We start from the raw sequence: 112374 nt of genomic DNA, 5'->3' as shown, positions 1-112374 counted from the left end.
CGGGTGCTGATGAGGGTCAATGCGCACCTGAATATCCGCCTGCCAGACCGCTCTAAAATGCGTGAATTGCTCAATCGCCAGCTTGAGAGTAGCGACCATTCTCAGACCTGAATACCGCCAACGTATCGAGGACTTCCTTTAACTCTGTGAGCAGCTCACGAATCGAGTGAGCTTCCCCATTGGACAGGCGTTGCTCTACGTCCGCCGCCAACAGGGACAGTTTTTTTGCCCCGACATTGCCTGCCGAGCCCTTTATTCGGTGGGCAAAGCGACGATTGGATTCCACCGAATCGTCGTCGGCACTTGCATATTTTTCCGCGTATAACTGACTGATATCGGTGTAGAAGGCCTCGCAGACTTTCATATATCCGCCCTCTCCAACCATCGACACCAGCCCCTCGTAGGAAAACAGTTCACTCGCGTCCAGTACGGAAAAGTCTATTTCAGCCATAAGTCTCCAGTGGGCAAACTCACAGGTTTATACCGCGTACCAGCGTCAGGCCGAAACGGGCAATACCTGCCAGATCCCGTTTTGGCATTTCGCCAATCCAAGGTATTCCAGCTTGTCGAGAGCATCGGCAATTTCAAAGTCCATTTGGTAGCCCCAACGTTGATCGAACCACCGTTCAATGTCCTGATCCAGTGCAGCCGCCGCTATCGGGCCCGGCGACGCCATCATAAAATACAGGGCGAGCACACTCTCCTTGATTTCAGATTCCTCGGCATCATCCAGTATACGCAATAGCACCCCGCTATTGTTATCTAACAGCTTAAAGTACAAATTCCGTGTAAGGGCCTCAGTAAACCGCAGCTTGCGGTTTTTGAAACTCGAGAACTGCTTCCAGAAATAGGCGCCCAACGTCCCCGCTCCCGCCAGGAGCGCCAGCACCGCATTGCGGTCGAGCGTAACTGCCTCGCTGCTCATTCCCAGCCAGAAGCCAATCAGCGACCCCAGTAGCACGAGCGTTGCCCCCAACTTGGTGGTCAGAACAATTCCGCCACTAATCAGTGCTGGTATGCCGATCATCAGCTTGTCCCGCAGGCGCATACCCACCCGTGTATTGGGGAATAGCATTTCAAGGTCGGCGTCGGGTACGTTTTGAAAGAGCTTAAGCATCACCGCCCCCGGGCGGTAAGACGCCATGCCCTTGTTATCCTCAATATCATCTTTAAAACGCAGATACAGCACGACGCGATCATAATTGACAAAGCTAACGGCTTTTTTCCACAAGCCCAATGGCCCGGTCAGGACCTCGCTACGTGCGCTGGCACCGCGGGTATACAGCAGTACTTCCGCGTAATCCTCCATATCGACCGCCAATCGAATATGGAAAAGCGACGCCGACTCCATCGCTGCAGCCAGGGCCTCCGGGCCTACCCGCTCGTAATTGGCCCGCTCCAGCAACGTTTCCAATTTGCTAACAAGGGATTGATCACCCTCGGAGGCCTTGCTGCCGATTTCTACTTGTCGGGTGTCTGCATCAGGGTCAAGAGGAAAATAGATATTCTTCAGTTCATTTCTCAGGGTATGAAATTCATCTTTAAAGCTTTGCTGAATATATGCCGCTGCCTGATCGAAACGACCGAGGGCCTCGTCGTTCAACCGCCCTTCCGCCCGGCACATTGCAAGAATGTCTGCACTACGAAAAGGAATGAAACGGTACAGTTTTTGGGCAGACATATCGCATATCCTGTTGCAGCAATGATTCAGAGTATTATCGCCGCACCAAAGCACCCACGGCATTTTTCAAATCATAGCATTGATAGGATAACTATTTGATATTCATAAAATAAAAGAAGGGAACCCATTGCAGGTGCGCCTGAACAGGCGCCGGAGAGAGCTAGCCCCGTAGCCAGTAAACCAAGGCCACCGCCGCCATCACCCAAATGCTCAGCACCGCCGCCGCTGCCCAGCGACTGTTCGGCAAGCGAACAGGTGCCTGCTCAGCCTGGGCCAGGCAGTCATTCCAGACCTCTGCGGGAAGACTCTTCACCGCGAGGTAAATCCCGACAGGCAGAATAAGAGCATCATCGAGAAACCCGATCAGCGGAATAAAATCCGGAATCAAATCAATCGGGCTCAACGCATAGGCAACAATAACCCCGACCAGACACTTCGTTATCAACGGGGTTCTCGAGTCGCGTCCGGCAAGATACAGCGCCTGAACATGATGCTTCATGCGACGGGCAAATTGCTTGAGGGTCTTCATTGCTATCCTCTTTGTATGATTGCGTGGAGGCGTGCGCAAACCAAACCAGTTTATCGTCTTACACCGCCTGCCACGGTATTTATACTACCGGGGCCACCCCGACTTGCCACAAGAGGGTTATTACCCGACTATACCCCTCCATGTTCCCAGCCCTTGTTTTTCAATGACCTTGTCCGGCGTAGTTAAAATCTGCCTCTTGCCACTGTTTTCCATACTGGCTGCCACCGTGGTGAACGCCGAGCCGCTGCGTATTGCGGTAGCGTCCAATTTTGCCCAAACCCTTGAACAATTGATTGAAGACTATCGCCAGCACACCGCGGTAGACCTTGTACTGGCCAAGGGCTCGTCGGGCAAGCATTACGCGCAACTGCAACGGGGCGCTCCCTTCGACCTGTTCTTCTCCGCCGACGACGACTTTCCACAGCGTTTGGTTGATGCCGGTCTAGCCTCGCACTGCATCCTGTACGCCTACGGGCAGTTGGTGCTTTGGCCCACAAGCGAGGAGATCAGCGACCCCGCACAGGCACTAGGCCAGTTTGAATATAGGCGTTTCGCCATCGCCAACCCCAGACTCGCGCCGTACGGTCGTGCGGCGGAGCAGGTACTGGCGTTTCTTGGTGTAGCCCCGTCACCGGAGCAACTGGTGAAGGGAGAGAATATTGCCCAAGCCTATCAATTTATCTATACCGGCAATGCGCAGGGGGGACTGGTCGCACGCTCACAAATGCGAACAGAGGATCACTATATACCTGTACCTCGCCACTGGCACGAACCTATTCGGCAAGCTGTGGTGATAATGGGCTCGAGCCGTCAACCACAAGCCGCCGCCGAATTTATCAACTACCTGGCCACACCGGCTGCTGAGCGGATTATCACCGCAGGTGGCTATTTGATACCGCCACCTACCGACCACTGCGGTGGCCAGCAATGAGTGCGCTCGACGCCGGCGATTTTGCGGCATTGTGGTTGAGCCTGAAACTGGCGGGAGTGGTTACCGTGCTGCTGCTGGTGCTCTCAACACCAATTGCCTGGTGGTTGAGTCGCAGTCGCTCCCGGTTGCGCGACCCCATTGCTGCATTGATAACACTGCCGCTGATCCTGCCGCCGACGGTGCTCGGCTTTTACCTGCTGCTGGCCATGGGGCCGGATGGCCCTATTGGAAAGGTCGTGGCATTTTTTGGCCTGTCGCCCCTGCCATTCAGTTTTGCGGGTTTGGTCGTAGGATCGTTTTTCTACTCCCTGCCCTTCGTCGTGCAGCCCATACAAAACGCGCTTGAAGCGGTGGGACAACGCCCCCTTGAGGTCGCGGCAACCCTGCGCGCCGGCCCTGTCGACCGCTTTTTCACCGTGCTGTTGCCGCTGGCGCGCCCGGGATTTGTGACCGCAGCGGTGCTCGGATTCGCCCATACCCTGGGTGAATTCGGCGTGGTATTGATGATCGGCGGCAATATACCCGGCGCCACGCAGGTGTTATCGGTTCAGCTCTACGACCACGTTGAGGCCCTGGACTACGCCCGAGCACACCGCCTCGCAGCACTGATGCTCGGTTTTTCCTTTGCAATGATGCTGGTGTTGCAGTGGCTGCGCCGCCGCAATGCGGCGACGACGGATCTGGGGTATTAACGATGGGCTCCGAACCTATTCACGCCCGCTTTCACCTGCTACGTCGGCAAACCGGGTTTGAGCTGGATATAGACCTGGACCTCCCCGCACGGGGCGTCACCGCCATCTTTGGCCGTTCCGGTTCGGGTAAAACCAGCCTGCTGCGCTGTATAGCCGGGCTGGAGCGCTGCCCCGGAGGCTACCTAAGTGTTGCCGGTCAACCTTGGCAAACGGCAAGCTACTCACTGCCGACCCACCGCCGACCGCTGGGATATGTATTTCAGGAGGCCAGCCTGTTCGCCCACCTGAATGTGCAGGGCAATCTCGATTACGCGCTGCGCCGCGCCAGCGAGCGCTCCGACAGTCACACCCGTTCGGTGGTCGAACTACTCGGTCTGGAGACCCTGCTTGATCGCTCGGTACAGTCCCTTTCGGGTGGAGAGCGCCAGCGGGTAGCGATCGCCCGCGCGCTGTTAATTGGGCCCAGGGTGCTGTTAATGGACGAGCCACTGGCCTCTCTGGATGATGCGCGACGCCAGGAGATTCTGCCCTACCTGGAGCGTTTGCGGGGAGAACTGCACATTCCCATTCTGTACGTCAGCCATTCGCTAAGCGAAGTGCGACGCCTGGCCGACTATATCGTGGTGATGGAAAACGGCAGGCAAACCGCCAGTGGCCCCGCCCGGCAATTGCTCAACGATCCCGCCGTACTGAGCCAAAGCGACGGCGAACTGTGCAGTGTCATCGATACCGAGGTCAGTGAGCGACACCGGGAGTGGCGCCTGATTCGGCTGAGTTTTGTCGGTGGCGAGGTTTGGGTGCGCGACAATGGTGAAGCCATTGGCAGCAGGCAACGCTTGAGCATTTTCGCCCGGGATGTGAGCCTCAGCTTAACGGAGCATCGGGACACCAGCATCGTCAATATCCTGCCCTGCCGAATTGTCGCAATTCGCGAAACCCACGACACCGCCATGCGTGTCATCAAGCTGACATTGGGCAGCGACATTAACGACAACGACACAACGAGCAATGTGCTGTGGGCCAAACTCACCGCGCGCTCTGTCGCCAAACTGGCGCTGCGGGAAGGAATGCCAGTGTGGGCACAGGTAAAATCGGTGGCTATCGTACGTTAGCTGTTTCGGCCTCTTCCACTGCAACGCCCCGCACGGTTGTTGACTCTGTTCCCGCCAGGGCTCGCTGCTCTGCAAGGGCAGACTCAATGCGATCCAGTTTTGCGGCAATCGCGGCAAGGGTCGCCTCGGGGTGCTCACTGCGCTGTTGGGCGGCACCCTCTTCGTCGATCACCCCGACAATAACGCCGATCACCATATTTAAAAAGGCGAAGGCACTCAGGCTTATAAACACCAGGTAATAGGCCCAGCTCCAAGGGTAGACCGCCATGGTTTCATACATGATATCGGTCCAGTCTTCGAAGGTCATAATACGAAACAGGGTGAGCATGCTGATTGCGACATCTTCCCACAGTACGGGATTCACGCTGGCAAACAGGGTGCTGCCCGCCGCCGCGAAGATGTAGAACACAATAAACATCAGCAGCATCAGGTAGCCGAGGCGCGGGAGCGCCCGAATCAGCGAGTTAATCAACATGCGTAGCTCAGGTACAATCGACACCATGCGCAGTACGCGGAACACCCGAATCAAGCGCCCTACCGTTGCGGCGTCGGCGTCCGGCAGCGGAATAATGCTGACCAATACAATCACCGAGTCAAAAACGTTCCAGCCATCGCGAAAGAACTGCTTCTTGTTTTTCTCCGCCAGAAAGCGAATGGAGATTTCGGTGAGAAAAAACAGGGTGACCGCGATATCCAGCATCGACAGCAAGCGCGCCTGCCCGGGCGTGATATCAAAGGTTTTCGCCCCGACGACGATGGCCGACAGGATAATCACCGCAATGACGAAGGTTTCAAATGCCGGATTGCGGCGAAGCTGATCAAGGCGCGCGTGAAGATGACTGACTGTCGTCATGACAGATTCTCTCGTGGGAAGAATGAATAGAAAGGGCTTACGCGGTGAGATAGGGACGAATCGGCAAAATTCAAGGCCGCGGCGCGGCCTGCTGGACGCCAAGCATCGGCGATTTTACGGCGTGCGGGTATTCTCTGGCCCCCAAAACGCACGCATGGCGATAATCTTGTTATCATCATTAAAGGTAAACTGATCGATAGCCTCGATACGCATTTCGCCATTGCCAGGATTCAACTCAACAACAAAGGGGAAAATGGCGTGATTGGCCGCCAGACGAACCGAACCCTCAAGTCGCGCGCTGAGACCGGAACTAAACCCCACTTTGTAGAATCCAAGGATAGCTTCCTTGCCACGCAGTGGGTCGCTACCGACGGGGTCTTCGACCGTGGCATCGTCGGCAAAAAGAAGGTCAATGGTCTCAAGGTCGTGGTCACACAGGGCCTTGATATAGCGTTCAACGACGCTGATTTTTGGGTTTTTACTCACAATTGCTAGCTCAACTGGTTGTTGTTAGTAGATATTTTCAGTGTAACGCGGTATACCAGAACTGAGAATCCGTTGCAGTGAAATTATTATAAATCTGCCGCTGGTATCAATGGTGATCGGCGCAAAAAGCGCCAGAGCTGCTGCGGAGAACTACAGGTTTTTTATGCATTTTTTGACAAAGATATCCCGTTCACGCCGCGCCGCGCTGCTGGCATGTTTGCTCAGCGTACTGACCCTCTCGGCCCCGTCTGCCCTGGCCCTCGCCGAGGTCGGTGCGGCCAAGGAGCACACTGTTGCAATCAGGGACATGCTTCGGCAGCTGAACTCCCGCCATTACGTCAAGCTGACTCTTGACGACGCCACCTCTGAGCGGCTGTTGATGGCCTATCTCGACGACCTTGACCCCAACCGACAGATATTCCTTCAGTCGGATATCGACGAGTTTATGAAGTCTCGACACTCTCTGGATGACGAGCTGAAAAAAAGCCGCCTCGACACCGGTTTCAGCATTTTCAATCGCTATCGCCTGCGAATAACGGAGCGCTTTGAAAACACGATTAAAAACCTGAATAAGCGGGTAGCCGCGATGGATTTTTCCAAAGATGAGGAAATCCTGCTCGATCGCAGCGAAATGCCCTGGCCCAGGAATAAAGCCGAAGCTGACGAAATCTGGCGTAAACAGTTGAAAAACCGCGTGCTTGGCCTGCGTTTGGCCGGCAAGGAAGACAAAGACATTGTTGAACTGCTGGAAAAACGTTTTAAAAACCAGCTCAAGCGCATGACACAACTGGAGGCAGAAGACGCTTTTCAAATGTATGCCAACGCCTTGGCCTCGCTGTATGACCCCCACACCGACTATTTTTCGCCTCGCCTGTCGGAAAACTTCCAGATCAATATGAGCCTCAAACTGGAGGGCATCGGTGCCGTGTTACAAATGGAGGACGATTACACCAAAATCGTCCGTTTGGTGCCCGGGGGCCCTGCCGCCAAACAGGGTGAGCTGCAACCGGCTGACAAAATAGTCGGTGTCGCCCAGGGTAAGGACGGCGAAATGCAGGATGTTATCGGCTGGCGCCTCGACGACGTGGTCGACCTGATTCGCGGCCCCAGTGGCTCCACGGTGCGCCTTGAAGTCATTCCCGCCATCGCGCCCAGCGATGAAGAGCGCAAACTGGTGGTGATTGAACGCAATGAGGTCAAACTTGAGGAGCAAAGTGCCAAGGGAGAGCTTATCGAGATCACCGAGGCCGACGGCGCGACCCGCAAGATCGGGGTTATCAGCATTCCCACCTTTTATCTCGATTTTGAAGCCTTTCGCATGGGCGACCCCGACTATCGCAGCACCACCCGCGACACCGTGCGTATTATGGGCGAGCTGTTGTCAGAGGGTGCCGAGGGTATTGTGATCGACCTGCGCGACAACGGTGGCGGCTCCCTCGCCGAAGCCAATAGTTTGGTGGGCTTGTTCATTGAAGCGGGGCCGACGGTACAGATCAAGCACTCCAACTCCCGAGTGATTTACGAAGGCAAACGCCGCCGCTCGCCCTATTACACTGGCCCGTTGGCGGTGCTTATCAACCGCATGAGCGCCTCGGCATCCGAGATTTTTGCCGGTGCAATACAGGATTATCAGCGCGGTATCGTTATCGGCACCCAGTCATTTGGTAAAGGCACAGTCCAGTCGGTCAATACACTGGGCCACGGTCAATTAAAACTGACCGAGTCCAAGTTCTACCGCATTTCCGGCGACAGCACCCAGAATCGCGGTGTCATCCCCGATATCGCCTTCCCACCGCTGTACGACAAGGACACCATCGGCGAGAGTATCCTCGACAATGCCATGGAGTGGGACAGCATTCCCCGCGCCCGTCATAACTACTATTTTGACCTGCGCGCGTCCTTTAACACGCTACAGCAAAAGCACGAAAAACGGGTTGCCAAGGACCCTGACTTCCGCTTTTTGAAAGAGCAGCTGTCGGCCATTGAAAAGTACCGCGACCGCAAAACCCTGTCGCTGAACATCGACAAGCGCAAAAAAGAGCGGGACGAGCAAAAGGCCCTGCAACTGGCGATGGAAAATCGCCGCCGTGTGGCCAAGGGCGAGCCGCCCCTCGACGTGCTGGAAGAAGACAAGGAACTGGATGTAGCCCAGGATCTGCCGCTGACGCCTGAGCACAGTGACGCCGAGGGCGATGAAGACAAGAAAGACAAAAAGCCGGATCCGCTGTTGATCGAAGCCGGTCATATTCTGGTTGACGCCATGCCCTACTTCCAGCCCGACCGGCTGGCTGTAGGCCGACCTTAAACCGGGGGAGCCCGGTCCAAGGGAGGTGCGCGAAGCGCCCTAGCGGGTCGCCTCGCGCATCGTTACAAACTCCTCGGCCACTGTGGGGTGAATACCAATGGTGGTATCGAAATCCCGTTTCGTCGCACCGGCGCGAATCGCCACCGCAATCCCCTGAATCAACTCTCCGGCATCATCCCCAAGCATATGGGCACCGACAACACGGTCTGAGGCCCTGTCCACCACCAGTTTCAGAAAGACTTTGGACGGGTTGTCCGTCAGGGTGTGCTTGAGATGACGAAAGCGAGAGGTAAACACGCTGATTTCGCCGAATTTATCCCTCGCCTGCTCTTCACTGTAGCCAACAGTCGAAATATTCGGCTGGGAAAAGATCGCCGTAGGAATATAGTCGTAGTCCAGCGGCTCGTCGATACCCGCAAAGAGCCGTTTCGCAAGGTTCATTCCCTCCGCCAGGGCAACCGGTGTTAATTCAATTCCCCCGGTGACATCGCCCAGCGCATAAATGCTCGGGTCGGCCGTCTGGAAGGTGCTGTCAACGGCGATATAGCCCTTGTCATTCAGCGTTACCTCAGTGTTCTCCAACCCGAGATTATCCAGCAAGGGCTTGCGCCCGGTGGCGTATAACACCAGCCCGGTGCTCATGGTGCCGCCGTTTTCCAGGCTCAACTGAAAATCACCCTCTGCCCGCTTCTCTATTGCAGTGACATTTTCGTTGAAGGCCAGGGTGACGCCCTGCTGCTGCATTTCGGTAACCAGATGTTCGCGAATTTCCTGATCGAAGCCCCTCAGGAACAGCGGCCCTCGGTAAATTTGCGTTACCTCTACCCCAAGTCCCTGAAGAATACCGGCGAACTCGGTAGCGATATAGCCGCCGCCAACCACCACCGCTTGGCGGGGCAATTCATCAAGGTAGAACACTTCGTTGGAACTGATTATATGCTCAGCCCCGGGAATGTCCGGGGTAAAGGGCCAGCCGCCCACCGCAATCAACAGGCGTTCGGCGGAATAACGCTTTCCCCCCACGTCAACCGTATGGCTATCGACAATACGTGCGTGACCATTGATTATCGTCACCCCGGCATTATTCAGCATATTGCCGTAGATGCCGTTCAGGCGCTCGATTTCGCGGGTTTTATTGTCCCTCAGGCGCGGCCAATCCAGCCTGGGGCTCGGCACATCCCAACCAAAGCCCGCTGCATCGTGGATATTTTCCGGAAAATGGGCGGCGTAGCTGAATAATTTTTTGGGAACACAGCCGACGTTCACACAGGTGCCACCCAGATAGCGGGACTCGGCGATAGCTACACGGGCACCGTATCCAGCGGACATCCGCGCGGCGCGAACACCGCCGCTACCGGCACCGATGACGAAAAGGTCGTAATCGTAGTCGGACATATTTTCTCCCATAGTTGCTGTCAGCCAAATACCGTTACAGCTCCGGCTTGCTCAGGTCATACTTTTCATACCAGGCGAGTTTTTCACGCAGTGCGACCACTTCGCCGACGATAATCAGCGTGGGGGCCTTCACTGGCCTCTCCGCAATTGCATCAACCATAGTGCCCAGCGTGGCGACCACCACCTGCTGATCGACCGTAGTGCCCTGTTGTACCAGTGCCATTGGTGTGTCGGCATTGCGGCCGTGAGCAATTAACTGTTCACAGATCACCGGCAGGCCCACCAGCCCCATGTAGAACACTATTGTCTGCTGCCCGTGAACCAGCTCACTCCAGGGAAGGTTGATCGAATTGTCCTTCAGGTGACCGGTGACAAAGCGCACCGACTGCGCATAATCCCGGTGGGTCAGTGGAATACCGGCATAACTGGCGCAGCCCGCCGCCGCGGTAATACCCGGTACGACCTGAAAGGGAATATTATGTTCGGCGAGCTCTTCGATTTCTTCACCGCCGCGGCCGAAAATAAACGGGTCGCCCCCCTTCAGTCGGGCAACCTTGCGCCCTTCGCTGGCATAGCGCACCAGTAACTGGTTGATATTTTCCTGGGGCACGGCGTGGTTTGACCGCTCCTTGCCAACATACACCCGTTCGGCATCCTTACGGCACAGCTCGACAATCGCCGGAGCGACCAGTCGGTCGTAGAGCACCACATCAGCGCGCTGTAGCAGACGCAGGGCCTTGAAGGTCATCAAATCCGGGTCTCCGGGTCCAGCGCCAATCAAATACACCTCGCCGCCGGGTCGCAGCTCGGTCTGATTAATCGCCTTGCTGAGCATCTGCTCCGCCGCCTCGTCATTGCCGGCGAACACCATTTCAGCAATGGGCCCTTGCAATGTCTGCTCCCAGAAATCCCGGCGATCCTCAATATCGCTGAATTTCGCTTTCACCGCGTCGCGGAATTTACCCACCAGGTGAGCGAGACGCCCGTAGGAGGTGGGAATACTGCTCTCCAACCGGGATCGAATCAGCCGCGCCAGTACGGGGCTGTTGCCACCACTGCTCACCGCGACAACCACTGGAGAGCGGTCAATAATGGCGGGCAGGATAAAGCTGCACAATTCCGGGTTATCGACCACATTGACCGGAATATTCAGACGGTGGCAATCTTGGGAAATCTGCCGGTTCAGGGGCTCGTCGTCGGTGGCGGCAATCGCCAGAAATACGCCGTTGAGCACGCTGTCATCATAGCCGCTGCTCAATAACTCGTCCGCGGGCTGCATTAACGATTTGAGCTCGGGGATGACCTTCGGACTCACCACCCGCAACACCGCTCCGGCTTTACGCAGCAGTCTCGCCTTGCGCAGGGCGATCTGGCCACCACCAATCAGCAGGCAGGTTTTACCGTTCAGATTGGTGAACAGTGGCAGGAATTCCATAGGATTACTCCGCTGCGGTGAGGCGCTCGACCCCACCCATGTAACCCCGCAGCGCCTGGGGAATGACCACGCTGCCGTCTGCCTGCTGATAGTTTTCCAGAATAGCCACCAGGGTTCGCCCTACCGCCAGTCCAGAGCCGTTCAGGGTATGCAGTAACTCGGGCTTATTAGTCTCGGGGTTGCGCCACCGCGCCAACATCCGCCGCGCCTGAAAGTCGCCAAAGCTGCTGCAGGAAGAAATTTCCCGGTAGGTATCCTGGGCTGGCAGCCAGACCTCAAGATCGTAGGTTTTATAGGACGAAAAGCCGAGGTCCCCGCCACACAGCATCACCTTGCGATAGGGCAATTCCAACTTCTGCAGAATGGCTTCAGCGTGGCCAGTCAGGGCTTCCAGAGCCTGATCGGAGTGCTCAGGGCGTACAAACTGAACCAGCTCGACCTTTTCGAACTGGTGCTGACGGATCATGCCCCGGGTATCGCGCCCGTAGCTACCCGCCTCACTGCGAAAACACGGAGTGTGAGCGGCAAACTTCAAGCCGTCGCCCAGCTCGGCAGCATCGACGATCACATCCCGCAGCATATTGGTAACCGGCACCTCAGCGGTGGGAATCAGGTAATAATCCGACTCGCCATTCAGGCGAAACAGGTCTTCTTCAAACTTTGGCAGCTGACCGGTCCCGCGCAGAGAATCGCTATTAACGATATACGGCACATAGACTTCCTGGTAGCCGTGCTCCCGGGTATGGGTGTCGAGCATAAACTGGGTCAGCGCCCGGTGCAGACGGGCCATATTCCCGCGCATTACCGAAAAGCGACTACCGGTAATTTTGGTAGCGGTATCGAAATCCAGGCCACCGAGGGCGGCGCCAACATCAACGTGATCCCTGACCTCGAAGTCGAAGCTTTTCGGTGTACCCCAACGGCTGATCTCCCGGTTGTCTTCTTCATCAGCGCCCTCGGGCACATCAGTCGCGGGAATATTGGGCACCCCCATTAACAAGCCGTCCAGGGCGTCATTGGCCTCTTTGGCTTGCTGCTTCAGCGCCTCCAGTTGAGACTCGATTTTAGCAAGGGTTTCGTTGACCTGGGCTTTTGCCTGTTCGACGGGCACACCGCTTTTTACCAGCTCGCCGATTTGCTTCGAAGCCTGCTTGCGTTGGGCCAGTAAGTCCTGGCTCTCGACATCGGCCTGCTTGCGGCGGGCATCCAGCAACTGAAATGCCGCTACATCAAAGACATAGCCCTTTTTCTTCAAGGCGGCTGCCACGGCGTCCGGGTCCTGGCGTAGCTGCTTGATATCTAACATTAGACAATAACTCCAACAATTTGAATAGTAATGATTTTTTAGCGAACTGCGATAATGCCAAGCCAGCAACCGACAACACAGGTGAGCAGTGTAACGGCCATATAGCTGATCGCGACAAAGGGCCGACCGGCCTCAAATAACGCCACCGACTCCAGCGAAAATGTTGAGAAGGTGGTAAATGCTCCTAGGAAGCCGACAATTAACACATAGCGCCAATCGGCATGCAGGTTGCCGCGCTCGGTAATCAACACATAAACGGCGCCGATGGCCACGGAGCCAAGCAGGTTAACCGTAAAGGTTCCCCAGGGCCACAGATGATGGGGCAACAACGCCTGCCCTAACCGAGCGACGCCGTAACGACTCAGTGCCCCGCCGGCACCGCCGAGGGCAATCAAAAGATATGGCAACACAATCCCCCCTCCCGGCGGTAAAAACGCCGCATTTTACCAAGTTGCGCTGCTAACGATAGCGTTTATAAGGACTTTGTGCGTCCAGTTGCCGAAGATAGCGCAGTTTTTCGCCGATTTTCTTTTCCAGTCCGCGGGGTACCGGCTCATAGAAGCGCTTGTCTCCCAGGGCCTCGGGCAAATAGTTTTCACCGGCGGCATAGGCCTCTGGCTCGTCATGGGCGTAGCGATAGCCCTCACCAAAGCCCTGCGACTTCATCAGCTTGCTCGGCGCGTTGCGCAGATGCATGGGCACGTCGTAGCTGGGGGACTCGGCAATTTCCTTACGCAGGCGGTTAAAGGCGCTGTATACCGCATTGCTTTTAGGTGCCGCCGCCAAATAACACACCGCCTGGGCCAGTGCCAGCTCCCCTTCCGGGCTACCCAATCGCTCCTGAACATCCCAGGCATCGATACAAATGCGCAATGCTCGCGGATCGGCATTGCCAATATCTTCGCTGGCCATGCGCAGCAAGCGGCGCGCGATATACACCGGGTCACAGCCGCCGTCGAGCATACGCACCAACCAATACAGGGCTCCGTCGGGGGAACTGCCCCGCACGGATTTGTGCAGGGCGGATATCTGCTCGTAGAACAGGTCGCCGCCTTTGTCGAACCGGCGCGGCTGATGACTCATCGCCCGGCTGACCAACTCGTCGCTGAGTTCACCACTGCCTTCCTGCTGCGCCATATCCATTGCCAGCTCCAGCAGGTTCAACGCCCTCCGGGCATCACCGTCGGCCTGTTCGGCAAGGTGTTGCAGTACACTGGGCTCGACAGGCCACCCTTCCGCCTCCAGACTGTGGGTAAGAATCTCGAGGATATCGCTCTGGGCCAATGCCCGCAGCGGATACACCCTGGCCCGGGACAGCAGTGCGTTATTGATTTCGAAACTCGGGTTTTCCGTGGTAGCACCCACGAAAATGACCGTACCGTCTTCAACATAGGGCAGAAAAGCGTCCTGCTGGGCCTTGTTAAAGCGGTGAACTTCGTCGATAAACAGAATGGTACGGCGGCCGCAGGCGAGCGCCTGCCGCGCCTGTTCCACCGCATTGCGAATATCCTTGACCCCGGCCAGCACCGCCGAGAGTTGAATAAAGTGGGCGTCCACACGCAGGGCAATGAGCTGGGCCAGTGTCGTCTTGCCCACTCCCGGGGGACCCCAGAAAATCATCGAATGCAGTTGCCCGGTTTCCAGCGCCCGCCTTAGAGGCTGACCATCGCCGAGGATATGCTGTTGTCCGCGATAGTCTTCAAGCCGCTGAGGCCGCATCCTTGCCGCGAGAGGCGCCTGCTGGTCTGTCATTGGCTCGCCGCAGTCTCCGGGTCGAAGCGGAACAGGGATGCCGGAAGTCGCGTATTGTACTTCGGCGCGACAAATTCGATGAAGGTTCGCTGCTCAAGATTGTCACTTAACTGCATGGCAATCAGCTTCCCCTGACGAAAACGCAGGGTCATTTCGCTGAACATCTGCGGGACTTTGGGAATCAGGGTAAATTCCCGCAGGGTATCCTGCTTATGCAGTTTCACGTCAAACTGGGCATCGAGCTGTTCAATGCTGGCGCCGATAATCATCGCGGGCGCCTGGGCGACCTCCGTATCGAAGGCCTCGGTGTTCACCTGCTCCAATTCGGCGTCGTAGCGCCACAGGGTCTCACCGTCGCTAACCAACAGGTAGCGAAACGGCGACGTGCTTTCCCAGCGTATTTTGTTGGGCCGCTCTACCGCGAGAACACCCTCGCTCTGCTGCAGAATATTACCGCTGTCATCCATCACCGTTTGCTTGAATTTCGCATCCAGGGTTTTCATCGATGACAGGTGCAAATGCAGCTGAGCGACGTCCCCCGCAAGGGCCATCGAACTGAGAAAGGCAAAGCAAACAACGGTACAAAGGCGCCAAATACCCATGATATTTCCTATTCGACTGGCGGTGGCGCAAGGACTTCCCGGCTGCCATTGCTCGCCATTTCAGAGACCACTCCCGCGGACTCCATGGTTTCGATAAGTCGTGCGGCGCGATTGTAGCCAATGCGCAGCTTGCGTTGCACCGAGGAAATCGACGCACGACGGCTTTGGGTGACGAAGCGAACCGCTTCGTCGTAGAGAGCATCGCTTTCACCATCGTCGCCCTCGGCACCTTCGGGAGGCATGCCGGGCATGGCGTCAGTGGTACTGCCCTCCTCCAATAGACCATCGATATAGCGCGGTTCTCCCCGTTTTTTCCAATCGGCGACAACTCTGTGTACTTCTTCGTCTGAACAGAAGGCGCCATGTACCCGCACCGGAATACCGGAACCAGGTGGCATATAGAGCATATCCCCGTGGCCGAGTAGCTGCTCCGCTCCGCCCTGATCCAGTATCGTGCGGGAATCAATTTTCGACGAAACCTGAAAGGCGATCCGCGTCGGCACGTTCGCCTTGATCAAACCGGTGATAACGTCCACCGAAGGACGCTGGGTCGCCAGTATCAGGTGAATCCCCGCTGCACGGGCTTTCTGGGCGATTCGGGCGATAAGTTCTTCCACCTTTTTGCCGACGATCATCATCATATCGGCGAATTCATCTATTACCACGACAATCGCGGGCAGCACTTCCAAATCAGGTGCCTCTGCCACCTCAGCCCCGGGCTGGTAGTTCTCCTCGGGTTTCCACAGCGGGTCCTTGATTGGCTCACCGGCCTGAATGGCTTCCTTGATCTTGCGGTTAAAACCGGCGAGATTCCTTACGCCCATCGCCGACATCAGTTTGTAGCGCCGCTCCATTTCCGCGACACACCAACGCAGGCCATTGGCAGCGTCCTTCATATCGGTAATGACCGGTGTCAGCAGGTGGGGAATGCCGTCGTATACCGACAGTTCCAGCATCTTCGGGTCTACCAGCAATAGCCGCACTTCCTCAGGAGTGGATTTGTAGAGCAGGCTCAGCAGCATCGCGTTCACCCCCACCGACTTACCGGACCCGGTGGTACCGGCAACCAGCAGGTGGGGCATTTTGGCCAGATCCGCGCACACCGGCTCGCCCGATATATCGTGCCCCAGCGCCAGCGTCAGCGCGGATTTCGCCGCTTCAAAGGCCTCGGAAGACAGCACTTCGCGGAAATTGACAATCTCACGATCTTCATTGGGAATCTCTATGCCGACATAGGGCTTGCCGGGAATGACCTCGACCACCCGCACGCTGATGACCGCCAGCGAGCGCGCCAGGTCCTTGACCAGATTACTGATTTTACTGACCTTAACCCCCGCATCGGGCTCCAGTTCAAAGCGGGTAATCACCGGGCCGGGAAAGACCGATACCACCTTGGCGGAAACACCAAAATCCAGCAGCTTGATTTCCAGCAAGCGGGACATGGCCTCAAGGGTTTCGGGGGAAAAACCCTTGTCCGGGTGGCGCTCAGCGGGATCGAGCAGTGTCAACGAGGGCAATTTTCCGGTGATAATCCCGTCAAACAAGGATGCCTGTTTCTCTTTTTCAACCCGCGCCGACTGCTGCACCGGTTTGGGCGGCGGCGCGATGGTGGGCGCCACGCGGTCGCGCTGAATTTCGGTTTTTTTAGCCACCGACTCCTTGCGCTGAACCTGTGCCACCCTGGCGGCAGCGGCCTCTGCGCGACGCTTGCGCCAATGGTAAAAACGGTCTTGCAGGCGCTCGGCGAGCAAAAGGGTAACTGCGCCCAGCTTATCGATCACTTTGATCCAGGAAATATCGGTAAACACGGTAATACCGAACAACAGCACAGCAATCAGCAGCAGTCGGCTGCCAAACTCGTTAAAGGACGCCAGAGTTGCATGCCCCACCGCACTGCCAAGCACCCCACCGGCGCCAAAGGGCAAACCGCTGTGCCCCTGATCCTCGTTGCCCGCCAGGCCCGTCGCCGCAATCATCACCAGCATAAAACCAATCAGACGCAGAGCGAAAACCACCGCGTCGAACCCGCGGCTGATAAAACGGTCGCGGAACAACCTGCTGGCGCGAAATGCCAGTAATATAGGGAATAGATAAGCCATATAGCCAAACAGAGCGTAAAACACATCAGCCAGCCACGCCCCCACCGGACCGCCGGCATTGTGTACGCCCTCACCACTACCGGTGCGGGACCAACCTGGGTCGCTACTGCTATAGGTCACCAGAGCGACGAAAATAAACAGGCACACGGCGACGAGGCCGATTAACAAGCCTTCGCGCACTCGCAACTGCAGTGCGTCCCGTCGTTTGTTGCCATCTTTGGGAGTTTTGTCGTGTGTAGCGGATTTTGCCAAGGGAAAATCGCTTCCTTTGTTTATACTGCAGAATGTTGAAATCCGGGAAATCGGCCCAATATTAGCACTTCAATCTGGCATTTGTCGCTTTTGCTGAGGCCCGCGATTTACCCTATTATAGGCGCCAGTTATCTGTCACCCGGGATTGCCATCAGTTCAATCCCCTTCAAAGGGAAATGCATTTTCATGAGCGACGTTCAACACCACCGCCTAATCATCCTCGGTTCCGGTCCTGCGGGCTATACCGCTGCCGTTTACGCGGCTCGCGCCAATCTTAACCCGGTGGTTATTACCGGTATGCAGCAAGGCGGCCAGCTCACTACCACCACCGACGTGGACAACTGGCCCGGCGACAAGGACGGCGTACAGGGCCCTGAGCTGATGATGCGGATGCAGGCCCACGCCGAGCGTTTCGACACCCAGGTATTGTTCGACCACATCGAATCCGTGGAGCTGACCCAGCGCCCCTTCACCCTGAAGGGCAGCAACACTTACACCTGCGACGCGCTGATTATTGCAACAGGCGCGTCGGCTCAGTATCTCGGCCTGCCCTCGGAAGAAGCGTTTATGGGCAAAGGGGTGTCCGCCTGCGCGACCTGTGATGGTTTCTTTTACCGCGGTAAAAAAGTTGCGGTCATTGGCGGCGGCAATACGGCTGTTGAAGAAGCGCTCTACCTGTCCAACATTGCCTCAGAGGTGACACTGGTACACCGCCGCGACGCCCTGCGCTCGGAAAAAATCCTCCAGGACAAGCTGCTGGAGCGGGCCGAAAATGGCAATGTCAATATTCTGTGGAATCACACTCTGGACGAGGTTCTCGGCGACGACAGCGGCGTCACCGGCCTGCGCCTGGCCAGCACCAAGGATAGCAGCACCCAGGAACTGGACGTTGCCGGGGTCTTTATCGCCATTGGCCACAAGCCCAACACCGATATTTTTGCCGGCCAACTGGAAATGCACGATGGCTACCTGAAAATTCAGAGCGGCACTGAGGGCAACGCGACCCAGACCAGCATCGAAGGTGTCTTTGCCGCCGGCGACGTCGCCGACCACATCTACCGACAGGCGGTGACTTCTGCCGGCTTCGGCTGCATGGCGGCACTGGACGCGGAGCGCTACCTGGACGATCTGGCGTAACACCCTTCCCCTCAGGTTATATGCCCGGCCTTCCCTGGTTGGACAAGGCTGATATTCGATTTCCGGATATCAGCCGCACCCTCGCTGCCCCTGCCGGTTTACTCGCGGCGGGCGGAGACCTGCGACCTGAGCGCCTGCTGGAAGCCTATCGACAGGGTATCTTCCCCTGGTACGAAGAGGGACAGCCCATTCTGTGGTGGTCGCCAGATCCCCGCACTCTATTATTTACCGAACGCCTCCATATCTCACGCAGCCTGCGCAAGCTGATGCGCCGCGAGTCCTTCGAGGTAAAAACCGATACCGCCTTTGGCGAGGTGCTTGATGGCTGTGCGCAACTTGGCCCGAAACGACCAGGTACGTGGATAACCCCGGCAATGAAGGCCGCCTATCTGCGTATGTTTGAACTCGGCTGGGCACACTCCGTCGAAGTGTGGCAGGAAGAGGAGCTGGTCGGCGGCTTGTACGGACTGGCAATTGGCCACATGTTTTTCGGTGAGTCGATGTTCAGCCGCCGTCCCAGCGCCTCAAAGATTGCCTTGGTCAACCTGTGTGCAATACTAGAGCCACTTGGGGTCAACGTGATCGATTGCCAGGTCGGCAATGATTACCTCCACAGCATGGGAGCCGAAGATGTACCACGGGAGGCATTCCGCCACCTATTACAGCAGCACTGTCAGACGCCCTGCGACGCTCCGCCACCCTGGCCTGCCCCGGGCGTCCATGCCATTACGTCTTGATATGCGCAGCAGTGATATAGCGGAATCGACCAGAGCGGCACCACACCCCGGAGCCGGAGGTTTCTGGCTGTGACCGACGAAAAGCGAATCAAGCTGTTCTCCACCCACCCCCACCCCTGCAGTTACTTTGATGACCGGGAGGCCAAAACCCTGTTTGTCGACCCGGATATCGCCGTATCAAGTTCACTTTATAGCCTGCTGTCGCAGCGCGGCTTTCGCCGCAGTGGCAATCACTACTATCGCCCTAATTGCGAGGGCTGCCAGCAGTGCATTCCCTGCCGGGTACCTGTTGCGGAATTCACTTTCAGCCGCAACCAACGGAAGCTGTTCAACCGCAACGCCGACCTCACAGTCGTGGCCACACGTGAGTTATCAACACAGGCATATGGTCTCTACGAACGCTATATCAATGCTCGCCATACCGACGGCGACATGTATCCCGCCGACCCCGAGCAATTTGCCAGCTTTATCACCGAAGGGCGCAGTGACACTCGGTACATTCACTTTTACGACAATGATCGTTTGATTTCCGTGGCCGTTTCAGACCCCGTGGAGGACGGCGTGTCAGCAATTTATACCTTCTACGACCCGGATGACCGCCGTCGCAGTCTGGGTAAATACGCGGTGTTATGGCAAATCATGCAGTGCCAGCAGCGCAATCTTCCCTACGTGTATTTGGGATACTGGATACGCGACTGCAACAAGATGCGCTATAAAACCAACTACCGCCCCATTGAATTATTGATGAGCCAGCGCTGGATTCGCCTGAATTGAAGTGAAATCTGCCGCGACACAGGGCCTTGATTAAGGCATTACTGCCAATTGCCCAAAGTTTTGCCACCGCCCGCCCCTCAGTGGCAAATAGCAAATTGCCTAATGGCGCTAATTAGGGCAAAATGCGCGCAGTTTTTGGGCCGACCGCGGTCTACCGTTCCACATTCAACCGCATATCCGAGGGTTATTGCCGAATGGCGAAAGAAGACCAGATTGAAATGGAAGGCGAGGTTATCGATACCCTGCCAAATACAACGTTCCGGGTTCGCCTGGAGAATGGGCATGTCGTCACCGCCCATATTTCCGGAAAAATGCGCAAGCACTATATCCGCATATTGACCGGCGACAAGGTTAAGGTTGAACTGACTCCCTATGACCTGACCAAGGGCCGCATTACCTTCCGCGGCCGCTAAGTACAGGCCCTGCCCGCTGCGGAGACCTCAGGTCTCCGTTTCAGGCTCCCTCACAGATTCCGCACGCAACTCCAGCTTGTCACCCTTGGTGCTGATGTACACCGTACCACCCTGCCCCTCAAGCTCACCAAACAACACCATCTCTGCGAGCGGCTTCTTGATGTGCTCCTGAATAACTCGCGCCATTGGCCGCGCGCCCATTTGCTTGTCGTAACCCTTGGCCACCAGCCAACGCCGCGCGTCGTCGTCGATATGCAGGGCAACTTTTTTGTCATCCAGCTGCGACTGCAACTCTACCAGGAATTTATCCACCACCGTCAGAACAACCTCCTCGGGCAGCGGCGCAAAGTTAATCACGTTATCCAGTCGGTTGCGGAACTCCGGGGTGAACAGGCGATTGATGGCCTCGTTCGCATCGGTGTGGTGATCCTGCTCGGTAAAACCAATAGAACGACGACTGATACTTTCTGCGCCGGCATTGGTGGTCATTACCAGAATGACATTGCGGAAGTCGGCCTTGCGGCCGTTGTTATCGGTCAATGCCCCGTGATCCATCACCTGCAACAGCAGATTGAATAAATCAGGGTGGGCTTTTTCGATTTCGTCCAACAACACCACACAGTGGGGGTGCTTGGTCACCGCGTCGGTCAGCAGACCGCCCTGATCGAAGCCGACATAGCCAGGAGGCGCGCCAATCAGCCGGGAAACCGTGTGCCGCTCCATGTACTCCGACATATCAAAGCGCACCAACTCCATGCCCATAATCTTGGCCAACTGCCGGCACACCTCGGTTTTACCGACACCGGTGGGCCCCGCCAACAGGAAAGAACCAATCGGTTTGTCGCCGGATTTCAGTCCGGCCCTGGCCAGCTTGATGGAGGCGCTGAGCTCAGTGATCGCCTGATCCTGGCCGAACACCACCATTTTCAGATTATCTTCCAGCTTGGCCAGAGACGCCTTGTCGTCGGAAGACACGCTCTTCGGAGGAATACGGGCGATTTTCGCAACAATTGCCTCGATTTCCGGCACATCAATGGTTTCAATACGGTTTTCCGGCTTTTGCAGGCGCTGGTAAGCCCCCGCCTCGTCGATCACGTCGATCGCCTTGTCCGGCAGAAAACGGTCATTGATATAACGTGCCGACAGCTCCGCCGCCGTGCGCAAGGCACCATCGGTATAGCGCAGCTCGTGGTGCCCCTCAAAGCGGGACTTCAGTCCCTTGAGGATAAGGAAGGTGTCCTCGACGCTGGGCTCGCTCACATCCACTTTCTGGAAGCGGCGGCTCAAGGCCCGGTCCTTCTCGAAAATACCGCGGTACTCCTGGAAGGTGGTCGAGCCTATGCAGCGCATCTGCCCGGAGCTAAGCAGGGGTTTAAGCAGGTTCGACGCATCCATCACTCCACCGGAGGCCGCACCAGCACCGATGATGGTGTGAATTTCGTCGATGAACAGAATCGCCCCTTCCCGTTTTTTCAGATCGGCCAACAAACCCTTGAGACGTTTCTCGAAGTCGCCCCGATATTTGGTGCCCGCGAGCAGCGCGCCCATATCCAGCGAATACACCACACTATCGGCAAGTACGTCGGGCACTTCGCCATCAACGATGCGTTTGGCCAAGCCCTCGGCAATCGCCGTTTTGCCGACACCGGATTCACCGACCAGCAAAGGGTTGTTTTTGCGGCGGCGGGTCAGAATCTGGGCAACCCGCTCGACTTCCTCGGCGCGCCCAATCAGCGGATCGATGCGACCGGCCTTGGCTTCTTCGTTCAGGTTGGTCGAAAAACTTTCCAGTGGGCGCTGCTCGGGATCACCGCCCTCACCTTCCTGCTCACGGTGCTGCTCGTGCTCGCCGGACTCATTGTCGGCAACTTTGGAAATACCGTGGGTGATGTAGTTCACCACATCCAGTCGATTGACGTTTTGCGCCTTGAGGAAGTACACCGCCTGGCTTTCCTGTTCGCTGAAAATCGCAACCAGAACATTGGCGCCAGTAACCTCCTGCTTGCCGGAGGACTGTACATGGAACACTGCCCGCTGGAGCACGCGCTGAAAACCGAGGGTGGGCTGGGTGTCGCGCTCTACATCGTCGTCGGGAATGCGCGGGGTCGTCGCCTCAACAAATTCACTGAGGTCGCCTTTTAGCTGTTTGAGGTCGGCACCACAGGCAACCAGCACTTTTATTGCTGCATCGTTATCAGCCAGCGCAAGGAGCAGGTGTTCCACGGTCATAAACTCGTGTCGCCGGCTGCGGGCTGATTTAAATGCCTGGCTGAGCGTCGCTTCGAGATCTTTACTCAACATAGCCTGTTTCGCCTTCTGTTGTTACAAATGGGTACTGCTTTAAGTGTCGCTGCAAACAAAAGTGTAGTTTTAACCTTCGCTTTCCTCAATTTCGGCCAGCAGCGGGTGACCACTCTCTCTGGCATATTGATTCACTTGATTGGCTTTGGTTTCAGCAATGTCTCGGGTAAATACGCCGCAAACCCCCTTGCCCTTGGTATGTACCGTTAACATCACCTGGGTCGCCTGCTGGCGACTCATGTAAAAGAAGTCTTCCAGCACCTCCACCACAAACTCCATGGGGGTGTAATCATCATTCATCAACACCACCTTATACAGCGGCGGCTTTTTGAGTGTAGGCTTGGCTTCCTGCACCGCGATACCGGTGTCGCCACTGCGACCAGGCTTGTCCTCGCCACTCATTTTCACTTTCTGGAACTGCATATTTACCGTTTACCTGAGCTTATCATTCACTGGAGGCTCAACAATAGGGAAATCCACCGAGATATACCTGTAACAAACCTCTACTTGACGCCAAGCTCCCAGTGTTTTAAAAATGGGAATTAACGCGGGGAATGCGCAGGCAATTCCACGTAATCTTAGGGATAACTATAACGAGAAAGCAGGGTGTAAAGCTATGCAAAATGGTGTTGTAAAGTGGTTCAATAACGCCAAAGGATACGGATTTATCCTCTCTGAAGACGGTGAGCAAGAGGTGTTTGCACACTACTCTGCCATCTCCATGGAAGGCTACAAAACACTCAAAGCGGGCCAGACAGTGTATTTCTCCGCCGAGAACGGCCCCAAGGGTCTGCACGCGGTCAGCATCAAAGCCGGCGACGAAACAGAAGCTCAAGCCGGCTAAATCGTCTGCACTGAGCAATCCCCACCCTACTCACGCTCGCGACAGGCGAGCGCTGCCACTGCACGCCTCTATAACAGGCAACACGAATCCTGTTGAACATGAGGAGGCAACACACTGAATCTAAAGCAGATTTAAAAAACCGAAAGGTCGAGCCGACCCTGAACAGGGTCGGCTGAAAGCATTTACATATGCTTGATAATGGCGTCGCCAAACTCGGAACACTTCAGCAAGGTCGCACCTTCCATCAGACGCTCAAAGTCATAGGTTACCGTCTTGGCCTGAATCGCACCGTTCATACCGTCGATAATCAGGTCAGCGGCTTCGTTCCAGCCCAGGTGGCGCAGCATCATTTCCGCAGACAGGATCAGTGAACCGGGGTTAACCTTGTCCTGACCGGTGTACTTGGGAGCTGTACCGTGGGTAGCCTCGAACAGGGCAACAGTGTCACTCAGGTTTGCACCGGGAGCGATACCGATACCACCGACCTGGGCAGCCAGCGCGTCAGACAGGTAGTCGCCATTCAGGTTCAGCGTAGCAATAACGCTGTACTCGTCGGGACGCAGCAGTACCTGTTGCAGCATCGCGTCGGCAATCACGTCTTTAACAATGATTTCCTTGCCGGTGTTGGGGTTCTTCAGCTTGACCCAGGGGCCGCCGTCGAGCAGCTCGCCACCGAACTCTTCCATTGCCAGTTCATAGCCCCAGTTCTTGAAAGAACCTTCGGTGAACTTCATGATGTTGCCTTTATGAACCAGAGTCAGTGAAGGCAGGTCCTGGTCAATAGTGTACTGAATGGCCTTGCGCACCAGGCGCTTGGTGCCTTCTTCAGATACAGGCTTAACACCGATACCACAGTTTTGCGGGAAGCGGATTTTGGTCACACCCATTTCTTCCTGCATGAAGTTGATCACTTTATCAGCTTCAGGAGTGCCCGCTTTCCACTCAATACCCGCGTAGATGTCTTCCGAGTTCTCACGGAAAATCACCATATTGGTCTTGCCTGGCTCTTTGACAGGTGAAGGAACACCTTCAAACCAACGCACCGGGCGCTGACAGACATACAGGTCGAGCTCTTGACGCAGCGCAACGTTCAATGAACGGAAGCCACCACCTACTGGCGTGGTCAACGGGCCTTTGATCGCTACCGCGTACTCTTTGATGGCGTCGAGGGTTTCCGCAGGGAACCAGTCGCCGTCATACATCTCAGCAGCTTTCTCGCCGGTGAAAATTTCCATCCAGCTGATTTTTTTCTTGCCGGCATAGGCTTTCTCAATCGCTGCGTCCACAACGTTGATCATTACCGGAGTAATATCGACCCCGATGCCATCACCTTCGATAAAAGGAATAATTGGCCGATCGGGTACGTTCAGGGAAAGATCCGCATTAACGGAGATTTTCTCACCCTCTGTAGGTACCTTGATATGTTGGTATCCCATTTTTGACTCCATGGTTTATCGGTTAGTATCTGAGCTCGTAAAAAGGCGGCCGCAGAGCGTTTCCACTGCTACAATGCCGACACAATAGACTGCTGTCAGCGAGCACTTTAGACATAGCTTTTCTCAAAAAGCGCGGCATTATACCACTTTATAGTCGAATTTCTTCCATGAATGACCCCGAATCTACGCCGGATCTTATACTTTTTAACAAACCTTTCCGCGTAATGAGTCAATTCACCGCGTCGGCGGACAAGGAAACCCTCGCCAACTACATCAATATCCCTGCGATCTACCCCGCAGGACGCCTCGATTACGACTCCGAAGGCTTGATGGTGCTCACCGGCATCGGTAGCTTGCAGCATAGCATCAGTCACCCGCAGCACAAGTTGGCGAAAACCTATTGGGCGCAGGTCGAGGGCGAGGTCGATGAGCACGCCCTCTCCCGCCTACGCAACGGCGTCGAGCTAAACGACGGCCCTACTGCACCGGCCGAGGCACAACGTATTACCGCACCGGACTCCCTCTGGCCCCGGCAGCCGCCGGTGCGATACCGCGCCGCCATTCCCACCAGCTGGATTGCTCTGACCATCACCGAGGGACGCAATCGGCAGATCAGGCGAATGACCGCTGCCGTCGGCTTTCCCACTCTGCGCCTGATCCGCGTGGCTATAGGCCCCTGGCAACTGGGCACGCTCCAACCAGGCGAATATCAGCCTGTGATGCTAACCGCTGCTCAGCGCACCAGCCTGCTCCCCCAGGGCAAGCGAGCGGAGAATCGCACAACACCCCGGCGACGAACAGGTCGCCCAACGGGGAAAACGCCCGCGCACCGGCCTGGACGCCCGTCCCGGCGAAGATAGGGCCTGTGCCCTTATAAGCCCCCCTGTTACAATGGCGTCCTTTTATAGGTAGAGGCAGTTATGGCTTGGCAGCCCCACGTCACCGTCGCCACCATTGTCGAGAATGACGGAAAATTTCTGATCGTTGAGGAAATCCGCGAAGGGCGGCACGTTTTCAACCAACCCGCGGGGCACCTCGAACAGGGCGAATCCCTGCAAGAGGCCGCAATACGGGAAACCCTCGAGGAAACCCAGTGGCGAGTGGAACTGCAGGGCGTGATTGGCATGGGCCTGTATACCGCTGGCAGCAACGGCGTCACCTATCACCGCAGCACGTTTTTCGCCAAACCAGTGGCCTTTTGCCCCGACAGCCCTCTGGATGCCGACATCCACCGCGTGCACTGGATGACACCGGAAGAACTCCGTGAACACCGCCCCATGCTGCGCAGCCCTATGGTACTGGACTGTCTGGAGCGCTACCTCGACGGACACCGCTACCCCCTGAACATGATTTACGGAAATTGTTAATGACCGCTGCACCGTTCAAGCTGAGTGACAAAGCCCCCGCCGACACCCGCGTAATAGTCGGGATGTCAGGTGGCGTAGACTCCTCCGTCGCCGCCCTCCTCCTACTGCAGCAGGGCTATCAGGTCGAAGGCCTGTTTATGAAGAACTGGGACGAAGACGATGGCACGGAATACTGCACCGCGATGGAAGACCTCGCCGACGCTGCAGCAGTTTGCAAAAAACTCGACATCTATTTACACACCGCCAATTTCGCCAAGGAATACTGGGACAATGTGTTCGAGCATTTTCTGGAGGAATACCGCGCGGGACGCACCCCCAACCCGGACATCCTGTGCAACCGGGAAATAAAATTCAAAGCCTTTCTGGAGCACGCTCTCAGCCTCGGTGCCGACGGCATTGCCACCGGCCACTACACCCGGCGCAGCGCGCACACCACCGGCACCCAACTCCTCAAGGGCCTCGATCCGAACAAGGACCAGAGCTACTTCCTCCACGCTGTGTCCTCGGAACAACTGGCCAGAACCCTGTTCCCAGTGGGCGAACTGGAAAAACCCGCCGTGCGCGCACTGGCCGAAGCCCACGAACTGGTGACCCACGATAAAAAGGACAGCACCGGCATCTGCTTTATTGGCGAGCGCCGCTTCAAGGACTTCCTCCAGCAGTACCTGCCCGCCCAGCCAGGCAAAATCGAAAGCCTGGACGGCAAGGTAATGGGCGAGCACAGTGGACTGATGTACCACACTATTGGCCAGCGTCAGGGGCTGGGCATCGGCGGCGTACGCGGCGCCGGAGAGGAGCCCTGGTATGTGGTGGAAAAGGATCTGCAACGCAATGTATTGGTAGTCACCCAGGGCAGCCAGCACCCGGCACTGTTCAAAAACTGCCTCAGCCTGTCCAGCATTCACTGGATAGACGGGCAGGAACCCGAGTTGCCCCTGCGCTGTCAGGCCAAGACCCGCTACCGGCAGCAGGATCAGGACTGCGAACTGATCGCCACCAACGCCGGTTACGAGCTGCGCTTCGATGAGCCCCAGCGGGCGGTCACACCGGGACAATCCGCCGTGCTTTACCTCGGCGAACACTGCCTTGGTGGCGGCATTATTGAAGCGGGGCACAATCGCTGATGTTTAGCCGTCCAAGCCCTGAACAAATTCGTGAACAGACCCTGGCACTGGCTGCTGTCGTGCAGGCAGTCAGTCAGGTAGACCAGATTGCCCGAACCGGCCTGGCGGAACCTGCCGCACTTGAGGCGAGTATCCACAGTGTGCTCAGCTTTGAAGCGAGCAATACCATCGCCATTTTCGGCGGTGTCGAAGCACTGGAGGTCGGGTTGCGCGCACTGCGGGATCTACTCAGCGGCAACGACTATGGCGAGCGCCGGGCAGTCACCCGTTACTGCATGGGTGCACTGTACCTTCAGGGACAGTTGCGCAAGGACGACGCCGCGACCGCCATCGTGCGCAACCGCTTGCAGCACGCCGGTAGAAGCCGGGACTTTGGCAGTGATATCAACGCCCTGTGCCTGAACCTTGCAGACATTTATCAAGACACACTTTCCAAATATCGCTTTCGTATCCAGGTCGGCGGCAGCGCCCAGCACCTGCAAAACCCGACCAACGCCGCGCGCATTCGCGCCCTGCTACTGGCGGCGGTTCGAGCCGCCTACCTCTGGCAACAGGCCGGCGGCAACCGCTGGACACTGATTTTGCGCCGCAACCGGCTTTTTACCGAAGCCAAGCACATTTTGAACACTGAAATCGCGCACTGAGCCGTGTATCATTGCGCCCTTGCTTACAGCCCCTCCTGCGTTTAGATAAGGTAAACAGATTATGGATTTGTCCGCGCTTTCTGCAATTTCTCCGGTAGACGGCCGCTACGGCAGCAAAACGGCCTCGTTGCGCCCGGTATTCAGCGAATACGGCTTGATAAAAAGCCGCCTGATAGTGGAATTGAGATGGCTGCAACACCTGGCGGCAAATCCGGGCATTACCGAGGTTCCCAGCTTCTCTGCCAACGCCAACACCTTTCTCGACACCATGATTGCCGAGTTCGGCGAGACCGAGGCTGCGCGGGTGAAAGCCATTGAGGCCACCACCAACCACGACGTGAAGGCCATCGAATACTTTATCAAGGAGAGCATTGCCGACCAGGCCGAGTTGGCCGCCGTGTCCGAGTTCGTTCACTTTGCCTGTACCTCAGAGGACATCAATAACCTGTCCCACGCACTGATGCTGAACGAAGGCCGCGCCGTATTATTGGCCGACTGCGACCAGATTATTAACAAACTCGCCGAACAGGCGCGGGAATTTGCCGCTGTGCCAATGCTGTCCCGCACCCACGGCCAAACCGCCAGCCCGACCACTATGGGCAAGGAATTGGCCAATGTAGTCGCGCGGCTGCGCCGTCAGCGCCAGACCATTGCCGAGGTCGAGCTGCTGGGCAAAATCAATGGCGCGGTGGGTAATTACAATGCCCACCTCTCGGCCTACCCGACACTCGACTGGGAAGCCCACGCCAAAAGTTTTGTGGAATCGCTGGGGCTGAACTGGAACCCCTATACCACTCAGATCGAGCCCCACGACTACATCGCGGAATTGTTCGACGCCGTCGCAAGGTTTAACACTATTCTGATCGACCTGGACCGTGACATCTGGGGCTATATCTCCCTGGGTTACTTCAAGCAGCGCACTATTGCCGGTGAAGTCGGCTCCTCGACCATGCCCCACAAGGTCAACCCCATCGACTTCGAAAACTCCGAGGGCAATCTGGGTATCGCCAACGCAGTGCTGCAACACCTGGCGGCGAAACTGCCGATCTCCCGCTGGCAGCGCGACCTCACTGACTCCACCGTACTGCGCAATATGGGTGTTGGCTTTGCCTACAGCATGATCGCCTACCAGGCCACGCTCAAGGGCCTGGGCAAGCTGCAATTGAACCCCGAGCGCCTGGCTGCGGACCTCGATGCCGCCTGGGAAGTTCTCGCCGAACCCATCCAGACGGTAATGCGCCGCTACGGGGTGGATGAGCCCTATGAAAAGCTCAAAGCGCTGACCCGTGGCCAGACTATCAACCGCGACACCCTGCGGGTATTTATCGACGGACTGGAAATCCCGGAATCCGCCAAGGCCGAACTGCGGGAACTGACCCCCGCCAGCTATATCGGCAATGCGATCGCCCAGGCCCAGCGGATCTAGGCTGTGCCACTGCAAGGCGTTGATACCCAGCACTTCCTCGACACCTGCTGGCAGCGTAAAACCACCGTTTTACGCGCCGCCCTGGCCGACTTTGTCTGCCCGATTGACGGCGACGACCTGGCCGGTCTGGCCTGCGAGGAAGACGTCGACAGCCGACTGATCGTGCAAGAGGGGCAGGAGTGGCTGCTGCGTCACGGCCCCTTTGGCGACGCCGATTTCGGCGAGCTTCCCGCCGATAAGTGGACGCTGCTGGTGCAATCCGTAGACCAGTGGATACCGGAGATCGCCAGTCTGCTGGCTGACTTCCGTTTTATCCCGCGCTGGCGTATCGACGATATTATGGTCAGCTACGCCAGTCATGGTGGCAGCGTCGGCCCTCATTTTGATCAATACGATGTTTTTTTGATCCAGGGCAGCGGCCAGCGCCGCTGGAAACTGGGTCAGCACTGCGACGACAGCAGCCCGGTAATGAATCATCCCGATTTGCGCCTGCTCAGGGATTTCGACGAGCAGGAAGAAGTTGTGCTGTCCCCGGGAGATATTCTGTACATTCCCCCCGGCGTCGCCCACTGGGGCATCGCCGAGGGCGACGACTGCATTACGCTTTCTGTTGGCTTTCGCGCCCCTTCCGAAGCAGAATTACTCAATAGCTGGAGCGCCGACCGAGAGACGGTATTGGACGACAGCGAGCGCTTTCGCGACCTCCCCCTGCGAGCCGATGCCCACAGTGCCCGTCTCCCCACCGAACTGGCCGGGCAATTGCGCGAAATACTGACGCGCGGACTGGAAGACGACCAGGCCCTGCTCGGCTGGTTCGGAAAAATGATGACCGAGGTCAATCCGGCCCAGCTGTTCAGTAACGACCCCTTGACCGCAGCCGAGTTCAGCGAACACCTGAACACCTTTCCGCTAAGTTTGCGGCCCGGCTGTCGGCTGGCCTTCGATGACCACCAGCTCTTTATCGACGGCCTCGCCTACCCCTATCCCGCCGACTACCGCGACGTTATCAGCCAGTTTTGCCTGTGTGAGGGAGAAATTCCCGGTGGGCTACTGGCGGCTCTGCCAACCCAGCTACTCCACAACCTGTATCAAGCTGGCAGCGTGTATTTCGACGATGATTCGAATTCAGAATACTGACTGGCACAGCCACAGTGAGCTGCTGAGCCGTATACGCTACACCGTGTTTGTTGAAGAGCAGCAGGTGCCTCCGGCCCTGGAGCTCGACGAACACGACGAGCACGCCGATCACTTTCTGGTTTTTTCCGGTGATACCGCCGTCGCGACCGCCCGCTTGCTGGACGACGGTGGCGTTGGGCGCATGGCGGTACTCGTTGAACACCGCGGCCAGGGTATCGGACTGGCCCTGATGAGCCATATTATCGATCGTGGCCGCCAGCTCGGCTTCGAACGACTGCACCTGTCGGCCCAGGAGCACGCCCTGCCCTTTTACGGCCGCCTCGGCTTCATTCCCGTCGGCGACAGTTACCAGGACGCTGGTATCCCCCACCGCACCATGACCCTGGCACTCAACCCCGGCCCAAGGCAAGCCGTCGCCACCGAGCACTTTGCCGACGCCGCCTTTACCTGCGCCTGTCAGGCCCGGCGACGCCTGCGTATTTTCAGCCAAAGTCTGGAACCCGAGCTTTATGCCAATACCTTCCTTGTCGGGGTGATATCGCGGCTGGCCCGGCGCCACCGAATCACCGGCGTAGACCTGCTGATGTGCGACGACCAACCGCTACGCGAGGGCTTTCACCCTTTGCTGGCGCTCAGCCAAAAACTGAGCAGCAGCATCGAGCTGCGGGTAGTAGACCCAATACATACCAGCGAGAGTCAACATTTTTCGGTGATTGCCGATGACCAGGCGATATTCGCCTATGGCAGACACAAGGACGCTCCCGGCTGGCTGGCGGTGAATTCGCCAGCCCAGGTGAAAGAGCCTCTGGAATCCTTTCATCGAATGTGGCCACAGGGCACCACATCGCCCTGGCTGCGCCGCCTACCCTGAATTCGGCTATTCCCCCAGCACTACACCCAGCTCATTCTGCTGATATACCAGCGGATAGCAGCGCAGATTGCGGCAGGGCTCCTCGCTGTAATGGCGCAACTGACCATCAGCGATAGCAAAACGATAACCATGCTGGGGACATACCAGCTCATCGCCAACGACATCCGAGGCGCTCAGTGGAAAGGCGCGATGGGGGCAATTGCTCTCAATGAGATAGCGTTGACCATCCTGTTGCAGCAACATCAGCTGATGGTTATCAATTTTGAATACCTTGCGGTAGCCGTCAAAAAGATTCATCAGTTTTTCCAGACTGTAATACCGCATAAACGCGTCGTACTCCGCGACAACTATCGCCTTGGGGATTAATAGGGCCTGTAACTACCCACTAAATTGTACCCGCTGGGACGGAAGTTTGCCCACCATCGGCAAACTCAAGGGGGTTAGCGATCGATCCGCGATCCTATTGGGTCTGGGCCGCGTCACTGAGGTATGATAAAAAGCCGGCATTCAAGACACTTTGATAATTGAGATCGCGATGACCCTGGACAGCAAGCTACCCCATGTGGGCACCACTATTTTTACCACCATGTCACAGATGGCGGCAAAGAGCGGCGCCATAAATCTCGCCCAGGGTTTTCCGGACTTTCCCGCCCCGGCTTACCTGCTGGAGCGTCTGGCCCACCACGGCCAAGCAGGGCTAAACCAATATGCGCCCATGGCCGGGGCGCCCCCCCTGCTCTCTGGAATTGAACGATTGTCGGCACGCTGCTACCAGCGATCGGTGGACGCCGAATCGATGGTCACCGTGTGCTCCGGTGCCACGGAGGGGCTGTTTGTTGCCATACAGTCACTGGTGCACAGCGGCGATGAAGTGATTGTGTTCGACCCCTGCTACGACAGCTATGCGCCAGCGGTGGAGCTGGCGGGCGGCTCCTGTGTCCATATTCCACTTATGCCCCCAGCGTATCACATCGACTGGCAAGCGCTGGAATCATCCATTACACCCAGAACGCGGTGCATCATCGTCAACAGCCCCCACAACCCGACGGCCACCTGCCTGGATCGAGCCGGGTGGCTGGAACTGGAGCGCATCGTGCTCAAGCACCAACTGTGGCTTATCAGCGACGAGGTCTACGAGCACATTGTGTTTGATGGTGCCGAGCGCCTCAGTGCCAGTTGTTTTCCCGCATTGGCAGAGCGCACCGCGATCGTCTCCTCTTTTGGCAAGTCCTTTCACTGCACGGGCTGGAAACTGGGCTACGTCATCGCCCCGCCGGAGCTGACCGCAGAGTTTCGCAAAATCCACCAATATGTGACCTTCTCCAGCTTCACTCCCGCCCAGTACGCTATCGCCGATATGTTGACCGAACACCCCGAACACATCGACGAACTGGGGAGTTTTTATCAGCAGAAGCGAGACCTTTTTGTTCGTGAACTGGCGGGCAGTCGTTTGACCTTGCTACCCAGCGCCGGCACCTATTTTTTGCTGGCGGATTACAGCGCGATCAGCGACCTCGATGATATGGCCTTTTGCCGCTGGCTGACCACAGAGCGCGGTGTTGCTGCCATACCGCTATCGGTGTTTTACCAAAGTCCACCGGACACCCGCATTATTCGCCTGTGCTTTGCCAAGGGCGATGACACCCTGATTGCCGCGGCGGAGAAACTATGTCAACTGTAAAACTGTGCGCCATTCAGAGTGAGCTCGTCTGGCAGAACGCCCCGGCGAACCGTGCGCAATTTGAGCGTCTGCTGCCAGTGTGCAAAGGCGCCGATGTTATTGTGCTTCCGGAAATGTTCAGCACCGGGTTCTCCATGAACAGCGAAGACATTGCCGAAGCCGCCGACGGGCCTACCAGCCAGTGGCTGCTGGCCCAGGCCGCACATTATGATTGCGCGATAAGCGGGTCTGTCGCCGTGCGCGAGAACGGGGAGTTCTTCAACCGTTTATTCTGGGCCACACCCGATGGCACCCTTAGCCACTATGATAAACACCACCTGTTTCGCATGGCCCGGGAGCACGAGCACTATTCACCGGGCCAGCGCCGGGTCGTGGTGGAATGGCGCGGACTGCGCTACTGCCTGCAAGTATGCTACGACCTGCGCTTTCCGGTGTTTTCCCGCAACCGTGATGACTACGATGTATTGATCTATGTCGCGAATTGGCCCGCCCAGAGGGCCTACGCCTGGCGCACCTTGCTACCCGCCCGTGCGATTGAAAATCAAAGCTATGTTGTCGGAGTCAATCGCGTCGGCAGCGACGGCAACGGCCATCCCTACAGTGGTGACAGTGGAATTTACGACTTTATGGGCAAGCCAATGGCATCACTGGCTGAAGGGAAAGCAGGGATTTTGCAGGCTGAGCTGGACGCAGGGGCACAGAACCAGTTTCGACAGAACTTTCCCGCCGCACAGGACGCCGACCCCTTTGAGTTGGTCGAGCGCTGACATCACGCCTGGCAACAGCCCCCCGGTAGACGACAATACCTAACGCAGAAAACCGTTCTAAAAACCAACAAGGCCCCGCGGGTAAGCCAGCGGGGCCTTGTCAGTTAAAACCTCTCGGGGCTCAACCCCGCCACCCAGCGTTATGCGCTGGAATAGCCGGGGCTTTGCTGCGGCTTACTTCTTCAGTTTTTCCGCCAGGAACAACCAGGTCTCCAACACCGAATCCGGGTTGAGCGACACGCTGTCGATCCCCTGCTCCATCAGCCACTGGGCAAAGTCAGGGTGATCAGACGGTCCCTGACCACAGATACCCACATACTTACCTGCCTTTTTACAGGCCTGGATGGCATTTTTCAGCAGCTCCTTAATGGCCTCGTTGCGCTCGTCAAACAGGTGGGCAATCAAGCCGGAGTCGCGATCCAGCCCCAGGGTAAGCTGGGTCAAATCGTTGGAGCCAATGGAGAAACCGTCGAAGTGCTCGAGGAATTGCTCCGCCAGAATCGCGTTGGCGGGCAGCTCGCACATCATAATCACCTTCAAGCCGTTTTCGCCCCGCTTCAGGCCGTTCTCCGCGAGGAGGTCGATAACCTGTTTGGCCTCACCAACGGTACGTACGAAGGGCACCATAATCTCGACATTGCTCAGATCCATCTCCTCCCGAACCCGCTTGAGCGCACGGCATTCCAGCTCGAAGCACTCCCGGAAGCTGTCGGAGATGTAGCGCGAGGCACCACGGAAGCCCAGCATGGGGTTTTCTTCCGAAGGCTCATACAAGCTGCCGCCGATCAGGTGGGCGTACTCATTGGATTTGAAATCTGACATCCGCACGATGACACGCTCGGGGTAGAAGGCACTGGCGATGCTGGAAATTCCTTCCACCAATTTTTCGACATAGAACTCCACCGGATCGCTATAGCCAGCAACCCGACGTTTTACCGCCTGCTGCACATCCCGCGGCAAGGTATCGAAATTAATCAGCGCCTTGGGGTGAACGCCAATCATCCGGTTGATAATAAACTCCAGACGCGCCAGACCGACACCGGCGTTGGGGTAGGCCTGGAAATCAAAGGCCCGGTCGGGGTTGCCCACGTTCATCATAATTTTGAAGGGCAGCTCGGGCATGGCATCGAGCTTGTTGCGGCTGATATTGAACTCCAGCATGCCCTCGTACACCATACCGGTATCACCTTCCGCACAGGATACTGTGACTTCCTGACCGGTTTTCAGGCGTTCGGTGGCGTCGCCACAACCCACAACGGCGGGGATGCCCAGCTCCCGGGCAATGATCGCCGCGTGGCAGGTACGGCCACCCCGGTTGGTGACGATGGCAGAGGCCCGCTTCATCACTGGCTCCCAGTCCGGGTCGGTCATGTCGGTAACAAGCACATCGCCCTGCTGAACCTCATCCATCTGCGCCAGGTTGTCGATGACGCGAACCGGACCCGCGCCAATACGCTGACCGATTGAGCGACCTTCACAGAGCACATTGCCCTTTTCCTTGAGCAGGTAGCGCTCCATCATATTGGCGGATTCGCGGCTCTTGACGGTTTCCGGACGGGCCTGGACGATGTACAGCTTGCCGTCATCGCCATCTCTGGCCCACTCGATATCCATCGGCCGACCATAGTGCTTTTCGATAATCAGCGCCTGACGGGCCAGTGACATCACTTCGTCGTCGGTAATACAGAATTCGCTGCGATCAGCCTCGGGCACCTCAACGGTTTCCACCGACTTGCCCGCAGAGGCCTCACTGCCGTAGACCATCTTGATCAGTTTGCTGCCAAGGTTACGGCGCAGTACTGCGGGACGATTTTTCTCAAGGGTGGCCTTGTGTACGTAAAACTCATCGGGGTTTACCGCGCCCTGTACAACGGTTTCACCCAGGCCGTAGCTGGCGGTGATAAACACAACGCCATCAAAGCCGGATTCGGTATCCATAGAGAACATGACCCCGGCGGCGCCGGTTTCGGAACGCACCATGCGCTGAATGCCTGCGGACAGTGCGACATCGGCGTGTTCAAAGCCCTTGTGCACCCGGTAGGAAATCGCGCGATCGTTGTACAAAGAGGCAAATACCTCCTTGATGGCGATCATAATATTGTCGAGGCCGTTGATGTTCAGGAAGGTTTCCTGCTGACCCGCAAAGGAGGCATCGGGCAGGTCTTCAGCCGTCGCCGAGGAGCGCACCGCACAGGCCATTGCCGGATTGCCGTCAATCATTTTGGCGTAGGCGGTGCTAATCGCCTCGTTCAGTGGCGCTGGAAAGGGGGTATCGACGATCCACTGACGAATATCCCGGCCCACTTCCGCCAGTTTTTTCACGTCGTCAATATCCAGGTCGTTAAGCGCCGACTGGATGCGATCGTTCAGACCACTCTGCTCAAGAAAGTCGCGATAGGCCTGTGCGGTGGTGGCAAAGCCATCTGGCACCGATACGCCGGCATTCGACAACTGGCTTATCATTTCACCCAGCGAGGCGTTTTTGCCCCCGACTCGCTCAACATCGTTCATGCCCAGATCGCGGAACCAGATTACGTATTCAGCCATTGGTATTTCTCCGTTTTGCAAAGCGTCGGCCCAGCAGTTATAAGTGTGTAATAATTTGATGCAGTGATAGTAGACCAGCTATTCTGGAAATTCCCGTCGAGATTCTTCGGCTATTTGGTAAAAAAACTACATGACACGCACCGTATTCTTTATTTCAGACAGTACCGGCATCACCGCCGAGACCCTGGGCAGCAGTCTTTTATCCCAATTTGAGCAGCAAAAATTCGAGCACGTCATCGTGCCTTACGTAGACTCCATTGAAAAAGCCCAGGCCGCCGTGGAAAAAATCGACCGGGTTGCCAAGGAAAGCGGCGAGCAGCCCATCATCTTCGATACCCTGGTTAACGCGGATATTCGCGCGGTGATCGCCACCAGCAGCGGTTTTATTATCGACGTGCTGGCGCACTTTCTCGGACAACTGGAAACCGCGCTGGGACAAAAGCCCTCCAGCACGGTAGGCCGGGTGAAAAACGCCGACCGCGACGCCCGCTACAAAAACCGTATCGATGCGGTCAATTTCGCCCTCGACAACGACGACGGCGCCCGTATCAACCGCTATGACCAGGCCCAGGTGATTCTTATCGGGGTATCCCGCAGTGGCAAAACCCCGACCTGTCTCTACCTCGCCCTGCAAACCGGGGTATTCGTTGCCAACTATCCCCTCACCGAAGAGGATCTTGAGGAGCGTCGGCTGCCCCGTCCGTTGGCGGAATACCGCGACCGCCTCTACGGACTGACCATTGAACCCGAGCGCCTGTCAGCGATTCGCAGTGAACGCCGCCCGAACAGCCCCTATGCCAGCCTGCGCCGCTGTGAAGACGAGGTGCGCGACGCCGAGGCCCTGTTCAGTCGCTTTGGTATCCCCTATATCGACACCACCCATGCCTCAGTGGAAGAAATCGCCACTCGCATCCTGGTTGAAACCGGATTACGGGGCCAGCGCTCACAGTGAACGACTCCGTATCAGCCATTGGCAACAGTGTCAGTCGCGCCAACACCGGGCTGGTTCTACCCGGCGGTGGCGCCCGCGCCGCCTATCAGGTGGGCGTGTTAAAGGCCCTGGCCGAGATCCATGACAAACGCCACAACAATCCCTTTCCCATACTGGTCGGCACCTCGGCGGGGGGCATCAACGCGGTGTCTATTGGCGCGGGGGCCCACCACTTTGTCGGTGCAGTACGCACCCTGGAAATGATGTGGCGGGACCTCACCACCCAGAAAATCTATCGGGCGGATGTCTACGGGGTGATCCGCAACGCTATTCGACTCGGGGTTTCCCTGTTCAATGCGGGTATCACCGAAGGCCGGCCCGTTGCCCTGCTGGACAATAGTCCTCTGCGGGAACTGTTACAACATCACATAGACTTCGACGATATCGGTCGCAATATCTACAACGGCGACCTCGACGCACTGTCGCTTACGGCGATGAATTACACTCTCGGTCTGTCTGAAACCTTTTTCCAGGGCGGCCCTCAGCACGCGGGCTGGCAGCGTTGGCGCCGCCAGGGTGTGGCCACCCCTATACAGCTACAGCACCTGATGGCCTCAACCGCGATTCCGACCATCTTTCCACCCGCTAAAATCGGTCGCTACTATTATGGCGACGGTGCGCTGCGGCAGTTGACGCCAATCAGCCCTGCGATCCACCTCGGGGCGAATCGAGTATTGGTGATTCCGGCCAACGGCCACAAACGGGTCTACCACCACCGGGCGAAACCGATCCAATCCCCCGCCTTTGGGCAAATCATTGGGCAACTATTGAACAGCGCCTTTATCGACAGTATCGAAACCGATATCGAGAGACTGGAACGAGTCAATGAATTGCTGACACTGATCCCCGAAGACAATATGCAAATGATGGGGCGGGCGTTGTTGCCAGTGGACTGCCTGGTGGTGAGCCCCAGCGAGGATATCGACGCTATCGCCGACGAGCATATCAGCGAGTTGCCCCGCAGTTTACGCTTTTTTATGGGCAGAACCGGGGCCAACCGTGGCGGTAATGTCAGTATCGCCAGCTACCTGTTGTTCACACCGGAATACTGCGGGAAATTAATTGATTTGGGCTATAACGACGGCATGACCCAGCGAGAGGAGCTGGAAAAGTTTCTTTACCGGCAGTAAACAGCCTTTTCATGAACGCGATGGAGAAAACAACGCGAGGCTATTTAACCCCGACGATGGCGTAAATGCCCTTGAAGCGCGCGGCGACTTCGCCGCGCACGATAACCTGTGAACACAGCTCGATTTTCCCCCGACCGCGGTCGTCGAAGCTATGGAAAAAATGCTCCCACTGGTCATCCAGAGCGGGCACCGACTCAGCGACGATATCGTCATTCACCGGCAGCAGATAATCAATTTCCGCTTTGGCAACCACAATGTCGGGATCCAGCCCCGCCTCGACACAGCGCAGATAGACCATACCCCAACAGGTCATCACGGCAACGACATAGATGCTACCGCCAAAGGCCGTGAGCTTGTCATTAATACTGGGCGCCAGAGGCGCATGTAAACGCAGAGACTGGCCATCATAGCGATCAACCGCCAACTCCATATGCTGGGCCGTAGGCAGGTAGGCAGCAATAAACTCGTCCAGCTTGTGGCTAATATCGGCGGGCATGGCAATTCAGGTCTCTTTTTTATCGCTAAACAGCAGCTCAATTAAACGTTGTGCCGCAAGGAATGGTGTCGTTTCACCATTGGTCACCTTCTGGTTGAGCAGCGGCATTTCTGCCTTCACCTGGGGGTGTTCCTTTAACTTCATATCCAGCATTTCGTGGAGCAATTTGCTCATCCACTCACGGGCCTGGCGAGCACGCTTTTCACTGAGTGAACCGTTTTTAGTGGCGTCGATTTGAAAGCCGCTGATCATCCCCCAAACCGCTTCAATATTTTCCTGCTTCAGGGCCGAACAACTCATCACCTGAGGCGTCCAGAAGCTGTTGTGGCGCAGCAGATGCAGCGCGTTCTGGTAATGGCGGCGGGTCTGCTCAGCGAGATTGATACTCTCGCCATCGGCCTTGTTAATCACCAGAGCATCGGCCAGTTCGATAATCCCCTTTTTTATACCCTGTAGTTCATCGCCGGCATTGGGCAACATCAGCACCATAAAGAAGTCCACCATACTGGCGACCTCGTATTCGGACTGCCCTACCCCAACGGTTTCCACCAGAATCACATCGTAACCGGCGGCTTCGCAAAGCAGCATGGTTTCCCGGGTTTTCAATGCAACACCGCCCAGAGATCCCTCCGAGGGCGAAGGCCGAATAAAGGCATCGTTGCTGCGGGACAGTAGCTCCATGCGGGTTTTATCACCCAGAATGGAACCGCCGGCAATCGGCGAGCTGGGGTCAACCGCCAATACCGCAACCCGCTTGCCCTGAGACACCAGATACAAGCCAAAGGCCTCGATAAATGTCGATTTACCGACCCCGGGGATACCGGTAATACCAATGCGGATACTATTGCCGGTTTGAGGAAGAACCGCTTCAAGCAGTTCCTGCGCCTGACTGCGGTGCTCCAGCTTTTTGCTTTCGACCAGAGTGATGGCCTTGGCGAGGGCGCGGGAATTACCGGATGTGAGAGCGTGTATGTCTATCATATGGTTGCGAGACGCAAGACGCGAAACGCAAGACGCTTACGCCCGTTGTTCAGCGTCTTGCGTCCAGCATTTCGCGTCCGGCGCTGTTAGCCCTTATACGCTTCGTTAATAGAGTCCAACACGCCGCGTGCAGCCAGCGGGATCTTGGTGCCGGGACCAAAAATACCCTTCACACCGGCCTGGTAGAGGAAGTCGTAGTCCGGGCGCGGAATAACGCCACCTGCGACTACAATAATGTCGTCAGCACCGGCCTTTTTCAGCTCTTCAATCAACTGTGGCACCAGGGTTTTGTGACCGGCGGCTTGCGACGATACTCCAACCACGTGCACGTCGTTTTCCACTGCCTGCTTGGCGACTTCTTCAGGGGTTGAGAACATCGGTGACAGGTCGATATCAAAGCCGACGTCGGCAAAGGCCGTGGCGATAACTTTCGCGCCGCGGTCGTGGCCATCCTGACCCATTTTGCACACCAGCATACGCGGACGACGGCCGTGTTTTTCGACAAATTTCTCGATATCGCTGGTGATGCCCTGCCAGTTTTCGTCGTCCTGATAGGCGCTGCCGTAGACACCGGAGACGGTTTGCGCCTGGGCGTTGAAGCGACCAAACTCACGCTCCATGGCAAAGGAGATTTCACCCACTGTGGCGCGAACGCGGGTGGCCTTTACAGCCAGATCAAGCAGGTTGCCTTCGCCGGTCAGCGCGCACTGGTAGATCGCTTCCAGCGCGTCTTCCACAGCGGCTTCGTCGCGAGAGCTGCGAATGCGAGCCAAAGCCTCTACCTGAGACTGACGAACTTTCTCGTTGTCGATATCGAGAACTTCAACATCGTCTTCTTCATCGAGAATGTATTTGTTGACGCCGACGATGACGTCTTCACCGCGGTCGATACGTGCCTGCTTGCGCGCGGCGGATTCTTCGATGCGCAGTTTGGGCATCCCGGTTTCGATCGCTTTTGCCATGCCGCCTTTTTCTTCGACTTCGGCAATCAGCTCACGGGCGCGGTCAGCAATTTCCTTGGTCAGTGACTCCATCATATAGGAGCCGCCCCAGGGATCAGCAACCTTGGTAATGCCGGTTTCTTCCTGAATAACCAGCTGGGTGTTACGGGCGATGCGGGACGAGAACTGGGTCGGCAGCGCGATCGCTTCGTCCAGTGCGTTGGTGTGCAGCGACTGGGTGCCACCAAATACTGCGGCCATCGCTTCGATAGTGGTACGCACGATGTTGTTGTAGGGGTCTTGCTCAGTCAGCGACCAACCGGAGGTCTGGCTGTGAGTACGCAGCATTTTCGAGCGCGGGTTTTTAGGTTCGAACTCTGACACGATTTCCGCCCACAACAGACGCGCCGCGCGCATCTTGGCGATTTCCATGTAGAAATTCATGCCGATGCCCCAGAAGAAGGACAAACGACCGGCGAACTTGTCGATATCCAGTCCAGCGGCGATGGCCGTGCGGATGTACTCCTTGCCATCGGCAAGGGTGTATGCCAGCTCCAGGGCGGCATCGGCACCGGCTTCCTGAATGTGGTAGCCAGAGATCGAAATTGTATTGAACTTGGGCATATTATCCGACGCATAGGCAATGATGTCGCCGATGATTTTCATCGACGGCTGCGGCGGATAAATATAGGTGTTACGCACCATGAATTCTTTCAGGATGTCGTTCTGGATGGTGCCCGACAGCTGGTCCTGGCTTACGCCCTGCTCTTCGGCAGCCACGATGTAACCCGCCAGCACCGGCAGCACCGCACCGTTCATGGTCATGGACACCGAGACCTTGTCCAAGGGAATTCCGTCGAACAGCACTTTCATGTCTTCAACAGAGTCGATGGCCACACCGGCCTTACCGACGTCACCGGTCACCCGTGGGTGATCCGAGTCGTATCCACGGTGAGTCGCGAGGTCAAAGGCGACCGACACACCCTGGCCACCGGCAGCAAGTGCCTTGCGGTAGAAGGCATTGGATTCTTCAGCGGTAGAGAAACCCGCATACTGACGAATCGTCCAGGGACGACCGGCATACATGGTGGGCTGCGGGCCGCGAATAAACGGCTCTATGCCTGGCAGTGTATTGGTAAAGGGCAGATCAGCGATATCTTCTGCGGTGTAAAGCGGCTTTACATCGATGCCTTCGGGGGTGTGCCACACGAGGTCATCCAACGTTTTATTGCTGCGTTCAAGGGTCTTGTTCGCCAGCTTTTTCCACTCTTCTACAGAGCTATCGGGGGCTTTGTAATCTGCCATCTGTGTTTACCTGTCAGTTGATTTTGCGGTTCTCGCCGTCTCTATACGGACGGCTGATCGCCGATGGGATGAATTAGTGGTGGTCTTCCGCTGGCTGATTGATTTCAATCAACACACCATCACAGGATTTTGGGTGAATAAAGATAACCTGGCAACCGTGGGCACCGGGCGACGGCGCATCCGACAAAAACTGGTAGCCCTTTTCCTTCAGGCGGGCAACATCGGCATTGATGTCGTCGCTACGGAAGCACAGGTGATGGATACCACCGGGTTTCTTTTCCAGGAATTTGGCAATCGGACCTTCGCCGTTCAAGGGGTGCACCAGCTCGATACTGGTCGGCGGCAGTGGAAAGAAGGCGGTAGAGGTTTTCGCGCTTTCAACGTCTTCTGTGCCCTCAAAAGGCAGGCCGAAATCTTCCATGAAGCGTTTGATCGCTTTTTCCAGATCGGGAACCGCAATGGCAATATGGTCAAGTGCTGTAATCATAGATTCAACTCCAATGTAATCGCTATACGCCCGACGAAGAACGGAAAACGCCGACTACGCGTTTCCGCCTCCGTCAGGCGACTCTCGCCCTTAAACCAGGCCCTGCAGGAACTGGGCGGTCTTGGCACGGCGCTCGGCCGCGACTTCCTCGGGAGAGATTTCCTCGATTTTCTCGTCGGGGCTGACTTTGAACAGCGGCTGCCCTTTCTTGATAATCACTCCGTCGCCGTCGATCAGTACTTTCTCAACGGTACCGGCGAAGGGAGCAACAACCTTGTTGAACATCTTCATTACTTCGACGATGTACAGGGTATCGCCCGCCTCGAAGTGGTCGCCTTCGCTGACGAACACGTCCATACCCGGCGCTTCACGGGGGTAGTACATACCGCCGCTGGCAGCGAGAATTTCATCGGACTTGGCCGCTGGCGGCGGTACCAACACTTTGGCCATACGCTTCTGCAAAGCTTCGTCAGTGAGGCGCTCGGGAATAGTGATGCTGAGATCATCATTCACCGCCAGCTCACAGAAGCCGGTGGCTTTACCGATATGGGCCAGAATGGCCAGCAGCTCAGTACCGGCCATATAGCCTGCGTGGGCACTGCGTACGCCACTCCACTCTTCGTTAGAGAAGCCCGCCGGTGCGGCGTCTTTGGCCAACAGCGCCTCGGTCTCGGTATAGTCGGTGGTGCCCAGGCGCTCCGCCAGGGTGTTGTAGAAGCCAACCGCCGCCGACAGGATTTCATGATCGTGGTCCCAGATCATGTAGCGCGCCGGTTTGCCCGCTTCGAAATCCATATTCAGGTAGTGGTACAGACGGTCGAGGAGCAGAATCGGGTTCTCTGACCAGGTCACGCCGTCACTGCCAACAGACACGGTGTCCTTGTTAATGCTGAGCCAACCCGCCATGTAATGAGGCTCGGCAAACAGGCGTTCCAGCGGACGGATAACCAACAATTGCTTGGCGTCCAGCACCGACGCCCACGCCGCTGCGGTATCGGCTGCGCGATTGATGTACGACTGGCGAATCTGGCCGTAGGCGTATTCCAGATCAATCTGGTTCGCCTGCTCTTTCAGCAAGCCCACCGCAGTCAGATAAGGCACGATAAAGCGCGTGCTTGGGCGCGCGTTAATGCCGTTGCCGATAAACCAGTGTACCAAACCGTAGTGGAACTCCAGGTTGGTCGCCAGATCTTTACCGCGCAGTTCAGTGCGACGCAGAATTTCGGCAAGACGCTTGTAGCTGTCCATGCGGGTTTCACCGGTGGTCAGCAGCAGTGCGATGTTGGAGTCATAGGCCCCGGCCAGATGGTATTTCATGAATACATCGGTGTCGGGGTTGTGGGTAGAGATACCCTGGTCGTCACGAATCTCGCCAACAATCGCATTAGACCAGTTTTCAATCACCCCGCCCGCGTGGGGCTGGAGCGCTTGGTTGGTCGCGTTCATCCGCGCTTCTACCGAGGTTTTTTCCCGCAGCAGACGCTCTGGCTTGGGCAGACGCTTGCCGTGACGGGCCAGCAGCACCATCACTTCAACGAGGCTTTCAGCAATAAAGTAATCTGCGGGATTTTCGGGGTTAGTGAACTTGAGCTTGTAGCACAGTTCGGTTACCCGGTGTTCTACCTGAATCCGCGTGTTCATTTCCATGAAGTAGTGGGCTTCACCGTCAACGATACACTCAAAGGTACCGACGGAGTCCAGCTTCACCGCTTGGCCGAATACAGCGCCCTCTTCTTCCATGCGCTGCAGGATCACCAGATCCTTTTTCAGCTGCTCGGCTTCACCGGTGCTACCCGCTGCTTCTGCCGCAGCAATAGCCGCGACCAGCTCTTCTTCGGTAACGGACACTTCCAGCAGTTTCTGCTCGTGCATTTGCAATGAGCAATCGCGACCGCCCATGGTCATGCACCATTCACCGTTGCCCACTACCTGGATTTCCTGGTGGCGGGTGGTGTCGATGTTCATTTCGATCAGGACGTTTTTGTTGTCGCCCACACCGTTGGTTTTCAGCTCGATCAGACACTCCAGCACCAGCGAAGGTACATTGGCAGCGGCCTTTTCGACTTTTTCTTCCAGGCTGGCGCCTTCGTAGGAGTTCGCAGACTGAAGAATACGCTGACCTTTACCACCACCACCGGCGATGGCTTTCAGACGGAAGCGGTTGTTGGGCTTTTCCGCCAGCATACGCTTGGCTTCAACCTTCAGGGCTTCGCCGATGTCCTTGGCGTCGATAATATCGATACCGGCATCGTACGAGGCGGCCAACAGAGCCAGAGCCTGCTCCTCCTCGTCCTTGCACTGACTGAAATCCACTGACAGATTATTGTCCTTGGCACACTTGGCCAGACCGTCCTTGCCGTATTTGGCGAACAGAGCCAGGCTGGTGGCGTTGTTGACACCGGGGGTCACCGATACGCCGGTTTCCAGTGCGGTGCGCTTGGCCTGGTCTTTCATGCCCGCAGATTTCTGGGTGAAGGAACAGGGGCCGATAAAGTTCAGTCCGGCCTCTTCCATCGCTTCAACCATCTCGGCATCTTCCGACATAAAGCCATAACCGGCAAAAATCGAGTTATAGCCGTTGTCGTGGGCGATGCGGATAATCTGCTGTATGCGGCGATTACGCTCTTCCTTGTTGGCCCCGGTGTAGTCTGGCACGCGGTGGACGCGATCGGGATCGGTCAGGGTACGCAACTCGGGAGCAAGGGCGTTGGTGTAGGTGATGGAGTCCTTCTCGGACAGCAGAATGCCGTAACCGTGAATGCCCATTTCGTCGAAGACATCCATCGCTTCCTTGCGAATCGGACCACGACAAATAATGAGTGGTTTCATATCCTTACAGGAGAAACTTCTCACCCACTCTGATGCGGATTTATCCAGCTGACGATCTTTGTGGGTCAGCGGATTGTTTAAGTAATAATTGTTACTGGTCTGCACGTTGAATAACCTCGTAAGCGAATCGATTAGCGTTGTGTGATGTCTCGGCTCTTAATGGAACTCACGCTGAACACCGCCCATCGGTGCCGGCGTATAGCCCTTCAAGTGCAGTTCAAGTTGCTCGCCAAGAACCTGTCTCAGGTCTGACGGCATCACGATCTGGGAAATCGATCCCAGGCTAAGTGCTTCATTGGGGTTCATCAGTTCGCGCTCGTAGCGTTGCGTCAGCAGCGCCTCTTCCTGCTTTTGCCACTCGGCAACAGCCGCTTTGGCAGCGCTTTCAGCATCGGCTTCGTTCATGCCAGCACTGATGTTTTGCTTGGTGCCTTCCGCGATGCGGGATTGGATTGAGCCGCGGATTTTGCGCACTTCTTCCTTGTACACATACTCCACACCCGCTGGCCCCATTACCGCCAGGCGAGTGGTGGGCAGCGCGCAGACAAAGTCGGCACCGGTGGGGTAGTTGTTAAACGCGGCGTAGGCGCCACCGAAGGCGTTGCGCACAATCACCAGGAAGCGCGGTGTACGCAGGTCGATAATCGCGTCCAGCATAGCGCGACCCGCCTGAACAATACCGCCTGCTTCTTGCTCACGACCGGGCAGGAAGCCGGTGGTGTCTTCCATAAAGATCACCGGAATATTGTAAACATTACAGAAGCGGATAAAGCGCGCGTTCTTGTAGGCTGCGTCGATGTCAATCTGGCCCGAGGCCACCGCAGAGTTGTTGGCGACAAAGCCGACCACATTACCGCCGATTCGACCCAGCGCACAGATGGTGTTGCGGGCGCGCTCAGGCTGAATTTCAAAGTAGTCGCCGTGATCGCACATCTGCTGAATGATAATGCTGATATCGAAAGGCGTGTTAAAGCCGGTCGGGCTGTTAAAGGCCTTTTTCAACAGCAGATCTACATCCCAGGTTTTACGCTTGATCGGATCAGATGTTGGCTGGAATGGCGGCTGTGAAGAGGAATTGTCCGGCAGATAGTTCAGCAGCTCCTTGACCTTGCGCAGCGCTGCCACTTCGTCGGGTACAACAAAGTCGGTAACACCGGACTTGCTGTGCACTGCGGGTCCGCCGAGTTCATCAGCGGTAACGTCTTCACCCAGTACCGATTTAACAACACCGGGGCCAGTCAGTCCGAAGAAGGTGTCGTTGGGCTGAATGATAAACGAGCCCTGACGGGGCAGGTAAGAGCCACCGCCGGCGTTGTAGCCGAACATACACATAATGGAGGGCACGACGCCGTTTATTTTACGCAGTGCGGTAAAGGCCTCGGCATAGCCATCGAGTCCACCAACACCGGCTGGAATATAGGCTCCGGCAGAGTCATTCATGCCAACCAGAGGAATGCCCAACTTACCCGCCAGCTCAAACAGCTTGGCCAGCTTGCTGCCATTGGTCGCGTCCATCGAGCCAGCACGCACGGTAAAATCGTGCCCGTACATGGCGATATCGCGGCCATTTACCTTAATAATTGCGGTCACCAGCGAGGCACCATCGAGGTTTTTACCCCAGTTCTGGTACAACACTTTGGGTTCGCTACCGGCATCAGCCAATACCTGGATACGTTCCCAAATCGTCATCCGCTTCTTTTCATGCTGCTTTTGGGTGGCTTTTACACCGGCAGCTTTTTGCGGACGTTGCTGGAGGTCGTAGCCGGCCTGAAGTGCAGCTTCATATAAGCCTGGATCGTAGTCGATCTGACCGGGTACGGTGAATTCGAGCTCAGATTTCTGCGCGAACGGATTTTCCAATGAGGGAGTCAATTGCTCTTTTTTGCTCATGCCTGTCAGTCCCAGATGCAATGATTCTTGTTTCCGGCTCCAACCACAGGCTGAGTTAACCCACAACCCTCAGAAAAGGCTGCTAGATTTCACGCCAGCTGGCGGAGGAGTTACGGATGATTGAGAACGTACCGTTCTAGGTGTGATTCCGGCGACGGTTTGGTGTTTCTCAAAGCGGCGGCTAACCTTACTGGGAAGCGACCCAAGTGTCAATCCAAACAGACCATTCCGAGGTTCCGGCACAATGACTAAAACAGTAGATTTTTCATAGGCCTAGCACGTACAATCGCGGCAGCATCCCGACCATACACTGAGGTCAAACCCCGTCGCCATGTCCAGACTTCGACGCCGATCCCTTCCCTACCACGACGACATCAGCACCTACATCGGCTGGCTTGGCAACGCCTCTTCGATATGTATTCTCGACTCGGGGAAGCCCCAAAGCGAACGCGGTCGCTACAGCATTATCAGCGCCGAACCAGAAAGAGTTATTACTTTAAAACCAAGCAGCTATGGAACATTTGAAGAATCATTATTAGCTGCTGAGCGGGACATCGCCCTGGCGATGGGACGACTGGAAAGCGACGACAGCCTGCCCTTTTGCGGCGGGGCAATTGGCTATCTCAGCTACGACTACGGTGAAGCCATCCATCTCGGTCGTCCGCCCTCAAGTCCTCTACCGCTGGCGCGGGTGGGGGTGTTTGGCTGGGCGATCGTTGTCGACCATCACACCGTCCAAACCCATCTGGTGCTGCAGCCCGACTGCAGCAGCCATATTGCCCACAGAATGTTCGCTGGCTTGTTTGACGACAGCGCCCCACTCGCCCCCTTTCACCTCAAGGGCGACTTCAGCAGCCAGCTTGGACCTGAACAATATCGTGCCGCCTTTGCAAAAGTGCAGTCCTATATTCAGGCCGGGGACTGTTACCAGATCAACCTCGCCCGGGATTTTCAAGCCTCCTACAGCGGCTCGCCACTGAGCGCCTACCTGCGCCTGCGCTCGGTTGCCGCCGCACCGTTCTCCGCTTACTGGGATTTTGGCCCGGCGCAATTGCTCAGCTTCTCCCCTGAGCGCCTGCTCAGTATCGACAGCGAACGGCGCTTGCAAACCCAGCCAATCAAGGGCACAGCACCCCGCCATACCGACCCGAAAGCAGATCAGGACGCCGCACAGGCGCTGAAGCAAAGCGCTAAAAACCGCGCCGAAAACATTATGATCGTCGATTTATTGCGCAACGATCTCGGCCGATCCTGCACGCCTGGCAGTGTGTACACCGAGAAACTGCTTGAATTACAGAGCTTTCGCACCGTCCACCACCTGGTCAGCACCGTCAATGGGCAGATGCGCGAGGATGTCGGGCCAATCCGTGCCCTGTTTAATTGCTTTCCCGGGGGTTCAATTACCGGCGCCCCCAAACGGCGGGCCATGGAAATTATTGCCGAACTGGAACCCGCGCGACGCTCACTGTATTGCGGCTCGGTGTTCTATATCTCTGCAGGGGGCACAGTCGACAGTAGTATTACCATTCGCAGCTTTGTTTGTCAGGACGGCACAATACGTGGCTGGGCCGGCGGCGGGATTGTCGCCGACTCGAATGTTGACGAGGAATTGAGGGAAATTGACGAGAAGATCGGCGCCCTGCTGTCACGGCTGCGGGACGCCGAGTAAGTTGCCACCGCCCGAAGATTGCGAACGGCAGCGACGGCAGCCTTACAGGCTCAAGTTGCGGTTCGACGCCTTCAAAAACTCTTTCTTCAGATCTTCGTAGCTGTGCACAGCAGGGAATTGCGGGAACTCCGAGATCACATTGTCCGGCGCCTTGAACAAAATACCGGCATCGGCCTCGGCCAGCATGGTGGTGTCGTTGTAGGAGTCACCGGCAGCAATAATCCGGTAGTACAGGGTTTTAAATGCCAGTACCGCCTGGCGCTTGGGATTGACCTGACGGATATTGTAATCCACCACCTTGCCCAGGTTATCGGTTTCCAGACGGTGACACAGCAGTGTCGGCCAGCCCAGTTGCTCCATCAACGGCGCGGCAAACTCATAGAAAGTGTCTGACAGGATCACCACCTGAAAACGGGCGCGCAGCCAGTCGAGGAATTCCCGCGCACCTTCCATAGGCCGCATATCGGCAATAACCGCCTGAATATCCGGCAGACCCAAACCGTTTTCCTCAAGGAGGCGCAGGCGCTGCTGCATCAGTACGTCGTAATCGGGAATATCCCGGGTCGTCGCCTTCAATGCCTCAATGCCCGTGCGCTCGGCAAAGTCAATCCAGATTTCAGGGATCAACACCCCCTCCAGGTCCAGGCAAGCGATTTCCACGACGTCATTCTCCTAAGTTTGAAAAGGCGCTCAATCTAACGGCTTGGCGCAGAGAAAGCAATTCCGTTGACGGGAGACGCTGTATGGGAGACGGGAGACGCTTCTTCGAGGCGCTTGCGTCGAGAACGCTCCCTTGCCAAACGTGGCCCAAGCCTGTTTTAGCGTCTATCGTCTCCCGTTCTGCGTCTCCCCATCAATACATCGGCAATTCGATATCCGCAAACAGCGCGTCCAGCTCGGCTTTGCTGTGACATTGGTAGGCCCGATCAACCAGATCGGGGGTGAGATGGGGGGCGAACAACTCTACAAAGTCATACATAAATTTGCGCATATAGGTGCCCCGGCGAAAGCCCACCTTGGTAATGCTCGGCTCAAACAAATGCCCGGCATTCAGGGCGACCAGATCGCCGTCGGTACTGGGGTCATAGGCCATTTGCGCGACGATACCAATGCCCAGACCCAGACGCACATAGGTCTTGATCACATCAGCATCGGTGGCGGTAAACACCACCCGTGGTTCTAGCCCCCGTTTGATAAAGGCCTCGTCGAGTTTCGAGCGCCCGGTAAAGCCAAAGACATACGTAACGATGGGATGCTTGGCCACATCCTCGATTTTCAATTGGGAAATCTGCGCCAGTTCATGATCCCGTGGCACCAAAATGGTTCGATTCCAGCGATAACAGGGCATCATAATCAGGTCACTGAACAGCTCCAGTGCCTCGGTGGCAATGGCGAAGTCCACGCCAAAATTGGCTGCCAGTTCCGAGATCTGCATAGGTGTTCCCTGGTGCATATGCAGGGACACCTCGGGATAACGGGCAATAAAGGTTTTGATTACCGGCGGCAGGGCATAGCGGGCCTGGGTATGGGTGGTGGCAATGGAAAGACTGCCCTTACTCGGGTTCTTGAATTCCTGGGCAATGCTTTTGATACTTTCGGTTTTGTGCAGAATCTCTCCCGCGGCTTTCAGAATGACCTCGCCAGCAGGGGTAATGCGCGTCAGATGCTTGCCATTGCGGGCAAAGATCTCCACCCCCAACTCGTCCTCCAACATGCGAATCTGCTTGCTGATGCCAGGCTGGGAGGTGAACAGACTTTGCGCCGTCGCGGAGACGTTCATTTCGTGGTGAGCAACCTCCCAGATATACCTCAGCTGCTGCAATTTCATACTACTGACGCTCCTGCCCGATCAATTCGGTTTTTATTGAAGTTCTGGATTGTTGGCAATGCCATGGGGCACGTGTCCGGTGGAAACATGTTCACTGGCCGACTCACAGTGGGTGGGCTGGTCGTCGAAAAAGACATCGGCACCGTAGGCACGCAGAAACTCACCCTTTTCCAGGCCACCGAGGAACAGCGACTCATCAATTCGAATATCCCACTCGCGCAGGGTGCGTATGACCCGTTTATGGGCTGGCGCAGAGCGAGCGGTTACCAGTGCGGTTCTGATCGGCGGCGCATCCGAGGGAAACTCCTTTTGCAGGGTATTTAACGCCGACAAAAAGGGTTTGAACGGCCCGCCACTCAGGGGCAAATTCGCCGAAGCTACTTCGCTGGCGGTGAACGCTTCCAGGCCCTTGGCCTTGAACACCCGTTCGGCTTCGTCAGAAAACAGCACCGCATCGCCGTCGAAGGCGAAACGCAACTCCCGTTTGGGATCATTGGCCAGCTTACGGGAACGGGGCAGCAGGGTGGCGGCGGCAATACCGTTATCCAGCGCGCGCCGCACATCCTCGGCATGGGTGGATAAAAACAGGTGACAACCAAAGGCCGACACATAGCGGTAAGGGCTTTCGCCACCACTGAATGCCGCACGACGAATATCCAGACCATAGTGCTCTATCGAGTTAAACACCCTGAGCCCAGTGTCCGCCGAGTTGCGGGAAAGCAAAATAACCTCCACCCGCGCTCGGTCCAACAACTCGTTTAGCTGCAGTAAGCGTTCAACAATATTGAAGGCTTCGCCGGTTTCCAGTATTTCGTCTTCGTGCTCAATTTGATATTGCTGATACGCATCGAGACCGTGTTGCTCGAAAACCCGATGACTTTCGTCGAGGTTAAACAATGCCCGCGACGATATCGCTACAACCAGCTTGTCCTCAAATCCCTTGGGCATGTAGTTCTCACTCAACTCACGTGGTTTCACTATACAATATGGTCGATCGCAAGCAAATTTTGGTGTTAAAACCCCAGCACCTGCCAGTGCATATTCTCAGGAAGCTGACCCTGAACGATCTGCTTGATGTCCGCAAGCACCGCCGGGGTAAAGGCGGCAATAGCGGTACCGACTCCCCCATCACCGCCACTGACCCGCGCCGATAATACCCCGACGATCGCACCATCGAAGCGACTGACCGCCGCACCGCTTTGGCCGCGACTGTTGTCACAGTCGAGCCGGTGCACCGCCAAGGCGGCGCCGGGCATATGGCCATAAAATTCGCTGGCACACTGGCTCAACCACAGGCTGTCATATTGCTTGTCGGAGGGATAGGAATAACTGACCAGATCTGTCGCCTCCCGCCCCAGCACCGCAAGTTCCAGGATCATCGGCGAGCGCCCTTCGCTATCATCCCCCGCCCCGGCGATTGTGGCAGCTTGCGCTATTTTCAGCAAAGCAAGATCGCGTCCGGTATAGGCCAATACATTCCCGCTCAGCAAATCCCGGTGATGGTTGGGCAGCACCCAGGCCTGCTCGACGGCTACACGGTACAAGGGCCGGGACAGTGGCGAGGGATAGTAATACAAACTGGTCGCCGGGGTGTTCCGGGCCGATGCCGCAAACAAACAATGGGCGGCGGTCAGCAGCCACTGTGCATTCAACCGGGTCACCGTGCAATGGCCATCACTGCGATCGGGATACACCGTGTACAAGCGACCAATCTGGCGACCCTGCGGCATCGACCACTGGCGCAATTGTCGGTTGCCGGCGAGATGATCCGCCGGGAAATATACCGCCGCCGGGCGGGTATCGGTTCGCGCAAAGGCGTCGGCATCGCCCAGCACCAATACGCCCTTGTCCATCGATAGCACCGATGAGCCGGACGCCCCCACCAGCAAGCCCCAGCTATTACCTCCCTCCCTGCGCCGCACAACGGGCACATACCAGCGCAGTTCATTCAACACCGCCAGGGCATATTGGCGACGCGGCACAGAGTCAGACAGCAATTCCCAGTTGAATTGCTGTACTGCGAACAAGCGCTCCGCTGGCGCTTTTGCTGAAACAATTTCATCCGCCGCGCGCAGAAGACGCAAGCGACCGAGCCACTCGGCACTACCCTTGGCCAAATCGGCGTAGCGCCGAAAGGCACTCAAGTCCCGCGCCACGCCCAGCTGGGTTTCTCCCCAGAAGGCCAGTTCTGCCAAGACCGCAGCGGCGTCGGCACACTGCGACGCCAGGCCTTGTAAATGTATAAATTGCTCACCGCTCAGTGCTGGCAGCACGGTGGTTAAAGATTCGCTTCGGGGAATGGCCGCGCGCTGGCAAGCGTCGTCAGCGGCGCTCGCCGCATTTGCCACGGCGCAAAATAGCAGCATAATCCAGAGCAAGACCCGGGGTGGGACTGTCTGCCACGACCAGAGGTGGTTACACTTAACACCCCGTGCCAGGGTCGGTTTAACGGCAGCTTCAGGAGAGCGAACGTCTTGCATAATACAACATGGTTGGAGTTTGACGCGGCAGCATTGCAGCACAACCTTGCTCAGGTTCGTGCGCTGGCACCGCAATCCGCTATCTTAGCGATGCTTAAGGCCGATGGCTACGGGCACGGCGCCGATTGGGTTGCCGAGGTGCTGGCCGGGCGAGTACAGGGGTTTGGCGCCGCCCGCATAGAAGAAGCCATTGCTCTGCGCCGCAGCCAGGCCGATGCGCGCATACTGTTGCTCGGCACGCTGCTGGACGCCGAGATTTTGCACATCTGCTCGACGCAGCGATTCGATGTGGTGATCCACCGACTTGAAGACGCCGAGTTACTTGCCGCCCTGCCCCTGCCAGCCCCCGTCAGAGTCTGGCTAAAACTGAATATTGGAATGAATCGGCTGGGCATGCATCCGGTGGATTTCAGCGCGGCCCACCGCTTGTTGAACCTCGCACCGAGTGTGGCGAGCATCACCCATATGGGCCATTTCAGCGACGCCGACAACCTCAATGAAAACACTACCCGCGAGCAATGCAAATTGCTGACCACCACCAGCGCCAGTCTGGGTGAAGCGCCGCTCAGCGCGGCCAACTCCGCCGCGATTATCGCCCACCCCCAAAGCCACCTTGACTGGGTCCGTCCGGGAATTATGCTCTATGGCGACGACCCCACTGGCAGCCTGCCCGACGCCCAAAAGCTGCAGGCAGTGATGCAGTTCAAGAGTCGAGTTATCGCAGTGAAGGAAGTGGTCACCGGTGATGGCGTAGGATACAACCGTCGCTGGCGGGCCAATCAACCCTGCCGCATCGCAACGGTAGCCGCCGGTTATGCCGATGGCTACCCCCGACACGCCCCCGACGGCACGCCGGTCGTCGTGCGCGGCCAACGGGCGCGTCTGGCAGGCAGGGTATCAATGGATCTGCTCACCATCGACGTCTCCGATATTGATGGCGTCAGCACCGGGGACGAGGTTGAGCTCTGGGGAAACCAACTCAGCGCCAACGAAGTGGCAGAGCACTGCGAGACCATAAGCTATGAACTGTTTACCCGGGTGACACGCCGGGTAGCACGTTGCTACCCCAAGGGTTTGTAAGACAGGGCCTTTAAGTCAGCGTCTGTAAGTCGCCGCGCAAACAGAACCGACGAGTGGGGCCGGTGAGTACGGCCCTTTAAGCCACAACATTCCCCGAATTCTGCCGGGCAATTACGACTGATCGTCGAGAGCGTCCTGCAACCGGGTCGCCGACAAGCGGAAGATCACCGGGCTTAGCAACAGCAAGGCGATCAGGTTAGGCAGTGCCATCAGGGCGTTGAGTGTATCGGCCAACAGCCAGATAAAATTCAACTCCGCCACAGCGCCCAGCGGAATTGCCAACACCCAGGCCAGCCGAAATAGCGGCACCGCCCGGGGGCCGAAAAAATATACCGTGCACCGTTCGCCGTAGTACGACCAGCCAAGCATGGTGGTGAAGGCAAACACCGTCAGCCCCACCGCCACAATGATGTCTCCCCCACCAATCAGAGCGTCAAAGGAAGCCGCCGACAGGGCCGCACCACTCGCCCCGGTTTGCCATTCCCCCGACACCACAATCACCAGTCCGGTGACGGTACAGACCAGAATAGTATCGATAAAGGTGCCCAGCATGGCGACCAGGCCCTGGCGTACCGAGTTATTGGTCTGTGCAGCGGCGTGGGCGATGGGCGCGCTACCCAGGCCCGCCTCATTGGAGAAAATTCCCCGGGCGACACCAAAGCGAATCGCCGCGACAATACCCGCACCGGCAAAACCACCCACCGCCGCCGTGCCGTTAAACGCCGAATCGATAACCAGCGCGATGGCCGCGGGCACCTCGGTCAGGTTGAGGCACAACACCAGCAGCCCCAGCCCCATATAAGACACTGCCATAATCGGCACCAGATAACCGGCGACGCTGGCAATGCGTTTAACACCTCCCAATACCACCAGCCCCACGATCACACAGAGCGCGGCGCCGGTAATCCCCACCGGCAGGGCAAACGTACTGTTCAATGCCTGGGCGACCGAGTTGGCCTGCACGGTATTCCCTATTCCAAACCCGGCAAACACACCGAAAAACGCAAAACAGGCGGCCAGCCAATGCCAGCGCTGGCTCAGACCGTTCTTGATGTAGTACATCGGGCCACCGCAGTAGTTGCCGGCGCTGTCCTTCTCGCGAAACTCCACTGCGCAGACCGCCTCGGCATATTTGGTCGCCATCCCCACCAGGGCGGTGCACCACATCCAGAACAGTGCCCCCGGCCCACCCAGCGCAATCGCCGTAGCAACCCCGGCGATATTACCCGTGCCGATCGTTGCCGACAGCGACGTCATCAACGCCTGAAAGGCGGTAATCTCACCGCTCTGCCCCGAGGGTTTACGCCCGCGAAACAGTAGACCAAAGGCAGCGGGAATACGGCGCAAGGGCAACAGCCGCAGACCAATACTCAGGTAGGCACCGGTGCCGAGTATCAGCACCAGCATCGGCCACCCCCACACCAGGCCATTCACAGCGGCAATGACGGTCTTGACGGTTTCCATGGGCGAAGTTCCTTATGTCATATCGGCGGCGCTTCAACCGCCGCCAGAGGCTCAGAGGTTCAGGTTGTGAAACCCGCGACGCTGGGGAAAGACGCCGAATATTCCCCCTGTGTGCATAAATACGATGTCGCCGGAATCGCCGAAGCGTCCGGCGCGCAATTCCTGTAGCAGCGCGTAAAAGGCTTTTCCGGTATAGACCGGATCCAGCACCAGTCCTTCCGTCGCCGCCAGCTCCGCGATCGTACGAAAGATACACTCTTCTGCCACCGCGTAGCCGGGGCCGACATACCCGTCGATCACATTCACCGAATAGCCCTCACCCGCCGGCGACTGCAATTGATAACGCTGCTGCCAGTCAGCAATGTCCTGGTTAACCTTATGCATAAACCAGGCCTCGTCATCGCAGACATTAACCCCCCACACTCTGGTTTCGGGCAGGTAGTAGTGACAGCCCGCCGTCAGCCCCGCCTGGGTGCCGCCGGAGCCCGTCGCACAGACAACGTGCCGAGGGCGAATATTCGCTCCCTCGCAGTCATCGGCCAATTCCTTGCTGGCGTGGAAGTAGCCCCACACGCCAATCGCGTCGGAGGCGCCGGTGGGAATCACAAAGGCCTTGCGCCCGGTGTTGTGGTAGTGCTCCTGCCACTGTTGCAACAGCGCCGTCAGCTCCTGTTGGTAACGCACGCTGGGGTAGCAACTGATGGTCGCCCCGGCCAATTGGTCGAGTAGATAATTGCCGTCGGCTTCGGCGGTTTCGCCGCGCAGCAGCAAGTGGCACTTCAGGCCCAACTGGGCGCACAACAATGCTGTGGCACGGCAGTGATTGGACTGTAGACCGCCACAGGTAATCACCACCTCGCAGCCCTCGGCCTGAGCCTGGGCGAGACTGAACTCGAGTTTGCGAATTTTGTTACCCGACAAGGTGCAGCCGGTCAGATCATCGCGCTTGACCCAGATTTTCGGGCCGCCGATTTTATCGTGAAGGCGATTGAGAGGCTGTAATGGCGTAGGGAGCTGTGCCAGCGACAGGCGTGGCACATCGATTTGGCGGGGATCTTTCATGGGCGATACCTGTGCAAATGTGTTGAATCAAACGGGCACTTGCGAAGGGCCCGGCGAGCAAGCTGCCCGCCGGCAACCCCATCAGATAGCCTTTAACGTGCCCTTTGGCAGCACTGCGTGAATGGCCACACGCTGGAATTTCAACTCGACGTTATCGGCTACGCTCAACACCACGTAGTCGTCGTCAATTTTCGTCACCTTGCCCAGAATCCCACTGCTGGTCACGACTTCATCACCTTTGGCCAGGGCCGCAACCATTGCCGCGTGCTCTTTCTGACGCTTGCGCTGGGGGCGAATAGCAATAAAGTAAAACAGGCCAAACATCAGCACCAACAGGCCGATCTGGAACATTTCACCACCAGGGGGCGCGCCAGCAGGTGCAGCTTGGGCGTGGGCCTGAGATATAAAAAAGCTCATCGTGTTTCCTTAATCAATTAATAGCGGGCGAGACCGGTGTCGCGCCATGGAGAAGCGATGCTCATAGTACACAAGCACCGTTTTCAAAGCGAGACGTCGTAGTCCATGATAAACGGAGCGTGATCGGAAAATTTCTCGTCGCGATACACCCAGGCATCCCGAATCAACGGCACCAGCCCCGGCGTAATCACCTGATAATCGAGGCGCCACCCCACGTTATTGGCATAGGCCTGCCCCCGGTTCGACCACCAGGTGTAGATCGCCTCCTGATTAATCTCTCGAAAGGCATCCACAAAGCCGGCCTCGTTATAGAGCTTGTCCAGCCAGGCCCGCTCATGGGGCAAAAATCCTGAATTTTTCCGGTTTGCCCGCCAGTTTTTCAAATCAATTTCCCGGTGGCAGATATTCCAGTCGGCGCAAATCACCAGCTCCCGCCCGGCCGCTTTCAGCTCGACAAAATGGGGATAGATATTGTCGAGAAAGCTGTCTTTCTTTGCCTGTGCGGCCTCGCCGCTGGAACCTGATGGCATATACATCGAGATCACGCTCACCGCGTCAAAGTCTGCCCGAATATAGCGCCCTTCGCTGTCCAGAGGATCCCAGCCCAGCCGTGTGGTCACCGACTTCGGCGGTGTCCTGCAGTACATGGCTGTACCGCTGTAGCCCTTTTTCACAGCGTCACTAAAAATCGCCACATAACCCTCAGGATGGAACACCGGGTCAGTTAATTGCTCGGTTTGCGCCTTGGTTTCCTGAATACAGACGACATCGGCGTTCTGCTCTGCCAACCAGGTGAAAAAGCCCTTGCGAGCCGCCGACCGAATGCCATTGGTGTTGGCAGTAATAATGCGCATAACGCCCCTCTGAGAAATGCCAGGTAAAAAAGCCCGCAAGCATAACAAAGGTGGCGCGACCTGGCGCAGTACTTCATCCATACAGAGCATGGCCGGAAAATCTGCGCGCCCCTAAACTGGGTTTGCATCCTTAGCCGCAAGCCAGCACCAATAACAACCAACAACATGACCCAGGACAACACCATGCCCAAAGACCCCGTTGCACAGCTCTTGGCCATAGAGGCTATTAAATCGCTCAAGTATCGCTATTTGCGCGCCGTGGATTGCCACGACTGGGCACTATTGAGAACGACCCTGAGCGACGACTGCAGTGCGCGCTACGACGGCGGAAAATACAGCTACGACGGTGCAGACGTATTGATTGAGGGTTTACGGGGCCATATGGATTCACCCTCTGTGCTCACCATGCACAATTGCCACCACCCGGAAATTACCCTGCTGGACGACGGGCAAGCCGAAGGCAAGTGGTATCTGCAAGACCTGGTGTTTAATCGAGAGCAAAACTGGGTGCTGTTTGGCACGGCAATCTATAACGACAAATATCGTCTGGAAAACGGCGAGTGGCTGCTCTGCCACACAGAATATGACCGCATTATGGAAACGGTAAACAGCCCGATACCCGACACCCTCGGTTTCACCCACTCCATGTTCAGCCAACAGTGAGCACACATTATGACAGCGATTGGCAGGCCCTTGAGCGACGCAGAACAAGGCCTTTGCGCCCCCGACTCCCCCTATGAATTCGCGGCGGTGACCGTTGACGGCCAGCACTACCGACAGTTCGCCCAAACCCCCGACACCATGCGCGGCCTGCTTGATGTCGCCCGTGCCCACGGTGACAGCGAGTGCCTGTGCTATGTCGACGCCAACGGCGAAAAACAACGGCGCAGCTTCTGCGAATACTTTCAGCGGGTAGACGCCCTCGCCCACGGGCTGGTCACTGATTTTGGCCTGCAGCAGGGTCAGCGGGTTGCCATCGCCATGCGCAACACGCCGGAGTGGCTGGAGGTCTACGCGGCGGTCGTCTCACTGGGTGCGATAGTGGTTCCGCTGAACAGCTGGGGTAGCGCCGATGACCTGCAGTATGTGCTACACGACAGCGCTCCCGGTCTGGTGGTGTGCGATGGCCCCCGCTATGCCCTTATCAACGGCGTGCTCACCGACATCGGCTGTCGGGCCATCGTCGCCCGGGCCGACGTCGCCGACGCCATGCGGTATGAAACGGTGATTGCTCGCCATATCGGCCACGCCATGCCCACCCCCTGGCACTGCCACAGCGACGATCCGGTGCAGATTATGTACAGCTCCGGCACCAGTGGTCGGCCCAAGGGGGTGGTTTCCAGCCACCGCAATATCATTCAGGCCATTTTCAGTTTCGAGTATCAAGCCGTGCTCGGCATCATGGCGAACCCCGACGCGCTGGACACCATTCTCAGTTGCGGCGACAGGCCCACCGCCCTGCTTGCAGTGCCCCTGTTCCATGTCTCCGGCTGCTACGCGTCATTCTTGCTGCACCTGCGTGGTGGCCGGCGGATGGTCATGATGTACAAGTGGCGGGCCGAGCAGGCCCTTACCCTGATCGAGCAGGAAAAAATCACCATTTTCAGCGCAGCTCCGTCAATGTTGATCGACCTGCTGCAACACCCCCGCTGCGAACCACAACGCATTGCCAGCCTGTTTTCCATAGGCAGTGGTGGCGCAGCCTGCCCTGAGCGGGTGCGACAACTTATCGGCGACACCTTTGCCCAATCCTACACCGGCACGGGATACGGCATGACCGAAAGCAATGCCATTGGCAGCAGCTGCGTAGGGATCGCCTTTGACAGCAAACCGGGCTCGGCGGGCACCCTGTCACCGCTGGTGGAATTTAAAACCTGCAACACAGAAGGCGACGAGCTGCCAGTCGGTCAGCAGGGTGAAATACATCTCCGCTCGGTGTGTAACAGCCGCGTTTACTGGGACCAAAACGGGGGCAAGCCCATACTCGACGCCGGGGGCTGGCTGGCGACGGGGGATATCGGATACATCGACCACTCAGGTTTTGTATTTGTCACCGATCGCGCCAAGGATATGATTATTCGCGGCGGCGAGAATATTCACCCGGCTGAGATCGAAGCCCACGTCAGCCAGCACCCTGACATTGTTGAGTGTGCTGCCTTTGCCCTGCCCGACCCGTTGTTGGGGGAATGCGTCGCGCTGGCCTATCGCACTCAAACCGGGGAGCCGATTAACCCAGAGGTATTGCACAATGAGCTGCTCGCTCAGCTGGCCGCCTACAAACGTCCGACACAGATCGTGGCACTGACCTCTCCGTTGCCTCGCAGCCCCAGCGGCAAGGTATTGAAGGGAGAATTACCGGCACTGGTACAGTCGCTGCCAGGGTAATGGGGTTATCACCTATTGCCCATGCGACACAATTCGGTGAGCATATATCGTTAAATCATTACGCCCGATGGATAATGTTGCGCCAGCCACTGTCGAAGTCAATGCAGATCGACCTATCACAGCCAATTCGCCGTGAGCGTACAGCGCGGGCCAGCAGATTTGGATTCATCGATGTCACTGAGGCGGTGCCGAGGTAAAGCATGAAGTATTTTTCGCAACGAAAGGCCAGAAAAATTCTTGATAAGGGCGCAGAGAACAGCGATTCCGAGACCCTGGAATCAACCCTCGAAAAGCGCAGCAAGATCATGGAAAAGGTCATCAACAGCGGGCAGCTAGCCCCCTATCTTGCCCAGGTTTCGACACTGTTCAACCTGCTTCAGGATTACGTTCGCGGCGAGTATCGGGAAATTCCCTGGTGGTCACTGGGGGCTGTCAGCACGGCCTTGCTTTATATCTTTATTCCGATGGATGCGATACCGGACATCGTTCCGATAGCCGGCTTTATTGACGATGCCGCCGTGCTGGCGCTGTGCCTGGAATTGGTCGGCAAGGACCTGGCGATCTACCGTCAACACGCCGACGCCAGGGCCAACAACTCGGATTCACCCTCACCCGGCAGCGAGAAAAAATAAGGCCTGCATCAGCCCTCGGGACTACACCGCTTTCAGATCGCCGCCGTAGCGAAACTCAACATTGGCCGGTGGCTTTTCGTTGCGCAACCACGCGCGGCACAGGGTTTGGGCTTGTTCAAGGGTATCGCAGGTAACATAGCCCATACCGGAATCGCGATAGGAAAACTCCAGAGCTTCTCTATCGACCAGATTGCAGCCCACATAAAGCTGCTGCACACAACCGTGTTCCTGGCACCACAAGGCCAAGCGCGGCAGGGCGGCGGTAACTTCCGGTGTGTGCAAATCGTAGTCTTCATAACTGACTATTCTGCACCAGGGCTGTCCATCAAACGACTGCACCAGCCCTTCAAGTTCCGAGAAGTAGGTTAATGCCCCCTCCAGATTCCATGCCCCGCGCAGCGTCGCAATCAGCATATTGTCTTCGGCATGCAGAGAAAAATCACCATGCACTGTAGATGTCATTCGCAACGCCCTCGGTTTTTAAACCTTGTTTTTAGCAAAACATAAGGGCGCAGACTATGCGTAATTGCCGCTAGCCAATGCCAAGGTCTGACAGTGTTTCCAACACCGTGTCATGGTGGGTACTGGTTTTAAACTTGGTGAGAATCTCCAGCAAACGACCGTCTTTGCCGATGATAAAAGACGTTCGAATCAAACCGTCGAACTCCCGACCCATAAATTTCTTCGGCCCCCACACACCGTATTTATCGGCGATGACATGGCCTTCGTCGGACAGCAGGGTGAAATTCAGTGGCGCTTCTTCCTTTTTCGGGTTTTCTTCAAATTTTTTCAGCTTGGCCACCGGGTCTGGACTGATACCCAGAATCACCGTGTCGCGCTTTTCCAGTTCGGCTTTGATGTCGCGCATGCCACAGGCCTGCACGCTGCACCCCGGCGTTTTTGCCTTGGGGTAAAAAAACAGCACAACATTTTTTTCACCCTTGAAGTCCTTAAGGCTGACCGGATTACCGTCCTGATCCGAAAGGGTAAACGCCGGGGCCATATTGCCAATTTTGGGGTGTGCCATGTCTCTTCCTCACTTTATGCTGTATTGATATGTACGGCTATTCATCCTCGTCCTTCGGCGATGGCAATGCGTCGGAATCATCGCTGTCGCTGTAGGCGGCGGGGATTTTCTTCTTTACCTTGGCACCGAGGGATTCCAGCTTGCTGATGCGCCCGACCAGATTGCCGCGTCCGCGCTGCAAGCGGTCCAGGGTTTTATCGTAGCTGACCTCGGTGCGCTTCAGGTGTTTTCCCACCTCTTCCAGTGCATTCAACACCAGAACAAACTGATCGTAGAGTCCCCCGGCTTCCCGGGCGATTTTCTCTGCGTTCAGGTTCTGTCGCTCATAGCGCCAGATACTCTGCACAGTGCGCAGGGTCGCGAGCAGCGTTGTCGGCCCAACCACAATAATGTTCTGCTCATAGGCCTGGCGGAACAACTCGGCATCGTGCTCAAAGGCCGCCATAAAGGCGGCTTCGATGGGAATAAAAATAAACACAAAATCGAGGCTGCGCAGCTCTTCAATATGCTGGTAAGCCTTGGTGCTCAAACCGGCGATATGCTGCTTGACCGACTGGATATGCTCGCGCAGGGCCAGCTGGCGCTCGCCCTCCTCCTCGGCACTACAGTAGCGCTCATAGGCCAGTAGCGAGACTTTGGCGTCAATCACAATATCTTTATTGTCGGGCAGGCGCACAATCACATCCGGCTGACGGCGGCGGCCGTCCTCATCGGTGAAACTCTGCTGACTGAAATACTCGTGGCCTTTGCGCAAACCCGATTCTTCCAGCACCCGCTCCAGAATCACTTCGCCCCAGTTGCCCTGGGCCTTGTTGTCGCCCTTCAACGCGCGGGTGAGATTCTTCGCCTCGACACTGATATGCCGATTCAATTCCTGCAAACTGTCCAGCTGGGCCTTGAGCGCGCCCCGCTCCTTGGCATCTTCTGCGTATATATGATCAACGCGGCTGCGAAAATCCTGCAGCTGGTCGCGGAAGGGTTTCAGGCTAAGGTCGAGTTTGGTCTGGCTGACAAGTTGAAACTGGCGATTTTTCTCGTCGAAAATTCGGTTGGCCAATTGCTCGAACTGCCCGCTTAGCTGCTCCTTTGCATCCTTTAGCATGGCTATTTGCTCGGCGGTGCTGGTTTGCAGGTTGATATAGTCGCGCTCTCTGGCCGCTAGCTTTGCGCTGAGCGCAGCGTGCTCCGCCGCAATCTGTTGGTGGGTTTCGCGCAGCTGGGTCAGCGCCGTGTCGCGCTCGCTGAGTCGGGCTTCGGCAACGGCGCGCTGCTGTTCAGCTTCGGCGGCGCGCTGTTCAAGCTGAGCACTGCGCGCTTGAAGTTGCGCCATCTCAGCACGCAACTGCGCCTGCACAGCGGCCTGCTCCTGCTGTTGTTCAAGGATTTCGGCCTGGACCCGCTGACTGCCCTTGCGGTAAAGCAGCCAACCAATAATGGCGCCAATGCCAAAAACAAGGAGAGCGGCCATGCCGCTCATTAGATGTACTGCTTCCATAGACTCCGCTTCACTCCTGTCCTGCGCGGACTCTACACAAGGGTGGGTGCAATGTCACTTACGGCGCGAGCATGCTGCCCTGTCCGACCAACACAGCATCACCGCCCACGCGCAAATACAGCGGCGCCGAGCCCTTGCGTACAAATTCAACTTTCAACAAGCTCTGGCGCTGGGTACTGAGCCCACGCTCAACCCACAAGGTGTGCTTGCCGTCGGGGAGTTTTTGCACCTCGCAAAGATAGGCAACAAAGGCCGGCACCGCCGCGCCAACCGGCGGGTCGTCATGCCGGGAAATATCGCTGCCCAACAGACGCAGGTGAAAATCCGCCTGGGGGTCTTCGGTTTCCCGGCAATATACCAGAATGTCATTGACCGGTACCGACGAGGAACTGCTCTGGGCCCAGGCTTCGGCATTGTAGCGGGCGCGGTACACCGCCTCCATTGAGCGCAATGGCACAATCAGGTGGGGCGACTCGCAGTTTACCAACAAGGTTTGGGATTTAAACTGTTCAATATCCCTGTCGCCGAGGCCGAGAATACGCTGAAGCTCGTTGTGGTCGGGCACATAGCGGTCAATCTGTGGCTGCACCGAACGGGACAGCTGAGTTTGAATCTGCTCGCCCTCTCGATGCAGAAATACCTCCAGGCCTTGCTCGGCCTGTTCAAAATGGGTGGTGCATTCGTCGCTGTCGAACTTCAACACTCCACCACAGGCCAGGGCATAGGCCGCTGCCACAGTGGTGTGACTGCCAATCCCCTTTTCACCCTTTGGGGAAAACACCCGCAGTGTTGAGCGCTGGGCTGAGGAACCTGAGACGAAAACGGTTTCACTGTGATTGGTTTCCCGAGCAAGCCGTTGCATTTGCTCGTCGCTCAAACCATCGGACTGGGGGAATACACTGATTTGCGCACCATTAAAGGGCCGGCGGGTAAACACATCAACGATGTAATAAGGGCACTGCATAGTCACCTCGATATTATTGTCAGTTCAGCCCCGGCGCGACGAACACGGCGAAGCAGTCACAATAATAATAGCGCAGCCCAGCGCAAAGGTAGCAAGCGAAAATGCGTTATGTCGGCAGCGGGAGATTCAGTGGGTATCCCCAGCGTCTTCGTCCGGCTCTCGGTTTTTGTTTTTCCACCCCACCTGCTCAGCCCATAACGGGCTTGGCTGAGAACAGCGAACAGGATAGTGATCTTCACGACGGTCGCTGAAATAGTCGGTAAGCACGTCGGTGACCACCGGAAAGGACAGCTCGCTCCAGGGAATTTCATCCTCGCGGAACAGGCGGCTCTCCAGACTCTCTGGGCCGATGCCGAACTCGCCGTCCAAGTCGCCGCGATAAAAGACATACACCTGATTGATATGAGGAATATCAAACAGGCGATACAGCTCTACATTGCGAACCTTGGCGGCGGCTTCCTCGCGGGTTTCCCGAAGCGCGCCCTCCATCATTGATTCGCCGTTTTCCATAAACCCCGCCGGTATCGTCCAGTAACCGTAACGGGGTTCAATCGCCCGACGACAGAGCAGCACCTGATCTCCGGCCACCGGCAAACAGCCCACGACAACCCGTGGGTTTTGGTAATGGATAGTGTCACAGGCGCTACACACAAACCGAAGGCGGTCATCGCCTTCGGGAACGGTGGAAATCACTGTGTTACCGCAATCACTACAGTACTTCATTTGCTACCCTGGTCGTGGCATGGCAGGTGGACGATGGCGTCGGCTCAGCGCAGTTCGCGGTAGCGACCGCTGTGAAACACCAAGGGCTCACCGGTTGGACTGACGTTCATTTCAGAGACCTTGCCGACAAGAATCAAGTGATCGCCACCGTCATACCGCTGCCAGATATCACATTCAAAACTGGTCAACACACCGCGCAGAATCGGCAATCCACTTTTACCGATGCGGTAGTGGGCCGAGTCCAGGTTGTGGTCATCTTTCTGCGAATAGCGGTTAGACAAGGCCGCCTGGTCGAGACTCAATACATTTATCGCAAACCCCTTGGCCGCCTCAAAGGCCGCGTAACACTCCGAGTCATTGCGCAAACTCCACAATACCAGCGCCGGGTCCAGCGACACCGAGGCGAAGGAATTCACCGTCATACCGAAGGGCTCGTAACCTTTGGGATTGGCTGTAACAACACACACGCCGGTGGTGAACTGGCCCAGGGCATTGCGAAATTTAAGGGGGTCAACGCTCATAATTATCCTGTTTTTCTAATTAAGTTTTTAATTGTTGTCTCAGCCAGTACATTTGTCGGCGCAAAGAGGACGTCATTATACCGTGTATTGCCCTACCCGAATGGCTTTGCTACTCATCCATTCGGCTCAGGCTGGCTCCAGCGCTGTCGTGCTTGGGTATCGCTTTCGCGACTATCCACCCACCGACTACTGCCGTCGGCCAGGCGCTCCTTTTTCCAGAACGGCGCCTCACATTTAAGGTAGTCCATAACAAACTCACAGGCGGCGAAGGCCTCGCCCCGATGTGCCGCCGCCACCGCGACCAGCACAATCTGCTCACCCGGTCGTATTTCACCCACCCGGTGTATTACGGTTACCCCCTGCAGAGTCCAGCGCTGTCCCGCCGTGTCGATAATCCGGCGAATACTGCTTTCGGTCATACCCGGGTAGTGTTCCAGTTCCATCAGCGCAACCTGATCACCGTCGTTGCGCTCACGCATCACACCGATAAATTGCACTATCGCCCCACTGGCGGTACTGCTCAGCCGTCGGCTTTCATCGGCCACATTAAAGTCTTCGTGTTGAACGCGCACCGAGATTTGCATATCAACCACCGGTAACGGGCGGAAAAAAGGCAACTTCGTCCCCCGCTTTCACCACTGCACTGTCTGTTGCCACCGCCTGATTGATGGCACAGATGATATTGTCATCGCCGAGAATCTCGCCCCAGACTTCCCCCTTTTGCCGGGCCAGTTCACCGCGCAAGCCGGCAACATCTCCGGCATAATCCAGGCGCAACTCACGACAATCCAGGGCTTCGCGCAGGCGGGCAAAGAACAGCACCGTAATCACGACGCGGCACTCCACTCGCCGGAGCGACCGCCGGACTTGCTCACCAGCCGCACATTGTTGACCGTCATGCCTTTATCCACCGCCTTGCACATATCGTAAATAGTCAACGCCGCCACCGACACCGCCGTAAGGGCTTCCATTTCAACACCGGTTTGCCCGGACAGTTTGCAGCGGGCGCGAATATGCACCGCGTTATTGTCCCGGTCGATATCAAACTCCAGTTTCACCGAAGTCAGCATCAGCGGGTGGCACAGGGGAATCAGGTCGGAACATTTTTTGGCGGCCTGAATACCCGCTATACGGGCAACCGCCAGCACGTCACCTTTCTTGTGATCCCCCTGAGCGATCATCGCCAGGGTGTCTGCTTCCATTATCACCGAACCCGCCGCCACCGCCTCGCGAAAGGTTTCGGCCTTATCGGTCACATCCACCATATTGGCATTGCCGCTGGCGTCGAAGTGGGTAAAACTTTTCTCGGCCATGGGGATTATCCGTAGCGGTGGTCAGCAACAAAGGGGTTGGTGCGCCGCTCTTCGCCAAAGGTCGAGGTTGGGCCGTGACCGGGAATAAACTGCACATCGTCACCCAGCGGCCAAAGCTTGGTTCGAATGGCATTAATCAGGTCTTCATGGTTGCCCATGGGAAAATCGGTGCGGCCAATCGAACCCTGGAACAACACATCGCCCACTATCGCCAGACGCGTGGGGTCGTGGAAAAACACCACATGCCCCGGCGTGTGCCCCGGGCAATGCTTGACGCTCATTTCCTGCTGACCGAAGGACACCGTGTCGCCCTCCTCAAGCCAGCGGTCTGGGGTAAACGGGTCGGCATGGGGGAAGCCGGTCATTTTGCACCACTCGGGAAGCTTGTCGATCCAGAACGCGTCGGCCTTGTGGGGGCCAATGATCTGCACGCCGTGCTTTTTACGCATGACATCGGCCGCCGCACAGTGGTCCATATGGCCGTGGGTAAGGAGGATGACTTCCAGTTTACCGCCGAGCTTCTCAATGGTTTCTTCAATGCGGTCGATGTCACCGCCGGGGTCTACTACCGCCGCCTTGCCCGTTTCCTCACACACCAGCACTGAGCAATTTTGTTGGTAGGCCGTTACCGGCACCATTGCACACTTCATCATTCCATCATTCCTGTAAAGCTGAGCCGTAATGATAAGGAGTCTGTGGGCAAGTTCATAGCCGTATCCCCGCCCCCAGCCCTGCCGCTTGGCTTTTTCTTTTTACTCCGGATCAATCAACGCCATGGCACAGCAATTGCTTAAGCATAGTTAACATTGCTTACATTGATGTTGGCAGCTTTCCCCACGGATGACCTTCCCAGCAGTTTTGAGGAAATTCTTATGACACCCGTTTTCGCTCGCCCGCTGCTTGCGCTTGCCACAGCAGCCTTAATCAGCTGCGGCGGTGGCAGCAGCGCTCCCGGCCCTGCCAGCCCCACCCCCGACCCTGAGCTGTTTGTGCTTGAAGAAACCACTGTAGACCAGATTCACGCGGCCTTTCGCGGTGAACTGGTACTGGAGGATGGCAGCCCATTAACCTGCGAAACCCTGACGACGATGTATATCGAGCGCATCTACACCTACAATGACGCGCCCCAGCAAAGCGGCGGTTTACCAATACGCGGCGTGCTGGCCATCAACCCCCTCGCCGTCGCCCAGGCACAAGCCCTCGACGCGCTCTATGCCCGCGACGGCGGTGTTGGCGAGCGTTATCTGCACTGCATGCCGGTATTACTTAAAGACAACTACGACACCTTTGACTACCCCAGTACCCAGGGGTCGTACAGTATGCTCGGTCACCAGGCCGGGGTGGATGCAAACTCTGTAGCCGGGCTGCGGGAGGCTGGCGCGTTGATTCTTGGCAAAGCCAATCAGGACGAGTTCGCGTTTTTTACCACGGGATTCTCCAACCGAGCGATACAGGTGAGCAACCCGTATAACACCGCCGAAAGCCCCGCTGGCTCCTCATCGGGCACCGGCGCATCCATCGCTGCGAACTTCGCGCTCGGCGGCACTGGCAGCGATACCTGCCAATCGATTCGACACCCCTCCTCAGTCAACGGCCTGGTCGGTATTCGGCCCAGTCTCGGGGTGATTTCACAGCACGGCATCTTCCCCCTCACCCATGCCCGGGACACCGGCGGACCGATGACCCGCACGGTAAAAGACGCCGCACTGATGCTCGACGCCATGTCCGGGGTAGACCCCCGCGACCCGAAAACCCTCTGGTATCCCGCCGAGCTGCGCCCCACGACCTACACCCAGTATCTGGACCGCGACCTTCACGGCGTGACGGGTAAAAACCTCGGAGTCATTCGGGAATTGGGCAGCAACACCAGCCCTGCGGGCACCGGCTCCCAAGGGGCCTTGATCGACGCCGCCGTTGAAAAACTGCGGTCGATGGGCGCCAACATCTACGATGTCTACCTTCCCGACTTTGCCAGCACTGGCGGCGGCTCGCGGCACTACGATATGAACGAGTACTTCACCACCTTCGAGGCCGAAGGCGGCAACAGCCCGAGAGCCTGTGTCAGCAGCACAGCAATAGACCTCAGCGGTGATCGCGACAACGTCGCCCACGGCCGAGCCAACTGCACCGATATTCAGGGTATTGTCGAAACCGGGCGTGTTGGCCCGCGCACCGCGGCCCTGTTTGCCCTGGTCGCCGCCGACGATCCCAACCTGGCGCCCACCGACGAACAGTTGCAAGCTATAGTTGATGTTCGGGATTACACTACCCGGACGATGGACGCCCTGGTGGACGAAAACGGCGAGCCGGTAGTCGACGACAACGGGGAGCAAGTACGTCTGGACGCCCTGCTACTCAGCCCCGGCCCCACCGGCGGACGCACCTGCGACTTCGGTTCCTCCACCCAAATGGGTTCCATCGTCGTGCCGGTCGGCTTTGATGAAGATGTCGGCGTCCCCAGGGGCATGGAAATCTTCGTGCGCCAATTTGATGAAGGCACCGGTCTTGGCATCGCCTACGACTACGAACAGGCCACATTGCACCGCGCGCCCCCCTTACTCACGCCTTCCCCACTCAGCGGTGAGGAAACCATTGCCGGCTTTAATGCACGCGTACAGCAGGCAATCATGGATGCCACCAGCGCTGCACCTGAATCGCTGCCCGTTGAAGCGTATGAACAAGCACTCAGAGACATTACCGGGCTGTAAGGGCCTGGTTCATTACCCAAACCACTCATCCACAACCAAAATGGCCGGGACATTGTCCCGGCCATTTTGGTTGGTATACCTGGTATCAGCGAACACGGCCCGAACAGACCTACTTATACACCACCTGCCCTCGATACATCTGCTTCGTCGCCCGACGCTCCGGCGGCGGTGCCGGCGTATCCTCCGCATTCGTTCGGCTGATTTTATTGCCCCGATATATAAGCTCAGTCGACTGTCCGGATTGATGGGTTGCAGCAGGCTCAGCGGAATACACTCGACCAGCCAGCGCCATCAACTCCTCAATAGTACTGCGGGTGAAGCGATCGCGACTGCGAGGCCCCAACTGCGCAAGCTCGTCCAGCAGCGCCGGATCAGCCAACCTGATCTTCACGCCAAATTCAGCAAAAACACGTGATCTCAACTTTTGTAGACGGGTCACCATTTCTGCGGAGTAGACCATATACCATACCTTCCAATGTCATGTGTTGGTGCAAAAACCGCGCATAACGCCAACGATATGCACTAGCCAGCAAAAAACATTCCACCAACACCACCCGCAAAACACAGGATATTGACACCCACCATCGCCCCGGCACCAGCAACGCGCACCACCTTGACGCATCGCCAGCAAAGCGCACCATAAGAAGCCAAGCCCGCAGATAAATTGGAAATGTCGATTGCCAACCGCAGCGAAATACCTTAGAGTAGCCGCCCTCAAATCAGGGGGATATCGCATAAACCTGCGGTGTTTTCACCACCTGAATTGAAGAGCTGAGTGCGCAGCACTCACATTCGAGTATGCAGATGTGCGATCTGACACTCGTTAAACTATCTAATCTCGTACTGACAGTTTTGGTGAGGTGTCCGACAAAATCGCGTCGCGATTTTGGACGTTGGGGCTCTGCACCAACGGGGCGTAGCCCCGAGCTCCGTCAGGAGCGAGTCAATGGCTGAAGGACTGAGTGCGCAGCACTCACATTCGAGTATGCAGATGTGCGATCTGACACTCGTTAAACTATCTAATCTCGTACTGACAGTTTTGGTGAGGTGTCCGAGTGGCTGAAGGAGCACGCCTGGAAAGTGTGTATACGGCAACGTATCGAGGGTTCGAATCCCTCCCTCACCGCCATATTAAAGCCCTGATTTTCAGGGCTTTTTTTATTTCAAGATAGCGCTTCGGGATAAAATTGGGATAAATTTATCATCCTAGAGGCCGCCCCAGTCCTATCTAGACCAGCCACAGCAAGAACCGAATAGCGCCACCTCTTTACACCCCCATAGTTTCCTCTTATAAATAGTCAAAGCAGTCATGGAGGACTATGCATGAAAGTTGAAACCAATAGCGGTGATGTAGTTTGGGAGGACGGGAGCACACTGATCCGGCTTCTCGAAGCTGAGGATGGTCGGGCGGTATTCGACATCTCTCAAATCAGTCGTTTTGAATCTACCACCAGTCGCTCGCTACCTCTTCCTACCGTGGAATTTTTAGACGAGGATTGACTCGGCAGCGTGCGCCTTTATCAGACCTCAACCACCGACGTTGGCAAGCTGGGCACCTCATATTTCAATTCCCCGCCCTCGATGACCGCCTTTTTGGTCGGAGCGATTTGCTCGCCTTTCACTTTGATTTCGGTACCGCCCCGTGTAGTGACCGTGCTCGTTCCGTCATCGTTGTTGCTTTGCACAGTGACAACGCTGCGGCCCTCACCCTGCAGGAGGCGCTGGAAGTTTATCCAGGGGTTGCGTGATTTCATGCGCTGCGCTCCAGGGTAACCGACTGATAAATTTCCGCCGCCCCCGCTCGCTGAACGGCGATGTGGTTCGATACTACCAGCCCGAAGTAATCATCGGCTGGATCGTCGTGCGTGATCTTGGCGATCTGCCCCGGTGTCAGTATGCCTGGCGCCCCGGCGTTCTCCGGGATTATTGTCGATAGCGTCTCGATGACTTTGCTGCCCGCCCCGGAAAGCTCCGCTTTGCCGCGACTGATGGCTGCCTGGGCGTCGGTAATCAGGTCGTCGTAGACGTCCGGCATCGGATTCAGGCCGCCGCTTCCTGCTCGGTGCACATCGACGGCTTCACCGACGTTGATCCCGCTCACATAGCACGCGTCGTACTGCTGACCAGGCTCGTACTGGCCAGAGCGGGATCGCAACATACCGACGTAAATAATCGCGTCAGGGGTAACGCTTGCCCACTGCCACGGTGGTGTTTTGTAGCGGGGCTGAATATCCCAGCTATCGGCATTGCGACTGGGCACCATGACGCCGCCGGCGGCGGTGACGATCTTGGCGATGACCTGGGCCGGGCTGCTTTCGCGGTAGCTAAGGGCTCCTGCAGGGATCGGCCAGTCTGGCAGAGCAGTATCGCCGCTTGTCGGCCAGTTGAGTGTAAAGCCGGTATTGCTGAGTTCCTGCGCTGCTGCCTGTGCGGCCGTGGTTGCGCTGGTGTTGGTGTACGACCGCGTGGGCGCGAAGGGCGCGCTCATGTATTGCGTTCGGCTTAGCCCGCTGAGCTGAAACTTTTTGGTTGGGAATCGCTCGTCACTGGTGTAGCGGTCGATCATAAATAGCCAGCCATGGCCATTAATTGTGACGCTGATTTCCTTCATTCCCTGGCTGTCCGGCTTGACGAGATCCAGGGTGCCCTGGCCATAAACCGTGCCGGTAAACTTCCAGCTTAGCGAGTCGATGTCCAGGCTCAGGGTCACATCGCGGATGTCCAGCGGCGTTCCCGTAGCGATGTCGGTGATCTGTAGCGTATTCATCTGCTGATATACCAATTTGATTTCAGGGGGGATTCCCGGCGCCGGGGGTGGCGGAAGGTTCGGTTCCACTGGGTACGGTAGATTGACGTTTCGCCATAGGGTGTCACCGTCTCCCCAGGGAATGCGACGCTGGTCATCATGGGGAGAGGCCTGGCGTGCCGTCAGATGGGTGGCGACGTCGTGCGGCACAATGGGGCGAATCGGTGGCGTGTAAGCAAGCTCAAGCGCGATCAGCGTTGCCTTCGGTGGCTTGTAAGACCCCTCTTTAAAGTCGAGCGTGATGGCGAGGGCGGTGTCGGTATTGAGCCGCGCATCGCGCAGTGCATCGTCGTCGTAGATCTCGCCGAGCAGGTTGACGGTATGCCATCCGGCGCCCTGCACTTGATCGGCAGACGTACTGGTCACCCATGCCGCACTGTACCCCCATCGGTCCTTGGGCGTAGCGGCTTCCCATAGAGGGGCTGCCTGGCTGTCGACGTTGACGGGCTTGCCCCATGGCGATTGATAAGGTGCGGCAAGGGCGAAAGCTCCAGCCCAAGGAAGCAACAGCGGCACGTCTTGGACTGACGGCTTGCCGAACGAGGCCGCGACGTCGGCGAAACTGGCGCCGGCGATACCCCACTCGACGCGCGTAGAGGTATCCGCAGCCTCCGCCCTGGTCAGCGGCATTGCTGTAGCACCATCGTCGTCCGATGCTTTGAGCAATGGTGCCGAGATGGCCTGCCAGATACTGGGGCTCGCCCAGGGAAGCGGCGGATAAGTGACGGCATCGATGAAATCCAGGTCGACTGTGGTCGGGTCGGCCGGCACCACAAACGGGCCGTCGCGCAGCGCGAGCGTGACGCTGTTCCAGCTCTCGACCGTGTATCCCATTAAACCGGCGCTCCCTGCAGCGGGCCGCTGGCTACAGGTCTGTAGTAGGGTATGGTGTTAAACGTGACGCTCCCGCTCTGCACGCTGCCTGACGAGGGCCATTGCGGCTCGGTTGTGCCGGTTGTGCCGCTCGCGGTGACTTCGTAGACGTAGCCGTTTGGCACGGCGGGGTGCACGATGTCACCGCTGTTGAGCGCCGTTTCTGTCTGAAATTCTGCCCCGTAGTTATCTACAGCCAGAACAATTACTGGCCCCGTCCACCCGGTATACGCTATATCAAATAGCCCGTCGCTGCCGCTGACCTCCTCGGCGAGCACCTTGCGCCCGCTGCCGGTGTCGTCGCTGATGACAAGAACGCTGCGCGCCTTGGATGCGTCGTCAATAGTGACGGTCCCGGCGACGTGATGTGATCCTCCGCCCCCGCCCGATCCTGCACCGCTTTCATCAATCGCGTACAGGGTAATTGAGGTGTCGTTGACGAGGTCGATGTCCCTGCCAAAGTAGACTTTTTGCCCCCCGCCAGCCATCGCCATTACCGATACGACCGGGGGGAATTGCGAAACGTCGAGGCGCAGTGTTCCCGAGGCTGTCACCACCGCAGACTTGGCGAAGGGGCGGTTTCTTACAAACGTGTGAAATGGGATTACCGCGTCCGGGTTCGCATCGTTTATCACAACGGTGAAGTCTTTCCACTGGATGTTCGGCGTTTCTATCGAGTCACAAATACGAATCTGTACTGGCATCACGGCCACCATCCGGCATCGTCAGTGAGGCCCGTCCCTGCCGAAGTAGAGTTAAGCACCCCGGCAGGGAAGACGCTCAATCCCCCGATAACGGATGTTTGCTGGTTCCAAGTAAAGCCGTTCTCCAGCGACCAGTTGCCCCAAAAACCTCCGTTGCTGCCATTGTCCCTGCCAAGGGTCAGTGCGCCCGGCAGGTAAGCAAAATGGTACTCGGCTTGAGATGTATTGCTCCAATGGGACGGCTTTGGAACATCCGCCCCCATGTACGTCACCGTAAACCGACTGACCTCCCTCACTGGGCTCAGCGGGTTGTGGTCGTATGTCCCGCGTTGGGCGTACTCGATGTCGAAGACAGGGGTATTTACGGCGTAGTCCGGCACCGTCCCCATCGGGGTTCGTAACCCTAGCATGTGGGCAATATGCTGTGTGGCGGAGGTGTTTCCCGAAGTCAGGTTAGGCTTGATGTACCCCCCGTAGGCAAGAAAGAAGTTACCGAAAGAATCCCGGGCTAAATCTGGCGACTGTATCGCCCCTAAAAACAAGAGAGGGTGGTAGGACGCGCTATAACCAAGGCTATCTCCCGCTTCCGCAGAGGCGTGCCCCTCTGGATAGTGAAATCTCAACCAAGCGGCCTTGTCATTAGCATAGAGAGTCCAGTCATACTGACTTCCGGTGAAGAGGTTCCATGTGTATATCGCAGGTACGTCCTCCGATTCCGCCCCGGGCGTAGGCTTCGAGAGATGTTTTATACCGTTTACGCCATCGCTCATTACGTCGTTGAAGGCGTCATCGTAGAACGCCCCCACACCGGGGGTCGTGATGCTGTCCCAAAGCAGCATCACGATGTGGTTGTTGCGGTGCTGCACAAATTCGATGACACCGTTTCCGTTGGACAGCGCCATCCGCTCCTTGCCCGCCGTCGTATCGTTGTAGTCGAGCGTCCAGCCCGCAGCGGCCTTGCCTGAATACCCATCAACCAGACACGCCTTGAATATGTCCATGATGTACTTGGGGGTATCTGCCCCAGTGCTAGGCTTGGCCGGGGCGTTTGCGTCGGTGCTTTTATAAATCGTCACTGGCATCAGTTGTGATCTCCACGTAGCTCGATTTTCAGCTGATCATCGTCCACCGTCGCAAGGCCCGGCAGTACAGTGCGGATTAGCCACAGCGGGGCCGCAGCGGCCTCCGTATCAAAGCGCACGGTGTTGCCCGTACTCCAACCACTGCCCCAGCCTGATGCGACGATGGTGAAGTACGGCGTGCCGGTCTGCGGGTTCGTTGGGCTGAAGTCGGTACCGGTATCGCCTGAGGCCACCAGCCCGCGCTGCTCGCTGAACAGCTCAAAGGTCGTGGTCGAGTTGAATTTGATTTTCCAGCGATCCGGCACCGCGCCCCGATTGTCGATCGCAATCGGGTAAGCGATCAGGTTGTATTGGGCGTTGGTCGGTGTGCCTTCGCCGTCGTAGTCACCCGGGTCAGTGGTATAGCTAACCCAGTCCTGCGTTTTGGCTCTGAGGCTCCCCAGGTAAACGGCGGAAGCCACCCAGGTGTCCGCCACAGGGAAGTCGTGATAAAGCGGCTGCGCCAGCTGCAGACGGCCGCTGATGCGAGCCTCGGTACACAACGCCATGTCATCAATTCGATGCACAAAGTGCAGGTCGCCGACCAGCGGGTTGCTCTGCGCATCTTCTGCAGTAAATGGGGTGGCGAGCGTTGCGGTCCCAGCAGCCTTGTCCAGGGTGTACTGGGCTGGAGATAAGCGGGTGGCTTCGTCGTCCTCGATCCACCCGTCGTAGAGCTTATCCCGCCCGGCATTAACGACGACGCCATCGCCCGGCGACGGGATCAGGTCTTTTTGGGTGTGGGTGATGACCAGTATGTCGGCATCCCGCAAGATTGGGACTCGCCCATCCCCAGGCAAGCGCACAGGGTCAAGGCCGAGAATGTCCTCGTCGAGCGGGATCTGCTTAAACGAAACGGCGTTATAAAACACGGTGGAGTCGGATACCGGCGCCGGAAATTCGACCTGCACAAAGCCGTCCTGAAGGTCTACCGATCCGGTGATACCATCGCCTGTGATAACGCCCTCGTGGTCAGCCTCGCCGTTGTACTGCGTGCCAGTGTTGATATTGTCGCCGCGAATATTGAAGCCACTGGGCCGCAGCGGAGAGGCTGACGTCAGAAACCGGCCGCCCCGAAACACGCCCCAGCTTTTGCCGATTAGCGTTGCCACTGGCGTGATCGTCGCGGTGTGCGCTCGCCCAGCGTAGTACGGGATGGTGCAGTCGGCCGAGCCGTAGTCAATGGTGCCAGCCACCACTCCGGTGCCGGTGGTCGTGTCGTAACTGTGCAGCAAGCGGCCGTCGCCATCGTCAAACCAAATCGCGCCGTCGATATCGAGTATCACGCTTCCTGGCACGATGTCGTACTGGCGGGCAAGAGTGAAGTTCCAGGGCTGCGCGTTGTAGGCGCGGGTGTCTTGCTGCGTCGTGTCTACGTCAGTGGCCTGGTTGTGGTTGATGTCGATCGATTGCGCGAGCAGGATCTCGGGCAAGTTCTCACCCTGCTGCTTGGTGTAGTACTCCTGGGCGTACCCCACCACTGCCGATACCGCTTTGGCGTTGGCTTTCACGCGTCGGCTTTGGAATATCTCGGTGCCCCACAGCACCACGTCGCCGGTGCTGTAATTGATCGTGCCGACGAAGACGTCCTGGTGATGGCGCTCTTTCATATTGCCGTTGCCATCGTCATAGAACGAAGCCGTCACCTCCTCATACCACTCGCTAAGCACCACATCGTTTTCGTCGAGCACTTGCCGCTTGTACGACTTAACCAGATCAAATCGTAGGCCGCCTGGCGCGATGCCGGTGGGCAAAGTGAAGGTCACATCGCTCTGATTGAGATTGTCCGATAGCGCGATAGTGGTGACGGTGGGCACCGCATCCTTAAAGGTGTAGTCGAGAGTGTAGTCGTCATCGGGCGCATTGCCCGAGGTCAGTGATATCACGCCACGGGCATAATCAATCGTGCCGGTGGCGTCTCCGGTCAGCACGCCGTCTCCGGCCTCGGTGGCTGTTTTGCCGACGCCACCCTCGTCCCACGACAAGGTAAACGTTCCCGGTTTCACGGGTGCTTGCGATGTCGTCAGTCGAACCGGAGAGGGTCCGGTGAAGGCAATGTCTGCAGCTTTTGCAAATATTCCGCCCTCGGCCCAGCGATAAAAGATCAGCGAGTCCGCGTCCGGCTGCGCCTGCAGGGTCAAAACCACTGACCCTGTGTCAAAGTTAATCTGCCCAGAGCCGTCACCGATGAGCACGCCGGATCCGTCATCATAGATGTAGTACCACTTGCCCAGGTATTGATACGAGGCATGAAATGTCTTCGGCGCCGGCGCGGGGTCCAGGGTCATCACGTAGTTAAAGTTGCGATTGCCATCAACGATGCTGATGGTGCCGGTGTTCGGCAGTCGCTGGTACAACGCGCCCGAGCGAAAAGTAAGGTTGCCGGTGCCGGAGGCCGTAGCTGTTCCCCAGGAGATAATGCCGCTCAGGTAATCGATCTCAGCGCCATCAAGCTGCGCAGGATCGCCGCTGCCGTTGACGAAAATCCCGCCCTTGTCGGTGTAGGTCACGCCGGACAAGACCAGGGACATTGATCCTGGCACGATCGCGCACGGCAGCAGGCTGGTGGCTCCGCCGGCAACGGTCACTGATAACGTGATATCAGCGTCCGCCGATTCGACTACCAAGGAGGAAAAACCGCCGGGGCGCTGGTCCACCACAGGCGTTTCAGTGCTTGCGGTCGGCACGATGGGGGCGAAGGTGTCGGTGACCGTGATGGCTGTATCACCCGCGAGGGCTTGCTCTGCAAGCGTCGTCGTGCCGTAGTACTTGCCCGATGACGCGGGCTGCGTTGAGTAAAGGCGAGCCGCATTATCCGCCAGTGGACTGGGCGATTCTGCTGGGTAATCCTGTTTTAAATCGGTGGAAATCGACAGAACATACTGCTCGGCGCGGAAGGTGCGGATGTTCCCACCCTCAACTTCGTAGGTAAATATCTCCGAGCTTTGCTCAACGCCCAGAACTTTGATGAACTGACGAGTCTCCAGGTCGTCGTTGATCTGGAGCATGTAGGTTTCGCCGACTTCGGGAGACGGTACCGTGTTTACCGAAGGCGCATAGCAAATCAAGGCTCGCTGTCCCTTTAGCTGTGTGCCGCGCAATTGCAGCCCGGTCACCGGGCCTTGAATCACGAATGACTCGACGGCCACCCGCGCTTGCACTCGCTCGTCGTAGAAGTCCTCGGTGCTGAAAAGCAGGCCCGTTACATTCGGGTCGGCGGGTTGAGCACTCAGGATGGCGTGGGAGTCCAGATAAAGGTCCGCGGTCGCCGTATCCACTTTGAGAAAGGCTTTCCGCATGCTGACGCTGCCGTAGGTGCGGTTCACCCGGGAGATATCTTCAAACAGATTATTGATGTCGCCATCGACGACCGGCAGGCCCGTCATCTGACCGCCGCCGTCGGCGTCGTCCGACAGCCGTTCCGGTTGCATTAACTTGATATCGGCGCTGGTAATGGTCATGCGCTGGGCTCCACGGTTAACAGGTTTAGTGTTGTTTGGTACTGCCAGTCAGGCTCGGTGCTGGCCTTGGTGTAAGGGGCGACCTCGTCGGCCTCAATGGCAATACGGGTGCGGTTGAAAATCACACTGAATGTGCGGGCGTCAGCCAACACCAACGTCATTGCGGTGGCCGGCGTCGCCTCTAAGGCAAACAGAAGATCCAGCGTCGCCCGGGGCAACCATCCCCGCAGGGTGATCGGGCGGCCATAACGCTTGACGCCCTCCTGGACGATCAGCCCTCCGGTCAGACTCCGCTCCTGACTTTGCTCGATCTGGTTAAACTGGAACTCATCTACCCAAACCAGGTTGTCGGTAATATCGATGCCATCAAGTGTCACTGGTTGGCCCTCAATCCGGCTTCGCTCAGAAATTCGAGCAATCGGTTAATGTCGGCCGTAGGCCCGCTGAGTTCTGCGGTGCGGCCGTTGGGAAGTTGTAATCGAATACTGTCGCCCTGTGCGGGCTGTGACGTGGCCTGTCGGCGCTCTTGAGAAAAGGCCGCGGCGGTTTGCTCACGCTGCTCGGCTTCGCGTTCCTGCCGGCGACGTTCCTCTTCAGCAGCCTGCTCTGCGGCGCGGCGCCGATCCTCGAGATCGCGCTCCCGCGCTTGCTGCACGCGAAGATCATAGGCCTGCTTTTGTAGCGAGAGTGCTTCCTGGGCCGCTGCGATCGCATTGCGATCACCCAACGACCGGGCCCGATTCAATTGCTCCTGGAGTTCAAGGCGCGCTTCCTGATACCGCAAGCGTTCCAGCTCAACCGTGTCGCCTTCGAGGCTGGCGAGTTCCTGACGCAAGCTGCTGATCGTGTCTTCCAGGGAATCCTGCAAGCCGGCGACTTCGTCCCGCACACGCGCCACAGACCCCTGCAACTGCGACAAATCCTGTTCATCCAACAGATCAAAGCGACGCGAGACCTCATCAACGGTAAGCCCCAGCCCCGCCACTCGATGGTTGCCGCTCTCGAAACGCTCGAGCAGCTCCTCCAGTGCCAGTTTCTGGCGATAGAAATCGCGCTCAACCGTCGCGGCCGCGACGGAAGTGTCTTTCATCCAGTCGACAATACCGCTGCGGTCAACGTGCACCGCCTGCTGCATCGACCGTATCTGGGCTTCGACGGCTTTAAGCTTTGCGCGTGTTTCGTCGATGCCTCGCGCGGCAGACCGGCCACCAGTGATGTTTTGAAAGGCGTCGTGGGCTTTTTGACTCAGGCTCGCGAGGTTGGCGGTAACGGTGTTGTAAAAGCCTGCAACGCGCTCGCCTATCGCCTTGGCCCTGACCGCCGTGTCACCAATGGCTTGCTCCGCCCGGCTGACTTCTTCGCCCAGCTCTCGCACCGAATCCTGCGCGGTTTCCATGCCCTGGGCGATTTGGTTGCCGGCGTCGACGCCAGCATCACCCGCCCCCTCCAACGAGCGAGCAATCTCCTCGCCGCGCTTGTTCACCAGTGCCAATAAATCCGCAACCTGACTAGCGGACAGATCACCCGCCTCCGCAAGCGCCTGGAGCGACGTGATCGTGGCCTGTATTTCCTCCGAGGTATCCAGCCCCTCAAGAGTCTGCTTCAGACCAGCTTTGATTAATTTATCCGCTTGCTCCGCTGCAAGCCCCGAAAGGCTGATTTGTTTGACCAATTGCTGAAACGCCAGAATACCCTCGCGGCTGTCCTGGCTGATGCCCTCCAGCACCTCGCCGATGTCGATACCCGCACGTTGTGCCGCAGCTGTGAGCGTTGCGTCTAGTAGCGTTGCCATAAACGACAAGCGATTACTGGTCTCACCAGACGCTGAATTGATGCGTTCAAGCTCTTTGGTAATCGCTGCACCAAACGCTGTGAACTGTTTGCCACTCAGATCTTTAAGAAATGTCGCGAGCCCGTCGGACAGCTCTTGCCTCGTTCCTTCGCCTTCCAGAGCTAATCGCTCAAGACTGATTGAAAGCGCTTGAATGCCAGATACACCACTGTTCAGCGCTTTACTGCCCAGCGCTGCAATGCTTTGCTCCAGCGTCTCTCCAGCCCCCTTACTTTCTCTGAACGCAAATATCAGCGACTGAACCACCGTTTCAAATTTGGCCAGCTCAGTTTTGGCCTCTTTCGACGCTTTTAGCTTACTCCGAAGCGCCCTCTCAGCATCCGAAATCTCATCGGCCGCCAGGCGCCACTTGCCACTGTATTCATCCTGAACCACCACGCCTTCTTCCATTAGGCGAATCATATCTTTGAGGGACGTTACAGACAGGCCCGTTTGCTTTTGGAACTCAGCCATTCGTCGGTTGGCTTCTTCCTGCACCTCTTCCTGCAACTGCTGACTCTTCGCCAGTTCGTTCTGCGCCCTCTTTAGCTTAAGATAGGCCGCAGCCGTATAAGTGACGCCTTCAACTAATGCCAAAAATGGAAGCGCGCGCAGGGCTATACCAAGTGTCCTAGTGGCGGACGCCGCCGCTGTTGTCCCAGTAACAAGTGCTCCACCGAGCGTACCCGCCAGTTTCGCGGCGGACTGGGAAAATGAAGCCAACTTCAGCGCGACAAGAGCTTTACCCATTAATCCTATTGCCGCGAGGTTTTCGTTTACCGCTCCGGCCAAGACCTTCAATGCTTGGACTAGGCCAAGAATCCCATTAACGGCGGTATCACTAAACGATGCAACGGCTTCAGTAACCTTCCGAATGAGCTCCGGTCGATCATTTAAAGCCTGATCTATCGCTGTAGCCAGCCGTTTAAATGCTGGGGCCGCGCTTAACGCTATTTTTTTTACAAACCCAGACAAGCTCGCTGATATTTTTGAAAGCTGACTATCAACGTCAGCTAAGGTTCGGAGTTCTTCCTCGCTAAATATTGCGTTTCTCTGCCGAGCCTCCTCCGACAGCTCGCGGAGCTTCTCGGCATTATTTTCCAGAAGTGGCAACAGCAACGACGCATCGTTAGCCAATGCCTCCAAAATTTGGATCTGAGCCGGCTTGGGCATCCCTTTCAGCCGGTCGGAGATCGCAAGAATCTGCTCATCCGGCTTGAGCCGAACCAGTTGCTCGATGTTAAGATTTAGCCCACTGATTACCTCCGCGGCTTCACCACCACCGGTTAGAAAGGCATCACCGATCTTCTCGGCGACATCTTTCATAATATCGGCGGTTTTTTCGCCACTGATGCCGACGCGATCAAAGGCGTATTGCCACTCTTGGAGTGTCTCAGCCGAGATATCGAAGGCTTCTGCGCTCGCCAGGGTCTGACGAGCCAGATCGGCCTGGGAAGATGTGAAACGGGTTAGCGCCCCTACCGCAAGAGCAGCACCCGCGGCAGTCGCGGCGGCGGCCAACTTGCCAAGGGTAACAACACTGTTCGAGAGGTTTTTGCGGAAAGAGAGGAAGCGAGAATCGGTTTTTTCGGTGTCGTTGCCCAGGTCATCGAGTTCCCGGCGGGCTGTCTTTGCTCGCTCCGCCAACCGGCGTTGCTCACCGTTTAGATCCTCAAGGTTGATGCCAGCTTGGTTGGCTTCTTCAGCCAGCTCGCCCAGACTTTTTTCGGCCCGTTGGTACGCGCGTTCAGCCGCATTAACCGCTTTTTGAGCAGCGTCAAACTCCTGGGCTTGACGCTGTGTAGGCACACCCACTTTATCGATTTTGTCGGCTAACTTGTCTGCTCGAAGGCGAGCCCGATCATAGGCGGCAGACGTGCGCTCAACAGCCTTTTCGGTTTTTTCAAACTGCTTAACGAGCCCTTGATTGTCCTCGAGGGCTCGCAGTTCGCCTTTCAATCTGTCCGCGCTTTTGGCCAGGCCATCGACACTGTCGGCAGCCTTCGCGGTATCGCCAGACAAGAAGTTTTTTGCACGAAGAATGAGGTTAACGGTTTGGTCTTTTAAAGCCATGGGAAGGCACCGCTATAGGGAAGAGGTTGTATGCACAGCGTGGGGCCGTGCGAAGAAAGGGGTATTAGTATTGGGATCGGATCGTGGATTTATCGCTCGAAGAAGCGGCTAGCAGAGGTCAGGTTCACCTCAATAAAGACTCTCGATGTAATCCTCTAGCACTGCCATTTCGGAGGCCGACAAGACGCCGCTGACGATAGCCACGGCGTAGACACTTGCCTCGCTCGGCGGCGAACCCCCACCACCCGCTCCTATCGACAATCCAGATAAGCCCTCAGTCCCCGCGCCACCGCCGGCAGTTTGTGATTTGTTGATGCGGATTGAGCTGGAAGGGCCATTGAATTCGGCTGTGAATATGTAAGGCACATTCACTGCAATAGTCGTATCAGTGTCCACCAACGATCCGCCGGCAAAAATCAGGGGGTGGTCAGTTCCATTGATTGTCATGTTGTGTCGATTCGGGCTGGTACCTGATAACAAAGGACGGGAGGTCCCCGCTGCCGGGACGCTAAAGCAAATAGAGACGGTGCTTGGTTGCGATAACGTAACAGAATTCAGCCCAGCCAGCAGGTCATCGACACCATCGAAATCCAGATAATAGAATGCGCTGCCATCCTGCTGAAGCACTGGCTGAGCGGCCGCCGTCGTTTGAACAGCATGGTGCCCCGGCACCTCCCTCACCGAAAGTTCATCAATCACAATGTCGCGCGACGAGGTGAGCGGCGTACCTCCCATGATTCTCAGCTGCCACGTTGCTGTTTCCGTTGCTGAGGCATGAAACAAGAGCTGTGACACCCCGGAAGCCGTGGTACTCAGCAGTGCGACATCATCGGCGTAAACGCCAAATGCATTCGCGCCCATGTCGCTGCGATCGATAACATCGACTGAGATCAAGTAGCTTTTTCCTGCCTCTGTATCGACACTGAAGCTCACCACTGGCTCGCTGCCACCAACTGCGCGGGATAGCGTGGCTTGCCCACCGGCTACGGTTATGCTGTTTCCACCAAGCTCGGTAAATCCTGTTTCACCACTGCTGAAGTCGCCATTGGTGACGCGCTCTACACCGAGGCTGCCCAATCCACCTTGGCCTGAATCAAGCCATAGCGCGATCGGGTCACCGGGTGATGTCACTGGCTGTGTGCCCGCTTCATCCTGGAACATGGTGCTGAGGTCATTGGTATACAGTACCCCGCCATGCGAACTGATCAGAGCCTGTACCTGCTCCAGCAAGCTCACACCTTCAACGGGAAGCAAGTGCCTATCGACGGCCGCGAAGGCTGTGCGAAATAGCGGCTTAAACATTAATTCCGCCGTAGACGTTCAGTTTTCCTGCACCCGTTACGACGAATTTGCACACGGCGCGACCGAGGTCGGCAACCTCAACAAAGTCTTCGGAATACTGTTTGGCGCTGACAAACACACCTTCTTCCACTCGCACCTGCACATCGAGGGTGCCGCCATTGGCCTTAAAAGCCATAACATACGAGCCACCGCGCATTCGGTACTCGGTTTCTGAATCTGCGCTGGTCACTCTCATGCCTTCACCTCAGTCGCTCACGTCTTAATTAACCTCGTCCGGCAGTTTCCCGCCGGATTCGGGGGTGGTGTTACTCGTCGGCAAATGTCACTTTGAAGTATTGGGATATGCCCGCACCGACCTTGGTACTGTCGACTAATACCGAGCCTTCGAGGGGCAGCTCGCCGAAATCTTCACCAATAAATCCGAGGCCAGAGGTAGGTGACCACTTGACGCGATGCACGCGGATAATAACTGCCTTGTCGGTTTCCGCCTCGTTGAGCCCGTCGAAGATCAGTTCGTACTCATCGCCAGACCCAGTCATTGCTTCGATGGCGTTTCCGGCGACTTTGGTGTAATCGACACCAATTTGATCACCGTCCACGTAATTACCGGAATCGAGCATGACGATGCCGGCACCGGTCACCTGATAGTCAGTGCCGAGAGTCAAAGCGACGGGCGTGCCATCCGGGTCGTGAGTGACGGTTATGGTTTCTCCCTTATCAGGAACGTGGTCGAAGGCCACAAGTCCGTCGGCATAGGCTTCATGCCGTTCGTCAGTCACGGTGCCGGCCGTCACCGCAGCGATTGTTCCCCGCAGCGCGATCTGAAGGTTTTTCGGACGAAACTCCAGCATGGTCATCGCCAGAGAGACCGTTGAAATACGTTGTATTTCATTGGCCACGCCGCCACCGGCCACCTGGTAGTTCGGCTGGGTAACGGAATTGGTTTCAACGCTCAAGGTGAGCGCGGAACAGTTACCAATGGGCATCGCTCCGCCGCCAGAAGTCGACCGCAGGTAAATCTTCCCTTTGCCCATGTAGCTATAGGTTTGTTGAGCCATGGTTTATGCCTCGTGTTTTTCAGTAAAGGTAATTCCCACGGGCATTGCCGCGAGGGTGTGAGGTGAGTCGGCGGATAACGCAAACTCGGCCGTTCCGATATCAGGGGCGCGAACCCCTGGTATTGAGGTGATTTCAGCTTCCCAGTTGAGGGCAAGGGCGCGCCGCACGTCGCGCATGCAGTCCTTCAATAGGTCGGCTGGATGTGCCACATCGTCGGTGGCAACAACCAGTCTGAAGCTATCAGCGATTCTGAACTCTCGCCCGGTGCCGCTGGCTTTCTCTACGCTTTGCGTGTCTGGCTGAATTGCTATCAGTGGAAATGTTGCGCTTCGCGATTGAATGGCGTGTGCGAACCAGCCTCTGTGTACGCTCGATCCAGCATCGGTCAGATATCCTGAGTCCTTTGCGATATGCAGCAGGCAGCGCTCGATTGCCTTAGCGATCAAGGTTGATTGGGATTCAGTCATTATCAAAAAATCCGGGTGAAGGCCGTTTGGAATTCGGCGCCGACAACCTCCAGCGCCTCCTGATTAACGTCGCGGCGAACGTTTTTCCAGGCAGAGCCGACACTCGGACCATAAAGCACACGCCAGTCATCTCGTCCTCTGCCAGTACGGATGGCCATTGCCACATTGCTCCCGTCACCCGAAACACCGCGATTCAAGAACACAATAAATCCGCCAGCCCATTTCGTGGATGAGCCACTCCGCTTCACTCGAAATGGCTGAATGCCCGCGGCTTTTTGTCCGCGAGCGATCCCCCTACGCTTATCGCCCTTGAGTTTTCGCCTGGCGCTTCTAGCTGGAGTGGTCGCTATTTTGTCGCCACCGTATCGGTAAAGAGTGGTTGGCCTTGCCCGCCCACTGATGACGGTACGAAGGTCCCCCGGCTGCGCTTGGCGGGTAATTTGCAGGTGCTTTTCGACGTAACTGCGCGTCAAATTAAGCTCGGAATGAATTTTGTCTACACCACGTTGACGTGCAAACTCACCGCCTTTATTGAGGGCCTCGATGAATGCAGTTTCCGCCTTGTTTGGCGACTTTCGAATTCGGTCTGCAAACTGATCGAGCTGACCAGCGTCAAATTGTTCTCCAGTCATACATTACACTTGGCTGGCGACCCAGCGCATGATCTCGCCGCTGGCTTCAATTGGGTCGAGTAGACGAAATACTTCGCCGGTGTCGTCGTCCTGAACCAGGGTGCCGCGCCCAACGCTCCCGACTTCAGAACGAAATAACTCGACCTCAATTCGGGTTGCTGTTACGACACCAAAGCCCCTGTTGTCGGAGCCGGCGCCGAATTCGTCGGTGACTTCAGCTCCTTTATCGATGATCGCGCCAACACCGGGGATAGGCCCGGCGCCGGGCGGCGTGACGGTAACGGTTGAGCCAAAGGCTCCACGAGCCATGACCGTCATTGCGGCTGTCATCGATTTGAAAGACATCAGCCGATTTTTACCTGTGCCAATCCGTTCGTGGACGCCGTTAAAGCGACACCAATTCGCACGCCTGCAGCGATCGGCAAGGCTTCTCCCGTGTTCCACTCCACAACGTCCCCGGCAGCTACGGTGGCATCGGCGGGAAGTTCAAACACGCCTTCAGTGATAATAGTCACTTCAGAGCCGCTCTCAGCTGCATTTACTGCAACGCCAAAGAGGCCTTCGCCGACGAGCACGCCTTGGCCAGAGACCAGGGCCGCCGGCGCTGTTACGGTGATCGCCTCACCCTTTTGCACATAGTTTTTCATCTCAAATCCTCTCGATTTCAGAGACAGGAGGACCACCCCCGCCAGCGGCAGGGGAAAGCCAATTAATGGTTCTCAATTAGGGTGTGATGGTTGCCCGGTGGATGGTGCGGAAGGACATTGGGGCCACGCCGCAGTCGATGCGAACTTTGTGGGTAATGCCATCGACTTCAAAGCCACCTTGTTGATCCAGGAATGGAGACTCGTTGCCGTCCAGGTACGCTACTTCGATGGTGTCGTACATGCCGGGGCTGGCCACGCCGTAGATCTTATCCGGGCTGTCATCGTCCAGACGGGCTTCCCCAATGACTTCCATGGAATTACGGATCGGGTTGGGAACCCGGTCGTTGGCGTAAGCCGGATCGAACTCTGCGGCCAGAATTGCCTTGGCCGTAGATTCCCGGGTAATGGGTGTGAGTAGGTAAGCAGGGCGAATACCGAGCGACGCGCCACCCTCTTTCTGGGTGCCCATTTTTACCTTCATGCCGTCGAGGGCTGCCACGTCCAGCGCATCTGGGGTAGAGGTGTTTTTGTGATCTGCGTGATACAGACCCTTGTTGTCACCCATCGTGGGACCGGAAATCAGCGCGGCATACACCGCGTCACCGATGGTGCGACGGGCTGCACGACCAAACATGCGAGGGATGCGATCAAACACGGACAGGTCGTCATTGATGATGGCCTGGCGCGAGATTGAGAACAGCTCACCGTAGGTCAACAGCAAGATCTTTTCTTGACGGTCGCTGGTGGTGACATACTTGAACTCTGCACCCTCTGCGACTTTGCGCAGCGATGGGAACCGCGAAAGGTCCACTCGACTTGCCTCGCGGAAGTCAGTCAGAATGCCCTTGCTGGTCCACTTTTCGAAGGTTTCTTCCACCTCCTCATAGCCGCGTAGCATGGATTTGTGGGCCACATCCGACAGAGCGATGGAGAAATCCCCTGTGCTATGGGTGAAGGCATTCGCTACCAAAATACGGCGATCCGTCATACTGGCCACGCCGACACCGTTGTCGACCAAAGAGGCTCGTGCCAGCTCAATGAGCGTCATGCCCGCGTAAACATTACCACTCTCGATTTCCGCGACACCTACCCGGGCAGACAGCGCATTGCGGATGGAGTCTCGCACCAGGGCGCCGTTGCCGACGTGGATCTGGGACGCTGAGGGCCTGCTGGGTTCGCGGCCTTTGCCCATTTCGTCCAGCAGTGCGGCGCGAGCCTGCTCTACTGTGCAAGTCATATCATCGAGGCAACGATCACGCAGTTCGGGATAGTCGAAGTTCTCGAACGCAGCCCGTACTTCAGTACGGCGCTGGGTTTCAGCAGCTTGGAAATCAGCCACTGTGGGAACCTGCGCGGCGGGCGCTGCAGGAGCAGGTGTGGGTGCGGGCTCTGCTGGCGCCGCAGGAGCAGCGGGCGCAGGCGTGTTTTTCGGCTTGGGCTGATTGCCGCCACCGGCTGGAATGGAATTAAACATATCTTCAAGCCTCAACATCGTTGATTGAAAGTTAGCCACGGCCTCAAGGGGCTCGGCGAGTGAATCGGCGAAGCCCTTCTCGACGGCTTCCGCCCCGGTCAGCCACGTTTCAGCGGCGATCATTGCGGTGATTTCGTCATCGGGCAGCCCGGTTTTGCTTCGGTAGGCCGAGAGCAAACTGGTTTCGACCTTGTCCAACAGGTCGGCATCTTCCCTAAGCTTTTCGGCATCACCCATGGAATTAACCCAAGGTTTGTGGATCATCATGAAAGCGTTTTCGGGAATGGTGATCGTGTCGCCTGCCATTGCGATGACCGAGGCGATTGATGCTGCGAGTCCATCGATGTGGACGTTTACCTTGGCGGGGTGATTCCGCAGCAGGTTGTATATGGCGAGGCCTTCGAAAACAGCCCCACCGGGCGAATGGATCGACAGATTGATGGTGGATACATCGCCGTAGTGGTCCAGGGTGCGCTTAAAGTCAGCGGCATTGATGCCCCAGAAGCCAATCTCGTCGTAGATTGAGATATTGAGGGCACCGTTGGCAGCGGCACTCATGGCGTACCAGGTTTCCGCCCCTGCTTTTGCCAGTGGCTCGGTGATCCGCACCGCCGCAGACGCCATAATGGCGCTATTCATCATCGTCCCCAGCGCTGCTACCGGAAGTAGTGGCTTTTTCATCGGCGTTTTTGCCTCCTGTGGAATAGTGTTTGTGGTAAGCATCGGAGTCGAACACCAGGCCATGATTGCGGTTTTCATCGATTTCCTGGCGCCGTTGTTTCTTGACCTCGGCGATGTTGCCGCCACGGGCACGGACGACCTCGGCCTCGGTGGCAAATCCATCGGCGACCAGACCTCTCCATGCTTCGCCTTCTTTCTTGGGATCGATCCATGGCATAACGGGGCCGATATAAACGGCGTTAAATACAGTGCGCTTTTCGACGCCGACCGGGATTCGAATCTTTCCGGCGGCGATGGCCACCTCGAGCCAGCGTCGGTAAACCCGGCGGGCGTATTGGTCGATAAAGGTGTTTTGCAGAACTTCGAAACCGGACTGCGACTCGACCAGCTCTTGGCGTTGTGCCGAATAGCTGCCGTTGTAATCTCTGGCCAGTGACGAATAGCTGGTGCGAGTACCCGCGGCCACAGCCCGTAACATCGCGTTTCGGAAGCCTTCAAGCAGAGCCGAGGGTCGATTGCTCTCGATGGTGCCCACGTCCTCGCCGGGAGCGAGGCCGTCGAAGACCATGCCCGGGCCAAACGGAATGGTCCGCTCGCCGGTTTTGGCGTCAGGTTCGGTGTTGGGCGCATACAGTCCCGGGTCACCCTTTTTGATATAGAACGCCAGCGCCGCCGCGATACGGGCGGCCACACGCTCGGACTCTTCGTAATCTTTGATATCTGCGAGCCGGATCATGACCGGCGCCAACAGGGAAACACCACGCACCTGGCCAATGCGTTTGCGGGTGGCGATATGGATCATGTCGTCAGCTTTGACGAACTTGGTGTCGGCCTTTAACGAAACTGAGTCTGCCGGGTGCTTTTTGAATATGTGGTAGCCCTTCACCCTGCCCCACTCGTTACGCTCTACGCCCTGGGTAATACCCCTCGTGGCGTCGTCCTCGTGCGGCAGGTAGTCTGGCTCCAGTAGCTCGAGCGCAAATGGCACCTCGGTCAGGTGCGTATAGCTGGGCACGTTACCCGCAATAAAGCTGGCTAAAGCCTCGCCGTCTCGCAGCCAAGTTCTGGCCACCAGTCGTTCTACCTCGGGGCGGGACAGCATGCCGGAGGCTTCCGGTCGCAGGCTCCATTCGCCCCACGCAGATTTAATCTGAGCGGCTAACTCAGTGGCGACATCTCCGGTCGTCAGCAGCGGCAAGGGCTCAATTCCGATCCCTTTCGACCCCACGACGCGCTCCTCGAGTTTGTCGAACAACCCGGTAACGATGTCGTGATTTTCATCCAGGGCCCTGGCTTGGTCCCGCAGGGATTTGGCTGAGGCTTTGATCGCCGCGTTAGCTGAGCGGCGCTCGGTCTTGGCCTTGTGAGTGCGGGATGGGTGTGCAGCCTCATAGGCGCGGATTGCCAGCCGAGCAGCCACACGGCTGGCGACCATGCCGGGAAACAGCGGCGCCAGCGCCCGGTCAATCCAGTTCATGGCCATTAATAAAATCTCGCGAATCCGAAGGGGCGAGTGCTCTGGTTACCAACGCGGCGCTCCCACTCCCTGCGGCCTCGCTGAATCTCGCCGAGGTTTTCCCGGGTATAGGTCTTGCCGTTCCAGGTGATGGATTTGCCCTCGAGCAAGGCCAACTCGGCCTCCATGTATTTGTCGAGCATGTCTTGCGCTGTAGGTGTCGGCATTTACTTGAGCCATCCTCCGCCTGATTTGTTGATGCCCAGCCAATCGTTACCGCCCCCGCCCGTTGTCCGGGATCCATTTTTATCGAAGGCGCCTTTTTCAGGGCGGGGAGTTGCCTCCTCCGCCGTAGGCTTTTCCGGTCGCGGTTTGCGGTATTCCGCGTCGAGGGAGAAACCGAATCGTTGTTGCGCAATGCGCAAAGCAGCCAAAGCCCCTACACAACAATCGAGGGCCTCGTTGCGCCGTCCCATGGAATCCCAGCGGTAAACACGCTGGCCCTTTTGGATTTTGCTTCTCTTTACCTCTGCAACCAGCTGTTTTAGCTCTTCCTGGTCGCAGATGTCTGAATTGGCCGGCAGGTGTATGCACCCTGGCACAGCCTCAGCTGGCTCGGGCTGAATTCGAAGTCTGGAATAAATGACTTCTTTGGCGTTGTCTGTACCAACCATGGTGAGAAACACGCCTTTGCGATTCCGTGATCTGGGGAAGTCAGCGATGGGTTTTCCGTACTGGCTAGCGCCCTTTGTCGGTATGACCCACATAATCCCGAGCTTTTTAGACTGGGCATAGACTTCGTCGGTGTAGTGACCACCTGAATCCCATGTCCACATTTTCACGCCCAGAATCTGACCATCGGCACGGGTGTACTGCTTGCGGATCCGTTCTTCTACTTTGCGCTGAAGCTCCTCCCCAGCTGGGTCGCCGTAGAGAATGAATCGATCGACGAGCCAGCTCTCTTCCCCTGGGCCATATGCCCAGACGCGGCCCTCGTATCGATCGTCCTGCGTGTCGATACCCCCAAACAGCGCAACCGCCCTGTCAGGGACTTCCGGGAAAACCTCCCGACGGTTGTACAGGTGCTCCCATTCCAGGCCTTCGCCGGTTTCGTCCTCCCAGGTCTCGCCCAGGGTGGTATTGACAAAGGTCTTTAACTTGCTCGCATCGCCCTTGGCCTTGAGGAAGTCCTCAACTATCCGAGCCCAGGTGGTAAATGGGCTGTAGGCTGTCCACACGTGAAACGTGATGTGTGCCGGCGTGGTCGTTGGCGTTCCATCAGATGAAAAGAAGTCCACCCCGTCCCGAGTGAATACGCCTGTGTTATCACAGACCCAGCGACCTTCGTGGGCGGAATGCACTCGTCCGGCATCATTCAGTTCATGCTGTTTGATGACACAGGCCCCTGCCCGGCAGAGGTAAAAGGCCGTGGCGGCTCGGGCCTCAATGCCTTGGAGCTCGTTATTCCACTTGATGCCGTAGTTGCAATCCGCCCCGCCCCATTCCAACACTTGCTCGGTTCCGCAGTGTGGACACGGCACCCTGAATCGAAAGTAGTATTCTGATTCGCTTGCCGCCTTCTCAATCTGGCATTCGCCCCGAGTTTTCGGCGTTGACCCTCGAATCGATTTCCCGAACGTTGAGCCCTCGAGGCGCTTGTCGCCAAGTGTGGTCGGCGAGCCCTCTTTTTCGATATCTGCATCGAAGGCGGCAAGCTCGTCATAAATCACCACGTCGACCGACTTCTCCCGGTAATTCCGGGCTGCCTTACCGCCGTGGATGAACAGCTGTTTTCCGTTCGAGAAGCGTTTTTTGTCGAGGGTATTGTCTCGGTGCTTCATCCCGCACCAAGGAGCCAGCTCCTTTAGAGGCGGCACATCCCGAATGGCGGTATCGACGTGAGTCTTGGAAAAGTTCTCGGCATCCGTGTCGGTCGGCGAGAATGACAGGACATTTCGACGCTTATGCTCCAGATAGTAGGCAATCGCTGCCAGGAGCATTTTCGTGTACCCGAGGCGAGCGCTTTTTACGACGTTCACGACTCGGACCGCGTCCGAGCCCATTGCGTTAAGGATCGCCACCTGAAAATGCAATGTCGACCACCGCCCCTCGTGATATGAGGATTCGCTGGACAGATAGAAATTTTCGTCGGCCCATTCCGTGGCCGTTTTTGGCTCAGGCCGCACCAGGGCGGTCAAGCCAGCCCGGGCGGCCTTCTGAAAATTCCTAATCTGTTTCGGACAGGGTCTCGACATATTCCTCGACTAACTCGGGCAGGAGCTCGTCGACTTGCGCAGCTGTGTTACGGGCCTTGGCGATTTCTCGCGTCAGCGCATCGATGTGCCTGGGCTCCAGATCAGGATGAGCCCGCCGCATGGAAAGCGGTAAAGTGTCCAGAATAGTCGCAATCTGGGCGGCAATCCGAGACAGGGCGAAGGTCGCGAAATCCGTCGAAATCAGTCGCCCCTCCTTTTCTTCGTTCTTCAGCTCCTGGGCAATTCGGCGGGCTTTAGTGAGTTTGTACTCCTCCTCAAGCCTGCCTTGGGTTACCTGGCGAGCACTCTCCCGATCTTCATCGTCGAGGTTGCGATCGATTTCAGTGGCACCCCGCTTTTCAACCCAGATACGGCAGAAGTCCTCGAGGTTGTAAAAGACTTCACGGCCAACTCGGCCGGCAGGCCGAAGGCCCCATTTCCCGAGGGCTTGCGGGGTAATGGTCAGCGCCTCGAGGATTACCCGCTTGGAGATGGTGCCGGGGGGTGCCTGTCGGGCTTTGACGGTGCTCATATAAATAGCAACCTGCCTAAAAAAATTTCATACATAGCCAAACCCCGAGCCTCCGCGCCCCCGTATGCCTCCCCCCCTGGGAAGGACCCGCGGGCCACCAACAGGTCAAGGCTTGGCAAGCATCGCGGCCGCGATCGCCACCGAGCAGACCGCCAAACCAGCCATGACGATCGAGATGACGAGCGGCCATTTCGCACTGATGGCCTTGTCTTCTCGCTCACTGATTGCCTGGGCAGCCGCTTCAGCTCGTATGTATTTCTCATTTAGGGACCGCACCTCTCCGCTCACGCCATCCAGTTTGGTCAGCACTGCACCGTACTGTTCGCTCATATGCGATTCCAACCTATCCACCCTGCCCTCCACGGTCTTCAGCCTGTGGCCGTGGTCGCTCAGAGTGTTGCCATGACGATTGATCTCGACCCATTGCCGGTGATGTTCGTCCGCTGGTGAGTCTTGGTTCATGTCAGTCCTTAATCGCTGTGCCATCGTGTCGTTCATGCTGAAGCACTCAAACCTGGCCAACGTTTCGCCGGTACAGGTACAGCGCCAGGGAAGCCAGCAGCGTTATCAGCGCAGTGTCTGGGGAGGTGGCAGGGTCAATCGCGAGTACAGCCGATGCACCTATTCCGATTTTTGCCATCGAGGTTGACGCTTTGCCCGAATTGTCTTTGCGGGTGTCTTTATCAATCAGAATCTTTCCAGCCTCGACCAACGATGGCAGGTACTTGATCAGCGGCGAAAGAACTTGGCGCAACAGTGACTTCATTGTGATCTCCTATTCGCAGACAGCTTCTTGGAATGCACGCATCACTCGACGCATCCACCCTCGCGCAAAGTGGTCGTCCAAATCGTCAAGGAGCGCGTAGTAACGGGCCCGTTCTGCCTGGTAGTTAACGACAAGGTGACTGGATTGGTGCTGCTCCAGGGCTCGCTGACTCTTTGGCCCCCATAGGCCATCGTCCGCCGCTCCAACAGCCAGCTGCAAAAGTCTAATTGCTCGGCCAACCCCGCAGTTCACCGCACAATCAAATACCAGAAAATCCAGCGGTTCTGGCAGTTTGGGTAATCGACTCCAATAGTCGCGGTAGTAGATTCCTGCGGCATCGTCTTTGGTCAAAGAGGCGATATCCAGATCAGGATATTGCCGTTTGCTAATGCCGTACTTCGTTTCGCCGCCAGGATCATCGGGGTTATTGACATATCCCCCCTCCTCCTCGATGACAAAGTTCACAGCCGAGCGAAAAGGCATGGCATCACCAGAAACAAAAAAGCCCGGCAAACCGGGCAATATTGGGGTAGTTAGCATATTAATGTAGTTACAGAAAACACTTGCCGACAACAATTAATGTAACTACAATAATAAACATGGATATCGAATTCGACAGCAAAAAAAGTGCCGCCAACACCGAAGAACGGGGTATCAGCTTTGCACTCGCTGCAGATTTCGATATGGATAGCGCCCTTGTCGTCATTGACGACCGCCAAGACTACGGCGAAGTCCGCTACCAAGCACTGGGCTACATTCACTCACGGCTTTACATGCTGGTGTTTACCGAACGCAACAACCGCATTCGCGTAATCAGCTTACGCAAAGCCAACAAGCGGGAGGTTTCCGCATATGAAAAAGCAACCCAATCCTGAAAAAATCGATACCGAAAACCCGGAATGGGACGACAACATGTTTGCCAAAGCCCGGCCGGCTTCCGAGGTGTTACCTAAATCGCTGATGGCCGCGGCCAAACGCAAACCTGGCAGGCCCTTGGCACAGGTCAAAAAAGTGCAAACGACCATGCGTTTCGACCCGGAAATTCTTGAGGCCTTTAAGAAAACCGGTGCTGGCTGGCAAACCCGTATGAACGATGCCCTGGCAGACTGGCTAGAAACGCATGATCCGGGAACAAAGGTATAGCGACAGAGAGGCGACCAACGGCTTAAGACACTGACTTGAGCCTAATTAAAACGCCCTGAAATCGGCTTGGCTATGGAAAACTCAACATAATCATCGCATACGCCGTGAACTCGGAAGGCCCTGTAGAAGCGAGGCTCGCCCTTAGATCTCCAACCCCCTGCGCCGGCACTCTTCCACCCACGCCGTCGTCGCTGGCCGCAGCTCTTCACGTAGTTTTCGTTTCACCTCGTCCCAGGCTTTGCGCTCCTTTGAATCCGGCCACGACCCCCGTGTATGTTCAAATAGCGTCCGAATATGGGGCTTTGGCCCTTGCCTGGCGTCGTCCCACCGCCGCAGTTCAAAATTAAGCATGGCAGCTGCCCTGGCCTTTGGCACCATTTCCCGATAGGTATCCAGGATCGGGTTTATAATTGAGAATACTTGCTGAACGCTAGGATTTGGCGCACACCGCCCCCGCAGTTGATCGGGATACGGCGCTGGCAGCGAATTAATGACGTGCACGTAGCGAGACTTCAGAAAATCCACATCCTCAAGCGGAATACCACTCCCGCCCCCACGCTTTGTCGCCACAGCATGAACACAGTGCTCCCCCGGCTTCCGCCAATGGCGAGGGGTATAGTGCTTATCTGACCGAGCGCTGTTGTTAATCCAGTCTGCCAACCCGTTCTCACTACGCAGTTCACTCACACTGAGCACAAACCTCAAAAAGCCCTGGTACTCACTGTAATCGCTCTGGGGTTTTTCCGCCGACGTCATACCACCTCCTCTATAGTGCCAGCCATCCGAAAAAAGCCGCTGAGCGTGTATCGTCGTTGCTGCGGCCTGTCCAGCCCGTCGCCTGTTCAAACAGCCGCTTGTTCTTGGCCCAGTTGCCCCGCTGCGGTGGCTGCAAAACTACCTTGGCCCCGTAATGGTTGAGCAATCTCACCAACTCTTCCTGCGCCTGCTGCACCCGCCCCACCTGCATGGCTATTTTGCTCTGGGCTGCACTGCTCGCATGCCGATTTCTCTTGTACACAAAGGTGTTCACCATCACGTCTTCAATACTGAAAAGCATGCCTGGTTCGAGGCGTTCTACTACCTCGATCGCCGTAGCCATGTACAGCTCCTCCAACAACCCACCGCGGTATATCGCGACGCCGTGTTTATTGGCGTCTGGGTCAATGCCAACGACCACCGAGTTCCCCCGCGCCACCATCAGGCCCTGGCCTCGTCTCGCAGATATGCCAGGGTTCTACTCACACGCTCGCGCTCATACTCCACGTAAGCCGCGTTGATGCGGCCGGGCTCCCTAAGCACCTCGTCGAAATCCTCCAAGCGGTTGATGGCCACATAAATGGCCTGTTGAGCACGCAAAGTGTCAGCACACGAAGATCCCACCGAGAGCTCCTGAGTGGTCCGACCGTCCATCTCCGGCTGCGCAGACATATGCGCATCGATCATGGCATTAATGGTTCGAATAGCCAGGAGTAACGCCGCCTCGCTTTCACAGTGACAGACCAGGCAGATAACTCTACTGGCAGCCACGTCCAGCCCGTTTTCAGTGCAAAAATGCTCTGGCGTAATCGCCCATTGAAAATCGGCGTTGGCCACCCGCGGTGAGGCAAACGCGCTCGGACCGAAATACGCATCGATCATCAGCTGGATGAAATGGCGAGACTTCTTCAGGTCCCGAATACCGTCCTTCGACTGCCACCGAAAAACGTACTTGATAACAGAACTCTCCGCGCCAGGGAGCTGGTTCGCTAGCCAGAAATGCGCAGGCTGGATTTTAGCGTTCTTATAGTGACCACCGCCCACCTGAACACTCCACGGACTGTCAGCTTGCTTTTGCGACACTGAGCGCCTCCGCATTACCGGAAACCGCATTCAACTGCCGCGCGACCGCATCAATGGGCGACCGATGGTCAAACACCCCGACCAACCTTGGACAATGGCCATGAATCAGGCCTTGTGTGGCCACCGTGTTGGCAAACACCGCATTGAGCAAATACCCCGAACGATTGGTAAACACCGCAATCGGCGACTCCGCTGGTGCCGACCGAATACGCCCAAGAATCACATCCACGCTTGAAACACTCACCGTGCCACCTCTCCGTTGCTGGTTAAATCACGTTGCACGCCGATGGCACCCTCCACCCGGCAGTCATTCGCCACCCCGGCCCGCTGTCGTTGGGCGTAGGTTTGCGCAAAATTCGATGGAGTCCCCCCCGCGCCGCCTGCCATCCGCTGCCGCCGGGATTCAAACTGCGCCAACGAGTTGATCAGCTTGTGCTCCCACTGCTCCTGCCGAAACATCCGGCCGTCGGCCTGCCAAAAAATTCTGAACTCGTTCAGCGCCTCCGGAGAAAACATCTCGGGAGTTAATCCTCGCAACTCCAGCAGCTCGCCAAACCGTTTCAGATCGGGCAACCACTCAAGCGACATCGAAAATGCCGCGCGTGTTACCTGTTGTTGTTGAGGTTCTATTGGAGAGTTCATTGGAGAGTTAGACTGAACATCGTTCAGTGCCTCAGTGTCGTGAGGTTCAGTGCCTCGTGCATGAGGTTCAGTACCTCGACTAAGGTACTGAACGTCGTTCAGCGCCTCATTTTTACGCCTCTGGAGGCCGCTATTTGCTTGGGTTTCAGAGCCTTGCAAATCAGGCACTGAACCTCGTTCAGTACCTTCAATATTTGGTGTTTCAGCTTCAGGCGCTGAAGGAGGTTCAGTGCCTTGGGTAGGTGGGAAGGCAATTCTGTAATGATTGAGAGCCCAATCTCGGCCGCGCTGTCGCCGCTTGTGAACCGTAATAAATCCCGCCTGTACCGCCTTTTCAATGTGCGTACACACCGCCCTCTGACTCAGCCCCGCATTCGCGGCAATGGTCTCCGTCGACGGAAACGCTCCACCTCCGTGATCGTCCATATAGGTGGAAATCACCAGCAACACCAACTTCGTTGTTGACGCCAAATCTGAATTTAAAATAGCGCTCCGCCAGGTGAAAAAGTTCACCGCTACCTCCTGCTGACGCACCTTGTTATCTACGCCAACTGGCAAATTCGCTTACCAGTTGAATGAAAAAGCACCCGCCACCAAGGTCGCATCGGCTACCCCAATGGCGGGTTATCCCCTAAGCTGTCAACGTCCCGAAAACAACTCAGAAAGGATTCTGTTATGGCAGACCCAAGCTCACTTCAAGTCGCCGTTATTTCCGCATCTGCCGCCATCGCCGGCGCAGTGATTTCACAAGTAATTGCGCTAGCTCAAGCCAGTCTCGACAGAAAGCACCGACGTCGTATTCTTCTCCGCGAACGATACGAACAACTGGCTGATCACATAACTGACAGCCAGGAATGGCCGAACACCCTGCTAACATGTGCCTCACATGACGAGCTATCGCGCGTGCCTCATCCGATGCATGCCCGGAAGGCTCTAACGCTGTCGTCGATTTACTTTCCGGAGCTTCAAGGCGCCTGTCAGCGTTATCTAAACTCATGCGTCTCCTTCAGGATTTTTCTGATAGACAACTACCGCCCTTGTGCTGGCAGCCACGAAGTCGGCAACAACATTGCCGCACATAACCCAACTGGCCTTGATGAAGCTGCAAAGAAAGCGCTTCTCGCACGCCAAGCCATAGATGAAAAAATCATCAAGCTCGCCTCAAAGTACGCCAGGGCGTAAATGCTGTAGATCCATACATGCCCAAATAGCCAACTTACTCAGCCAACCCGATTGGGGTTTAATAATCATCAGGCGGCCTGCTCCGGCTCACCGAAGATATCGGGCCGGAGGTCGTAGCGGGTAACAGCGCCTTTCGTGGCCTCTTCAATGGCGACGCAACGCTCACCGGGAACGCGACGAGCCCCATTTGCCCATTGAGAAATAAGGACCGGAGTTATGTTTAGAGCTTTGGCGATGCTGCTTTGCAGCCCACGCTCTTGTGAGACGTATTCATCTAGAGTCATGCTGAACCTCCATTGCACGACGCAAAGTTTAGCGATTCGCTATTCTAAAAGTCAAGCGATACGCTCATTTAGTTATTGAGCGTTTTGCTATCTAATTTGCACAATGAAAACAATTGACGACATCAGGCGTTACAAACTCAAGCTTCTGGCAGAGGAATTTGGCGGACAGCGCCCGCTTGCGGACCGGATTAAGAAAAGTCCAGCCCAACTGAGCCAATTGATGACAGGATCGAAGGAATCGAAAACTGGCAGGCGCAGAGGCATGCGTCCTGAAACAGCTAGGCACATCGAGTCCTGTTGCGGGAAACCGGAAGGCTGGCTCGATACCCTCGACGGGGGCGTTTCTACTGATGCTGCAGTTCAGAAAGAGATCGACGAAATTCTAAGCAGTCTGCAACGGTTAGGCCAGGATAATTTTCCGGCAGTGAAAGCTTACATTCTCGCTCTGGAGTCTCAACTAAAAGATCGGGAGAAGAAAGAATCCGGTTGAGATTGCGCAGTTGCTCTATGGTCATGGCACTCAAGAGCCGCCGAGCTTTTTTGTTATCCATAACAGTTACCCCTAACTCGGCGGTGCCCAAGTTCGAGCCATTGAATCGCCGAGAAAAGAGACTACTGTAAATACACACAGTAGTTCAATATTGAAATTTGAGAAATTCTGGATTAACGAACCTCCCCGCATTAGAGGGATTTAATCAAGGATCACCGGGGCAGCAAGTTCAGAGAGGTGGCCAAAAGCCGCATCTCACTGAACTTGCAGGGATTGATTTTTGTGGTGGCGCACAACATTGATCACAAAACGGACAATTTCACAGGGAGATTTGCTAGGTGAAGCATCTGCACATTTTTCTTTCGGCTTTGACCCTTTTCACCATCGTTGGCTGCACAGAGCCCACAATAGACACCTCTACTGACGAGACCACAAGGACCTCCATCAAAAAGGTGGCAGATAGCCTGCCCGAATCAGCGCGCCAGGAATTTCAGGGGGCCGTAGAGTTTCTTTTATTCAGCCAACTCGAAACCCGCGACATTCTCGCAGCAGGTGTGACTGGCACAAGCTTACTTCAGAGCAAGATGCTAATTGCCATTGATGGCAAAACAGCGAAACAGGTATTAGCAGAGGTTCGTTCAATTAAATCCGAAAAGGCCGCTGAGACCGCCGCCCAGCATGCCAGAGAGCGCGATGAAGCCTTAGCAGAGATAGAGAAACTGGAGCGGAAGAAAGCCCAGGCAAAGCTGTCCACTGAACAGCTGAAAAAGTTCACCGTGACCAACTCCCAATTCCTCAAGAAAAAAGGCCAGTTTGGTCAAGATCAAGCCTACATCCAGCTGTCCGTTTCGAATGGCACCGACGCAGCAGTTTCCAAGGCGCATTTTGTTGGCACCCTTTCAAGCCCAGGGCGGAGCACACCCTGGTTTAGCGATAGCTTTTTCTACTCGATCCCCGGGGGCCTGGAGAAATTTGAAATAGCCACCTGGACGCTTAAGCCAAGCACGATGTCCGATTGGTCGAGCGCACCCGCTCCAGCCGACGCCGAATTCACCGTAATAGCAACCCAACTGGACGGGCCGAATGGCGAAACGCTGTATTCAAATGATGACTTTAGCGAGCGTGATGCCGAGCGACTTGAAAGACTCAAGCTCAAATACCGGAGGCCGTAGAAAATGACTGTTTCGCTCAATCAAGATCATCAACCCGTATCGGCACGCCTTAATGCAGCCTACCGAGCCTCCAGAGACATCAGCGAGTTCATCGGGCTATGCAAAGGCGTTCTCGCGGATGCTGTTGTGAACGAAAAAGAGGCTACATTTATTCTACAATGGCTTGACCTTCACCCAGATGTTCACGGCGTTTGGCCCACGGATGTCGTTAGAACGGCGCTTGATACTTTTCTAGAGGATGGTCGCCTGTCTTCCAATGAAGAGTCCACCCTCCTGGAAATACTCGCAGGCATCACTGGCGCCCCCATCAAGGTGAACACACGTACCGGCGAAATTCATGGCAACGCAAGCACTGAACTCCCTCTATTTGAGCCCAACCAAATTATATTCAGCGACCGACACTTTTCCCTCACTGGTAAATTTGAGATCGGTGGCCGCTCCACCTGCGAGCAGTGGATTATTGACCTGGGTGGAAAATTGCAGAAAGTCCCTACCCAAGCAACCCATTACTTGGTCATAGGCGCCATTGGAAGTCGAGATTGGGCACATAGCTCATTTGGTCGAAAAATAGAAAAAGCCGTCGCCCTCAGGGAGAGCGGACAGGAAATCTATATTGTGAGCGAGCCGTTTTTCATCTCTCAAGTTCGAGCAGCTCGAGGGTAACCGCTCTATAACTTTTGCAGAAATCACCCCAAAAAGTCGAAGCTGCTTGTTATAAGTTGAGTATTGTCGCAACCGACCAGCGTGAATTTGCCTCCTACCTCGTGTCGAATGTCGTCGCAGTAAACGACGTTAGATTGTAAGCGGTCATAATGCGTTGTTACCCAATTCGTAGGCGGAGAGTAATTCCGTCAACGTGCAGTTTAGTGCCTTTGCAATCTTTGCTGCAGTAGTAATCTTGGGCTCAGCCCCGCCAGCTTCGAGGCAAGCAATATATGGCTGGGCTGTTCCAACGATGTCAGCCAGCTCTCTTTGTGATAGGCCCGCTGCCAAGCGGAGCCGGCGTATTCCCTCGTCTTGAGAAAAATACGACGCCGCAGCTCTTTGTCTTGCAACAGTGAGATGCTGCGCAAAACCAGGGTTGTTTTTCGTTAGTTCGCTGATCACATCATCAATGTCGATACCTTTCGCATGGCCTTCAGCTTGTGGCGCGAAATCCCAGTGATGGACATTATTAGTGCGGGTGGACATTTCGCGAGGTGCGACCCGGAGCTTGAGCTGAGGATTATACGAAAAGGCGGCTGTATCCGTCTCGAATGCGTTTTGAGATGCCATCATTTGCTTCCTTTCCATAGGTAAAATCGCGAGGGCAATGAGGACGTTACAGCGCCTCCAGCTCCTTCAAGATAGCCGGGTTGCGACCAACAAGCTTAATTAGCACTGCCTGAGGTCCTTTCACCCCCTGCGTTTCATAGCGTTCATAGGTCCTCTTATTTGCTCGGATAACGCGGGCAAACACAGGCTGCGACATATTCAAGCTGTCGCGGATCCCTGCCACCTCCGCGGCTGACAGCTCCACCTCTGGCAGGACACTCAATTCCGTCTTTTTAAGGGTAATCTTCCCTTCTCGCTCAGTCTTCAGGTCGTCCATGCCCTGCATAAGCTCTGCAAACATATCTCGTTTAGCCATGGTCAACTCCTCGCTTTTAACTCAGCCCCCAGCGCCGCGCTGAAGGCCTTTTTCTGGTCAGGCGTCATATCTTTAACCTCTCCCTTGGCATAAATCATGAACAACCAAACCTGATCCCCACCGTCATAGTGGTAGTAAATAACTCGAACTCCGCCTCGCTGCCCCTTCCCTTTCGCCTTATGGCGCACCTTCCTGAGGCCATCCAAACCCGGGATCACATCACCAGCAGACGGATTTTTAAGAAGCTGCTCCTGGAACTCCCGGTACTCATCATCTGACAGGTAGTCAGCGCGATATTTCTCAAATACGGTCATTTCCACAAAAGTCAGTTTCATGGCCAAAATATACGCAATATGCGTATAATTGGCAACGTTTTTGTTTGATGGCAAGACCTTCGCCGCCCATCCCAACCATCAATTAGCTAACGATTGATCTTCAAAATCTGGCTATTTGATGCCTTCACCACAGATCAATTTTAATTTATTTAGCGTTTCGCTATTGACATCAAATAAGCGTTTCGCTAAATTTTATTCATCGCCACACACCACCCCGCTCCGAGCACTGGCCGCGAAACGGGTTTAAAGGGACTGACCAGCCCGGTGTAGTCCTCCGCAACAGCGAAAGCAGGCGGATTGGCAAACGAATCCCCCAGGTGATTGCCCTTGTTGTTTAAGGGCCTTTTTTGGAGCGATGACACATGGATGACTACATCGAAATAATCGGCCCCACACTCATGGCCACCCCCGCCGGCGGGCTGACTCTCAAGGAGAGCGAGGCCGTGCTGTGGACCGGCGAAGGGAAAGACACCGAGGAAACCGCAATGATTCTGGGCGTGTCGCCCAGAACCGTTAAGGCCCGCATCGCCAACAGCTGCTACAAACTCCACGCCAACGGCCGTGCGCAAATGATTGCCAAGGCATTTATTTCCGGCGTTCTGCACAGCGCACTGGCGGCCGTGATGTACCTGTTTTTCACCTTTCCACTCAACAGCGCGGATGTCGAAAAAATGCGCCTTGCCCGGCGGACGCATGCCAGGCGCCGCCACGATGAATACATAAACCTGCACGCCCCCATGTCTGGGCGCCCCCCCTACTTCACACCTGAGATCGAGGTCGCTTAGTTATGAAAATAGACATCCCGCGCAGCATACCCATGGACAAGCTCTGTGCCTTTGCCGAGTCGGTCGACTGCAAAGTGGTACGCACGCGTGACGACGGCATTGCGCTGCGCCCTAAAGCGGCGCCTGGCAACGTAATCGCTATGCCGACCCGCCGTCGGGCGTTGCCGTGGCAAGGCCCAACGGGCCCCTCTGCCGCTTAACACTAATCACTGGTGCGAGGAACGCCCATTTATTTCTCCGGAGGCTTTATGAACACGACCGACACCACCCTTCGCCGCATAGAGCGCAAGTGGGATACCCAAGCTCTACAGCAGCTGCGTGAGACTGCTGCCGCACTGTATGACGAGCTGGAAGACACCAAACGTCGTCTTGCATGGGCAGAAGAAGAGGCAGAGATGTGCCGTCAGGAGCGCGACATGCTGCACGACACTATCAATGACGCTGAATTCAGCACACACCGCCGCGTCGGACTGACCCCGTCTGGCGAAATGGTCGTTGTAAAGTTGGAGCACTGAAGATGATGCAATTTAAACGCGCTGTCGCCCTCACCTACCCCTCGATGCCCCCTATCACGGAAGCGGCCCTTGAGCGCCTCGCATTCAAACCCTGCGGCAAACAGGAGCAGGCATCATCGGGTTTTGTCACACCCCACGGCTTTTACGACAAGCTGGCCGGGCACTCTCCTGATGGCTCACTCACGCTACTTTGTCTGCAAACTGAGGAAAAGCTGTTACCTCCCGCCGTCGTTAATCGCGCGGTCGAAGACAAGGTTGCTCAGATCAAACGCAGCGAAGATCGGATCGTTGGTCGTAAAGAGCGCCAGGACATCAAAGAGGATATTGTCTTCGAGCTATTGCCTCGAGCGTTCACTACGATCCGGCGGACCTACGCCATCATCGACCACAACGCACACCTGATCCTGGTAGATGGCAGTGCAAAGGCTGCTGAGGCTCTCACCGCAACCCTGCGCGAGGCACTGGGCTCGCTGGCAGCAGAGTTCATTACCACACCTTTGGCGCCCTCACAGGCAATGACCAGCTGGTTGAAAGAAGGGATGCCAGACCAGATCACAGTCGGTGACTACTGCCGACTGGAAGAAGTGATGGATGGCGGAGCCGTACAAACCTGCAAGAACGACGACCCGCAGAGCACGCTGATCGCTAATGCCGTTGATGCCGGGCGACTGGTGGTAGAACTGGGGGTGTCGATCGGTGCCATTGAGTTCATTCTCACCGGAGCACTTGCACTGCGTTCCATCCGCTTTTCCGACATGGCCCTGGCGGTGGCCCTCGAGGACGTAGAAGACACCCACGCCGAAGCCCAGGCAGCCCTGCTGTTAAATGCCTCAGCCATTGTTGGGGCCTTTACCGCTATTACCAACGCGCTGGGAGGGCTAAACCAAACAGCACTGGCACTAGAAGATGCCACCCCCGCCGCCCCACCACCGGGCTTGCCGGCGGCGCGTGTGGGCGGCATTGCGCATGAGGCTCACTATGAGCAGGCCCTGGAATACGTCATGAGCTCCGGGAAAGCCACGATTTCATCCATTCAACGTCACTGCCGGATCGGCTACAACCGCGCGGCACAGATCATTGAACAGCTTGAGGCAAACGGCGTTGTCAGCTCTTTAACCGAGAGCGGTACACGGCAAGTACTTGGGGGAAGTCAATGAAATCGCAAGCGAAAAGCCCACGCGAACATGCACATCGACTTCGCGAGCAATGGAAAGACAGCCATCGCCGTCACCCCACGCCCGACGGGCAGCGCCGTATTGATTGGCTGATTGTACTGATGATGGGTATCGCCGCTATCGCCTGTTTCGCCGTCGCATGGAGGATCCTCTAATGATGTTTGCCCGCTATGAAACATGGCGCCGAGCCAAAACTGAAGACCTGGTTGCACATAACCCGCGCCTAAAGTGCCCTACGTGTAGCGGTGAAGGCGTGGTGTATGACGAATGCCGCAGCTGTAGTCACGAAACTGAAGAGGACTGCACAACCTGTGACACTCAGGGCGAAGTGTATTTCAACGACCTGTTTCTTACCCAATGGCAAGGCATTTTCACCCACCAGGCCTATTTCAAAGAGCTGGTAGAGGTAGCTCACGACCTTTCAGCACACTGTGGCTCCGACTTCTTTGAGCTCATGTGTGACGCGGTAAAGGTTAGCACCCAGAAATATACGGGGTTTTGCGCATGAAAAACAAACTGACCGACCTCAACAACCACTTGTTTCTCGCATTGGAGCGCCTGAACGACGAAAGCGTCACTGGCGATAAACTCCAGGAGGAAATCAATCGCAGCAAAGCTGTGACGGGGGTGGCAAAGGAAATTATTGCCAACGGAAAGCTGGTATTAGAGGCACAGAAGGAATTGGGACATACCGCATCTGCGCCTGAAATGCTCGGACTGGCGAAGAAGCCATGAAACGATTCACCTACACAGCCGAGCACCTCGCATTTTTGCGCCGCGAGTTCCCGAACCGAAGTGTGACCAGCCTAACCGAGGCCTTTAATACCACTTTTGGCACAGGTAAAACCGAGTCTCAGATCCGCTCCGCGCTGAAAAACCATAAAATTCGCTGTGGCCGCGCACCGGGCGAAGTCAACAAAGGCAAGCTCAAAGCCTGGACTCCCGAGCAATTCCAGTGGCTCAAGCTCGAGTACCGCAGCAAATCGCTGACTGAACTCACTACCTCATTCAACGACACCTTCGGCACCCAAAAAACTGAGCAACAGATGCGTAGCTGCCTGCGCAACCATAAAGTTCGCAGCGGTCGCACAGGTCACTTCCCCCTCGGCCAAGCGCCGTGGAATACGGGCACCAAAGGCATCATGCAGCCCAACAGCGGCAACTTCGCGCCTGGACACATACCCGCCAACCGGAAGCCGCTGTATAGCGAGCGTATCTGTGCCCAAGACGGATACATCCTGATTAAGGTTCCTGAACCAGACCCCCACACCGGCGCCCCAACCCGCTATAGACACAAGCATGTTTGGCTATGGGAAAAGGCTCACGGCCCTGTGCCAGAAGACAGAGTGGTGAGTTTCATTGACGGCGACAAATTGAACTGCGATCTGGCTAATCTCGAGCTGCTGCACCGCAGGGATGTGGCCAGATTCAATCAATTAGGTGGAAATGCCATCCCCCCCGAGCTTCGGCCAGCTGCTCGGTTGGTAGTGAAGGTGTCGGCAAAGTCTCGCCTACGTTCCGAGGACAGCACTCATGGGTGATAAAACCGGTATCGAATGGACTGACGCCACCTGGAACCCTATCCGTGGGTGCAGTCGAGTGAGTGACGGCTGTCGAAATTGCTACGCTGAAACCGTCGCAAACCGGTTTAAAGGCCCTGGCCTGCCCTATGAAGGCCTAATCGCAAAGGGCGGTCAGTGGAATGGCAAAATACGGATCGTTGAACACCTGATTGACCAGCCTCTGCGGTGGCGCCGCCCCCGCCGCATCTTCGTCAATTCCATGTCGGACCTGTTTCATGAGAACGTGCCTGATGAGCTGATCGACAAAGTATTTGCCGTGATGGCGCTTTGCCCCCAGCACACATTCCAGGTTCTGACGAAACGTCCAAACCGGATGCTGGAGTACTGCAAATCACTGGGCAAACACCGCTCTGTCGACCGGGTTTCAATTGCATCCGCTCAGCTTCAGGCAGACGGTCTATTTAGCTATACCCATACTTCGGGGGGGTGGTGTCTACCAAATGTGTGGCTAGGCGTTAGCGTCGAGGACCAGGCAACAGCTGAAGAACGCATCCCTCTACTTCTTGCCACCCCTGCAGCAGTGAGATGGATCAGCGCTGAACCACTTCTAGGGCCATTGGATCTCGACTTGTCACGATGCGAAACACATGACAGGGACTTCATCACCGACGACGAGCATTGCGGGGAGTGCCTTGCTGATGGATGGTCTGGCGACATGCCGACCGGGCACTGGCTTGATCCTCTTAATGGCGGACTGGACTGGGTAGTTGTCGGAGGAGAATCCGGCTCCGGGGCCCGCCCAATGCACCCTGAGTGGCCGCGATACCTCCGCGATCAGTGTGTTAACGCTGGCGTTCCTTTTCTCTTCAAACAGTGGGGCGATTGGGGTGACGAAGAGTCCATCGAGCGCACCGGTACTGCCTGGTGCGGCTGGTGGGAACTTTACCCCGAAGATGGCGGAGCGCCCAGAAAGACCTGGACTCGCGTATGGCCTGAAGTAACCCATGAGGTATTTAAGGTCGGTAAGAAGCACGCCGGCCGGTACCTGGGTGATCGGACATGGGATGAATATCCGCCCGCTCACAATCTGAGCCGAGAGCTCCGGAAATGAAAAAACCAAAACCTGTGGCCCCTACGCGGTATTACCACGGTGGCAGGGGCGGAATGAGAAAGGGGCAGTTTGTGTTGCCGCCTGATGTTACCGGAGCTAAAAGCACTGCTAAATTCGGTAACTATATGTGCGATACCAGCCAAGTTTATGTGACCACAGAATTTACTGATGCCGCTATGTATGCAGTAGGCGTTGGCGGGGATATTTACGAGGTGGAACCGATTGGCGAACTGCAAGAAGACCCCGACTGCAACCGGCCAGGGATATCGTTTAGCTGCACCAAGGCGAAAATCTTGAAGCGGCACAGACTGACCAGCAATGAGCGGGTAGCGGTGCTGAATGCACTGACCGATTAACCCAAAGAGTAGGCCGATGTGACCTATAACCCCTGCGAACAATGGAGAAAATATGACTGCAATTGCTGGAATCATGAATGATGGAAAAGTCTATATTGGCGGCGACTCTGCCGGTGTTGGTGGGCTCTCCATGCAAACAAGATCGGACCCGAAAGTATTCAAAAATGGTGAGTTTATTTTTGGGTACACCTCTTCCTTTCGCATGGGCCAATTGCTTGAGCACGAGTTCAGTCCCCCGAAACCTTTCGAGGGTGAGGAAGGCATGCCCTACATGGTGAAACGATTCATTCCTGCGGTGCGGGGGTTAATGAAAGGCGGCGGGTATCAAGAAACTCGCAATGGACAAGAATACGGCGGAACATTTCTCGTAGGGTGGCGCGGGCAGCTCTATGAGATAGAAGGTGATTACCAGGTCGCCAGGGTCAGGCAGTCCTATCATGCGTGTGGCTGCGGACAGGACCTGGTTCTAGGCAGTCTCCATGCCACCGACTCAATGAAGATTGCACCAAAAAAGCGAATCGAGATGGCTCTGCAGGCCGCCTCTGAATTCAGTGCCGGCGTACGTGGCCCATACACGGTGCTATCCATATAACCGCTGCGGCTTCCCAGCGCAGCGACTGATTGCAATTGTTATGTGCCGGTACGGAGAAAAGTGATGATTGAGAGAAAAGCTGACGAGCTGCCAAACCGCAGCTTGACCCCAGAACACGATAAGCGAGGTAGCGCAGACCACGGGGCTGAAAACGATGGTGAGTTGCACCCCGAGATTTCAGCCGCGTATGACTATGTAGCCTCAGTTCTAGACACCAGTGATTTTAAAGACGCATACGCATGGCATGGCTGGGCGCTGCGAGAAGCATTTTTGGCCGGCATTTCGCACGGTGGCACATAACCCTAAGCACAGCGGCGCAAGGCACTAACCGCCAGCACAGCGGCACGAAAGCCACCGGCTTGAGTGTCGCGCCTGCTGCGAATTGTTATGCAGCAAACACTCAACTACGGAGCGAATGATATGAAACTTGAGACCGGAAAAACCTACTTGGTAACCGCCCAGCGCAAAGGTACTTTTATGATACGTGTTACCGGGCAGTGCGACACATGGACGCACGGTGTTGTTGTTGGCGGCCAGACCACCGCAATGATGGATTACAACGTGAAGGCAAAAGGCGAGGAAGTGACTTGCCGGACGGAGTTTATTCGCAGCGCGATTGAGCAGCCGGAAGCTGCATAACCCCAAGCGCAGAGGCCGAGCGGCAGCGAGGTCGATGCTGCCGCGACTTGTTATGCAGGAGAACTAAAAATGAACACCGAAACCCCAAGCGACAACATGGCCTCGTGTAACAAGTGCCACTGGTGGTGCTTTATCAACAGCGTGACGGGCCACTGCAAACGAAACCCGCCAGCCGCGCATTTTGAGGACGGCCACTATTGGCCGATTACTGGGCGTGCCGATTGGTGCGGGGAGTTTAGGCCGATAAAAGCCTATGAACACGTTTCTGCATAACCATGACAGCACGGGTGAGGAATGAAGTGCAGCGTAATGACGATCCCGTGCCTGTGGTTGTTAGTGCGGCTGCAGGAAAGAGGGAAACTAGATGCCGATTTTGAACTACACGACCAGTATTGCGGTGGAGAAAACCACAAGTGAGATACAAGGCAAGCTGGCCCGCGCCGGAGCGCAAGCGGTTATGACTGAGTACGACGACGAACAGGTGCTGTGTGCCCTTTCCTTTCGGATACTGTGCAACGGGATCATGGTCAGCTTCCGGCTACCCGCGCAGATCGACCGTATCTATATGCTGTTGCAGCGCGACGACAAGGCACCACGGAAGCTAAAAACGCGTGACCAGGCGGCGCGAGTGGCATGGCGAATTATCAAGGACTGGATCGAGGCGCAGCTTGCCATTGTGGAGGCCGAACAGGCTGAAATGGTGGAAGTTTTTTTGCCCTACGCGCAGAACCCTGCGACAGGAAAGACCCTTTTCGAGCAGCTTTCAAACGACCAGTTTGCACTGCTGGATTACAAGTCGCACTAACCCCAATGTTTTGCGGCCTGCGTGATGGCCCACTGGAGGCGACGATGAAGAACGAAACTGCACAACCAGAAAGCAATGCAACGACCCAGCAGGTCGCGCCCAACAACGGCTTGTTACCGTGCCCGTTTTGTGGGGAAAGCCCCGAGATTGATATGCGAAGATCATACGCTCCGATAAACGGCGGGCACCTTGGACACCAAGTGGCAATTTACTGCCACAACTGCCCTGCCGATATGAGTATTTGCTGGGAGGATGTGCCGGAAGCTACGCCGGAACAGTTGTATGACGAACTGCACGACCGCTGGAATGAGCGGGCACGGTAACCCATTTAGCAGGCGTGGCCGCAGGCCATCGCGCTGCCTGAAGTTGTTATAACGCGAGGTGAGAGATGAGATTTTGCAAAAAATGCGGCGAGTCTATTTTTATGGTGTTTGGAAAGCCTGACGTAGATTGTGAGTGCAAGCCTTTTTGCATCGTTGATGAAGATGGCGAAGAGCACACCATCCACGCTCACGACTCAAAAGATGCAGCACTGAAGTACGCCAGAAAAAGCAATGAGAACGGCGACTACTACCTGATGAACACGACTGTGCAGATAACTGTAAACGGCGAGCTTTTCGGGATTGGGGCGGAGCCAGACGTTCATTACAGCGCGAGAGCGTTATAACCCTTAATTTTGGCGCGGCGCTTTATGCCGTCGCGCAACAATTTGTTGTTATAACGCGAGGTGAGAGATGAGATTTTGCAAAAAATGCGGCGAATCTATTTTTATGGTGTTTGGAAAGCCTGACGTAGATTGTGAGTGCAAGCCTTTTTGCATCGTTGATGAAGATGGCGAGGAGCACACCATCCACGCTCACGACTCAAAAGATGCAGCACTGAAGTACGCCAGAAAAAGCAATGAGAACGGCGACTACTATCTGATGAACACGACTGTGCAGATAACTGTAAACGGCGAGCTTTTCGGGATTAGGGCGGAGCCAGACGTTCATTACAGCGCGAGAGCGTTATAACCCTGAACACACGGGCAACCGAAACGCAGTGTAGGTTGTCCGACGGAGCGCAGCGGAGTGAATGTGCTGTGACTTGTTACACGCGGGAGGGCACATGAAAGCCAGCAAAAGAACGAAGTGGATTGAGATTGAATATTGGGATTGCGGAATAGATAGCCACACCCACAGAACGGAGGCGGTAGCCAGTGCCTGCATTGAAAAGCAGGAAAAAAGAAGCCCTCTGCCGGACAAAAAGACCAGATACAAGCGCCAGGTTTACGCTGCTCGCAGAGTCCTTGAGGGTGATACCTTCACCAAAGTTGGCAAAGACCTTGGCATTAGTGGAGGCAGGGTTAGCCAAATATTTGACAAGACAATGCGCATGGCACGCCACCCATCAAGACTCGACGTCGACACGATACCGGAAGGAAATTATTGGGAGCTAAAGCACCTCAGGGAGAATAAAGAATTTTGGCTGCGCCAGATACAGAAGATGGCGGATTTGTGGGGCGTGTAACCGCGAGCGCAGAGGCCGAGCGACAGCGAGGTCGATGCTGCCGCGACTTGTTAACTGACGGGGAAATTCGATGATACGAGCCGACATTATAGAAAACGGGAAGCCTTATGCGTTCCGCAACTACGAACAAATGCCGCGCCAAGACGATGTGATTGAGATAGGTGGTAAACCCTACTTGGTGCGCCTAGTTGTATGGGCC

Annotated in this window: 126 protein-coding genes and 1 tRNA gene (1 of these 127 cut by a window edge); 53 read left to right on the top strand and 74 right to left on the bottom strand. The window is 56.5% G+C overall.

What is annotated here, in order from left to right; translation table 11 throughout:
- Window positions 1-111, top strand: the 3' end of a protein-coding gene (locus HCU74_RS08805; RefSeq protein ID WP_168450004.1) for a response regulator. Its footprint begins 336 nt before the window's first position; the window shows 111 of its 447 coding nt (coding positions 337-447); the start codon falls outside the window, past its left edge; its stop codon occupies window positions 109-111.
- Here the strand turns inward: HCU74_RS08805 and HCU74_RS08800 are convergent.
- The 3 genes from HCU74_RS08800 to HCU74_RS08790 form a co-directional block, all read right to left on the bottom strand.
- Window positions 71-451 (bottom strand): Hpt domain-containing protein, encoded by a 381-nt coding sequence (locus HCU74_RS08800; protein ID WP_168450003.1) that lies wholly within the window; start codon window positions 449-451, stop codon window positions 71-73. The genes HCU74_RS08805 and HCU74_RS08800 overlap by 41 nt on opposite strands.
- Window positions 452-496: 45 nt before the next feature.
- Complete coding sequence (locus tag HCU74_RS08795) at window positions 497-1681, bottom strand: TMEM143 family protein (protein WP_246864488.1); 1185 nt, start codon at window positions 1679-1681, stop codon at window positions 497-499.
- Between the two features lie 160 nt (window positions 1682-1841).
- Entirely contained in the window at window positions 1842-2210 is a 369-nt protein-coding gene (locus tag HCU74_RS08790; RefSeq protein ID WP_210425157.1) for a YkvA family protein, read from the bottom strand.
- 163 nt (window positions 2211-2373) lie between these two features.
- Here HCU74_RS08790 and modA point away from each other — a divergent pair, with 163 nt between their 5' ends.
- From modA to modC, 3 genes are read left to right on the top strand one after another with little or no spacing between them, the layout of a single operon-like run.
- Window positions 2374-3141, top strand: a complete 768-nt coding sequence (modA, locus tag HCU74_RS08785; RefSeq protein ID WP_168450002.1) for a molybdate ABC transporter substrate-binding protein — start codon at window positions 2374-2376, stop codon at window positions 3139-3141.
- A complete protein-coding gene (modB, locus tag HCU74_RS08780) occupies window positions 3138-3833 on the top strand; it encodes a molybdate ABC transporter permease subunit (RefSeq protein ID WP_168450001.1) in 696 nt (231 codons plus the stop codon). The genes modA and modB overlap by 4 nt, the downstream gene beginning before the upstream one ends.
- Window positions 3834-3835: 2 nt before the next feature.
- Window positions 3836-4945 carry a molybdenum ABC transporter ATP-binding protein gene (gene modC / locus HCU74_RS08775; RefSeq protein ID WP_168450000.1) on the top strand — a complete coding sequence of 370 codons (1110 nt, stop codon included), beginning with the start codon at window positions 3836-3838 and terminating at the stop codon, window positions 4943-4945.
- Here the strand turns inward: modC and HCU74_RS08770 are convergent.
- Window positions 4932-5798 (bottom strand): ion transporter, encoded by an 867-nt coding sequence (locus HCU74_RS08770; protein WP_168449999.1) that lies wholly within the window; start codon window positions 5796-5798, stop codon window positions 4932-4934. The genes modC and HCU74_RS08770 overlap by 14 nt on opposite strands.
- Window positions 5799-5912: 114 nt before the next feature.
- The gene (locus tag HCU74_RS08765) at window positions 5913-6284 is read right to left on the bottom strand and encodes a nuclear transport factor 2 family protein (RefSeq protein WP_168449998.1); all 372 of its coding nucleotides are present in this window, start codon (window positions 6282-6284) and stop codon (window positions 5913-5915) included.
- Window positions 6285-6447: 163 nt separating this feature from the next.
- On the opposite strand from HCU74_RS08765, the gene HCU74_RS08760 reads away from it, so the two are divergent.
- Entirely contained in the window at window positions 6448-8589 is a 2142-nt protein-coding gene (locus tag HCU74_RS08760) for a carboxy terminal-processing peptidase (protein ID WP_168449997.1), read from the top strand.
- A gap of 39 nt (window positions 8590-8628) precedes the next feature.
- On the opposite strand, the gene gorA is transcribed toward HCU74_RS08760, so the two are convergent.
- From gorA to HCU74_RS08725, 7 genes are read right to left on the bottom strand one after another with little or no spacing between them, the layout of a single operon-like run.
- Window positions 8629-9984, bottom strand: a complete 1356-nt coding sequence (gene gorA / locus HCU74_RS08755) for a glutathione-disulfide reductase (RefSeq protein WP_168449996.1) — start codon at window positions 9982-9984, stop codon at window positions 8629-8631.
- A gap of 34 nt (window positions 9985-10018) precedes the next feature.
- A complete protein-coding gene (gene cysG / locus HCU74_RS08750) occupies window positions 10019-11419 on the bottom strand; it encodes a siroheme synthase CysG (RefSeq protein WP_168449995.1) in 1401 nt (466 codons plus the stop codon).
- Window positions 11420-11423: 4 nt separating this feature from the next.
- Window positions 11424-12725 carry a serine--tRNA ligase gene (gene serS, locus HCU74_RS08745; protein ID WP_168449994.1) on the bottom strand — a complete coding sequence of 434 codons (1302 nt, stop codon included), beginning with the start codon at window positions 12723-12725 and terminating at the stop codon, window positions 11424-11426.
- Between the two features lie 38 nt (window positions 12726-12763).
- The gene (gene crcB, locus HCU74_RS08740) at window positions 12764-13135 is read right to left on the bottom strand and encodes a fluoride efflux transporter CrcB (RefSeq protein ID WP_168449993.1); all 372 of its coding nucleotides are present in this window, start codon (window positions 13133-13135) and stop codon (window positions 12764-12766) included.
- A gap of 49 nt (window positions 13136-13184) precedes the next feature.
- Window positions 13185-14477 (bottom strand): replication-associated recombination protein A, encoded by a 1293-nt coding sequence (locus HCU74_RS08735; RefSeq protein ID WP_168449992.1) that lies wholly within the window; start codon window positions 14475-14477, stop codon window positions 13185-13187.
- The gene (gene lolA / locus HCU74_RS08730) at window positions 14474-15079 is read right to left on the bottom strand and encodes an outer membrane lipoprotein periplasmic chaperone LolA (protein ID WP_168449991.1); all 606 of its coding nucleotides are present in this window, start codon (window positions 15077-15079) and stop codon (window positions 14474-14476) included. The genes HCU74_RS08735 and lolA overlap by 4 nt, the downstream gene beginning before the upstream one ends.
- A gap of 8 nt (window positions 15080-15087) precedes the next feature.
- Window positions 15088-17370, bottom strand: coding sequence for a DNA translocase FtsK (locus HCU74_RS08725; protein WP_168450077.1), 2283 nt, complete (start codon window positions 17368-17370; stop codon window positions 15088-15090).
- Between the two features lie 246 nt (window positions 17371-17616).
- Between HCU74_RS08725 and trxB the strand changes: the two genes are divergently transcribed.
- The 4 genes from trxB (at window position 17617) to infA (ending at window position 20491) form a co-directional block, all read left to right on the top strand.
- Window positions 17617-18567: a thioredoxin-disulfide reductase gene (gene trxB / locus HCU74_RS08720; RefSeq protein WP_168449990.1), complete on the top strand. Its 951-nt coding sequence runs from the start codon at window positions 17617-17619 to the stop codon at window positions 18565-18567.
- 20 nt (window positions 18568-18587) lie between these two features.
- Entirely contained in the window at window positions 18588-19304 is a 717-nt protein-coding gene (gene aat / locus HCU74_RS08715; protein WP_168449989.1) for a leucyl/phenylalanyl-tRNA--protein transferase, read from the top strand.
- 69 nt (window positions 19305-19373) lie between these two features.
- Entirely contained in the window at window positions 19374-20078 is a 705-nt protein-coding gene (locus HCU74_RS08710; RefSeq protein ID WP_168449988.1) for an arginyltransferase, read from the top strand.
- Window positions 20079-20272: 194 nt separating this feature from the next.
- Complete coding sequence (gene infA / locus HCU74_RS08705) at window positions 20273-20491, top strand: translation initiation factor IF-1 (protein WP_022957154.1); 219 nt, start codon at window positions 20273-20275, stop codon at window positions 20489-20491.
- Window positions 20492-20518: 27 nt separating this feature from the next.
- Here infA and clpA read toward each other — a convergent pair whose 3' ends face one another.
- Both clpA and clpS read right to left on the bottom strand, forming a co-directional pair.
- Window positions 20519-22792, bottom strand: coding sequence for an ATP-dependent Clp protease ATP-binding subunit ClpA (clpA, locus tag HCU74_RS08700; protein WP_168449987.1), 2274 nt, complete (start codon window positions 22790-22792; stop codon window positions 20519-20521).
- Between the two features lie 69 nt (window positions 22793-22861).
- Window positions 22862-23215, bottom strand: coding sequence for an ATP-dependent Clp protease adapter ClpS (gene clpS, locus HCU74_RS08695; protein ID WP_246864487.1), 354 nt, complete (start codon window positions 23213-23215; stop codon window positions 22862-22864).
- 193 nt (window positions 23216-23408) lie between these two features.
- Here clpS and HCU74_RS08690 point away from each other — a divergent pair, with 193 nt between their 5' ends.
- Complete coding sequence (locus HCU74_RS08690; protein ID WP_168449986.1) at window positions 23409-23636, top strand: cold-shock protein; 228 nt, start codon at window positions 23409-23411, stop codon at window positions 23634-23636.
- Window positions 23637-23818: 182 nt separating this feature from the next.
- Here the strand turns inward: HCU74_RS08690 and icd are convergent, their stop codons facing one another.
- Window positions 23819-25072, bottom strand: coding sequence for an NADP-dependent isocitrate dehydrogenase (gene icd / locus HCU74_RS08685; RefSeq protein ID WP_168449985.1), 1254 nt, complete (start codon window positions 25070-25072; stop codon window positions 23819-23821).
- A gap of 167 nt (window positions 25073-25239) precedes the next feature.
- Here icd and HCU74_RS08680 point away from each other — a divergent pair, with 167 nt between their 5' ends.
- The 7 genes from HCU74_RS08680 to HCU74_RS08650 all read left to right on the top strand — a co-directional run bounded on the left by HCU74_RS08680 (window position 25240) and on the right by HCU74_RS08650 (window position 31641).
- Complete coding sequence (locus HCU74_RS08680) at window positions 25240-25932, top strand: pseudouridine synthase (protein ID WP_168449984.1); 693 nt, start codon at window positions 25240-25242, stop codon at window positions 25930-25932.
- A 60-nt stretch (window positions 25933-25992) separates the two neighbouring features.
- On the top strand, window positions 25993-26439 hold the full coding sequence (locus tag HCU74_RS08675) for an NUDIX hydrolase (protein WP_168449983.1): 447 nt from the start codon (window positions 25993-25995) through the stop codon (window positions 26437-26439).
- Entirely contained in the window at window positions 26439-27563 is a 1125-nt protein-coding gene (gene mnmA, locus HCU74_RS08670; RefSeq protein ID WP_168449982.1) for a tRNA 2-thiouridine(34) synthase MnmA, read from the top strand. The genes HCU74_RS08675 and mnmA overlap by 1 nt, the downstream gene beginning before the upstream one ends.
- Window positions 27563-28207, top strand: coding sequence for a high frequency lysogenization protein HflD (hflD, locus tag HCU74_RS08665; protein WP_168449981.1), 645 nt, complete (start codon window positions 27563-27565; stop codon window positions 28205-28207). Before mnmA ends, hflD begins: the two co-directional genes overlap by 1 nt.
- 61 nt (window positions 28208-28268) lie before the next feature.
- Window positions 28269-29633: an adenylosuccinate lyase gene (gene purB / locus HCU74_RS08660; RefSeq protein ID WP_168449980.1), complete on the top strand. Its 1365-nt coding sequence runs from the start codon at window positions 28269-28271 to the stop codon at window positions 29631-29633.
- A 3-nt stretch (window positions 29634-29636) separates the two neighbouring features.
- A complete protein-coding gene (locus tag HCU74_RS08655) occupies window positions 29637-30770 on the top strand; it encodes a JmjC domain-containing protein (protein WP_168449979.1) in 1134 nt (377 codons plus the stop codon).
- Window positions 30748-31641: a GNAT family N-acetyltransferase gene (locus HCU74_RS08650; protein ID WP_168449978.1), complete on the top strand. Its 894-nt coding sequence runs from the start codon at window positions 30748-30750 to the stop codon at window positions 31639-31641. Before HCU74_RS08655 ends, HCU74_RS08650 begins: the two co-directional genes overlap by 23 nt.
- A gap of 6 nt (window positions 31642-31647) precedes the next feature.
- Here the strand turns inward: HCU74_RS08650 and HCU74_RS08645 are convergent, their stop codons facing one another.
- The gene (locus tag HCU74_RS08645) at window positions 31648-31938 is read right to left on the bottom strand and encodes a Rieske (2Fe-2S) protein (protein WP_246864486.1); all 291 of its coding nucleotides are present in this window, start codon (window positions 31936-31938) and stop codon (window positions 31648-31650) included.
- Between the two features lie 238 nt (window positions 31939-32176).
- Here HCU74_RS08645 and HCU74_RS08640 point away from each other — a divergent pair, with 238 nt between their 5' ends.
- A complete protein-coding gene (locus HCU74_RS08640) occupies window positions 32177-33322 on the top strand; it encodes a methionine aminotransferase (protein ID WP_168449976.1) in 1146 nt (381 codons plus the stop codon).
- Window positions 33310-34089, top strand: a complete 780-nt coding sequence (locus HCU74_RS08635) for an amidohydrolase (RefSeq protein WP_168449975.1) — start codon at window positions 33310-33312, stop codon at window positions 34087-34089. Before HCU74_RS08640 ends, HCU74_RS08635 begins: the two co-directional genes overlap by 13 nt.
- A gap of 174 nt (window positions 34090-34263) precedes the next feature.
- On the opposite strand, the gene ppsA is transcribed toward HCU74_RS08635, so the two are convergent.
- Window positions 34264-36636, bottom strand: a complete 2373-nt coding sequence (ppsA, locus tag HCU74_RS08630; protein WP_168449974.1) for a phosphoenolpyruvate synthase — start codon at window positions 36634-36636, stop codon at window positions 34264-34266.
- 130 nt (window positions 36637-36766) lie between these two features.
- Between ppsA and ppsR the strand changes: the two genes are divergently transcribed.
- Together ppsR and HCU74_RS08620 are read left to right on the top strand one after the other, a co-directional pair.
- Window positions 36767-37588 carry a posphoenolpyruvate synthetase regulatory kinase/phosphorylase PpsR gene (ppsR, locus tag HCU74_RS08625; protein ID WP_168449973.1) on the top strand — a complete coding sequence of 274 codons (822 nt, stop codon included), beginning with the start codon at window positions 36767-36769 and terminating at the stop codon, window positions 37586-37588.
- Window positions 37585-38757, top strand: coding sequence for a patatin-like phospholipase family protein (locus tag HCU74_RS08620; RefSeq protein ID WP_345889668.1), 1173 nt, complete (start codon window positions 37585-37587; stop codon window positions 38755-38757). The genes ppsR and HCU74_RS08620 overlap by 4 nt, the downstream gene beginning before the upstream one ends.
- Window positions 38758-38797: 40 nt before the next feature.
- On the opposite strand, the gene HCU74_RS08615 is transcribed toward HCU74_RS08620, so the two are convergent.
- The 6 genes from HCU74_RS08615 to HCU74_RS08590 all read right to left on the bottom strand — a co-directional run bounded on the left by HCU74_RS08615 (window position 38798) and on the right by HCU74_RS08590 (window position 47686).
- Window positions 38798-39253: a YiiD C-terminal domain-containing protein gene (locus HCU74_RS08615; RefSeq protein ID WP_168449972.1), complete on the bottom strand. Its 456-nt coding sequence runs from the start codon at window positions 39251-39253 to the stop codon at window positions 38798-38800.
- Window positions 39254-39259: 6 nt separating this feature from the next.
- On the bottom strand, window positions 39260-40234 hold the full coding sequence (gene meaB, locus HCU74_RS08610) for a methylmalonyl Co-A mutase-associated GTPase MeaB (RefSeq protein WP_168449971.1): 975 nt from the start codon (window positions 40232-40234) through the stop codon (window positions 39260-39262).
- A gap of 86 nt (window positions 40235-40320) precedes the next feature.
- The gene (gene scpA / locus HCU74_RS08605; RefSeq protein WP_168449970.1) at window positions 40321-42480 is read right to left on the bottom strand and encodes a methylmalonyl-CoA mutase; all 2160 of its coding nucleotides are present in this window, start codon (window positions 42478-42480) and stop codon (window positions 40321-40323) included.
- Window positions 42481-42553: 73 nt separating this feature from the next.
- Window positions 42554-42967 carry a methylmalonyl-CoA epimerase gene (gene mce, locus HCU74_RS08600; protein WP_168449969.1) on the bottom strand — a complete coding sequence of 138 codons (414 nt, stop codon included), beginning with the start codon at window positions 42965-42967 and terminating at the stop codon, window positions 42554-42556.
- 90 nt (window positions 42968-43057) lie between these two features.
- The gene (locus HCU74_RS08595) at window positions 43058-45901 is read right to left on the bottom strand and encodes an ATP-binding protein (protein WP_168449968.1); all 2844 of its coding nucleotides are present in this window, start codon (window positions 45899-45901) and stop codon (window positions 43058-43060) included.
- Between the two features lie 51 nt (window positions 45902-45952).
- Complete coding sequence (locus HCU74_RS08590) at window positions 45953-47686, bottom strand: acyl-CoA carboxylase subunit beta (protein WP_168449967.1); 1734 nt, start codon at window positions 47684-47686, stop codon at window positions 45953-45955.
- A gap of 331 nt (window positions 47687-48017) precedes the next feature.
- Between HCU74_RS08590 and HCU74_RS08585 the strand changes: the two genes are divergently transcribed.
- Entirely contained in the window at window positions 48018-49355 is a 1338-nt protein-coding gene (locus HCU74_RS08585) for an anthranilate synthase component I family protein (RefSeq protein ID WP_168449966.1), read from the top strand.
- A 42-nt stretch (window positions 49356-49397) separates the two neighbouring features.
- Here HCU74_RS08585 and thrH read toward each other — a convergent pair whose 3' ends face one another.
- The 4 genes from thrH to HCU74_RS08565 form a co-directional block, all read right to left on the bottom strand.
- Window positions 49398-50015: a bifunctional phosphoserine phosphatase/homoserine phosphotransferase ThrH gene (gene thrH, locus HCU74_RS08580; protein ID WP_168449965.1), complete on the bottom strand. Its 618-nt coding sequence runs from the start codon at window positions 50013-50015 to the stop codon at window positions 49398-49400.
- Window positions 50016-50208: 193 nt separating this feature from the next.
- Entirely contained in the window at window positions 50209-51183 is a 975-nt protein-coding gene (cysB, locus tag HCU74_RS08575) for an HTH-type transcriptional regulator CysB (RefSeq protein ID WP_168449964.1), read from the bottom strand.
- A 33-nt stretch (window positions 51184-51216) separates the two neighbouring features.
- Complete coding sequence (locus HCU74_RS08570) at window positions 51217-52131, bottom strand: 5'-nucleotidase (RefSeq protein WP_168449963.1); 915 nt, start codon at window positions 52129-52131, stop codon at window positions 51217-51219.
- 65 nt (window positions 52132-52196) lie between these two features.
- Entirely contained in the window at window positions 52197-53549 is a 1353-nt protein-coding gene (locus tag HCU74_RS08565; RefSeq protein WP_168449962.1) for a trypsin-like serine peptidase, read from the bottom strand.
- Between the two features lie 108 nt (window positions 53550-53657).
- Between HCU74_RS08565 and alr the strand changes: the two genes are divergently transcribed.
- Window positions 53658-54743: an alanine racemase gene (alr, locus tag HCU74_RS08560; protein WP_210425155.1), complete on the top strand. Its 1086-nt coding sequence runs from the start codon at window positions 53658-53660 to the stop codon at window positions 54741-54743.
- Window positions 54744-54854: 111 nt separating this feature from the next.
- Here alr and HCU74_RS08555 read toward each other — a convergent pair whose 3' ends face one another.
- From HCU74_RS08555 to HCU74_RS08540, 4 genes are all read right to left on the bottom strand, one after another.
- Window positions 54855-56207, bottom strand: a complete 1353-nt coding sequence (locus tag HCU74_RS08555) for an alanine/glycine:cation symporter family protein (RefSeq protein ID WP_168449961.1) — start codon at window positions 56205-56207, stop codon at window positions 54855-54857.
- A 51-nt stretch (window positions 56208-56258) separates the two neighbouring features.
- Window positions 56259-57269: a 1-aminocyclopropane-1-carboxylate deaminase/D-cysteine desulfhydrase gene (locus HCU74_RS08550; RefSeq protein ID WP_168449960.1), complete on the bottom strand. Its 1011-nt coding sequence runs from the start codon at window positions 57267-57269 to the stop codon at window positions 56259-56261.
- An 81-nt stretch (window positions 57270-57350) separates the two neighbouring features.
- On the bottom strand, window positions 57351-57686 hold the full coding sequence (gene yajC / locus HCU74_RS08545) for a preprotein translocase subunit YajC (protein WP_168449959.1): 336 nt from the start codon (window positions 57684-57686) through the stop codon (window positions 57351-57353).
- A gap of 83 nt (window positions 57687-57769) precedes the next feature.
- Window positions 57770-58540: an exodeoxyribonuclease III gene (locus tag HCU74_RS08540; RefSeq protein ID WP_168449958.1), complete on the bottom strand. Its 771-nt coding sequence runs from the start codon at window positions 58538-58540 to the stop codon at window positions 57770-57772.
- Window positions 58541-58723: 183 nt separating this feature from the next.
- Here HCU74_RS08540 and HCU74_RS08535 point away from each other — a divergent pair, with 183 nt between their 5' ends.
- The 3 genes from HCU74_RS08535 to HCU74_RS08525 all read left to right on the top strand — a co-directional run bounded on the left by HCU74_RS08535 (window position 58724) and on the right by HCU74_RS08525 (window position 61557).
- A complete protein-coding gene (locus HCU74_RS08535) occupies window positions 58724-59203 on the top strand; it encodes a nuclear transport factor 2 family protein (RefSeq protein WP_168449957.1) in 480 nt (159 codons plus the stop codon).
- Window positions 59204-59212: 9 nt separating this feature from the next.
- Window positions 59213-60925 carry a class I adenylate-forming enzyme family protein gene (locus HCU74_RS08530; RefSeq protein ID WP_168449956.1) on the top strand — a complete coding sequence of 571 codons (1713 nt, stop codon included), beginning with the start codon at window positions 59213-59215 and terminating at the stop codon, window positions 60923-60925.
- A gap of 200 nt (window positions 60926-61125) precedes the next feature.
- Complete coding sequence (locus tag HCU74_RS08525; RefSeq protein ID WP_168449955.1) at window positions 61126-61557, top strand: YkvA family protein; 432 nt, start codon at window positions 61126-61128, stop codon at window positions 61555-61557.
- Between the two features lie 21 nt (window positions 61558-61578).
- Here the strand turns inward: HCU74_RS08525 and HCU74_RS08520 are convergent, their stop codons facing one another.
- The 10 genes from HCU74_RS08520 to HCU74_RS08475 form a co-directional block, all read right to left on the bottom strand.
- Window positions 61579-62019: a hypothetical protein gene (locus HCU74_RS08520; protein WP_168449954.1), complete on the bottom strand. Its 441-nt coding sequence runs from the start codon at window positions 62017-62019 to the stop codon at window positions 61579-61581.
- A 70-nt stretch (window positions 62020-62089) separates the two neighbouring features.
- The gene (gene bcp / locus HCU74_RS08515; protein ID WP_168449953.1) at window positions 62090-62584 is read right to left on the bottom strand and encodes a thioredoxin-dependent thiol peroxidase; all 495 of its coding nucleotides are present in this window, start codon (window positions 62582-62584) and stop codon (window positions 62090-62092) included.
- Window positions 62585-62621: 37 nt separating this feature from the next.
- Complete coding sequence (locus HCU74_RS08510; RefSeq protein ID WP_168449952.1) at window positions 62622-64079, bottom strand: DNA recombination protein RmuC; 1458 nt, start codon at window positions 64077-64079, stop codon at window positions 62622-62624.
- A 58-nt stretch (window positions 64080-64137) separates the two neighbouring features.
- On the bottom strand, window positions 64138-65043 hold the full coding sequence (locus HCU74_RS08505; protein WP_168449951.1) for a PhzF family phenazine biosynthesis protein: 906 nt from the start codon (window positions 65041-65043) through the stop codon (window positions 64138-64140).
- 126 nt (window positions 65044-65169) lie between these two features.
- Window positions 65170-65766, bottom strand: coding sequence for an NUDIX hydrolase (locus HCU74_RS08500; RefSeq protein ID WP_168449950.1), 597 nt, complete (start codon window positions 65764-65766; stop codon window positions 65170-65172).
- A 44-nt stretch (window positions 65767-65810) separates the two neighbouring features.
- Window positions 65811-66287 carry a flavin reductase family protein gene (locus HCU74_RS08495; RefSeq protein WP_168449949.1) on the bottom strand — a complete coding sequence of 159 codons (477 nt, stop codon included), beginning with the start codon at window positions 66285-66287 and terminating at the stop codon, window positions 65811-65813.
- Between the two features lie 113 nt (window positions 66288-66400).
- Window positions 66401-66871: a molybdopterin synthase catalytic subunit MoaE gene (moaE, locus tag HCU74_RS08490; RefSeq protein ID WP_168449948.1), complete on the bottom strand. Its 471-nt coding sequence runs from the start codon at window positions 66869-66871 to the stop codon at window positions 66401-66403.
- A gap of 1 nt (window position 66872) precedes the next feature.
- Entirely contained in the window at window positions 66873-67118 is a 246-nt protein-coding gene (locus HCU74_RS08485; protein WP_168449947.1) for a MoaD/ThiS family protein, read from the bottom strand.
- Entirely contained in the window at window positions 67115-67600 is a 486-nt protein-coding gene (gene moaC / locus HCU74_RS08480) for a cyclic pyranopterin monophosphate synthase MoaC (RefSeq protein WP_168449946.1), read from the bottom strand. The genes HCU74_RS08485 and moaC overlap by 4 nt, the downstream gene beginning before the upstream one ends.
- 5 nt (window positions 67601-67605) lie before the next feature.
- Window positions 67606-68250, bottom strand: coding sequence for an MBL fold metallo-hydrolase (locus HCU74_RS08475; protein WP_168450073.1), 645 nt, complete (start codon window positions 68248-68250; stop codon window positions 67606-67608).
- A gap of 222 nt (window positions 68251-68472) precedes the next feature.
- Between HCU74_RS08475 and HCU74_RS08470 the strand changes: the two genes are divergently transcribed.
- Window positions 68473-70308 carry an amidase gene (locus HCU74_RS08470; RefSeq protein ID WP_168449945.1) on the top strand — a complete coding sequence of 612 codons (1836 nt, stop codon included), beginning with the start codon at window positions 68473-68475 and terminating at the stop codon, window positions 70306-70308.
- 109 nt (window positions 70309-70417) lie between these two features.
- On the opposite strand, the gene HCU74_RS08465 is transcribed toward HCU74_RS08470, so the two are convergent.
- The gene (locus HCU74_RS08465) at window positions 70418-70768 is read right to left on the bottom strand and encodes a hypothetical protein (protein ID WP_168449944.1); all 351 of its coding nucleotides are present in this window, start codon (window positions 70766-70768) and stop codon (window positions 70418-70420) included.
- A gap of 62 nt (window positions 70769-70830) precedes the next feature.
- Window positions 70831-70992 (bottom strand): hypothetical protein, encoded by a 162-nt coding sequence (locus tag HCU74_RS08460; protein ID WP_168449943.1) that lies wholly within the window; start codon window positions 70990-70992, stop codon window positions 70831-70833.
- A 357-nt stretch (window positions 70993-71349) separates the two neighbouring features.
- Between HCU74_RS08460 and HCU74_RS08455 the strand changes: the two genes are divergently transcribed.
- Window positions 71350-71437, top strand: a tRNA-Ser gene (locus HCU74_RS08455).
- A gap of 194 nt (window positions 71438-71631) precedes the next feature.
- Window positions 71632-71808 carry a hypothetical protein gene (locus HCU74_RS08450; protein ID WP_168449942.1) on the top strand — a complete coding sequence of 59 codons (177 nt, stop codon included), beginning with the start codon at window positions 71632-71634 and terminating at the stop codon, window positions 71806-71808.
- A 20-nt stretch (window positions 71809-71828) separates the two neighbouring features.
- On the opposite strand, the gene HCU74_RS08445 is transcribed toward HCU74_RS08450, so the two are convergent.
- The 22 genes from HCU74_RS08445 to HCU74_RS08340 form a co-directional block, all read right to left on the bottom strand.
- Complete coding sequence (locus HCU74_RS08445) at window positions 71829-72062, bottom strand: hypothetical protein (RefSeq protein WP_168449941.1); 234 nt, start codon at window positions 72060-72062, stop codon at window positions 71829-71831.
- Window positions 72059-73948 (bottom strand): hypothetical protein, encoded by a 1890-nt coding sequence (locus tag HCU74_RS08440; protein WP_168449940.1) that lies wholly within the window; start codon window positions 73946-73948, stop codon window positions 72059-72061. The genes HCU74_RS08445 and HCU74_RS08440 overlap by 4 nt, the downstream gene beginning before the upstream one ends.
- A complete protein-coding gene (locus tag HCU74_RS08435; RefSeq protein ID WP_168449939.1) occupies window positions 73948-74691 on the bottom strand; it encodes a hypothetical protein in 744 nt (247 codons plus the stop codon). Before HCU74_RS08435 ends, HCU74_RS08440 begins: the two co-directional genes overlap by 1 nt.
- Window positions 74691-75773 carry a hypothetical protein gene (locus HCU74_RS08430; RefSeq protein ID WP_168449938.1) on the bottom strand — a complete coding sequence of 361 codons (1083 nt, stop codon included), beginning with the start codon at window positions 75771-75773 and terminating at the stop codon, window positions 74691-74693. Before HCU74_RS08430 ends, HCU74_RS08435 begins: the two co-directional genes overlap by 1 nt.
- Window positions 75773-79273: a hypothetical protein gene (locus HCU74_RS08425; protein ID WP_168449937.1), complete on the bottom strand. Its 3501-nt coding sequence runs from the start codon at window positions 79271-79273 to the stop codon at window positions 75773-75775. Before HCU74_RS08425 ends, HCU74_RS08430 begins: the two co-directional genes overlap by 1 nt.
- The gene (locus HCU74_RS08420; protein WP_168449936.1) at window positions 79270-79650 is read right to left on the bottom strand and encodes a hypothetical protein; all 381 of its coding nucleotides are present in this window, start codon (window positions 79648-79650) and stop codon (window positions 79270-79272) included. The genes HCU74_RS08425 and HCU74_RS08420 overlap by 4 nt, the downstream gene beginning before the upstream one ends.
- Window positions 79647-83177, bottom strand: a complete 3531-nt coding sequence (locus HCU74_RS08415) for a hypothetical protein (RefSeq protein ID WP_168449935.1) — start codon at window positions 83175-83177, stop codon at window positions 79647-79649. The genes HCU74_RS08420 and HCU74_RS08415 overlap by 4 nt, the downstream gene beginning before the upstream one ends.
- A 129-nt stretch (window positions 83178-83306) precedes the next feature.
- A complete protein-coding gene (locus tag HCU74_RS08410) occupies window positions 83307-84479 on the bottom strand; it encodes a hypothetical protein (protein ID WP_168449934.1) in 1173 nt (390 codons plus the stop codon).
- Window positions 84472-84714 carry a hypothetical protein gene (locus HCU74_RS08405; protein WP_168449933.1) on the bottom strand — a complete coding sequence of 81 codons (243 nt, stop codon included), beginning with the start codon at window positions 84712-84714 and terminating at the stop codon, window positions 84472-84474. The genes HCU74_RS08410 and HCU74_RS08405 overlap by 8 nt, the downstream gene beginning before the upstream one ends.
- 70 nt (window positions 84715-84784) lie before the next feature.
- Window positions 84785-85537 carry a phage tail tube protein gene (locus tag HCU74_RS08400; protein WP_168449932.1) on the bottom strand — a complete coding sequence of 251 codons (753 nt, stop codon included), beginning with the start codon at window positions 85535-85537 and terminating at the stop codon, window positions 84785-84787.
- 3 nt (window positions 85538-85540) lie between these two features.
- Complete coding sequence (locus HCU74_RS08395) at window positions 85541-86005, bottom strand: hypothetical protein (protein ID WP_168449931.1); 465 nt, start codon at window positions 86003-86005, stop codon at window positions 85541-85543.
- 2 nt (window positions 86006-86007) lie between these two features.
- Window positions 86008-86637, bottom strand: a complete 630-nt coding sequence (locus HCU74_RS08390) for a hypothetical protein (protein WP_168449930.1) — start codon at window positions 86635-86637, stop codon at window positions 86008-86010.
- A 3-nt stretch (window positions 86638-86640) separates the two neighbouring features.
- A complete protein-coding gene (locus HCU74_RS08385) occupies window positions 86641-86982 on the bottom strand; it encodes a head-tail joining protein (protein ID WP_168449929.1) in 342 nt (113 codons plus the stop codon).
- The gene (locus HCU74_RS08380) at window positions 86982-87284 is read right to left on the bottom strand and encodes a DUF2190 family protein (RefSeq protein WP_168449928.1); all 303 of its coding nucleotides are present in this window, start codon (window positions 87282-87284) and stop codon (window positions 86982-86984) included. Before HCU74_RS08380 ends, HCU74_RS08385 begins: the two co-directional genes overlap by 1 nt.
- A 76-nt stretch (window positions 87285-87360) precedes the next feature.
- Complete coding sequence (locus HCU74_RS08375; RefSeq protein ID WP_168449927.1) at window positions 87361-89439, bottom strand: ClpP-like prohead protease/major capsid protein fusion protein; 2079 nt, start codon at window positions 89437-89439, stop codon at window positions 87361-87363.
- Window positions 89390-90916, bottom strand: a complete 1527-nt coding sequence (locus HCU74_RS08370) for a phage portal protein (RefSeq protein ID WP_168449926.1) — start codon at window positions 90914-90916, stop codon at window positions 89390-89392. The genes HCU74_RS08375 and HCU74_RS08370 overlap by 50 nt, the downstream gene beginning before the upstream one ends.
- Window positions 90917-90921: 5 nt before the next feature.
- The gene (locus HCU74_RS08365) at window positions 90922-91122 is read right to left on the bottom strand and encodes a primosomal replication protein PriB/PriC domain protein (RefSeq protein ID WP_168449925.1); all 201 of its coding nucleotides are present in this window, start codon (window positions 91120-91122) and stop codon (window positions 90922-90924) included.
- On the bottom strand, window positions 91123-93093 hold the full coding sequence (locus HCU74_RS08360; protein WP_210425154.1) for a phage terminase large subunit family protein: 1971 nt from the start codon (window positions 93091-93093) through the stop codon (window positions 91123-91125). It abuts the gene before it with no gap.
- A gap of 28 nt (window positions 93094-93121) precedes the next feature.
- Window positions 93122-93682: a terminase small subunit gene (locus HCU74_RS08355; protein WP_168449923.1), complete on the bottom strand. Its 561-nt coding sequence runs from the start codon at window positions 93680-93682 to the stop codon at window positions 93122-93124.
- Window positions 93683-93787: 105 nt separating this feature from the next.
- Entirely contained in the window at window positions 93788-94180 is a 393-nt protein-coding gene (locus HCU74_RS08350) for a hypothetical protein (protein ID WP_168449922.1), read from the bottom strand.
- Window positions 94181-94190: 10 nt separating this feature from the next.
- A complete protein-coding gene (locus HCU74_RS08345) occupies window positions 94191-94448 on the bottom strand; it encodes a hypothetical protein (RefSeq protein ID WP_168449921.1) in 258 nt (85 codons plus the stop codon).
- A 9-nt stretch (window positions 94449-94457) separates the two neighbouring features.
- On the bottom strand, window positions 94458-95024 hold the full coding sequence (locus HCU74_RS08340) for a glycoside hydrolase family 108 protein (protein WP_168449920.1): 567 nt from the start codon (window positions 95022-95024) through the stop codon (window positions 94458-94460).
- Window positions 95025-95047: 23 nt separating this feature from the next.
- On the opposite strand from HCU74_RS08340, the gene HCU74_RS08335 reads away from it, so the two are divergent.
- Together HCU74_RS08335 and HCU74_RS08330 are read left to right on the top strand one after the other, a co-directional pair.
- Window positions 95048-95323, top strand: a complete 276-nt coding sequence (locus HCU74_RS08335; RefSeq protein WP_168449919.1) for a BrnT family toxin — start codon at window positions 95048-95050, stop codon at window positions 95321-95323.
- Window positions 95301-95591 (top strand): BrnA antitoxin family protein, encoded by a 291-nt coding sequence (locus HCU74_RS08330; RefSeq protein ID WP_168449918.1) that lies wholly within the window; start codon window positions 95301-95303, stop codon window positions 95589-95591. The genes HCU74_RS08335 and HCU74_RS08330 overlap by 23 nt, the downstream gene beginning before the upstream one ends.
- Window positions 95592-95732: 141 nt before the next feature.
- Here HCU74_RS08330 and HCU74_RS08325 read toward each other — a convergent pair whose 3' ends face one another.
- From HCU74_RS08325 to HCU74_RS08305, 5 genes are all read right to left on the bottom strand, one after another.
- On the bottom strand, window positions 95733-96347 hold the full coding sequence (locus HCU74_RS08325) for a hypothetical protein (RefSeq protein ID WP_168449917.1): 615 nt from the start codon (window positions 96345-96347) through the stop codon (window positions 95733-95735).
- A gap of 10 nt (window positions 96348-96357) precedes the next feature.
- Window positions 96358-96690, bottom strand: a complete 333-nt coding sequence (locus HCU74_RS08320; RefSeq protein WP_168449916.1) for a hypothetical protein — start codon at window positions 96688-96690, stop codon at window positions 96358-96360.
- A 98-nt stretch (window positions 96691-96788) separates the two neighbouring features.
- Window positions 96789-97430: a DUF3310 domain-containing protein gene (locus HCU74_RS08315; protein WP_210425153.1), complete on the bottom strand. Its 642-nt coding sequence runs from the start codon at window positions 97428-97430 to the stop codon at window positions 96789-96791.
- Entirely contained in the window at window positions 97411-97674 is a 264-nt protein-coding gene (locus HCU74_RS08310; RefSeq protein WP_168449915.1) for a hypothetical protein, read from the bottom strand. The genes HCU74_RS08315 and HCU74_RS08310 overlap by 20 nt, the downstream gene beginning before the upstream one ends.
- Complete coding sequence (locus HCU74_RS08305) at window positions 97671-98585, bottom strand: DnaT-like ssDNA-binding domain-containing protein (protein ID WP_168449914.1); 915 nt, start codon at window positions 98583-98585, stop codon at window positions 97671-97673. The genes HCU74_RS08310 and HCU74_RS08305 overlap by 4 nt, the downstream gene beginning before the upstream one ends.
- A gap of 162 nt (window positions 98586-98747) precedes the next feature.
- Between HCU74_RS08305 and HCU74_RS08300 the strand changes: the two genes are divergently transcribed.
- On the top strand, window positions 98748-99254 hold the full coding sequence (locus HCU74_RS08300) for a hypothetical protein (RefSeq protein ID WP_168449913.1): 507 nt from the start codon (window positions 98748-98750) through the stop codon (window positions 99252-99254).
- A gap of 68 nt (window positions 99255-99322) precedes the next feature.
- Here the strand turns inward: HCU74_RS08300 and HCU74_RS08295 are convergent, their stop codons facing one another.
- The gene (locus HCU74_RS08295) at window positions 99323-99538 is read right to left on the bottom strand and encodes a transcriptional regulator (protein WP_168449912.1); all 216 of its coding nucleotides are present in this window, start codon (window positions 99536-99538) and stop codon (window positions 99323-99325) included.
- Between the two features lie 103 nt (window positions 99539-99641).
- Between HCU74_RS08295 and HCU74_RS08290 the strand changes: the two genes are divergently transcribed.
- The 3 genes from HCU74_RS08290 (at window position 99642) to HCU74_RS08280 (ending at window position 101863) form a co-directional block, all read left to right on the top strand.
- The gene (locus HCU74_RS08290; RefSeq protein ID WP_168449911.1) at window positions 99642-100028 is read left to right on the top strand and encodes a hypothetical protein; all 387 of its coding nucleotides are present in this window, start codon (window positions 99642-99644) and stop codon (window positions 100026-100028) included.
- 338 nt (window positions 100029-100366) lie between these two features.
- Window positions 100367-101200, top strand: a complete 834-nt coding sequence (locus HCU74_RS08285) for a DUF6694 family lipoprotein (protein ID WP_168449910.1) — start codon at window positions 100367-100369, stop codon at window positions 101198-101200.
- A gap of 3 nt (window positions 101201-101203) precedes the next feature.
- The gene (locus tag HCU74_RS08280) at window positions 101204-101863 is read left to right on the top strand and encodes a BRCT domain-containing protein (RefSeq protein WP_168449909.1); all 660 of its coding nucleotides are present in this window, start codon (window positions 101204-101206) and stop codon (window positions 101861-101863) included.
- A gap of 144 nt (window positions 101864-102007) precedes the next feature.
- On the opposite strand, the gene HCU74_RS08275 is transcribed toward HCU74_RS08280, so the two are convergent.
- From HCU74_RS08275 to HCU74_RS08265, 3 genes are read right to left on the bottom strand one after another with little or no spacing between them, the layout of a single operon-like run.
- Complete coding sequence (locus HCU74_RS08275) at window positions 102008-102478, bottom strand: helix-turn-helix domain-containing protein (RefSeq protein ID WP_210425152.1); 471 nt, start codon at window positions 102476-102478, stop codon at window positions 102008-102010.
- A gap of 43 nt (window positions 102479-102521) precedes the next feature.
- Window positions 102522-102830 (bottom strand): helix-turn-helix domain-containing protein, encoded by a 309-nt coding sequence (locus tag HCU74_RS08270; protein ID WP_168449908.1) that lies wholly within the window; start codon window positions 102828-102830, stop codon window positions 102522-102524.
- Window positions 102831-102832: 2 nt separating this feature from the next.
- Window positions 102833-103219, bottom strand: coding sequence for an addiction module toxin RelE (locus tag HCU74_RS08265; protein WP_210425151.1), 387 nt, complete (start codon window positions 103217-103219; stop codon window positions 102833-102835).
- A 308-nt stretch (window positions 103220-103527) separates the two neighbouring features.
- Here HCU74_RS08265 and HCU74_RS08260 point away from each other — a divergent pair, with 308 nt between their 5' ends.
- The 18 genes from HCU74_RS08260 to HCU74_RS08175 all read left to right on the top strand — a co-directional run bounded on the left by HCU74_RS08260 (window position 103528) and on the right by HCU74_RS08175 (window position 112175).
- Window positions 103528-103950, top strand: coding sequence for a helix-turn-helix transcriptional regulator (locus HCU74_RS08260; RefSeq protein ID WP_168449907.1), 423 nt, complete (start codon window positions 103528-103530; stop codon window positions 103948-103950).
- A gap of 2 nt (window positions 103951-103952) precedes the next feature.
- A complete protein-coding gene (locus tag HCU74_RS08255; RefSeq protein ID WP_168449906.1) occupies window positions 103953-104150 on the top strand; it encodes a hypothetical protein in 198 nt (65 codons plus the stop codon).
- A 48-nt stretch (window positions 104151-104198) separates the two neighbouring features.
- Window positions 104199-104465: a hypothetical protein gene (locus HCU74_RS08250; RefSeq protein ID WP_168449905.1), complete on the top strand. Its 267-nt coding sequence runs from the start codon at window positions 104199-104201 to the stop codon at window positions 104463-104465.
- 2 nt (window positions 104466-104467) lie between these two features.
- Window positions 104468-105622, top strand: coding sequence for a recombination-associated protein RdgC (gene rdgC / locus HCU74_RS08245; RefSeq protein ID WP_168449904.1), 1155 nt, complete (start codon window positions 104468-104470; stop codon window positions 105620-105622).
- Window positions 105619-105795: a hypothetical protein gene (locus HCU74_RS08240; protein ID WP_168449903.1), complete on the top strand. Its 177-nt coding sequence runs from the start codon at window positions 105619-105621 to the stop codon at window positions 105793-105795. The genes rdgC and HCU74_RS08240 overlap by 4 nt, the downstream gene beginning before the upstream one ends.
- Window positions 105795-106148 carry a hypothetical protein gene (locus tag HCU74_RS08235; RefSeq protein ID WP_168449902.1) on the top strand — a complete coding sequence of 118 codons (354 nt, stop codon included), beginning with the start codon at window positions 105795-105797 and terminating at the stop codon, window positions 106146-106148. Before HCU74_RS08240 ends, HCU74_RS08235 begins: the two co-directional genes overlap by 1 nt.
- The gene (locus HCU74_RS08230) at window positions 106145-106375 is read left to right on the top strand and encodes a hypothetical protein (RefSeq protein WP_168449901.1); all 231 of its coding nucleotides are present in this window, start codon (window positions 106145-106147) and stop codon (window positions 106373-106375) included. The genes HCU74_RS08235 and HCU74_RS08230 overlap by 4 nt, the downstream gene beginning before the upstream one ends.
- Window positions 106372-107181, top strand: coding sequence for an HNH endonuclease signature motif containing protein (locus HCU74_RS08225; protein WP_168449900.1), 810 nt, complete (start codon window positions 106372-106374; stop codon window positions 107179-107181). The genes HCU74_RS08230 and HCU74_RS08225 overlap by 4 nt, the downstream gene beginning before the upstream one ends.
- A complete protein-coding gene (locus HCU74_RS08220; RefSeq protein WP_168449899.1) occupies window positions 107174-108274 on the top strand; it encodes a DUF5131 family protein in 1101 nt (366 codons plus the stop codon). Before HCU74_RS08225 ends, HCU74_RS08220 begins: the two co-directional genes overlap by 8 nt.
- Window positions 108271-108630 carry a hypothetical protein gene (locus HCU74_RS08215; RefSeq protein ID WP_168449898.1) on the top strand — a complete coding sequence of 120 codons (360 nt, stop codon included), beginning with the start codon at window positions 108271-108273 and terminating at the stop codon, window positions 108628-108630. The genes HCU74_RS08220 and HCU74_RS08215 overlap by 4 nt, the downstream gene beginning before the upstream one ends.
- A gap of 52 nt (window positions 108631-108682) precedes the next feature.
- Complete coding sequence (locus HCU74_RS08210; RefSeq protein ID WP_168449897.1) at window positions 108683-109222, top strand: hypothetical protein; 540 nt, start codon at window positions 108683-108685, stop codon at window positions 109220-109222.
- A 63-nt stretch (window positions 109223-109285) separates the two neighbouring features.
- Window positions 109286-109522, top strand: coding sequence for a hypothetical protein (locus tag HCU74_RS08205; protein WP_168449896.1), 237 nt, complete (start codon window positions 109286-109288; stop codon window positions 109520-109522).
- A gap of 120 nt (window positions 109523-109642) precedes the next feature.
- Window positions 109643-109861: a hypothetical protein gene (locus HCU74_RS08200; protein ID WP_168449895.1), complete on the top strand. Its 219-nt coding sequence runs from the start codon at window positions 109643-109645 to the stop codon at window positions 109859-109861.
- Window positions 109862-110225: 364 nt separating this feature from the next.
- On the top strand, window positions 110226-110666 hold the full coding sequence (locus HCU74_RS08195; protein ID WP_168449894.1) for a hypothetical protein: 441 nt from the start codon (window positions 110226-110228) through the stop codon (window positions 110664-110666).
- A 44-nt stretch (window positions 110667-110710) separates the two neighbouring features.
- A complete protein-coding gene (locus HCU74_RS08190; RefSeq protein WP_168449893.1) occupies window positions 110711-110989 on the top strand; it encodes a Lar family restriction alleviation protein in 279 nt (92 codons plus the stop codon).
- A gap of 65 nt (window positions 110990-111054) precedes the next feature.
- On the top strand, window positions 111055-111333 hold the full coding sequence (locus HCU74_RS08185; RefSeq protein WP_168449892.1) for a hypothetical protein: 279 nt from the start codon (window positions 111055-111057) through the stop codon (window positions 111331-111333).
- Window positions 111334-111400: 67 nt separating this feature from the next.
- Complete coding sequence (locus HCU74_RS08180) at window positions 111401-111679, top strand: hypothetical protein (protein WP_168449891.1); 279 nt, start codon at window positions 111401-111403, stop codon at window positions 111677-111679.
- A gap of 94 nt (window positions 111680-111773) precedes the next feature.
- Entirely contained in the window at window positions 111774-112175 is a 402-nt protein-coding gene (locus HCU74_RS08175; protein WP_168449890.1) for a hypothetical protein, read from the top strand.
- The last annotated feature ends 199 nt before the right edge of the window (window positions 112176-112374 follow it).

Origin of the sequence: Spongiibacter thalassae (genome assembly GCF_012272835.1) — a bacterium.
GTDB classification, from domain to species: domain Bacteria; phylum Pseudomonadota; class Gammaproteobacteria; order Pseudomonadales; family Spongiibacteraceae; genus Spongiibacter; species Spongiibacter thalassae.
Note: the sequence above shows the minus strand (reverse complement) of the source record. Positions and strands in the feature narration are given on the sequence as shown.

Coding starts and splice junctions, on each gene's coding strand:
- HCU74_RS08800 (WP_168450003.1), bottom strand. CDS start 451: ATGGCTGAAATAGACTTTTCCGTACTGGACGCGAGTGAACTGTTTTCC.
- HCU74_RS08795 (WP_246864488.1), bottom strand. CDS start 1,681: ATGTCTGCCCAAAAACTGTACCGTTTCATTCCTTTTCGTAGTGCAGAC.
- HCU74_RS08790 (WP_210425157.1), bottom strand. CDS start 2,210: ATGAAGACCCTCAAGCAATTTGCCCGTCGCATGAAGCATCATGTTCAG.
- modA (WP_168450002.1), top strand. CDS start 2,374: ATGACCTTGTCCGGCGTAGTTAAAATCTGCCTCTTGCCACTGTTTTCC.
- modB (WP_168450001.1), top strand. CDS start 3,138: ATGAGTGCGCTCGACGCCGGCGATTTTGCGGCATTGTGGTTGAGCCTG.
- modC (WP_168450000.1), top strand. CDS start 3,836: ATGGGCTCCGAACCTATTCACGCCCGCTTTCACCTGCTACGTCGGCAA.
- HCU74_RS08770 (WP_168449999.1), bottom strand. CDS start 5,798: ATGACGACAGTCAGTCATCTTCACGCGCGCCTTGATCAGCTTCGCCGC.
- HCU74_RS08760 (WP_168449997.1), top strand. CDS start 6,448: ATGCATTTTTTGACAAAGATATCCCGTTCACGCCGCGCCGCGCTGCTG.
- gorA (WP_168449996.1), bottom strand. CDS start 9,984: ATGTCCGACTACGATTACGACCTTTTCGTCATCGGTGCCGGTAGCGGC.
- cysG (WP_168449995.1), bottom strand. CDS start 11,419: ATGGAATTCCTGCCACTGTTCACCAATCTGAACGGTAAAACCTGCCTG.
- serS (WP_168449994.1), bottom strand. CDS start 12,725: ATGTTAGATATCAAGCAGCTACGCCAGGACCCGGACGCCGTGGCAGCC.
- HCU74_RS08735 (WP_168449992.1), bottom strand. CDS start 14,477: ATGACAGACCAGCAGGCGCCTCTCGCGGCAAGGATGCGGCCTCAGCGG.
- lolA (WP_168449991.1), bottom strand. CDS start 15,079: ATGGGTATTTGGCGCCTTTGTACCGTTGTTTGCTTTGCCTTTCTCAGT.
- trxB (WP_168449990.1), top strand. CDS start 17,617: ATGAGCGACGTTCAACACCACCGCCTAATCATCCTCGGTTCCGGTCCT.
- aat (WP_168449989.1), top strand. CDS start 18,588: ATGCCCGGCCTTCCCTGGTTGGACAAGGCTGATATTCGATTTCCGGAT.
- infA (WP_022957154.1), top strand. CDS start 20,273: ATGGCGAAAGAAGACCAGATTGAAATGGAAGGCGAGGTTATCGATACC.
- clpA (WP_168449987.1), bottom strand. CDS start 22,792: ATGTTGAGTAAAGATCTCGAAGCGACGCTCAGCCAGGCATTTAAATCA.
- clpS (WP_246864487.1), bottom strand. CDS start 23,215: ATGCAGTTCCAGAAAGTGAAAATGAGTGGCGAGGACAAGCCTGGTCGC.
- HCU74_RS08690 (WP_168449986.1), top strand. CDS start 23,409: ATGCAAAATGGTGTTGTAAAGTGGTTCAATAACGCCAAAGGATACGGA.
- icd (WP_168449985.1), bottom strand. CDS start 25,072: ATGGGATACCAACATATCAAGGTACCTACAGAGGGTGAGAAAATCTCC.
- HCU74_RS08680 (WP_168449984.1), top strand. CDS start 25,240: ATGAATGACCCCGAATCTACGCCGGATCTTATACTTTTTAACAAACCT.
- HCU74_RS08675 (WP_168449983.1), top strand. CDS start 25,993: ATGGCTTGGCAGCCCCACGTCACCGTCGCCACCATTGTCGAGAATGAC.
- mnmA (WP_168449982.1), top strand. CDS start 26,439: ATGACCGCTGCACCGTTCAAGCTGAGTGACAAAGCCCCCGCCGACACC.
- hflD (WP_168449981.1), top strand. CDS start 27,563: ATGTTTAGCCGTCCAAGCCCTGAACAAATTCGTGAACAGACCCTGGCA.
- purB (WP_168449980.1), top strand. CDS start 28,269: ATGGATTTGTCCGCGCTTTCTGCAATTTCTCCGGTAGACGGCCGCTAC.
- HCU74_RS08650 (WP_168449978.1), top strand. CDS start 30,748: ATGATTCGAATTCAGAATACTGACTGGCACAGCCACAGTGAGCTGCTG.
- HCU74_RS08645 (WP_246864486.1), bottom strand. CDS start 31,938: ATGAATCTTTTTGACGGCTACCGCAAGGTATTCAAAATTGATAACCAT.
- HCU74_RS08640 (WP_168449976.1), top strand. CDS start 32,177: ATGACCCTGGACAGCAAGCTACCCCATGTGGGCACCACTATTTTTACC.
- HCU74_RS08635 (WP_168449975.1), top strand. CDS start 33,310: ATGTCAACTGTAAAACTGTGCGCCATTCAGAGTGAGCTCGTCTGGCAG.
- ppsA (WP_168449974.1), bottom strand. CDS start 36,636: ATGGCTGAATACGTAATCTGGTTCCGCGATCTGGGCATGAACGATGTT.
- ppsR (WP_168449973.1), top strand. CDS start 36,767: ATGACACGCACCGTATTCTTTATTTCAGACAGTACCGGCATCACCGCC.
- HCU74_RS08615 (WP_168449972.1), bottom strand. CDS start 39,253: ATGCCCGCCGATATTAGCCACAAGCTGGACGAGTTTATTGCTGCCTAC.
- meaB (WP_168449971.1), bottom strand. CDS start 40,234: ATGATAGACATACACGCTCTCACATCCGGTAATTCCCGCGCCCTCGCC.
- scpA (WP_168449970.1), bottom strand. CDS start 42,480: ATGGCAGATTACAAAGCCCCCGATAGCTCTGTAGAAGAGTGGAAAAAG.
- mce (WP_168449969.1), bottom strand. CDS start 42,967: ATGATTACAGCACTTGACCATATTGCCATTGCGGTTCCCGATCTGGAA.
- HCU74_RS08590 (WP_168449967.1), bottom strand. CDS start 47,686: ATGAGCAAAAAAGAGCAATTGACTCCCTCATTGGAAAATCCGTTCGCG.
- HCU74_RS08585 (WP_168449966.1), top strand. CDS start 48,018: ATGTCCAGACTTCGACGCCGATCCCTTCCCTACCACGACGACATCAGC.
- cysB (WP_168449964.1), bottom strand. CDS start 51,183: ATGAAATTGCAGCAGCTGAGGTATATCTGGGAGGTTGCTCACCACGAA.
- HCU74_RS08570 (WP_168449963.1), bottom strand. CDS start 52,131: ATGCCCAAGGGATTTGAGGACAAGCTGGTTGTAGCGATATCGTCGCGG.
- HCU74_RS08565 (WP_168449962.1), bottom strand. CDS start 53,549: ATGCTGCTATTTTGCGCCGTGGCAAATGCGGCGAGCGCCGCTGACGAC.
- HCU74_RS08555 (WP_168449961.1), bottom strand. CDS start 56,207: ATGGAAACCGTCAAGACCGTCATTGCCGCTGTGAATGGCCTGGTGTGG.
- HCU74_RS08550 (WP_168449960.1), bottom strand. CDS start 57,269: ATGAAAGATCCCCGCCAAATCGATGTGCCACGCCTGTCGCTGGCACAG.
- yajC (WP_168449959.1), bottom strand. CDS start 57,686: ATGAGCTTTTTTATATCTCAGGCCCACGCCCAAGCTGCACCTGCTGGC.
- HCU74_RS08540 (WP_168449958.1), bottom strand. CDS start 58,540: ATGCGCATTATTACTGCCAACACCAATGGCATTCGGTCGGCGGCTCGC.
- HCU74_RS08535 (WP_168449957.1), top strand. CDS start 58,724: ATGCCCAAAGACCCCGTTGCACAGCTCTTGGCCATAGAGGCTATTAAA.
- HCU74_RS08530 (WP_168449956.1), top strand. CDS start 59,213: ATGACAGCGATTGGCAGGCCCTTGAGCGACGCAGAACAAGGCCTTTGC.
- HCU74_RS08525 (WP_168449955.1), top strand. CDS start 61,126: ATGAAGTATTTTTCGCAACGAAAGGCCAGAAAAATTCTTGATAAGGGC.
- HCU74_RS08520 (WP_168449954.1), bottom strand. CDS start 62,019: ATGACATCTACAGTGCATGGTGATTTTTCTCTGCATGCCGAAGACAAT.
- bcp (WP_168449953.1), bottom strand. CDS start 62,584: ATGGCACACCCCAAAATTGGCAATATGGCCCCGGCGTTTACCCTTTCG.
- HCU74_RS08510 (WP_168449952.1), bottom strand. CDS start 64,079: ATGGAAGCAGTACATCTAATGAGCGGCATGGCCGCTCTCCTTGTTTTT.
- HCU74_RS08505 (WP_168449951.1), bottom strand. CDS start 65,043: ATGCAGTGCCCTTATTACATCGTTGATGTGTTTACCCGCCGGCCCTTT.
- HCU74_RS08500 (WP_168449950.1), bottom strand. CDS start 65,766: ATGAAGTACTGTAGTGATTGCGGTAACACAGTGATTTCCACCGTTCCC.
- HCU74_RS08495 (WP_168449949.1), bottom strand. CDS start 66,287: ATGAGCGTTGACCCCCTTAAATTTCGCAATGCCCTGGGCCAGTTCACC.
- moaE (WP_168449948.1), bottom strand. CDS start 66,871: ATGCAAATCTCGGTGCGCGTTCAACACGAAGACTTTAATGTGGCCGAT.
- moaC (WP_168449946.1), bottom strand. CDS start 67,600: ATGGCCGAGAAAAGTTTTACCCACTTCGACGCCAGCGGCAATGCCAAT.
- HCU74_RS08475 (WP_168450073.1), bottom strand. CDS start 68,250: ATGAAGTGTGCAATGGTGCCGGTAACGGCCTACCAACAAAATTGCTCA.
- HCU74_RS08470 (WP_168449945.1), top strand. CDS start 68,473: ATGACACCCGTTTTCGCTCGCCCGCTGCTTGCGCTTGCCACAGCAGCC.
- HCU74_RS08465 (WP_168449944.1), bottom strand. CDS start 70,768: ATGGTCTACTCCGCAGAAATGGTGACCCGTCTACAAAAGTTGAGATCA.
- HCU74_RS08450 (WP_168449942.1), top strand. CDS start 71,632: ATGAAAGTTGAAACCAATAGCGGTGATGTAGTTTGGGAGGACGGGAGC.
- HCU74_RS08445 (WP_168449941.1), bottom strand. CDS start 72,062: ATGAAATCACGCAACCCCTGGATAAACTTCCAGCGCCTCCTGCAGGGT.
- HCU74_RS08440 (WP_168449940.1), bottom strand. CDS start 73,948: ATGGGATACACGGTCGAGAGCTGGAACAGCGTCACGCTCGCGCTGCGC.
- HCU74_RS08435 (WP_168449939.1), bottom strand. CDS start 74,691: ATGCCAGTACAGATTCGTATTTGTGACTCGATAGAAACGCCGAACATC.
- HCU74_RS08430 (WP_168449938.1), bottom strand. CDS start 75,773: ATGCCAGTGACGATTTATAAAAGCACCGACGCAAACGCCCCGGCCAAG.
- HCU74_RS08425 (WP_168449937.1), bottom strand. CDS start 79,273: ATGACCATTACCAGCGCCGATATCAAGTTAATGCAACCGGAACGGCTG.
- HCU74_RS08415 (WP_168449935.1), bottom strand. CDS start 83,177: ATGGCTTTAAAAGACCAAACCGTTAACCTCATTCTTCGTGCAAAAAAC.
- HCU74_RS08410 (WP_168449934.1), bottom strand. CDS start 84,479: ATGTTTAAGCCGCTATTTCGCACAGCCTTCGCGGCCGTCGATAGGCAC.
- HCU74_RS08405 (WP_168449933.1), bottom strand. CDS start 84,714: ATGAGAGTGACCAGCGCAGATTCAGAAACCGAGTACCGAATGCGCGGT.
- HCU74_RS08400 (WP_168449932.1), bottom strand. CDS start 85,537: ATGGCTCAACAAACCTATAGCTACATGGGCAAAGGGAAGATTTACCTG.
- HCU74_RS08395 (WP_168449931.1), bottom strand. CDS start 86,005: ATGACTGAATCCCAATCAACCTTGATCGCTAAGGCAATCGAGCGCTGC.
- HCU74_RS08390 (WP_168449930.1), bottom strand. CDS start 86,637: ATGACTGGAGAACAATTTGACGCTGGTCAGCTCGATCAGTTTGCAGAC.
- HCU74_RS08385 (WP_168449929.1), bottom strand. CDS start 86,982: ATGTCTTTCAAATCGATGACAGCCGCAATGACGGTCATGGCTCGTGGA.
- HCU74_RS08380 (WP_168449928.1), bottom strand. CDS start 87,284: ATGAAAAACTATGTGCAAAAGGGTGAGGCGATCACCGTAACAGCGCCG.
- HCU74_RS08375 (WP_168449927.1), bottom strand. CDS start 89,439: ATGAAAAAGCCACTACTTCCGGTAGCAGCGCTGGGGACGATGATGAAT.
- HCU74_RS08370 (WP_168449926.1), bottom strand. CDS start 90,916: ATGAACTGGATTGACCGGGCGCTGGCGCCGCTGTTTCCCGGCATGGTC.
- HCU74_RS08365 (WP_168449925.1), bottom strand. CDS start 91,122: ATGCCGACACCTACAGCGCAAGACATGCTCGACAAATACATGGAGGCC.
- HCU74_RS08355 (WP_168449923.1), bottom strand. CDS start 93,682: ATGAGCACCGTCAAAGCCCGACAGGCACCCCCCGGCACCATCTCCAAG.
- HCU74_RS08350 (WP_168449922.1), bottom strand. CDS start 94,180: ATGAACGACACGATGGCACAGCGATTAAGGACTGACATGAACCAAGAC.
- HCU74_RS08345 (WP_168449921.1), bottom strand. CDS start 94,448: ATGAAGTCACTGTTGCGCCAAGTTCTTTCGCCGCTGATCAAGTACCTG.
- HCU74_RS08335 (WP_168449919.1), top strand. CDS start 95,048: ATGGATATCGAATTCGACAGCAAAAAAAGTGCCGCCAACACCGAAGAA.
- HCU74_RS08330 (WP_168449918.1), top strand. CDS start 95,301: ATGAAAAAGCAACCCAATCCTGAAAAAATCGATACCGAAAACCCGGAA.
- HCU74_RS08325 (WP_168449917.1), bottom strand. CDS start 96,347: ATGACGTCGGCGGAAAAACCCCAGAGCGATTACAGTGAGTACCAGGGC.
- HCU74_RS08320 (WP_168449916.1), bottom strand. CDS start 96,690: ATGGCTACGGCGATCGAGGTAGTAGAACGCCTCGAACCAGGCATGCTT.
- HCU74_RS08300 (WP_168449913.1), top strand. CDS start 98,748: ATGGCAGACCCAAGCTCACTTCAAGTCGCCGTTATTTCCGCATCTGCC.
- HCU74_RS08295 (WP_168449912.1), bottom strand. CDS start 99,538: ATGACTCTAGATGAATACGTCTCACAAGAGCGTGGGCTGCAAAGCAGC.
- HCU74_RS08290 (WP_168449911.1), top strand. CDS start 99,642: ATGAAAACAATTGACGACATCAGGCGTTACAAACTCAAGCTTCTGGCA.
- HCU74_RS08280 (WP_168449909.1), top strand. CDS start 101,204: ATGACTGTTTCGCTCAATCAAGATCATCAACCCGTATCGGCACGCCTT.
- HCU74_RS08275 (WP_210425152.1), bottom strand. CDS start 102,478: ATGATGGCATCTCAAAACGCATTCGAGACGGATACAGCCGCCTTTTCG.
- HCU74_RS08270 (WP_168449908.1), bottom strand. CDS start 102,830: ATGGCTAAACGAGATATGTTTGCAGAGCTTATGCAGGGCATGGACGAC.
- HCU74_RS08260 (WP_168449907.1), top strand. CDS start 103,528: ATGGATGACTACATCGAAATAATCGGCCCCACACTCATGGCCACCCCC.
- HCU74_RS08255 (WP_168449906.1), top strand. CDS start 103,953: ATGAAAATAGACATCCCGCGCAGCATACCCATGGACAAGCTCTGTGCC.
- HCU74_RS08250 (WP_168449905.1), top strand. CDS start 104,199: ATGAACACGACCGACACCACCCTTCGCCGCATAGAGCGCAAGTGGGAT.
- rdgC (WP_168449904.1), top strand. CDS start 104,468: ATGATGCAATTTAAACGCGCTGTCGCCCTCACCTACCCCTCGATGCCC.
- HCU74_RS08240 (WP_168449903.1), top strand. CDS start 105,619: ATGAAATCGCAAGCGAAAAGCCCACGCGAACATGCACATCGACTTCGC.
- HCU74_RS08235 (WP_168449902.1), top strand. CDS start 105,795: ATGATGTTTGCCCGCTATGAAACATGGCGCCGAGCCAAAACTGAAGAC.
- HCU74_RS08230 (WP_168449901.1), top strand. CDS start 106,145: ATGAAAAACAAACTGACCGACCTCAACAACCACTTGTTTCTCGCATTG.
- HCU74_RS08225 (WP_168449900.1), top strand. CDS start 106,372: ATGAAACGATTCACCTACACAGCCGAGCACCTCGCATTTTTGCGCCGC.
- HCU74_RS08220 (WP_168449899.1), top strand. CDS start 107,174: ATGGGTGATAAAACCGGTATCGAATGGACTGACGCCACCTGGAACCCT.
- HCU74_RS08215 (WP_168449898.1), top strand. CDS start 108,271: ATGAAAAAACCAAAACCTGTGGCCCCTACGCGGTATTACCACGGTGGC.
- HCU74_RS08210 (WP_168449897.1), top strand. CDS start 108,683: ATGACTGCAATTGCTGGAATCATGAATGATGGAAAAGTCTATATTGGC.
- HCU74_RS08205 (WP_168449896.1), top strand. CDS start 109,286: ATGATTGAGAGAAAAGCTGACGAGCTGCCAAACCGCAGCTTGACCCCA.
- HCU74_RS08200 (WP_168449895.1), top strand. CDS start 109,643: ATGAAACTTGAGACCGGAAAAACCTACTTGGTAACCGCCCAGCGCAAA.
- HCU74_RS08195 (WP_168449894.1), top strand. CDS start 110,226: ATGCCGATTTTGAACTACACGACCAGTATTGCGGTGGAGAAAACCACA.
- HCU74_RS08190 (WP_168449893.1), top strand. CDS start 110,711: ATGAAGAACGAAACTGCACAACCAGAAAGCAATGCAACGACCCAGCAG.
- HCU74_RS08185 (WP_168449892.1), top strand. CDS start 111,055: ATGAGATTTTGCAAAAAATGCGGCGAGTCTATTTTTATGGTGTTTGGA.
- HCU74_RS08180 (WP_168449891.1), top strand. CDS start 111,401: ATGAGATTTTGCAAAAAATGCGGCGAATCTATTTTTATGGTGTTTGGA.
- HCU74_RS08175 (WP_168449890.1), top strand. CDS start 111,774: ATGAAAGCCAGCAAAAGAACGAAGTGGATTGAGATTGAATATTGGGAT.